This window comes from Ruegeria sp. HKCCA5839 (assembly GCF_013035585.1).
In the GTDB taxonomy this organism is placed as follows: domain Bacteria; phylum Pseudomonadota; class Alphaproteobacteria; order Rhodobacterales; family Rhodobacteraceae; genus Ruegeria.
In genome coordinates this window covers 54,235-166,885 of sequence record NZ_WQIE01000005.1, presented here as the reverse complement: position 1 = coordinate 166,885, position 112,651 = coordinate 54,235, and the positions used below count along the sequence as shown (strand labels likewise).

113 protein-coding genes, 2 pseudogenes and 1 riboswitch (2 of these 116 running past the window's edge) are annotated in these 112,651 nt (G+C 58.0%); of the genes and pseudogenes, 69 read left to right on the top strand and 46 right to left on the bottom strand.

The window, feature by feature from the left end; translation table 11 throughout:
• From GOV38_RS14800 to GOV38_RS14750, 11 genes are all read left to right on the top strand, one after another.
• On the top strand, positions 1-339 hold the 3' portion of the coding sequence (locus GOV38_RS14800; RefSeq protein WP_171209495.1) for an energy transducer TonB. The gene continues 777 nt to the left of window position 1, outside the view; the window shows 339 of its 1,116 coding nt (coding positions 778-1,116); the start codon falls outside the window, past its left edge; the stop codon is at positions 337-339.
• Positions 336-1,655 carry a Tol-Pal system beta propeller repeat protein TolB gene (gene tolB, locus GOV38_RS14795; RefSeq protein ID WP_171100413.1) on the top strand — a complete coding sequence of 440 codons (1,320 nt, stop codon included), beginning with the start codon at positions 336-338 and terminating at the stop codon, positions 1,653-1,655. Before GOV38_RS14800 ends, tolB begins: the two co-directional genes overlap by 4 nt.
• Positions 1,656-1,744: 89 nt before the next feature.
• Positions 1,745-2,254 (top strand): peptidoglycan-associated lipoprotein Pal, encoded by a 510-nt coding sequence (gene pal / locus GOV38_RS14790; protein ID WP_171100411.1) that lies wholly within the window; start codon positions 1,745-1,747, stop codon positions 2,252-2,254.
• A gap of 4 nt (positions 2,255-2,258) precedes the next feature.
• On the top strand, positions 2,259-3,092 hold the full coding sequence (ybgF, locus tag GOV38_RS14785; RefSeq protein WP_171209496.1) for a tol-pal system protein YbgF: 834 nt from the start codon (positions 2,259-2,261) through the stop codon (positions 3,090-3,092).
• Entirely contained in the window at positions 3,089-4,342 is a 1,254-nt protein-coding gene (tilS, locus tag GOV38_RS14780) for a tRNA lysidine(34) synthetase TilS (RefSeq protein WP_171209497.1), read from the top strand. Before ybgF ends, tilS begins: the two co-directional genes overlap by 4 nt.
• Positions 4,343-4,419: 77 nt before the next feature.
• The gene (gene ftsH, locus GOV38_RS14775; RefSeq protein ID WP_171100405.1) at positions 4,420-6,336 is read left to right on the top strand and encodes an ATP-dependent zinc metalloprotease FtsH; all 1,917 of its coding nucleotides are present in this window, start codon (positions 4,420-4,422) and stop codon (positions 6,334-6,336) included.
• Between the two features lie 95 nt (positions 6,337-6,431).
• The gene (locus GOV38_RS14770) at positions 6,432-7,007 is read left to right on the top strand and encodes an MOSC domain-containing protein (RefSeq protein ID WP_171209498.1); all 576 of its coding nucleotides are present in this window, start codon (positions 6,432-6,434) and stop codon (positions 7,005-7,007) included.
• A 166-nt stretch (positions 7,008-7,173) separates the two neighbouring features.
• Positions 7,174-8,850, top strand: coding sequence for a formate--tetrahydrofolate ligase (locus GOV38_RS14765; protein WP_171209499.1), 1,677 nt, complete (start codon positions 7,174-7,176; stop codon positions 8,848-8,850).
• A gap of 58 nt (positions 8,851-8,908) precedes the next feature.
• Positions 8,909-9,214 carry a chorismate mutase gene (locus GOV38_RS14760; RefSeq protein ID WP_171100400.1) on the top strand — a complete coding sequence of 102 codons (306 nt, stop codon included), beginning with the start codon at positions 8,909-8,911 and terminating at the stop codon, positions 9,212-9,214.
• Between the two features lie 52 nt (positions 9,215-9,266).
• Positions 9,267-10,157 carry a bifunctional methylenetetrahydrofolate dehydrogenase/methenyltetrahydrofolate cyclohydrolase FolD gene (folD, locus tag GOV38_RS14755; RefSeq protein ID WP_171209500.1) on the top strand — a complete coding sequence of 297 codons (891 nt, stop codon included), beginning with the start codon at positions 9,267-9,269 and terminating at the stop codon, positions 10,155-10,157.
• Positions 10,158-10,466: 309 nt separating this feature from the next.
• On the top strand, positions 10,467-11,102 hold the full coding sequence (locus GOV38_RS14750; protein ID WP_254430591.1) for a LytTR family DNA-binding domain-containing protein: 636 nt from the start codon (positions 10,467-10,469) through the stop codon (positions 11,100-11,102).
• A gap of 8 nt (positions 11,103-11,110) precedes the next feature.
• Here GOV38_RS14750 and pdeM read toward each other — a convergent pair whose 3' ends face one another.
• The 15 genes from pdeM to GOV38_RS14675 form a co-directional block, all read right to left on the bottom strand.
• Complete coding sequence (gene pdeM / locus GOV38_RS14745) at positions 11,111-11,773, bottom strand: ligase-associated DNA damage response endonuclease PdeM (RefSeq protein ID WP_171209501.1); 663 nt, start codon at positions 11,771-11,773, stop codon at positions 11,111-11,113.
• 41 nt (positions 11,774-11,814) lie between these two features.
• Positions 11,815-14,226 (bottom strand): ligase-associated DNA damage response DEXH box helicase, encoded by a 2,412-nt coding sequence (locus GOV38_RS14740; RefSeq protein ID WP_171209502.1) that lies wholly within the window; start codon positions 14,224-14,226, stop codon positions 11,815-11,817.
• A gap of 40 nt (positions 14,227-14,266) precedes the next feature.
• Complete coding sequence (locus tag GOV38_RS14735) at positions 14,267-15,574, bottom strand: ATPase (protein ID WP_171100391.1); 1,308 nt, start codon at positions 15,572-15,574, stop codon at positions 14,267-14,269.
• Between the two features lie 115 nt (positions 15,575-15,689).
• The gene (locus GOV38_RS14730) at positions 15,690-16,226 is read right to left on the bottom strand and encodes a prepilin peptidase (protein WP_171209503.1); all 537 of its coding nucleotides are present in this window, start codon (positions 16,224-16,226) and stop codon (positions 15,690-15,692) included.
• A gap of 3 nt (positions 16,227-16,229) precedes the next feature.
• Positions 16,230-17,081, bottom strand: a complete 852-nt coding sequence (locus GOV38_RS14725; RefSeq protein ID WP_171131471.1) for a lipopolysaccharide assembly protein LapB — start codon at positions 17,079-17,081, stop codon at positions 16,230-16,232.
• Between the two features lie 30 nt (positions 17,082-17,111).
• Positions 17,112-17,693 (bottom strand): tetratricopeptide repeat protein, encoded by a 582-nt coding sequence (locus tag GOV38_RS14720; protein ID WP_254430592.1) that lies wholly within the window; start codon positions 17,691-17,693, stop codon positions 17,112-17,114.
• A gap of 7 nt (positions 17,694-17,700) precedes the next feature.
• On the bottom strand, positions 17,701-18,699 hold the full coding sequence (locus GOV38_RS14715; protein ID WP_171131470.1) for a type II secretion system F family protein: 999 nt from the start codon (positions 18,697-18,699) through the stop codon (positions 17,701-17,703).
• 9 nt (positions 18,700-18,708) lie between these two features.
• Positions 18,709-19,677 (bottom strand): type II secretion system F family protein, encoded by a 969-nt coding sequence (locus tag GOV38_RS14710; RefSeq protein WP_171100383.1) that lies wholly within the window; start codon positions 19,675-19,677, stop codon positions 18,709-18,711.
• Between the two features lie 12 nt (positions 19,678-19,689).
• The gene (locus GOV38_RS14705) at positions 19,690-21,126 is read right to left on the bottom strand and encodes a CpaF family protein (RefSeq protein WP_171209504.1); all 1,437 of its coding nucleotides are present in this window, start codon (positions 21,124-21,126) and stop codon (positions 19,690-19,692) included.
• A 17-nt stretch (positions 21,127-21,143) separates the two neighbouring features.
• Positions 21,144-22,373 carry an AAA family ATPase gene (locus GOV38_RS14700; RefSeq protein ID WP_171209505.1) on the bottom strand — a complete coding sequence of 410 codons (1,230 nt, stop codon included), beginning with the start codon at positions 22,371-22,373 and terminating at the stop codon, positions 21,144-21,146.
• Positions 22,374-22,579: 206 nt separating this feature from the next.
• Positions 22,580-23,203 (bottom strand): OmpA family protein, encoded by a 624-nt coding sequence (locus tag GOV38_RS14695; RefSeq protein ID WP_171100377.1) that lies wholly within the window; start codon positions 23,201-23,203, stop codon positions 22,580-22,582.
• Positions 23,204-23,219: 16 nt separating this feature from the next.
• A complete protein-coding gene (locus tag GOV38_RS14690; protein ID WP_171100375.1) occupies positions 23,220-24,626 on the bottom strand; it encodes a type II and III secretion system protein family protein in 1,407 nt (468 codons plus the stop codon).
• 194 nt (positions 24,627-24,820) lie between these two features.
• Positions 24,821-25,702 carry a Flp pilus assembly protein CpaB gene (gene cpaB, locus GOV38_RS14685; protein WP_171100373.1) on the bottom strand — a complete coding sequence of 294 codons (882 nt, stop codon included), beginning with the start codon at positions 25,700-25,702 and terminating at the stop codon, positions 24,821-24,823.
• A gap of 148 nt (positions 25,703-25,850) precedes the next feature.
• Entirely contained in the window at positions 25,851-26,045 is a 195-nt protein-coding gene (locus tag GOV38_RS14680; RefSeq protein WP_171100371.1) for a hypothetical protein, read from the bottom strand.
• A gap of 88 nt (positions 26,046-26,133) precedes the next feature.
• Complete coding sequence (locus GOV38_RS14675; protein WP_171100369.1) at positions 26,134-26,337, bottom strand: hypothetical protein; 204 nt, start codon at positions 26,335-26,337, stop codon at positions 26,134-26,136.
• A 348-nt stretch (positions 26,338-26,685) separates the two neighbouring features.
• Here GOV38_RS14675 and GOV38_RS14670 point away from each other — a divergent pair, with 348 nt between their 5' ends.
• A complete protein-coding gene (locus GOV38_RS14670; protein ID WP_171100367.1) occupies positions 26,686-27,552 on the top strand; it encodes a lytic transglycosylase domain-containing protein in 867 nt (288 codons plus the stop codon).
• 53 nt (positions 27,553-27,605) lie between these two features.
• On the opposite strand, the gene GOV38_RS14665 is transcribed toward GOV38_RS14670, so the two are convergent.
• The 5 genes from GOV38_RS14665 to tldD form a co-directional block, all read right to left on the bottom strand.
• Entirely contained in the window at positions 27,606-28,232 is a 627-nt protein-coding gene (locus GOV38_RS14665) for a CoA transferase subunit B (protein WP_171100365.1), read from the bottom strand.
• The gene (locus GOV38_RS14660) at positions 28,232-28,936 is read right to left on the bottom strand and encodes a CoA transferase subunit A (RefSeq protein ID WP_171209506.1); all 705 of its coding nucleotides are present in this window, start codon (positions 28,934-28,936) and stop codon (positions 28,232-28,234) included. Before GOV38_RS14660 ends, GOV38_RS14665 begins: the two co-directional genes overlap by 1 nt.
• A 92-nt stretch (positions 28,937-29,028) precedes the next feature.
• Positions 29,029-31,647, bottom strand: a complete 2,619-nt coding sequence (gene topA / locus GOV38_RS14655; RefSeq protein ID WP_171209507.1) for a type I DNA topoisomerase — start codon at positions 31,645-31,647, stop codon at positions 29,029-29,031.
• A gap of 180 nt (positions 31,648-31,827) precedes the next feature.
• Positions 31,828-32,952 (bottom strand): DNA-processing protein DprA, encoded by a 1,125-nt coding sequence (dprA, locus tag GOV38_RS14650; RefSeq protein WP_171209508.1) that lies wholly within the window; start codon positions 32,950-32,952, stop codon positions 31,828-31,830.
• A 208-nt stretch (positions 32,953-33,160) separates the two neighbouring features.
• On the bottom strand, positions 33,161-34,582 hold the full coding sequence (gene tldD, locus GOV38_RS14645; RefSeq protein WP_171209509.1) for a metalloprotease TldD: 1,422 nt from the start codon (positions 34,580-34,582) through the stop codon (positions 33,161-33,163).
• A gap of 176 nt (positions 34,583-34,758) precedes the next feature.
• Between tldD and coxB the strand changes: the two genes are divergently transcribed.
• From coxB to GOV38_RS14590, 11 genes are all read left to right on the top strand, one after another.
• Positions 34,759-35,670, top strand: coding sequence for a cytochrome c oxidase subunit II (gene coxB, locus GOV38_RS14640; RefSeq protein ID WP_171100355.1), 912 nt, complete (start codon positions 34,759-34,761; stop codon positions 35,668-35,670).
• Positions 35,671-35,754: 84 nt separating this feature from the next.
• Positions 35,755-36,705: a heme o synthase gene (cyoE, locus tag GOV38_RS14635; protein ID WP_171209510.1), complete on the top strand. Its 951-nt coding sequence runs from the start codon at positions 35,755-35,757 to the stop codon at positions 36,703-36,705.
• Positions 36,702-36,863 carry a hypothetical protein gene (locus GOV38_RS14630; RefSeq protein ID WP_171131458.1) on the top strand — a complete coding sequence of 54 codons (162 nt, stop codon included), beginning with the start codon at positions 36,702-36,704 and terminating at the stop codon, positions 36,861-36,863. The genes cyoE and GOV38_RS14630 overlap by 4 nt, the downstream gene beginning before the upstream one ends.
• On the top strand, positions 36,863-37,438 hold the full coding sequence (locus GOV38_RS14625) for a cytochrome c oxidase assembly protein (protein WP_171131457.1): 576 nt from the start codon (positions 36,863-36,865) through the stop codon (positions 37,436-37,438). Before GOV38_RS14630 ends, GOV38_RS14625 begins: the two co-directional genes overlap by 1 nt.
• A gap of 22 nt (positions 37,439-37,460) precedes the next feature.
• Positions 37,461-38,276, top strand: coding sequence for a cytochrome c oxidase subunit 3 (locus GOV38_RS14620; protein WP_171100348.1), 816 nt, complete (start codon positions 37,461-37,463; stop codon positions 38,274-38,276).
• Between the two features lie 158 nt (positions 38,277-38,434).
• On the top strand, positions 38,435-39,112 hold the full coding sequence (locus tag GOV38_RS14615; protein ID WP_171209511.1) for an SURF1 family protein: 678 nt from the start codon (positions 38,435-38,437) through the stop codon (positions 39,110-39,112).
• Positions 39,109-40,497, top strand: a complete 1,389-nt coding sequence (gene thrC / locus GOV38_RS14610; protein ID WP_171209512.1) for a threonine synthase — start codon at positions 39,109-39,111, stop codon at positions 40,495-40,497. Before GOV38_RS14615 ends, thrC begins: the two co-directional genes overlap by 4 nt.
• A complete protein-coding gene (locus GOV38_RS14605; protein ID WP_171131454.1) occupies positions 40,494-41,756 on the top strand; it encodes a pitrilysin family protein in 1,263 nt (420 codons plus the stop codon). The genes thrC and GOV38_RS14605 overlap by 4 nt, the downstream gene beginning before the upstream one ends.
• Positions 41,756-42,340, top strand: coding sequence for a GNAT family N-acetyltransferase (locus tag GOV38_RS14600; RefSeq protein ID WP_171209624.1), 585 nt, complete (start codon positions 41,756-41,758; stop codon positions 42,338-42,340). Before GOV38_RS14605 ends, GOV38_RS14600 begins: the two co-directional genes overlap by 1 nt.
• Positions 42,341-42,442: 102 nt before the next feature.
• Positions 42,443-43,261, top strand: coding sequence for an MBL fold metallo-hydrolase (locus GOV38_RS14595; protein WP_171209513.1), 819 nt, complete (start codon positions 42,443-42,445; stop codon positions 43,259-43,261).
• A gap of 38 nt (positions 43,262-43,299) precedes the next feature.
• Positions 43,300-44,712 (top strand): FAD-binding oxidoreductase, encoded by a 1,413-nt coding sequence (locus GOV38_RS14590; protein ID WP_171209514.1) that lies wholly within the window; start codon positions 43,300-43,302, stop codon positions 44,710-44,712.
• Positions 44,713-44,748: 36 nt separating this feature from the next.
• Here the strand turns inward: GOV38_RS14590 and GOV38_RS14585 are convergent, their stop codons facing one another.
• Positions 44,749-45,231, bottom strand: coding sequence for a fasciclin domain-containing protein (locus tag GOV38_RS14585; RefSeq protein WP_171100333.1), 483 nt, complete (start codon positions 45,229-45,231; stop codon positions 44,749-44,751).
• Positions 45,232-45,400: 169 nt separating this feature from the next.
• Complete coding sequence (locus tag GOV38_RS14580; protein ID WP_171209515.1) at positions 45,401-45,940, bottom strand: adenine phosphoribosyltransferase; 540 nt, start codon at positions 45,938-45,940, stop codon at positions 45,401-45,403.
• A 320-nt stretch (positions 45,941-46,260) separates the two neighbouring features.
• On the opposite strand from GOV38_RS14580, the gene GOV38_RS14575 reads away from it, so the two are divergent.
• Positions 46,261-46,434, top strand: a complete 174-nt coding sequence (locus tag GOV38_RS14575) for a hypothetical protein (protein ID WP_171100329.1) — start codon at positions 46,261-46,263, stop codon at positions 46,432-46,434.
• Positions 46,435-46,440: 6 nt separating this feature from the next.
• Here the strand turns inward: GOV38_RS14575 and GOV38_RS14570 are convergent, their stop codons facing one another.
• On the bottom strand, positions 46,441-47,070 hold the full coding sequence (locus tag GOV38_RS14570; RefSeq protein WP_171209516.1) for a LysE family translocator: 630 nt from the start codon (positions 47,068-47,070) through the stop codon (positions 46,441-46,443).
• 272 nt (positions 47,071-47,342) lie between these two features.
• Between GOV38_RS14570 and GOV38_RS14565 the strand changes: the two genes are divergently transcribed.
• Complete coding sequence (locus GOV38_RS14565) at positions 47,343-48,209, top strand: alpha/beta hydrolase (protein ID WP_171209517.1); 867 nt, start codon at positions 47,343-47,345, stop codon at positions 48,207-48,209.
• Between the two features lie 10 nt (positions 48,210-48,219).
• On the opposite strand, the gene GOV38_RS14560 is transcribed toward GOV38_RS14565, so the two are convergent.
• Positions 48,220-49,092 carry an S-methyl-5'-thioadenosine phosphorylase gene (locus GOV38_RS14560; RefSeq protein ID WP_171209518.1) on the bottom strand — a complete coding sequence of 291 codons (873 nt, stop codon included), beginning with the start codon at positions 49,090-49,092 and terminating at the stop codon, positions 48,220-48,222.
• Positions 49,093-49,303: 211 nt separating this feature from the next.
• Here GOV38_RS14560 and GOV38_RS14555 point away from each other — a divergent pair, with 211 nt between their 5' ends.
• Complete coding sequence (locus GOV38_RS14555; protein WP_171209519.1) at positions 49,304-50,938, top strand: SulP family inorganic anion transporter; 1,635 nt, start codon at positions 49,304-49,306, stop codon at positions 50,936-50,938.
• 133 nt (positions 50,939-51,071) lie between these two features.
• Here GOV38_RS14555 and GOV38_RS14550 read toward each other — a convergent pair whose 3' ends face one another.
• Complete coding sequence (locus GOV38_RS14550; protein ID WP_171209520.1) at positions 51,072-51,677, bottom strand: flavin reductase family protein; 606 nt, start codon at positions 51,675-51,677, stop codon at positions 51,072-51,074.
• A gap of 72 nt (positions 51,678-51,749) precedes the next feature.
• Between GOV38_RS14550 and GOV38_RS14545 the strand changes: the two genes are divergently transcribed.
• From GOV38_RS14545 to GOV38_RS14530, 4 genes are all read left to right on the top strand, one after another.
• Positions 51,750-52,244, top strand: coding sequence for a GNAT family N-acetyltransferase (locus GOV38_RS14545; RefSeq protein ID WP_171209521.1), 495 nt, complete (start codon positions 51,750-51,752; stop codon positions 52,242-52,244).
• A 53-nt stretch (positions 52,245-52,297) separates the two neighbouring features.
• Positions 52,298-53,047 carry an EcsC family protein gene (locus GOV38_RS14540; protein WP_171209522.1) on the top strand — a complete coding sequence of 250 codons (750 nt, stop codon included), beginning with the start codon at positions 52,298-52,300 and terminating at the stop codon, positions 53,045-53,047.
• 199 nt (positions 53,048-53,246) lie between these two features.
• Positions 53,247-53,702, top strand: a complete 456-nt coding sequence (locus tag GOV38_RS14535) for a DUF1178 family protein (RefSeq protein ID WP_171209523.1) — start codon at positions 53,247-53,249, stop codon at positions 53,700-53,702.
• Between the two features lie 3 nt (positions 53,703-53,705).
• Positions 53,706-54,344, top strand: coding sequence for an SDR family NAD(P)-dependent oxidoreductase (locus tag GOV38_RS14530; protein ID WP_171209524.1), 639 nt, complete (start codon positions 53,706-53,708; stop codon positions 54,342-54,344).
• On the opposite strand, the gene GOV38_RS14525 is transcribed toward GOV38_RS14530, so the two are convergent.
• The gene (locus tag GOV38_RS14525) at positions 54,338-54,694 is read right to left on the bottom strand and encodes a hypothetical protein (protein WP_171209525.1); all 357 of its coding nucleotides are present in this window, start codon (positions 54,692-54,694) and stop codon (positions 54,338-54,340) included. The genes GOV38_RS14530 and GOV38_RS14525 overlap by 7 nt on opposite strands.
• A gap of 156 nt (positions 54,695-54,850) precedes the next feature.
• Here GOV38_RS14525 and GOV38_RS14520 point away from each other — a divergent pair, with 156 nt between their 5' ends.
• The 6 genes from GOV38_RS14520 to GOV38_RS14495 all read left to right on the top strand — a co-directional run bounded on the left by GOV38_RS14520 (position 54,851) and on the right by GOV38_RS14495 (position 63,675).
• The gene (locus GOV38_RS14520; protein WP_171209526.1) at positions 54,851-56,089 is read left to right on the top strand and encodes an aspartate kinase; all 1,239 of its coding nucleotides are present in this window, start codon (positions 54,851-54,853) and stop codon (positions 56,087-56,089) included.
• 46 nt (positions 56,090-56,135) lie between these two features.
• Positions 56,136-58,379, top strand: coding sequence for a phosphoenolpyruvate--protein phosphotransferase (gene ptsP, locus GOV38_RS14515; protein WP_171209527.1), 2,244 nt, complete (start codon positions 56,136-56,138; stop codon positions 58,377-58,379).
• A 164-nt stretch (positions 58,380-58,543) separates the two neighbouring features.
• Positions 58,544-59,989 carry a glucose-6-phosphate dehydrogenase gene (gene zwf / locus GOV38_RS14510; protein WP_171209528.1) on the top strand — a complete coding sequence of 482 codons (1,446 nt, stop codon included), beginning with the start codon at positions 58,544-58,546 and terminating at the stop codon, positions 59,987-59,989.
• A gap of 2 nt (positions 59,990-59,991) precedes the next feature.
• The gene (gene edd, locus GOV38_RS14505; RefSeq protein WP_174838812.1) at positions 59,992-61,797 is read left to right on the top strand and encodes a phosphogluconate dehydratase; all 1,806 of its coding nucleotides are present in this window, start codon (positions 59,992-59,994) and stop codon (positions 61,795-61,797) included.
• A gap of 4 nt (positions 61,798-61,801) precedes the next feature.
• On the top strand, positions 61,802-62,434 hold the full coding sequence (locus GOV38_RS14500) for a bifunctional 4-hydroxy-2-oxoglutarate aldolase/2-dehydro-3-deoxy-phosphogluconate aldolase (protein WP_171209529.1): 633 nt from the start codon (positions 61,802-61,804) through the stop codon (positions 62,432-62,434).
• Between the two features lie 50 nt (positions 62,435-62,484).
• The gene (locus GOV38_RS14495; protein ID WP_171209530.1) at positions 62,485-63,675 is read left to right on the top strand and encodes an alanine--glyoxylate aminotransferase family protein; all 1,191 of its coding nucleotides are present in this window, start codon (positions 62,485-62,487) and stop codon (positions 63,673-63,675) included.
• A gap of 82 nt (positions 63,676-63,757) precedes the next feature.
• Here the strand turns inward: GOV38_RS14495 and GOV38_RS14490 are convergent, their stop codons facing one another.
• On the bottom strand, positions 63,758-64,867 hold the full coding sequence (locus GOV38_RS14490; protein WP_171209626.1) for a pyridoxal phosphate-dependent aminotransferase: 1,110 nt from the start codon (positions 64,865-64,867) through the stop codon (positions 63,758-63,760).
• Positions 64,868-64,961: 94 nt separating this feature from the next.
• Here GOV38_RS14490 and GOV38_RS14485 point away from each other — a divergent pair, with 94 nt between their 5' ends.
• Positions 64,962-66,032: an SMP-30/gluconolactonase/LRE family protein gene (locus tag GOV38_RS14485; protein ID WP_171209531.1), complete on the top strand. Its 1,071-nt coding sequence runs from the start codon at positions 64,962-64,964 to the stop codon at positions 66,030-66,032.
• Between the two features lie 64 nt (positions 66,033-66,096).
• Positions 66,097-66,879 carry a crotonase/enoyl-CoA hydratase family protein gene (locus GOV38_RS14480; protein WP_171209532.1) on the top strand — a complete coding sequence of 261 codons (783 nt, stop codon included), beginning with the start codon at positions 66,097-66,099 and terminating at the stop codon, positions 66,877-66,879.
• Here GOV38_RS14480 and GOV38_RS14475 read toward each other — a convergent pair whose 3' ends face one another.
• The 4 genes from GOV38_RS14475 to GOV38_RS14460 form a co-directional block, all read right to left on the bottom strand.
• Positions 66,880-67,212 carry a DUF1992 domain-containing protein gene (locus GOV38_RS14475; protein WP_171209533.1) on the bottom strand — a complete coding sequence of 111 codons (333 nt, stop codon included), beginning with the start codon at positions 67,210-67,212 and terminating at the stop codon, positions 66,880-66,882.
• A 40-nt stretch (positions 67,213-67,252) separates the two neighbouring features.
• A complete protein-coding gene (locus tag GOV38_RS14470; protein ID WP_254430593.1) occupies positions 67,253-68,416 on the bottom strand; it encodes a benzoate/H(+) symporter BenE family transporter in 1,164 nt (387 codons plus the stop codon).
• A gap of 144 nt (positions 68,417-68,560) precedes the next feature.
• A complete protein-coding gene (locus GOV38_RS14465; protein ID WP_171209534.1) occupies positions 68,561-71,632 on the bottom strand; it encodes a valine--tRNA ligase in 3,072 nt (1,023 codons plus the stop codon).
• A 105-nt stretch (positions 71,633-71,737) separates the two neighbouring features.
• Positions 71,738-72,634: a phytanoyl-CoA dioxygenase family protein gene (locus GOV38_RS14460; protein WP_171209535.1), complete on the bottom strand. Its 897-nt coding sequence runs from the start codon at positions 72,632-72,634 to the stop codon at positions 71,738-71,740.
• Between the two features lie 178 nt (positions 72,635-72,812).
• Between GOV38_RS14460 and GOV38_RS14455 the strand changes: the two genes are divergently transcribed.
• Positions 72,813-75,104: a xanthine dehydrogenase family protein molybdopterin-binding subunit gene (locus GOV38_RS14455; RefSeq protein WP_171209536.1), complete on the top strand. Its 2,292-nt coding sequence runs from the start codon at positions 72,813-72,815 to the stop codon at positions 75,102-75,104.
• Complete coding sequence (locus GOV38_RS14450) at positions 75,082-76,158, top strand: DUF2235 domain-containing protein (protein ID WP_171131407.1); 1,077 nt, start codon at positions 75,082-75,084, stop codon at positions 76,156-76,158. The genes GOV38_RS14455 and GOV38_RS14450 overlap by 23 nt, the downstream gene beginning before the upstream one ends.
• Here the strand turns inward: GOV38_RS14450 and GOV38_RS14445 are convergent, their stop codons facing one another.
• Positions 76,159-76,797, bottom strand: a complete 639-nt coding sequence (locus GOV38_RS14445; protein WP_174838814.1) for an NUDIX hydrolase — start codon at positions 76,795-76,797, stop codon at positions 76,159-76,161.
• A gap of 5 nt (positions 76,798-76,802) precedes the next feature.
• Complete coding sequence (locus GOV38_RS14440) at positions 76,803-77,372, bottom strand: GcrA family cell cycle regulator (RefSeq protein ID WP_171131405.1); 570 nt, start codon at positions 77,370-77,372, stop codon at positions 76,803-76,805.
• Between the two features lie 125 nt (positions 77,373-77,497).
• On the opposite strand from GOV38_RS14440, the gene GOV38_RS14435 reads away from it, so the two are divergent.
• On the top strand, positions 77,498-78,301 hold the full coding sequence (locus GOV38_RS14435) for an ABC transporter permease (RefSeq protein WP_171209537.1): 804 nt from the start codon (positions 77,498-77,500) through the stop codon (positions 78,299-78,301).
• On the opposite strand, the gene GOV38_RS14430 is transcribed toward GOV38_RS14435, so the two are convergent.
• Complete coding sequence (locus GOV38_RS14430; protein WP_171209629.1) at positions 78,283-79,176, bottom strand: DMT family transporter; 894 nt, start codon at positions 79,174-79,176, stop codon at positions 78,283-78,285. The two genes, GOV38_RS14435 and GOV38_RS14430, sit on opposite strands and share 19 nt — an antisense overlap.
• A gap of 293 nt (positions 79,177-79,469) precedes the next feature.
• Here GOV38_RS14430 and GOV38_RS14425 point away from each other — a divergent pair, with 293 nt between their 5' ends.
• Positions 79,470-80,657: an aspartate aminotransferase family protein gene (locus tag GOV38_RS14425; RefSeq protein WP_171209538.1), complete on the top strand. Its 1,188-nt coding sequence runs from the start codon at positions 79,470-79,472 to the stop codon at positions 80,655-80,657.
• 78 nt (positions 80,658-80,735) lie between these two features.
• Positions 80,736-81,662 (top strand): ornithine carbamoyltransferase, encoded by a 927-nt coding sequence (argF, locus tag GOV38_RS14420; protein ID WP_171209539.1) that lies wholly within the window; start codon positions 80,736-80,738, stop codon positions 81,660-81,662.
• Here argF and GOV38_RS14415 read toward each other — a convergent pair.
• On the bottom strand, positions 81,659-82,249 hold the full coding sequence (locus GOV38_RS14415) for a ferric reductase-like transmembrane domain-containing protein (RefSeq protein ID WP_171209540.1): 591 nt from the start codon (positions 82,247-82,249) through the stop codon (positions 81,659-81,661). The two genes, argF and GOV38_RS14415, sit on opposite strands and share 4 nt — an antisense overlap.
• A 5-nt stretch (positions 82,250-82,254) precedes the next feature.
• Positions 82,255-82,743 (bottom strand): twin-arginine translocation pathway signal, encoded by a 489-nt coding sequence (locus GOV38_RS14410; RefSeq protein WP_171209541.1) that lies wholly within the window; start codon positions 82,741-82,743, stop codon positions 82,255-82,257.
• 263 nt (positions 82,744-83,006) lie between these two features.
• Here GOV38_RS14410 and GOV38_RS14405 point away from each other — a divergent pair.
• The 8 genes and pseudogenes from GOV38_RS14405 to GOV38_RS14375 all read left to right on the top strand — a co-directional run.
• A pseudogene (locus GOV38_RS14405) lies at positions 83,007-83,159 on the top strand (pirin family protein); the annotation flags it as partial.
• A 242-nt stretch (positions 83,160-83,401) separates the two neighbouring features.
• Entirely contained in the window at positions 83,402-85,021 is a 1,620-nt protein-coding gene (locus GOV38_RS14400; protein ID WP_171209542.1) for a recombinase family protein, read from the top strand.
• 181 nt (positions 85,022-85,202) lie between these two features.
• On the top strand, positions 85,203-85,442 hold the full coding sequence (locus GOV38_RS14395) for a hypothetical protein (RefSeq protein ID WP_171209543.1): 240 nt from the start codon (positions 85,203-85,205) through the stop codon (positions 85,440-85,442).
• Positions 85,443-85,525: 83 nt separating this feature from the next.
• The gene (locus GOV38_RS22485; RefSeq protein ID WP_256368671.1) at positions 85,526-85,654 is read left to right on the top strand and encodes a hypothetical protein; all 129 of its coding nucleotides are present in this window, start codon (positions 85,526-85,528) and stop codon (positions 85,652-85,654) included.
• 211 nt (positions 85,655-85,865) lie between these two features.
• On the top strand, positions 85,866-86,174 hold the full coding sequence (locus GOV38_RS14390; protein WP_371808529.1) for a Bro-N domain-containing protein: 309 nt from the start codon (positions 85,866-85,868) through the stop codon (positions 86,172-86,174).
• A 1,516-nt stretch (positions 86,175-87,690) separates the two neighbouring features.
• Positions 87,691-88,371, top strand: a complete 681-nt coding sequence (locus tag GOV38_RS14385) for a hypothetical protein (RefSeq protein WP_171209544.1) — start codon at positions 87,691-87,693, stop codon at positions 88,369-88,371.
• A gap of 25 nt (positions 88,372-88,396) precedes the next feature.
• Positions 88,397-89,155 (top strand): hypothetical protein, encoded by a 759-nt coding sequence (locus GOV38_RS14380; RefSeq protein ID WP_171209545.1) that lies wholly within the window; start codon positions 88,397-88,399, stop codon positions 89,153-89,155.
• Between the two features lie 256 nt (positions 89,156-89,411).
• Positions 89,412-89,927, top strand: a complete 516-nt coding sequence (locus GOV38_RS14375) for a hypothetical protein (protein ID WP_171209546.1) — start codon at positions 89,412-89,414, stop codon at positions 89,925-89,927.
• Between the two features lie 28 nt (positions 89,928-89,955).
• Here GOV38_RS14375 and GOV38_RS14370 read toward each other — a convergent pair whose 3' ends face one another.
• Positions 89,956-90,507, bottom strand: a complete 552-nt coding sequence (locus tag GOV38_RS14370; protein WP_170703321.1) for a VOC family protein — start codon at positions 90,505-90,507, stop codon at positions 89,956-89,958.
• Between the two features lie 263 nt (positions 90,508-90,770).
• Here GOV38_RS14370 and GOV38_RS14365 point away from each other — a divergent pair, with 263 nt between their 5' ends.
• Genes GOV38_RS14365 through GOV38_RS14355 form a run of 3 tightly spaced genes read left to right on the top strand, consistent with a single transcriptional unit; the run spans position 90,771 to position 91,830 of the window.
• Entirely contained in the window at positions 90,771-91,184 is a 414-nt protein-coding gene (locus GOV38_RS14365; RefSeq protein ID WP_171098176.1) for a hypothetical protein, read from the top strand.
• 26 nt (positions 91,185-91,210) lie between these two features.
• The gene (locus GOV38_RS14360) at positions 91,211-91,492 is read left to right on the top strand and encodes a hypothetical protein (protein ID WP_171209547.1); all 282 of its coding nucleotides are present in this window, start codon (positions 91,211-91,213) and stop codon (positions 91,490-91,492) included.
• Positions 91,489-91,830: a hypothetical protein gene (locus GOV38_RS14355; RefSeq protein WP_171209548.1), complete on the top strand. Its 342-nt coding sequence runs from the start codon at positions 91,489-91,491 to the stop codon at positions 91,828-91,830. Before GOV38_RS14360 ends, GOV38_RS14355 begins: the two co-directional genes overlap by 4 nt.
• Positions 91,831-92,305: 475 nt before the next feature.
• Here GOV38_RS14355 and GOV38_RS14350 read toward each other — a convergent pair whose 3' ends face one another.
• Entirely contained in the window at positions 92,306-92,983 is a 678-nt protein-coding gene (locus GOV38_RS14350; protein WP_171127985.1) for an energy-coupling factor ABC transporter permease, read from the bottom strand.
• A 47-nt stretch (positions 92,984-93,030) separates the two neighbouring features.
• Positions 93,031-93,225, bottom strand: a riboswitch (cobalamin riboswitch).
• Positions 93,226-93,315: 90 nt separating this feature from the next.
• Positions 93,316-93,951, bottom strand: coding sequence for a cation transporter (locus GOV38_RS14345; RefSeq protein WP_171098184.1), 636 nt, complete (start codon positions 93,949-93,951; stop codon positions 93,316-93,318).
• 73 nt (positions 93,952-94,024) lie between these two features.
• Between GOV38_RS14345 and GOV38_RS14340 the strand changes: the two genes are divergently transcribed.
• From GOV38_RS14340 to GOV38_RS14330, 3 genes are all read left to right on the top strand, one after another.
• A complete protein-coding gene (locus GOV38_RS14340) occupies positions 94,025-94,441 on the top strand; it encodes a helix-turn-helix domain-containing protein (RefSeq protein WP_171098186.1) in 417 nt (138 codons plus the stop codon).
• A gap of 62 nt (positions 94,442-94,503) precedes the next feature.
• A complete protein-coding gene (locus GOV38_RS14335; RefSeq protein WP_171098188.1) occupies positions 94,504-94,983 on the top strand; it encodes a hypothetical protein in 480 nt (159 codons plus the stop codon).
• Positions 94,984-95,446: 463 nt separating this feature from the next.
• Positions 95,447-96,316, top strand: a complete 870-nt coding sequence (locus tag GOV38_RS14330; protein ID WP_171209550.1) for a hypothetical protein — start codon at positions 95,447-95,449, stop codon at positions 96,314-96,316.
• Positions 96,317-96,341: 25 nt separating this feature from the next.
• Here GOV38_RS14330 and GOV38_RS14325 read toward each other — a convergent pair whose 3' ends face one another.
• On the bottom strand, positions 96,342-97,283 hold the full coding sequence (locus GOV38_RS14325; protein ID WP_171209551.1) for a pirin family protein: 942 nt from the start codon (positions 97,281-97,283) through the stop codon (positions 96,342-96,344).
• A gap of 137 nt (positions 97,284-97,420) precedes the next feature.
• Between GOV38_RS14325 and GOV38_RS14320 the strand changes: the two genes are divergently transcribed.
• From GOV38_RS14320 to GOV38_RS14305, 4 genes and pseudogenes are all read left to right on the top strand, one after another.
• Positions 97,421-97,912, top strand: a complete 492-nt coding sequence (locus GOV38_RS14320; RefSeq protein ID WP_171209552.1) for a hypothetical protein — start codon at positions 97,421-97,423, stop codon at positions 97,910-97,912.
• Positions 97,902-98,468 (top strand): hypothetical protein, encoded by a 567-nt coding sequence (locus tag GOV38_RS14315; protein WP_171209553.1) that lies wholly within the window; start codon positions 97,902-97,904, stop codon positions 98,466-98,468. Before GOV38_RS14320 ends, GOV38_RS14315 begins: the two co-directional genes overlap by 11 nt.
• A 224-nt stretch (positions 98,469-98,692) precedes the next feature.
• Positions 98,693-99,502, top strand: a pseudogene (locus GOV38_RS14310) (pirin family protein); the annotation flags it as partial.
• A gap of 76 nt (positions 99,503-99,578) precedes the next feature.
• Complete coding sequence (locus GOV38_RS14305; RefSeq protein ID WP_171209554.1) at positions 99,579-100,556, top strand: 2-dehydropantoate 2-reductase; 978 nt, start codon at positions 99,579-99,581, stop codon at positions 100,554-100,556.
• Positions 100,557-100,568: 12 nt separating this feature from the next.
• On the opposite strand, the gene GOV38_RS14300 is transcribed toward GOV38_RS14305, so the two are convergent.
• Together GOV38_RS14300 and hrpB are read right to left on the bottom strand one after the other, a co-directional pair.
• Positions 100,569-101,027: an NUDIX hydrolase gene (locus GOV38_RS14300; RefSeq protein WP_171209555.1), complete on the bottom strand. Its 459-nt coding sequence runs from the start codon at positions 101,025-101,027 to the stop codon at positions 100,569-100,571.
• Between the two features lie 74 nt (positions 101,028-101,101).
• On the bottom strand, positions 101,102-103,555 hold the full coding sequence (hrpB, locus tag GOV38_RS14295; RefSeq protein WP_171209631.1) for an ATP-dependent helicase HrpB: 2,454 nt from the start codon (positions 103,553-103,555) through the stop codon (positions 101,102-101,104).
• 113 nt (positions 103,556-103,668) lie between these two features.
• Between hrpB and meaB the strand changes: the two genes are divergently transcribed.
• From meaB to GOV38_RS14275, 4 genes are all read left to right on the top strand, one after another.
• The gene (gene meaB, locus GOV38_RS14290) at positions 103,669-104,649 is read left to right on the top strand and encodes a methylmalonyl Co-A mutase-associated GTPase MeaB (RefSeq protein ID WP_171209556.1); all 981 of its coding nucleotides are present in this window, start codon (positions 103,669-103,671) and stop codon (positions 104,647-104,649) included.
• A 191-nt stretch (positions 104,650-104,840) separates the two neighbouring features.
• The gene (gene rpmB, locus GOV38_RS14285) at positions 104,841-105,128 is read left to right on the top strand and encodes a 50S ribosomal protein L28 (protein WP_008756960.1); all 288 of its coding nucleotides are present in this window, start codon (positions 104,841-104,843) and stop codon (positions 105,126-105,128) included.
• Between the two features lie 420 nt (positions 105,129-105,548).
• Positions 105,549-105,875, top strand: a complete 327-nt coding sequence (locus tag GOV38_RS14280) for a hypothetical protein (RefSeq protein WP_371808530.1) — start codon at positions 105,549-105,551, stop codon at positions 105,873-105,875.
• 44 nt (positions 105,876-105,919) lie between these two features.
• Positions 105,920-106,405 carry a copper chaperone PCu(A)C gene (locus GOV38_RS14275; protein ID WP_171209558.1) on the top strand — a complete coding sequence of 162 codons (486 nt, stop codon included), beginning with the start codon at positions 105,920-105,922 and terminating at the stop codon, positions 106,403-106,405.
• Between the two features lie 87 nt (positions 106,406-106,492).
• Here GOV38_RS14275 and GOV38_RS14270 read toward each other — a convergent pair whose 3' ends face one another.
• Positions 106,493-107,101 (bottom strand): DUF308 domain-containing protein, encoded by a 609-nt coding sequence (locus GOV38_RS14270; protein WP_171209559.1) that lies wholly within the window; start codon positions 107,099-107,101, stop codon positions 106,493-106,495.
• Positions 107,102-107,169: 68 nt separating this feature from the next.
• Positions 107,170-107,865: an NAD-dependent deacylase gene (locus GOV38_RS14265; protein ID WP_171209560.1), complete on the bottom strand. Its 696-nt coding sequence runs from the start codon at positions 107,863-107,865 to the stop codon at positions 107,170-107,172.
• A 28-nt stretch (positions 107,866-107,893) separates the two neighbouring features.
• Here GOV38_RS14265 and GOV38_RS14260 point away from each other — a divergent pair, with 28 nt between their 5' ends.
• A complete protein-coding gene (locus GOV38_RS14260) occupies positions 107,894-108,337 on the top strand; it encodes a low molecular weight protein-tyrosine-phosphatase (protein ID WP_171209561.1) in 444 nt (147 codons plus the stop codon).
• Here the strand turns inward: GOV38_RS14260 and GOV38_RS14255 are convergent.
• Together GOV38_RS14255 and GOV38_RS14250 are read right to left on the bottom strand one after the other, a co-directional pair.
• Positions 108,334-109,275: a LysR family transcriptional regulator gene (locus tag GOV38_RS14255; protein WP_171209562.1), complete on the bottom strand. Its 942-nt coding sequence runs from the start codon at positions 109,273-109,275 to the stop codon at positions 108,334-108,336. The two genes, GOV38_RS14260 and GOV38_RS14255, sit on opposite strands and share 4 nt — an antisense overlap.
• 65 nt (positions 109,276-109,340) lie before the next feature.
• Positions 109,341-109,649 carry a hypothetical protein gene (locus tag GOV38_RS14250; RefSeq protein WP_171209563.1) on the bottom strand — a complete coding sequence of 103 codons (309 nt, stop codon included), beginning with the start codon at positions 109,647-109,649 and terminating at the stop codon, positions 109,341-109,343.
• 255 nt (positions 109,650-109,904) lie between these two features.
• Between GOV38_RS14250 and GOV38_RS14245 the strand changes: the two genes are divergently transcribed.
• From GOV38_RS14245 to GOV38_RS14235, 3 genes are all read left to right on the top strand, one after another.
• Entirely contained in the window at positions 109,905-110,441 is a 537-nt protein-coding gene (locus tag GOV38_RS14245; RefSeq protein ID WP_171213018.1) for a hypothetical protein, read from the top strand.
• 119 nt (positions 110,442-110,560) lie between these two features.
• Positions 110,561-112,360: a translation elongation factor 4 gene (gene lepA, locus GOV38_RS14240; protein ID WP_171100242.1), complete on the top strand. Its 1,800-nt coding sequence runs from the start codon at positions 110,561-110,563 to the stop codon at positions 112,358-112,360.
• Positions 112,361-112,375: 15 nt separating this feature from the next.
• Positions 112,376-112,651: the 5' portion of a hypothetical protein gene (locus GOV38_RS14235; RefSeq protein WP_171209565.1), read on the top strand. 735 nt of this gene lie beyond the right edge of the window; the window shows 276 of its 1,011 coding nt (coding positions 1-276); its start codon is at positions 112,376-112,378; the stop codon falls past the right edge of the window.

Below are 112,651 nucleotides of genomic sequence, written 5' to 3'. Positions count from 1 at the left end.
AACGAGCCTTCGGGGCCGCCCTTGACCAGCGGCGAAAAAGACGCGATGCGGTTGGCCGTGTCGCGGTGTTGGAACGTGGGTTCTCTGTCGACAGATGCGCTGAACGTTGTCGTAGTGGTCGGGTTTTCATTGACCCGCGATGGCAAGGTTGTTGGGGGAAGCCTGCGCATGATCGACAGCTCTGGCGGATCGGCGGGTGCTGCGAAACAAGCGTATGAGGCCGCGCGTCGCGCGATCCTGAGATGCGGTGCCAAAGGATACACTTTGCCGGCTGACAAATACGATCAGTGGCAGGATATTGAGATTACCTTCAATCCCGAGAGGATGCGGATCAAATGATGAGATTGCTGACCGTTCTGTTGATGGGCCTGACTTTGGTGTCGGCACCGGTTCACGCACAAAACGGACCGCTGCGGTTGGAACTGGATGAAGGGATCATCGAACCTTTGCCGTTTGCTGTGCCGCGCTTTGTCCCCGACGGGCCGTCCGCGTCCCAATACGCCACAGATATCTCGCGCGTTGTCGCAGCAGATCTGACGGGCACCGGGCTGTTTCGCGAGATTTCCTCGGACGCCTTCATCAGCCAGGTCAGCAGCTTTGATGCGCCGGTGCAGTTTGCCGATTGGAAAGCCATCAATGCCGAGGCTTTGGTGACCGGTGCGGTCAACGTATCGGGCAACCGACTGACGGTGCGGTTCCGGGTGTGGGATGTGTTTTCCGGGCAAGAGCTGGGCAACGGTTTGCAGTTTGCCGGTACAACCGAAGGCTGGCGGCGCATGGCGCATAAAGTTGCCGATCAGGTCTATAGCCGTGTTACGGGCGAAGGGGGCTATTTCGACAGCCGCGTCGCCTTTGTCTCGGAAAGCGGCCCCAAGGATCAGCGCCGCAAACGGCTGGCGATCATGGATTATGACGGGGCGAATGTGCAGTACCTGACCGACAGCGCTTCGATCGTGCTGGCCCCTCGCTTTTCGCCCTCGGGCGACCGCCTGCTCTATACCAGCTACGAGACCGGGCAACCGCGGATCTATGTTCTGGACGTGGCCCGTGTGCGCCGGCAAGAGCTGAACACGTTGGACGGCACCATGAGCTTTTCGCCTCGGTTCTCACCGGACGGGCGCTCGATCGTCTATTCGCTGACGCAAGGCGGCAATACGGATCTGTGGAAGATGGACATCGCGTCGGGCCAAAGCGTGCGCCTGACCAATACGCCCGCGATTGAAACCGCGCCCAGCTATGCACCAGATGGCAGCCAGATCGTGTTCGAAAGCGACCGGTCGGGGACACCGCAGCTCTATATCATGCCCGCGAACGGGGGTGAGGCAACACGGATCAGCTTTGGCCAAGGCCGGTACGGCACACCGGTCTGGTCGCCGCGCGGGGATCTGATTGCCTTCACCAAGCAAAACAAAGGCCGGTTCCATATCGGTGTGATGCGCGTTGACGGCAGCGAGGAGCGGCTTTTGACGGCGTCCTTCCTGGACGAAGGCCCCACCTGGTCGCCCAATGGGAGGGTCATCATGTTCACCCGCGAAACCCAAGGGGCCAGCGGGCGCTCGACGCTCTATTCGGTGGATATCTCGGGCCGGAACCTGAAACCGGTGCGCACGCCCGACGGTGGCAGCGATCCGTCCTGGGGGCCTTTGCAGAATTGATCATCGCGCGCCGGTGCGCAACGTTCACAACATCCCGGCAATGTGGTAGAGACAAAGTAATAATCAAAACCGAGCACGAGGCACTTGAAATGAACCTTCTGAGCAAAGTCGCAGCGGTGGGCGCGCTGGCGCTGATCGCGGCATGTACCAATAGTGATCCTTCAAATCTGGATGGAGGCAGCGGACTTGGCCCTGATGGCCAATTGCTACAGGGCTCACCCAGCGATCCGCGTTCGCCCGCCTATTTCCAGCAAACCGTTGGTGACCGGGTGTTGTTTGCCGTGGACCAGTCCTCTTTGACGCCCGAGGCGCAGACCATCCTACAAGGGCAGGCGGATTGGCTGCTGGCCAACCCCGACTTTGTGGCTACAATCGAAGGGCACGCGGATGAGCAGGGTACACGGGAATATAACCTTGCTTTAGGTGCGCAGCGGGCAAATTCGGCACGGGATTTCTTGATCTCTCGCGGAGTCGCTGGCACGCGCCTTAACACTGTCAGCTACGGCAAGGAACGGCCGATCGAGATTTGCAGCACCGAAGAATGCTATTCCAAGAACCGCCGGGCTGTGACCGTTCTGACCGGCTCAACACTGGGGTAAATTGATGCGTATTGCAGGTTTGGTTCTGGCAATCGTTGTTGCTGTCGCAGGGGTGGCCCGGGCGCAGGATCAGCAGACCTTGGCGGATATCCGGCAAGAGCTGACGGTGTTGCACGTGGAAATACAGCGTCTTAAGCGCGAGTTTTCAACCACCGGATCACCTGCACCAAACCTGGCCGGCAGTTCCGTTCTGGAACGCGTCGATGCCATCGAGGCCGAATTGCAGCGCCTGACCCGTCAGACCGAGCAATTGAATCAGCGGGTGCAGAATATCGTTACGGACGGCACCAACCGGATTGGTGATCTTGAGTTCCGACTGGTCGAGCTGGAAGGCGGTGATCTGAGTACATTGGGTGAGACATCGACTTTGGGTGGCGATGTGCCGGCAGATCAGGTTGCTGTCGCGCCATCACCATCACCTGCGCAGCCGGTGATCTCGGATCAGGGCGAGTTGGCCATAGGTGAGCAAGCCGATTTCGACACTGCGTCTCAGGCACTGGCAGATGGTGACTTTCAGACTGCGGCCTCTCTGTTCTCACAGTTTGATCTGTCATATCCCGGCAGCCCGCTGGCCCCGCAAGCCAATTTGCGGCGGGGGCAGGCCCTGAAAGGCATTGGTGATACACGCGAAGCCGCGCGCGCCTTCCTGGCCAGTTTTACCGGCGACAGCGAGGGGCCTTTGGCGCCCGAAGCTCTGTTCGAACTGGGGGCCGCGCTGGGGCGTCTGGGCCAAACCGATCAGGCCTGTATCACGCTGGGCGAGGTTGGTGTCCGCTTTCCCGGATCCATCCCATCTGGATCTGCGGCTCAGGAAATGGCTGCGTTGGGCTGTTCTTGAGCGTTGAACATGTGACCCTTCAGTCCATATTGCGGGCGCATCTGCCCGATCCCTTGCCACGCCGCTTGGGTGTGGCAGTCTCTGGCGGCAGCGATTCAACGGCGCTTATGCATTTGCTGGCGGACATTACCCGGCAAGAGGGTATCGCGCTTTATGCGGCGACGGTCGATCACGGGTTGCGCAGCGAATCTGCCGCCGAGGCCTCCAGTGTTGCCGCGCAGGCCAGCGCATTGGGTATTCCGCATTACATTCTGAAATGGGAGGGCTGGGACGGCACCGGAAACCTGCAAGATCAGGCCCGCCGCGCGCGGTATCAACTACTGACCCGCTGGGCGCGGGATCATGACCTGCCTGCCATCGCGCTGGGTCATACTGCGGATGATCAGGCCGAAACCGTGCTGATGCGGCTTGGCCGCGCCGCAGGGGTCTCGGGTCTTTCGGCCATGGCGGCGATCAGACGCGAAGACGGTACTGATTTGTTGCGACCGCTCTTGTCTGTGACCCGGTCAGAACTCAGGGCCTATCTGGCTGAGGCGGGGGTGGCCTGGATCGATGACCCGTCGAATCAGGATGACCGCTTTGACCGGATCAAGACCCGCAACGCGATGGCGCAATTGGAACAGATCGGCTTGAATGCGCAAACATTGTCTCGTGTTGCTGACAATATGGCACAAGCGCGTGAGGCCTTGGCGCTCTATGCGCAAGAAGCTGCGCGCCGGGTCACAAAGGTCTCGGACGGCGACATCTGTATCGATGTTGCGGGATTTGTGTTGCTACCCGTCGAAATTCGCCGCCGAATCCTGACAGCAGCCATTTTGTGGATCGCCGGGGGGGCGTATGCACCGAGACACAGTGCTGTAGATCAAGCAATGCGTGCTGTCGTGGAGCGTCAAAACATGACCATTGGTGGCTGCATGCAGGTACCGGCCAAGGAAAAGTTGTGGATTTGCAGGGAATTAAACGCGGTCTCTCATGAGGTGTGCGACCCACGCGACCTATGGGATCAGCGCTGGGTTCTGAGCGGGCCACCAGCGCAAGGGGCAGAAATCCGCGTGTTGGGCGAAGACGGTATCTCTCAGGTTAAGGACTGGCGGGCCATGGGCAAGCCACGGGCCGCCATTCTGGCTTCCCCAGCCTTGTGGCAGGGCGATACGGTTCTGTCCGCCCCTGTGGCCGGTTTCGGCAATGGCTGGCGTGCCGATTTGACGCCAGAGCGGTCCAAGTTCTACTGTTCGATTTTATCGCATTGAACCTGCCACAATCCTCTCTATTTTAAAGAGCAACTCCGGCAGGTCCCCGCCTGTCGAAACCTTTGGGGAGATTTTCCTTGGGCAACGCTCGTAATATCGCCTTCTGGGTCGTTCTATTCCTGTTGATCCTTGCACTGTTCAATTTGTTCAGCGGATCAGGTGGAACGCTCCAGAATAATGAAAGAACCTATTCAGAGTTCGTCAGCGCCGTGAATTCCGGTGACGTGACCAACGTGACGCTGGATGGTGAGCAGATCCGGTACCGTACAAGCGAGAACCGCGACTTTGTCACCATCATGCCAGGTGACGCCGAAGTTACCAAACTGCTGATCGATAAGAACATTCCGGTTCGCGCCGAAAAACAACAGCAGTCGGGCTTTCAGTCGTTCCTGATCACACTGCTTCCCTTCCTGCTGCTGATCGGTGTCTGGGTCTATTTCATGAACCGGATGCAGGGCGGTGGCAAAGGCGGCGCGATGGGCTTTGGCAAGTCCAAGGCCAAGATGCTGACCGAAAAGCATGGCCGCGTGACCTTTGACGACGTCGCGGGCATCGACGAGGCCAAGGAAGAACTGGAAGAGATCGTGGAATTCCTGCGCAACCCGCAGAAATTCAGCCGTTTGGGTGGTAAGATCCCCAAAGGCGCGCTGTTGGTGGGCCCTCCGGGTACTGGTAAAACCCTGTTGGCTCGTGCGATTGCGGGTGAAGCGGGTGTACCTTTCTTCACCATTTCCGGTTCGGACTTTGTTGAGATGTTCGTGGGTGTCGGCGCATCTCGCGTGCGCGACATGTTCGAACAGGCCAAGAAAAACGCGCCGTGCATCGTGTTCATCGACGAGATCGACGCTGTGGGCCGCCATCGTGGCGCAGGTTACGGCGGCGGCAATGATGAGCGCGAACAGACCCTCAACCAGTTGCTGGTCGAGATGGACGGGTTCGAGGCCAATGAAGGTGTGATCATTCTGGCGGCCACCAACCGCAAGGATGTTCTGGACCCCGCGCTGCTGCGTCCGGGCCGGTTTGACCGCAACGTGACCGTCGGCAACCCTGACATCAAAGGCCGCGAGAAAATCCTGGGCGTGCACGCCCGCAAGACCCCATTGGGCCCCGATGTCGATCTGCGCATCATAGCGCGGGGGACCCCGGGCTTCTCTGGTGCTGATCTGGCGAACCTGGTGAACGAGGCTGCGCTGATGGCTGCCCGTGTAGGCCGTCGCTTTGTCACCATGGAAGATTTCGAGAACGCCAAGGACAAGGTGATGATGGGGGCCGAGCGCCGCAGCATGGTGCTGACCCAGGATCAGAAGGAAAAAACCGCCTATCACGAGGCGGGTCACGCCGTCGTCGGTCTGGAACTGCCGCTTTGTGATCCGGTCTATAAGGCGACGATCATTCCGCGCGGTGGTGCGCTGGGTATGGTTGTGTCGTTGCCCGAGATGGACCGTCTGAACTACCACCGCGATGAATGCGAGCAAAAGCTGGCCATGACCATGGCGGGCAAGGCCGCTGAGGTCATCAAATACGGTGAAGATCATGTCTCGAACGGCCCGGCCGGTGACATCATGCAGGCCAGCCAGCTGTCGCGTGCGATGGTGATGCGCTGGGGCATGTCTGACAAAGTTGGCAACATTGACTATGCCGAAGCGCATGAAGGCTATCAGGGCAACACTGCCGGTTTCTCGGTTTCGGCTCATACCAAAGAGCTGATCGAGGAAGAAGTGAAGCGCCTGATCCAGCAAGGCTATGAGCGGGCGTATAAGATCCTGACAGAAAAGAACGAAGAATGGGAGCGTCTGGCGCAAGGCTTGCTGGAATACGAAACCCTGACGGGCGACGAGATCAAGCGCGTCATGAACGGTGAGCCGCCCACCGAAAGTGACGACGAGGGCGATAAGCCGGATGAGGGCAGCGCCCCCAGCGTAACCGCCATTCCGAAGACCAAGGTCAAGAAGTCGCCGCCGGACGGCGGGATGGAGCCGGAACCTTCGGCGTAAAAATCAAAACCCGGGCCAACGCCCGGGTTTTTGCTTTCCCTCATCATGTTCCTGCGCTTTATGCATGGCATGAAATGCGCAGAAGGGACCAAGCGATGCCGTTTTTGAAAGAAACCGAATATGCAGGCGAAGTGGTTTGGTTGGGCCATGTTCCAGCAGGCCAATCCCTGCGCGCAGCCTCGGTGGACAAGCTGGACCTGCGGTTTGACGGTGTTCAGGGCGAGCGGCACGAAGGGCTCAATCGCGCGTCCTGTGTTCGGGTCAAGAACCTCTATCCTCAAGGAACCGAAATCCGCAATGTGCGCCAATTGTCGGTCCTGTCGGTTGAAGAGCTGAATGCTATTGCGGCGGAGATGAAGATGGATCGGCTTGATCCGTCCTATCTGGGGGCGTCGATCGTTCTGGAAGGGATCCCGGATTTTTCGCATATCCCTCCGTCCTCGCGTCTGCAATCAGACGCGGGCGCAACGATCACCGTTGATATGGAGAATGCGCCTTGTGTCTTGCCTGGGCGCGAGATCGAAGCGGATCACACCGGATATGGCGCGGGCTTCAAACCTGCCGCTCAAGGTCGACGGGGTGTAACGGCATGGGTCGAGCGGCCCGGAGTTCTGAAGCTTGGCGACAGGATGCGGCTGTTTGTGCCGGATCAGCCACTTTGGCAGCCTTAAGGGACAGTTGGTTTCCGATTTGCGTCGCGCAGCCGCCGGCAACGCCGTTTCGCGGCATGAATATGTCGGAATCCATTACCATTAGCGGTGTGCGCATCAGTATATGTTGCGCAATGCCGACGTGTTTCGTCGGTTTTGCACGGCATTCAATCAGGGACGCTGCCCAATGAGCTATAAATCCGACATCGAAATCGCCCGCGAAGCGAACAAGAAGCCGATTCAGGACATCGGAGCCAAGATTGGCATCGACTCTGCTGATCTGCTGCCATACGGCCATGACAAGGCAAAGGTCAGCCAGAACTTTATCAACTCGGTGCAGGACCGCGAAGACGGCAAGCTTATTCTGGTAACGGCGATCAACCCGACCCCCGCGGGCGAAGGGAAAACCACCACCACCGTTGGTCTGGGCGATGGTTTGAATCGCATCGGCAAAAACGCGATGATCTGTATTCGCGAAGCGTCGCTTGGCCCCAACTTTGGTATGAAAGGGGGCGCTGCTGGTGGCGGATATGCGCAGGTTGTTCCGATGGAGGAGATGAACCTGCACTTCACCGGTGACTTCCACGCCATTACCTCAGCCCACTCGCTGCTCTCGGCGATGATTGACAACCACATCTATTGGGGCAACGAAGCCGAGATCGACATCCGTCGCGTCGCCTGGCGCCGCGTGGTTGACATGAACGACCGTGCCTTGCGTCAGATCACCGCGTCGCTGGGTGGTGTTTCGAACGGTTTCCCGCGCGAGACCGGGTTCGACATCACCGTGGCCTCTGAGGTTATGGCGATCCTTTGCCTTGCAAACGATCTGCAGGACTTGGAAAAACGTCTGGGCGACATCATCGTGGCCTATCGCCGCGACAAATCGCCGGTTTACTGCCGCGACATCAAGGCCGAAGGCGCAATGACCGTGCTGCTGAAAGACGCGATGCAGCCGAACCTGGTGCAGACGCTGGAAAACAACCCGGCCTTTGTCCACGGCGGACCGTTTGCCAATATCGCCCATGGCTGCAACTCGGTGATTGCGACCAAGACCGCGCTGAAAGTGGCCGACTATGTCGTGACCGAAGCCGGCTTTGGTGCTGATCTGGGTGCCGAGAAGTTCATGAACATCAAGTGCCGCAAAGCCGGTATCGCGCCGTCTGCGGTGGTTCTGGTGGCCACGGTGCGCGCGATGAAGATGAATGGCGGTGTCGCAAAGGCTGATCTTGGGGCCGAGAACGTGGACGCGGTGGTCAATGGCTGCGCCAACCTGGGTCGCCACATCGAAAACGTGAAGTCTTTTGGCGTGCCAGTTGTTGTCGCGATCAACCACTTTGTCACTGATACCGATGACGAGGTTGAAGCGGTCAAGAAATACTGTGCTGATCACGGGGTCGAGGCGGTTCTGTCGCGCCACTGGGAGTTGGGCTCGGAAGGGTCAGCGCCTTTGGCGGAAAAAGTCGTGGAGATCGTTGAGGGTGGGACAGCGAATTTCGCGCCGATTTACCCTGACGACATGCCGCTCTTTGAAAAGATCGAAACCATTGCCAAGCGTATCTATCGCGCAGACGAAGTTCTGGCCGACAATAAAATCCGCAACCAATTGCGCGAATGGGAAGCTGCCGGATACGGCAACCTGCCTGTCTGTATGGCAAAAACCCAGTATTCGTTTTCGACCGATCCGACACTGCGCGGCGCGCCTACGGGACACTCGGTGCCGGTGCGCGAGGTTCGCCTGTCTGCAGGTGCCGGCTTTATCGTGGTTGTTTGCGGTGAGATCATGACAATGCCGGGTCTGCCTCGTAAACCAGCCGCTGAAGCGATCTGTCTGAATGATGAAGGTCAGATTGAGGGCTTGTTCTAAGCCCCCGAATAAGACATCTCGTGGTCCGGAAACAGCCCTGGGCCACGAGGAGACACCAATGCCCACACTGACGTCGCCGCAGGATTGCAAAACCATGGGTGAATTGCGGGCGCAGATCGACAGTCTGGATAGACACCTGATCGAAATGCTGAAAACGCGCGCTGGATATATCGACCGTGCCGCTGAATTGAAACCGGGCGAGGGCCTGCCAGCCCGAATTCCGGACCGCGTCGAAGAAGTGGTGCAACGTGTGCGTGCTGCGTCGGACCGTCGGGGATTGGACCCTGATCTGGCCGAGCGGTTGTGGCGCATCCTGATTGACTGGTCTATCGCACGCGAAGAACGTGTGATTGGCACTGATTGACAGACCGGGCGCTGCTGCGCCCGATCCGTTTTCTGAAAGAAGGGACGACAAAATGGTAGCTCAGGTTATTGATGGAAAGGCCTTTGCCGCCAAAGTGCGCGCGCAAGTGGCCGACCAGGTTGCAAAGCTGAAAGAGGAAAACGGGATCACCCCTGGCCTTGCGGTTGTTCTGGTGGGTGAGGATCCGGCCAGCCAGGTCTATGTCCGCTCCAAGGGCAAACAGACCGTCGAAGTTGGCATGAACTCGTATGAGCACAAGCTGGAGGCCGACACCTCGGAAGAGGATCTGCTTGCCTTAATCGACAAGCTAAACAGCGACCCTGCGGTTCACGGCATTCTTGTGCAATTGCCTCTGCCCAAGCATCTGAACGAAGATTTGGTGATCAACTCGATTGATCCTGCCAAGGATGTCGACGGGTTCCACATTTCGAATGTGGGCCTGCTGGGCACCGGGCAGAAGTCGATGGTGCCTTGCACGCCACTGGGGTGCTTGATGATGCTGCGCGAACACCATGGCTCGTTGTCGGGTATGGACGCGGTTGTGATTGGCCGGTCCAATATCGTGGGTAAGCCAATGGCGCAGCTGCTGTTGGGTGACAGCTGCACAGTAACAATCGCCCATTCTCGGACCAAAGACCTGCCTGATGTGGTGCGCCGCGCGGATATCGTTGTGGCCGCAGTGGGACGCCCTGAAATGGTGCCGGGCGACTGGATCGAGGAAGGCGCAACCGTGATTGATGTGGGCATCAACCGGATCGAGCGCGATGGCAAGAACAAGCTGGTTGGGGATGTGGATTATGCCAGCGCCGCCGAGCGCGCGGGAGCCATTACACCTGTGCCCGGCGGTGTCGGACCCATGACCATCGCCTGCCTGCTGGCAAACACACTGACGGCCTGTTGCCGCGCGAACGGCCTGCCCGAACCCGAGGGTCTGACCGCCTAAGTCAGAGATGCGTTTCCTAAAGATGACAGGCCGCGACAATATAAAACTTGCGGCCTGTCAAGATGCCTAACAAATGCTTTAACTCTCTTCCTAACGCTTTGCGTTGTCCGAAAGCCGTGATAAACGTTCTATTCCAAATGGTTACGTTCCAATCGCTGGCGCCTGTTTGGCCCGGCACTCGGAGGATAAATGTTAAGTGTCGCGTCTTCGAGATTGAGCGGGTTGAACGCTCACCTCAGCCTTCAGAGAGTGTTGGCAGGTTTGGTGTTTATCCCTCTATTAGCCTACTCATTTAAGCCGTTTGGAGACATGCAGCTGTCGTTTTCTCTGCGGCTGCTCTTTTGGACCGGAGTTCTGGCCCTGGCACTCACGGTGACATGGGCAGCTCGAAAAATGCTGCAGGAGCGGTTGAGCGATGCTGCGGTTTTTACGCGGGACGTGATTTATGCTGTCGTGATTCTTGCCCTGTTTGCACCGTCTCTGTGGCTGTTGGGGTGGCTGATCTTTACCTGCAGCGGGTTGACCGCTCCGAACTTAGCGTCAGTGCTCCCTTATGGCGCGATCTTTGCCACCGGGCTGCTTCTTGTCCGGCAGGGAGATCGTGTGACTGAGGAGGAGACGCAACAGCAACCCGTGCCTCGTCTGTATAGCCGCCTGCCAGAGACGTTTTCGGGCCAGGTTTTTCGATTGGCGGTACGGGACCATTGCGTCGATGTCGTAACCTCGGAGGGAGTGTTCACGATCAGATCCCGGTTCACGGATGCCATCGCTGAAATGGAGCCGGTTGAGGGCCATTGTGCACATCGCTCGCACTGGGTGGTGGATTCTGCGATTGAAGGAACCGAAAAACAGGGTGGCAAGACGTTTCTGCGCCTCAGCAATGGTGACCTTGTTCCCATCAGTCGAAAATACCGCCCGGGCCTGGAACAGGCAGGGCTGATCTAGCCTGCGCGTTACCGTGGCATGGGTATCTTGACAGGATTGCTGCCGGTCAGGATCGCTTGGGCTTCACCGGTCATCAGCTTGGCCAGAACGGCGTCGGTACATCTCAGCCCGCCGGTATAGGTGCCATACGCCGGAAGGATCAAGCGCTGCCCGTTGACAAGGAATGCCGGGCGCGAAATCGTTCTTCCCTTGGCTGCAAGGCTGGCTTTGGGGTGGTAGTGGCCCGAAATCTCTCCCACACCATCCGCGGTCGCGATATGGCGAAACACCAATGACCCGAGAACACATTCGGAAAGATGAGTTCCGCCCAGTTCAACAGGGCCGGGATCATGATTGCCTTCGATCCAGATCCAACGCCGCCCGGCCTGCATTGCTGTGATCTGCAATCTGTCTTGCGCAGGCAAGGCGCGCGAGGCATCTAGGTCATCGAAACTATCGCCCAGACAAATCACCGTCTCGGCCTGGCAATGTTCCAGATCGGCTGCCAGACGCGTCAGCGTTTCGCGACTGTCATAGGGTGGAAGGGCCACGCCACCCCGTCTGACGATGCGCTCAGACTTGCCGAGATGCAGATCAGAGACACATAGCACGCGCTGCTCAGGCCACCATAACGCCCCAGACCCCAGCGCCCGAAGCGCTTGTCCGCAGAAGGTGAAGTCAACAAAGTTCATGAAACGTTCTTTGCTGCTTGAGGCGCCAGTTGCAAGCGGAATCATTGCGCGGCCAATCCTGCAGCCTGCAATAGACGCGCGCTTTCTTCCGCCAGCAATCGTTCTTCTGCTGCACCTTTGACAGGAACTTTGCCTACCTCAAGGAACAAAGGTGCAGACAGTGGTGACACGCGATCCAGCCGCAGCAGATCAATGCGGTCCCCGATACGCGAGATCATGGCCTCGATCCGCCCGAAATCGACGAGCCCGCGCATGGCTTCTTCGCGGGTGATTTGCATCAGCAGGTGGACGGGGTCGTATTTCAGAAGCGTGTCGTAGAGGATATCAGACGAAAACGTCGCCTGACGTCCCGACTTCTTCTGCCCGGCGGTCTTGCGTTCGATCAGCCCCGCTATGGTGGCCGAGGCGCGGAAGGTGCGCTTCATCACCGCGTTTCCGGCCAGCCAGGTGTCCAACCCCTCGCGCAAAGCGTCGATGTTGAATAAGGGGCGGGGGTCGGTCACGGCCTCAAGCCCCCAGATCAATGTCGCATAGTCTGTCGCAACAAAGCCCAGCGGCGCAAGGCCGGTTTCCTCCATCCTTTTGGTCAGAAGCAGGCCCAGCGTCTGCTGCGCGTTGCGCCCGGCAAAGCCGTAGACACACAGATGCTCGCGCCCGTCATTGGGAAAGCTTTCGATCAGCAACCGCTCACGCTGAGGCAGTCGTGACATCTGACGTTGCAGCGCCAACCACTCTGCCGTGTGTTTCGGCAATTGCGGCCAGTCGGGTTGGGCAAACATGCGCAGGATACGGTCACTCAGCTGGGTCGAGGTGGCGAATTTCGTGCCCGAGAAGGTGGCGATCTTGGGTTTGCGGTCGGCCCTGCGGCTCACCTCGACCACCATCTCGCGCAGCCCTTCATAACGCACGATCTGCCCGCCAATCAGGAAGGTGTCACCGGGCGTGAGAGATGCGGCAAAGGCTTCTTCGACCTCACCCAGAGGTTTGCCGCCCCGGCTGCGCCTTAATCGCACTTTCAGGGTGTCGGTGTCTTGAATGGTGCCCAGGTTCATCCGAATGCGCTGAGCTGCGCGGGGATCACGCAACTGCCACAACCCATCGGGGCGGTGCTGTAACCGTTGCCAGCGATCATAGGCCCGCAGGGCGTAACCGCCGGTGGCGCAGAATTCCAGACAGGCGTCAAAACTGTCGCGGCTGAGCGCCGCATAGGGACCGGCCGAAGTAAGCTCGGCGTACAACGTATCCGCATCAAACGGGCCCGAGGCCGCTGCAATCAGGATGTGCTGACACAGAACATCCCGAGGGCCCGCAGCGCGGGGGTCGCCGTCCAGATCATGGGCTTTCACGGCCTCAAGCGCGGCCACGCATTCCACCACTTCGAACCGGTTTGCAGGCACCAAAAGCGCCTTGGACGGTGCGTTATAACGGTGGTTGGCACGTCCGATCCTTTGGACCAGACGTTTGACGTTCTTGGGCGCGCCGATCTGGATCACCAAATCTACGTCCCCCCAGTCGATCCCCAGATCCAGACTGCCGGTGCAAACGATGGCCCGCAGATCACCGCGCACCATGGCGGCCTCGACCTTTTCGCGCTGTTGCCGTTCCAGGCTGCCGTGATGGATACCAATTGGCAAAGCGTCATCGTTGGCCAGCCACAGGTTGTGAAAAAAGATCTCGGCCTGCGCGCGGGTGTTGTGAAAGATCAAAGTGGTTTTGTGTTTTTTGATCTGCTCTAACACCGCCGGTATCGCATAGGCCGCACCACCGCCAGACCAGGGCGGCATCTCTTCCGTTTGCAGCATCGCGATATCCGGTTCGGGGCCGGGATCGGCCTGCACGATGTGGCAGGGATCGGGATGACGGGCCAGAAAGCGGGCGATGGCGTCGGGATCTTCGACAGTGGCGGACAGGCCAACCCGGCGCAGCTCGGGGCACAGCGTCTGCAACCGTGCCAATGCCAGCATCAGCTGATCCCCGCGTTTGCTTTCGGCCAGCGCGTGGATCTCATCAACGATGATACGGCGGGTGCCGGAGAACATACGGGCCGCATCCTCGTATGAGGTCAGCAGGGCCAGGCTTTCCGGCGTTGTCAGCAGGATATGCGGAGGGTCCGCACGTTGGCGTTTCTTGCGAGTGGCTGAGGTATCGCCTGTCCGGTCCTCGATCCGAATGGGCAGGCCGATCTCTTCAACGGGTGTGCGCAAGTTCCGCTTGATATCCGCTGCCAGCGCTTTCAGCGGTGAGACATAGATGGTGTGCAGCCCATCATGTTTACCGTCGCCAAGTTCGGCCAGCGAGGGCAAAAAACCGGCCATGGTCTTGCCGCCGCCCGTAGGGGCAATCAGCAAGCAGGCGGGGTCTTGGGCCCGGTCGAACATGTCTTGTTGATGCGGATGGATGGACCAGCCTTTTTGGCTGAACCAATCCGTGATCCGCGATGGAATCTGCGTCATGAACGCAGATTATCCGGTGTCTGCCCGGAAGGGCACGGGCTTATTTGACGATTTTTTCGTCTTTGACGAACATATTGGCCCAGGCGCGATCAATCAGGTCTGGGCTCATCTGATAGGGGATGCCTTCGAACTCGCAGATCGAAATCATCTGATCGATCAGGAAGATCGGCTGATAGTTCGCGTAGATGTTGTTGATGGTCGGATACTTGACCTTCAACAAATGCACCAATGCGGCCTCATCCAGCGGAATACCGCGTTTACGCGCAACCATCGCGAAGATTTTCAGGAAGTTTTCCTGGTTCGGACCATCGATTTTGATCTTGAAGAAGATCCGGCGCAGGGCCGCTTGGTCAAAGATTTCGTTCGGGTGGAAGTTGGTCGAGAAGATAACCAGCGTGTCAAAGGGCACTTCGAATTTTTCACCCGATTGCAGGCCAAGGATATCCTTGCTTTCTTCGAGCGGAACAATCCAGCGGTTGATCAGCGCCTGCGGCGGCTCTGCCTGACGACCAAGGTCGTCCACGATGAAGATGCCGCCGGTTGATTTTAGCTGCAGCGGCGCCTGATAGGTCCGCGCTGTTGGGTTATAGACCAGATCCAACATGCTGAGCGACAATTCACCACCGGTCACAACGGTTGGGCGTTCGCACTGAACATAGCGTGAGTCGAACCGTTTGCGGCGACGCAGGCTGTTGGGGTCATCGGGCTCTTGTTCGATGGCGGTGTGTACAATCGGGTCATAAACGGTGATCACCTGACCGGCATATTCAATCGCCCAGGGCACATAAACGTTGTCGCCCAACGCATCACGAATACCGTTCGAGATTGAGGACTTACCATTGCCCGGAGGGCCATACATAAGAACCGAGCGACCGGCGCTGACGGCGGGGCCCAACTGATCCAGCAGATCGTCGGGCAGAACCAGATGGCCCATCGCACCCGTCAGCTGATCTCGGGTCACCTGAATGTTGCGGATTGACTGGCGTTTGACCTGCTCGCGGTAGACATCCAGCGGCACCGGCATTGCGCCGAAATATTCTGACTGGCTGAGCGCGTCCAGCGCCCGGGCCTTGCCCGCATCGGTCAGCTGATACCCCATCTCGTTTCCCGAGTTGGCGTTGAGTGTACCGGTCGCCTCCAGCAGCTTTTGGTCGCGGGCCATGTCGATCAGTTCTTGCGTGACAGCGCCCGGCAGACATATCGCGGTGGCAATTTCCGAAACGGTATCCACATTCTTGCGAAAGATGGTTTTCAGCAGAATGTCCCGCATCATAACCAGAGGAAGTCTCATCTCTCCCAGGCCCTTAGGGGCAGGGGGGGCCATTACGGAAGTGGTCTGCATATTCATGAGCGTCGCCCGTCTATCCAAAAATAACGTCAATAACCTGTGCAGGCTTACGCGTTAAAATTTGGCGGGGCTTTGTGGCAGGACCAAGGCGCTGGCAAGGCGTGGTGATGATTGTTTACGACCCGCGAAGCGCGCCGAAAATCAAGTAGATACAAAGGGTTCCAGCCAGTGTTAGACCCATGGGAAACTTTTTACCCATCTCCCAGCTTTTCCAGTCGGGGGCGAACTGGCGCAGAGGGGTGTGCTTGACCAACCTATGCGCTGTAACCGATCCCAAGGTGGTTGCCGCCAGGATTATGATTACCAGGAACAGATCCCCGGTCCAGATAAACGGGGCTGCCGCGGCGCAGAACTTTGCGTCTCCGGCGCCCATTGCGCCAGCAGCGTTCAGGACAATACCAGCCAGCAGGACCACAAGAAAATGCGACAATTGCCAGACATAGACCGGCAGAGTCAGCCCGAAACTGCCTTGTACCCACTCCCCCGACCAAGGGGGCAGCAGGAACAGACCGACAGTCACAAAGACAATCAACAGCGCCGTGACCGCATGGTTCTTGATGCGCATTTCCCGCATATCGGTGAATGCAACGTAAAAACAAATCGGCGCCACGAAGGGTAGAAACCACGCCGCGACTGCGGCCGGTATGACCATGGATCAGGCTTCCTCAAGCGCGCGCAAAGAGCGGACGGCCTCATCAAAATGCTGCGGGTGGGTGGCGATGGCTTCGCGGAACAAGTTCTTGGCGATATTGATGTCACCCCGTTTCACAGCGGAAATGCCCATCGTGTTCAGCAAAAGCGCGCGCTCTGTTTGCGACATCGGGATGACAGGCAGGCTGTAATTCCCCTGAGCGCTGCGCGCCAGAACAAGATTGTTCTTTGCGGTAAACAGATTCTTGTCCTGCTGGATAGCCTGCGTGAACAGACGTTCGGCATCAACAAAATCGCCGCGTGTCAGCTTGGAATAACCCCAATTGTTCATAACGCCTGCCGGTCGTGTGGTCAGACCAACAGCTGTTTCATAGAACTGATCCGCGCGCTTCCAATCTTTTCGAGAATCTGCGACGACCGCTTCAAGCCTGTAGCGTTTGAAGGTCTCATAGGTCGGGGGAATGGCATCAAGCACTGCTTTCGCTCCATTCCAATCACCATTTCGCACCAGCGCGTCGGCATATTCCACACGATCGGAATTTGTGACGCCGTTCATCGTCGTAACCCGTTTCCAGGCGGCTGACGCTTCGGTTGTGCGTTTCGCACGTGTCAGGCTGATCGCCAGCCCGCGTTGCAAATCGATACGGTCCGGATTCTTGGCTGCGGCACCCATAAAATAGGTCACCGCTTCGTTCGGGTCGGCGGCTGTCAAGAGAACTTCATTGAGGTTTGTCTCATCAATGACGTTCACTTCCTGAAACGTGCGTTCGACCTTTTCTTCTTCAGTCTCTTTTTCGCACGCAGCCAGAACAAAGCCGCACATAACAATGGTCGGAATCACAAATGTATGGCGCATTTTTGCGTCCTTTACTGCTCTTTGCCTCTGTTACTGGACTTTCCGCAGCAGGAATTCTCCGTCCCCGCGCTGTTCCAGCTCAAATTCTTGTTCTTGCGGCGTATTATTAACAGGATTTTCCATTTTTGCGAGTGCTAAGCGCAGATTGTCACGGATTGCGTCACTTTCGCCATTGTCCAGCGCATAGGCCCGTCGAAAGACTTGCGCCGCTTCGGGATATTCACCCTTTTCGACCAAAAGAACACCCAGGTTGTTCCAGCCCACGGGCCAGTCGGGTTCTTTCTCGACCGCTTGTCTGAGCAGAGGTTCAGCCTGACCCAGGCGACGCAACCCTACATTGGCTGTGCCAAGCGATGTCAGGACCCGTGCGCTGAGGCCTTCGTCAAGCGCGACGCGCGAGAAAGACTTGAGCGCAAGTTCATATTCGCCCGCCGCCATCAGGCGATTGCCAACGGTGAATTCGTCTTCACCTTCGGCACTTGTATCGATGCCTGGCGCAAACGGATCGGGCGTATTGATGGGCTCAGTGCACGAAGCCACCATGGCAAGGACCATGGTGGCTAGGAACGTTTTACGCGCGCGCCTTGTTACGGCGCTTGAGAATGAATTCATGCCTGTATCAGACTCCGGTGGAGACTCCACCGCCTCTGCCGAACTCCATGATGCCTTTTGCCGAAGGGCCCACAAGAATGACAAGCAGCGGAGGAACTGTCAGCATCATTGTGGCAAGTGTCATTTTGGTTGGCAACTTATTCGCGGCCTCTTCGGCTCGCATCACGCGTTTGTCACGCATCTCGCCGGCGTAAACTCGCAAAGCTTCGGCGATGGACGTACCGAATGTTGCCGATTGGATCATCACGGTCACAAACGCGCTGACATCCTGCACGCCACACCGCGTTGCAAAATCACGCAGCACCGTGTCTTTTTCTTTACCGGCTTTCATCTCATAGGCGACGACTTCGAATTCAAGCGCGATGTCGGGGTAGGATTCCTTCATCTCGGCGGCTACGCGCACGATCGCCTGATCCAATGACTGGCCGGCTTCGACGCAGACCAGCATCAGGTCCAACGTATCGGGGAAACCGGCGATGATCGCCTCTTCTCGTTCCGCAACGCGTCGCGTCACCCAGTATTTCGGAACAAAATACCCGGCCAGACCGGGGCCAAGGACCCGCAATAGCAGCTGAGTTGAATCGAACTCCTGGCCGTTTGCAAAAACCGTTACCAGGGAAATCCCGACCAAGATGCCGACGATTCCCAACGCAAACTGGGAAAAGTGATAAAACCGAACCGCGTCCTTTGACTGATACCCCGCCTGGCGCAGCTTCAGCTGAACGGCCGAATACTCTTCCTGATCTTTTGGCTCCAGGAAAGTCGCAAATTTTTCAAGCTGTTCGTTCTGCCCAGCCTGACGCAGTCGTTCTTTCTGAGCTTTTTTGCTTTTCTTCGGCGCCGCGGTTGAACGCTGCAGCTTTTTCAACGGATCTTCGGGTTGGTTCAGCATCAGTGGAACCGCCACCAGGACCATGATAAGCCCAAGCGCCCCGACGATGATCAGGGGGGCAAGCTCGCCGAGGTTTTCGGTAAGGAAAGTGTTGATACTACTCAGGAATTCCATGACCTAACCTCAGACCTTGATGTTTGTCAGAATGCGCATGACGATCAGGTTCAGCGTCAGCATGATGCCAACGAAGAAACACGCGGGGATGAAATACGGGTGATCCAAAACATCGTCGTAATAGGTCGGATCATTCACCATGATAAAGATCAGACACGCCACCGGGAAACCCGATAGAAACTTGCCCGACCATTGCGCTTCTGCGGTGATTGCTTTCACGCGGCGGAACAGACGAAACCGTGCCCGGATCACTTGAGCCAGACCAGCCAGAATTTCGGCAAGGTTACCACCGGATTGTTGCTGGATCCCAACCGCAACGGCGAGGAAGCGAAGATCCTGCATATCCAAACGGGCCGCCATTTCTTTCAGCGCCTCACCCACATCGCGACCATAGGCGACTTCATCGGAGATGATGCCAAACTCGGTTGCCAGCGGGCCATCGACTTCGTTCGCGACAATCTGAATGGACGAAACGAACGGGTTACCGACACGCAATGATCGAACCATAAGCTCGACAGCGTCAGGCAACTGTTCTTCGATGAGTGCCATGCGCTTTTTGGCTTTTTGGTTAACCCACGCATAAACAGCGCCAACACCAATCGCGACCGAAAGCGCCGAGCGCAGCAGAATGTCCGTTGCGGTGGCCACGCTGAGCGCGACAAAAACCAAGCCGGACAACGCTGCCATAATGACAACCAACTGTCTTGGTGAGAAAGCGATCGCTGCTTTTTGTGCCTTGTCCGCAAGAAGCGAATACAGCGGGATCGACTGGGTCTTCATATGCTGCTGCATTTCTTTGCGCAGCTGCTCAAGAACCTGTTCGCGCCCGACGCCTTTGTCGATCATATCGAGGCGGCGATTGACCTTGCTGTTCAGACTGATGGATTTGCCGAAGGTAACAAGATAAAGACCTTCAACCAGGGCCAGCACCCCAACAAAAATGGCGACGTAGATGAGCGCCTCAAACGGCAATTGCATATCCGATGTCTCCTACATCGTGGTGGGGTCATAGATCGAAGCGGGCAGGTCAAAGCCCCAAAGGCGGAAGCGCTCAGAGAAGTTGCTGCGCACGCCGGTGGCTGTGAAATGACCGATGATCTTATTGTCGGGAGTCAGTCCAACACGTTGAAATTTAAAGATTTCCTGCATCGAGATTACATCACCTTCCATCCCGGTAATCTCAGTGATGGAAGTCATCCGGCGCGAGCCGTCCTGCAAGCGGCTGGCCTGAACGATCAGGTTCACAGCGCTTGAGATCTGGCTGCGGACCGCCTTGATCGGCATTTCGATCCCGGCCATCGCGATCATGTTTTCCAGACGCGAGATGCCGTCACGGGCCGAGTTGGCGTGGATCGTGGTCATGGAACCGTCGTGGCCGGTGTTCATGGCCTGCAACATGTCGATCACCTCAGCGCCACGCGTCTCACCCACGATGATGCGGTCGGGACGCATACGCAGAGCGTTTTTCAGACAATCACGTGGGCTGACCTCACCTTTGCCTTCCACGTTGGGCGGGCGGCTTTCCATCCTACCAACATGGGTCTGTTGCAGTTGAAGTTCCGCAGTATCCTCGATGGTCAGGATGCGTTCTGCATCGTCGATGAAGCTGGACAAGGCGTTCAGCGTGGTCGTTTTACCCGAACCGGTACCACCCGACACGATGATGTTCAGGCGGGTCGATACTGCGGCCTGCAGATATGCCGCCATTTCCTCGGTAAACGCGCCGAAATTGACCAGATCGTCGATCCCCAGCTTGTCTTTCTTAAACTTACGAATGGACACCAGCGAGCCATCAACCGCAATCGGCGGGACCATGGCGTTGAAACGCGAGCCATCGGCAAGACGGGCGTCCACATAAGGGTTCGACTCATCAACACGACGACCCACGGCGGATACGATCTTGTCGATGATCCGCATCAGGTGTTTTTCGTCTTTGAAAGTGATGTCACTGATTTCAAGCTTACCGGCACGTTCCACAAAGATCTGCTGTGGACCGTTCACCAGAATATCGTTGACAGTCTCGTCCTGAAGCAAGGTCTCAAGTGGACCAAGACCGGTGACTTCGTCATACAGTTCTTTGTTCAGCTGGGTGCGGTCTTCGCGGTTCAGGATAATGTTGCGTGATTCCAGAACTTCGCTGGCAATTGCACTGATTTCAGCACGCAGATCGGATTCTGCAGCGTTTTCCAGGGCTGCCAGGTTCAGGTTTTCCAGCAGTTCCCGGTGCAGCTCTAGCTTGATTTCACCCAAACGCTCTTTCCGCTTGCGCTCTTTGTCCGATCCGACAACTTCGCCTTTGACCTTTTGAACGGGTTTGCGCACGACGGCGTTTGCAGTGGCTTGAGGCGCAGCTGTCTCAGCAGCCGACGCCTGAGGCGGTTGCTGAACCGGTTGGGCGTCGGAAGGCTTCTTGTATCTTGAAAACACGGCGACTCTCCCTCGTGTTAAGCGGCTTCAGCGTCGTTGTTGCCAAGGCTATGAAGCGATTGAGCCATTTTGGCGATTTCTTTGCGCAACGGGTTTTTGGCCGCTGAGCTTTCCAAGGGCAGACCATGGTCACCGCTGTTCATGACCGGCTTGCCGCCATCGGGCAGGTGCAAATCGATGGAAATTCCAAGGCTTTCGCCCATACGTTTGACCCGGCTTTTCCCGTTGAGATCCGTGAACTTGGGTGCCCGGTTCAACGCAAAGCGTAATTTGTTGAATGGAAGCTCTTCGGATTGCAGCGCGCGTTTCAGGCGCAGCGCGTTTTGGGCTGATCGCATGTCCAGTTCGATCACAGCAAAGTAAACATGTGCAGCCTGCAACACCGTCTCGGACCAGTGAACCAGCGTTTTTGGCATATCCACGATGACATAGTCGAAATGCCTGCGCGCTGTATCGATAACTTTTTGAATGTCATCGGGCGTAATGATGTCCAGCGGAACCATGTCCGACGGCGCAGTCAAGACTTCCAGTTTGTCGTCAAATGTCTGCAACGCTTGGGCAAAGGATTCTTCATCCATCGATGCTGTATCGGAGAGCATCTCGAAAACAGCTTCATGGCGTGGCAGGTCGAGATAGGTTGAAACGGTGCCGTATTGCAAATCCAGATCGATCAGGCAAACACTTGGGCCGTCTTTGGGCGACACATTAGCCAGTTCCCAGGCAAGGTTCACGGCCAGTGTCGTCGCCCCGACGCCACCAGCAAGCCCATGGACAACGAACAAAGCGCCTTCTTTGGCCGAGTTTTCGGCCAACGCGACCGCCGATTGCTGAACGACAACCGGATCGGGCTGGTTCATCCGATCGATTGCCTCTTGCAATTCGTTTTCTGGAAGCGGGTAGGGGACAAATTCGTCCGCGCCTTTGCGCAAAAGCTGGTGCAATGAGGCTGGAGTAACGTCTTCCGCGATCAGAACAACCTTGATCTTCTTTTCTTTTGCTTGAGTGATGATCTCGCCCATCAAAGAGAGGTTGTCTTCGTCATCACCATCTATGGCCAGCGCTACGAACTCCAACGCTTCGGCTTCGGGTTGGCTGAAAAAAGCAAGGGCTTCGGCGAAACCGAGATCGCCCCAGCGTTCGCCCAGAGCGGCTTCCATGTCTTCGATCAGAAGGTCGAAATTCTGAACATCCCGGCTGATTGTGCAGGCCAGGATGGCGGTGTCATCATCTTGCGGCGTTGCGCTCATCTTAAATCAATCCTCGTCGAGAGGGCTGAGCAAACCGGCTGAACTGTAGGGAAGGTTCTGGTTCGCTGTCGCCCTGGTGCGGTCAATCTAAACCGCAGGTCACCCTATTGTTCGCAATGTCGCGTGGAAGTTGGGCGAGATTTAGGCGCAAAAGAACCAATTGTTTGAAATTGGGCGACGATGCCGCCCAATTTCATTTTATTGTGTTATTCGCCGCTATTGACGTCTTCTTGTTTCTGAATGTCACTCTTTGTTTTCGCGCTTTCGACGTATTCGCGATAAATGACTTCAGCATACTTGCCATCGAGCAGCTGGTTGCGGCTGTCGACGAAACCCGAGACTTCGGTTACGGTTCGGCGGTTTCGACGGTCCCGATTGGGCGTATCGACCAGTGGGCGCGATTTGCCAAACGAAACAGCTGCCTCCAGACGCGAGCGCGAGATACCCTGTTGGGTCAGGAAAGCAACTGCGGCATTGGCGCGACGTTGCCCCAAAGCCTGGTTGTATCCGCTTGATCCAACTGCATCCGTGTGCCCGTAAACGCGGAAGCGTGCTTCGGGGAACTGTTTGATCCAATCGGCCTGGCGCAACAGGATTTGCTGTGCAGACGCGTCCAACTGCGAGCTATTGAAAGCAAAGTTGATTTGCGTCGGTACCTCAGCAGCGAAGCGTTGCCCAAGGATCTGTGCGTAGGACAGTTCTCCGCTTTGAACTTGGATATTGTTCAAGGTGGCGTTGCCAAAAGTGCCCTGATCAATCTCAAATCCTGCTTCACGTGTGCAGCCAGCGATCGCGACTGAAAGACCGAGTGTAATAATCCACTTATTCATTGGTCTTACCCTCCAATTAATCCAGCACGTAGCCGTATGAGCTGCCGAAATCTTGATTGGCGATCTCTGACGCGGCACCATTGCCAAGACGTTCGGTTCTGGCGACGCGCCCGTTGACGAACAGGTCAAACTCGCTGGGCGGTTTCACCCGATCTGTCGGCAGGGCAAGCGCCTCACCGCGTGTCGGCGTGACCAGATGCGCTGTTACGATGATGATCAATTCACTCTGTTCACGCTGGTATTGCGAACTGCGGAACAGTGCACCCAACACAGGAACGTCACCGAGCCATGGAACTTGTGCGCTCAGATCTGCGAAGTCATCTTGGATCAACCCAGCAATCGCAAAGCTTTCACCATCGCGCAGTTCAACGGTTGTCCGCGTTTGCCGCACAATAAAGCTTGGAACGTTGTCACCATTGATGGTGAAGGTCGAGTTCGGGTCGATGCTGGACACGGTTGCGCCCAGTTCCAAGTTGATCAGGTCTCCGTCGACAACGCGTGGAACGAACAGAAGCTGAACACCAAACTGCCGGTATTCAATTGCGACCACACCATCATCTTGCGGAACCGGGATCGGAACCTCACCACCGGCCAGGAACTCGGCCTCTTGCCCAGAAAGGGCAGACAGGTTCGGTTCCGCCAAGCTGCGCGCCAGCCCTTTGTTTTCAAGCGCTTCGAGCAACAACCGGACTTGAGTAGAGCCCGCGCCAAACCCGAAGAGGATAGCGCCGGTATTCGTTTGAACAAACGGAATGTTGTTGTTCAAAGCGTTGCTCAATGCACCTTGGTTGTTCAGGGTATTAAAGCCGCCTGATGCGTCAGTTCCGCCAAAGCCAAGCGATGCGGTCAGGCTTTTGGCGACCGACCGGTTCATCTCGGCAAAGCGGACTTTCAGCATCACCTGCTGAACACCAGCGACGCTCATCAGGTTGGATACACGCTCGGGCGCATACCGTTCGGCCAATTCCAGTGCACGTGCCAGACGTGCGCTGCTGGAAACCGTACCGGATAGCACGATACCGTCATTGGCTGTGCGCACTTCGATCTGCTCGTTTGGCAGAATTTGGCGAAGCCGCTCTTTAAACTCTGTCACATCCGGTGCAACACGCACCCGAACATTGGCCAGAAGGTTGCCTGCGCCATCGAACAATGTCAGCGTCGTAAGGCCAGGTGTCTTACCCAGCACATAGATCGTCCGATCTGATAGCGAAGAAATGTCAGCGATACCGGCGTTTGCAATGCTAAGCTCTGCAAACGGCTGCTCGCTTTCTACTACAATCGCGCGGTTGACGGGAACTTCCAGCGTTTCCGCTGTCCCTTTCTTGACCACGCGAAGGGTTTCAGCCCAAGCGGCATCGCCGATTGGGCCCACAACTAGCGACAACCCCAGCAGGGTTGCGCTGATCCAGGAACGTATTGTCATGTGACCTGCCTCTCCGATCACCACTCTGTTATATGGGTCTAATGCCCTATGTGAGCGGAGCCTGCGATGAATCTGGATTTATTGCAATAATCAATGGTTTCCGGAGTTTTCCTTATGTGGACAATCCGCAACAACCTAAAAGAGAGAGCCGCGCAAGAAGCGCGGCCCAATAACGTTAACGGGTTGAATTGACGTCAATTTGTGCAGGGGATCGGAGTCTCGACGATCTCTCCGCCGCGGCGGGTTTTGATCGTGCAGACACGCTCGGGCACTGGAGCGGGCGCCGGTGCGGCTTCTTTGATATCCAACAGTTTGCGCTGATCGACTTCTACCGCGCTCGCGACCTCTTCGTCTTGGAACCCAACAAGCGCCAGCGACATACGTCCTGTGTTTTGCGCCTGCGCCAGAGCAGCAATCTGTTCAGATGTCGCTGCCACGGTTACGGTTCGTGCGATTGTCGCGCCCGTCAGATCCGATCCAGCTGTCTGGTCCACCGCAATCAATTCGATATTTGTTTGAATCAAACGGGTGATTTCACCGGCGACGCCTTGTCCAAGCCCTTGGACCGACCCTGTCCAGTAGACATCTACACGGTCACCAGGACGCAGAAAGCCCGAAACACCTGATGCGACATCGACGCTGATGGCAAAGGCGCGCATACCTTTTTCAAGTTGGGATGTTAGCCCGGCAGCTTCGCCAGGTCGCGTGACCTTTACGGCAAGCAGCGCTTCGTCTTTTTCCATCGCTCGCAGAACAAAGCGATCCTTGTTAGCGTCGTCCGGGAACAGGACGCTCATGTCCACGAATGCACCCTCGGGAATCGCGTCTTCGGGCCAGCGCACGGTGCGGACATCTTCTGCGACCAGTTTTTCACCGTAGCGGAGTGACCGATTCGAAACGATTACCTCGACAGTTGGGACAAGCCCGGCCTGTGCATTCGCAAGTGCTTCTTCGCGTTGCCGCAGCTCGTAAGCCTGCTGCGCGCGGGTTTTTGTAATATAGTCGCGTGCTAGATATACAGCACCACCGGCCAACGCGACCCCGATGATCAGAACAAGTCCAAAAACAGCTCGCATTTGTTCCTCGTTACCTAATGTTGTTTCACTTCAAACGGCGATCATTGCCGCTTTGGCTCATAGACAACCGTAATCTGGAATTGTGTCGAAAAAGGGGACAATGCGCAGTGTTTTTAGGTCATAAAAAGGTGTGCTGAGCCTCTAGGCTCTAGTCGAATTTGAGTTGCACGACCTGTACATTCTCCAGCGCACTACCGGTTTTTTCATCAAGCTCCTGTAGAGACCCGTTCAACTGAGTATAGGTTAGGCCTGCAAGTCCGACGATCCCGGCGGTTAAGACCACCCAATCGACAGTGACAGCGCCGTCTTCGGATTGGAAGAAATCAATAAATTTTACCAACATCGTTTCGCTACCATCCTGGGCTAATAAGTAGGGGTCCCGCCTTGGCAAAGGCGCGACCCCCAAATTCATGTTTCAGCTGTTGCTGATATTACGGCGAAGGTGTGAAGTTCGGCGCAGTTACTGTGGTATCTGTCAGAGCGGTGCTTACGTCACCGGCCAGGTCGCTGGCACCAGCGCTGATCTGGTTGTAAGCGATTGCTGCCAGAGCAACAACAGCAGCGGTCAGTACGACCCAGTCAACGGTCACAGCACCGTCTTCGTCTTTGCGGAAGTTCTTGATGAACTTGATCATGTTACGTCCCTCCTAAAGGATCAAAAAGTAATAACCTAGGCGTCTTTCAGAGCTTTCTCTCTCAGTCCGCTCCCGATCGTCTCGGTATGACCCAATGTTTGCCTGTTGCGCGTGGCAGGAATTGGGCCAAACGCAATTTTTTTGGAAAAAGACGCGATTTTTTTCCTTTGAGATGATTAAGTGGCTGAAAAATATAGGGAAATATTTTCATATTTTCTTAAAGACTCCTGAGAAGCGATGCAAAATAGCGGCAAATGAGGCGAAACTGCCCCATTCTGGGATGTTTTACTGGCGTCGAGTGGTGTTTCAGGGTTCTAAATGAGCAAAAAGAACATTCGAGGCAGGCAAATGTTATTTCGCAAAGCGCTGATTTGCGCTTCAGCAGCGTTGTTGCCCATTGCAGGGGCAATTTCGGTATCGGCGACCGAACAAGAACCACGTGGCGTCTATAAGCGCATCAAGGCACCGGCACCGGGGACAAGCCCTCGTGTAACGATACAGATAACGCCAGAAGAACACGCGGCGAAACCGTCTGCGCCAAGTACCGGCGCTGAACTCATCGTGCCCGAAATCATCGCGCGGGCAAAAGCGCCGCCACCTGACTTCGTTTTGCCGGGCAAAGCCAGCAAGCCGGTCGGGTCTTATAAAGCGTTCTGGAATCGTGTGTCGCCAGAGATCGACCGCGCCAGTGCCGAGCGTTTGAGCTCAGCGATTCAGGCGCTGTCTCATGTCAACGTCTCGTCACCAAGGCTGCAAAGCTTGCAAGACATCGCGCAGCAGCGCGGCGTTGATATTCTGCGTTCGACAGTGGGAACAAACGTGTCTCCGGCTTTGGTGCTTGCGGTTATTTCGGTCGAATCTGCGGGACGGGCAGACGCTGTCAGCTCCGCCGGGGCGCAGGGATTGATGCAATTGATGCCCGCAACCGCCTCACGATTTGGGGTCAGTGACAGCCTGAAGCCCGATCAGAACATTGCGGGCGGTGTGAAATACCTGAACTGGTTGATGGAAGAATTCGGCAACGACCCGATTCTTGTTCTAGCGGGTTACAATGCGGGCGAAGGGGCAGTGCGCAAACACAGCGGGGTTCCACCCTATGCTGAAACCCGAGATTATGTGCCCAAGGTTCTTGCGGCCTTTCAGGTGGCTCGGGCTCTTTGCACCACGCCGCCTCAATACATCTCGGATGGTTGCGTCTTTCAGGGACTGAACTGAAAAAAGGCCCGCACAAAAAGGCGGGCCTTCTCTATTGGTGGAGGCAAAGCGGATCAGTTGACCAGATTTGCTTCGGTTGCCTCGCGAATTTGATCCTCGGTCACCCCTTCGGCGAGTTCGACGATCTTCAAACCACCTTCGACGACATCCAGTACACCCAGATTGGTGATGATACGGTTCACAACTTTCTTGCCGGTCAGCGGCAGAGTGCATTTCTTCAGCAGTTTGGATTTGCCGTGCTTGTTGGTGTGATCCATCACCACAATCACGCGACCAACACCGGCAACCAGGTCCATCGCCCCGCCCATGCCTTTGACAAGAACGCCGGGAATCATCCAGTTCGCCAAATCGCCCTCTTCATCAACTTCCATGGCGCCCAAAACGGCGGCAGCGATTTTGCCCCCCCGGATCATGCCAAACGAAGTTGCGCTGTCGAAATACGAGGTGCGTGACAATTCGGTGATCGTCTGCTTGCCCGCATTGATCAGGTCTGGATCTTCCTCACCTTCAAATGGGAAGGGACCCATGCCCAGCATGCCGTTCTCGGATTGCAGCGTAATGTCCTTGTCGCCCACATAGTTGGCGACGAGCGTCGGAATCCCGATGCCCAGGTTCACATACATGCCGTCTTCAAGCTCTTGCGCCGCGCGGGCGGCCATCTGATTACGATCCCAGGGCATTATGCATCCTCTTTCTTACGAGTGGTGCGCTGTTCGATGCGCTTTTCGTGGCTGCCTTGAATGATGCGGTGCACATAGATGCCAGGCAGGTGGATCGCGTCGGGATCCAGCGATCCGCGCGGAACAATCTCTTCGACTTCAGCGATACAAATCTTGCCACAGGTCGCTGCGGGCACGTTGAAGTTGCGCGCGGTCTTGCGGAAGATCAGGTTGCCGGTGTCATCGGCTTTCCAGGCTTTTACAATGGCGAGATCGGCAAAGATGCCTTCTTCCATAATGTAAGTCTCGCCGTTGAACTCTTTGTGCTCTTTGCCTTCGGCAATAACAGTGCCCACACCCGTCTTGGTGTAAAAGCCGGGGATCCCAGCACCACCGGCGCGCATCCGCTCGGCCAAAGTGCCTTGTGGGTTGAACTCCAGCTCAAGCTCTCCACTAAGGTACTGACGCATGAATTCCGCGTTTTCGCCCACGTAAGAGCTGATCATCTTCTTGACCTGCTTGGTCTGCAGCAAGATGCCGATGCCGAAATCATCCACACCTGCGTTGTTTGAGGCAAAGGTCAAATTCTTCGCACCCGATTGCTTGATTGCTTCCAGCAGCAATTCCGGGATACCGCACAGGCCAAACCCGCCCGCAGCGATCAGCATACCATCCGAGATCACGCCATCGAGCGCCTCAGTGGCAGTGTCGTAGATTTTCTTCATGTAAAACTCCCCCAGTGACGTGGTGTTGCGCCGAGTTGTGCCGCCACGTCACGGGGAAGTCAACGAAACCGGGGGTAGGGTGGTATTTCTACCTATTCCGCAGCTTTCTTAGTGGTCTTCTTCGCAGCGGCCTTCTTTTTTGGCGCTGCCTTTTTCTTGGTACCTTTCTTGGCCGCGCGTTCATTGACCAGTTCGATGGCCATTTCCTGCGTCACGTCCTCGGGCTTGATGTCCTTGGGGATCGTGGCGTTGACCTTCTCCCATTTGACGTAGGGCCCATAACGCCCGTCCAGCACCTGCATGGCACCGCCATCGGGATGCTCGCCCAGTTCTTTCAACGGTTTCGCAGCGGCCCGGCGACCGCGACCCGGATTGGCGCGTTTCTCGGCCAGAAGTTCGACGGCGCGGTTCATCCCGATCTCGAACACGTCGTTCGGATCTTTGAGGTTGGCATAGACCGGTTTCGCCTCGTCGGGCAGTTGGTGCATCAGATAGGGGCCGAACCGTCCGAAATTCGAACTGATCATGCCGCCTTCGGGGTGTTCACCAATCTGGCGGGGTAGGGACAGAAGCGTCAGCGCCTTGTCCAGATCCATGTCGTCCTTGCTCCAGCCGCGCGGCAGCGAGGCGCGCGGGGGTTTCTTGTTCTCGGGCGTTGGCTCTCCACGTTGAACATAAGGCCCAAACCGACCGGATTTCAGCCAGATCTCATCACCTGCATCTTCGCCCAGCAGCCGCTCATCGCCTTCGGCCCCTTCGCCAGCAATTGGGCGGGTATAGGTGCATTCAGGGTAATTGCCACAGCCGACAAACCCGCCGGTGCGCGAGGTTTTCAGATGCAGCTGACCCACACCGCATTTGGGACAGACGCGCGGATCAGATCCGTCCTCGCGCGGCGGATACAACTGCGGGGCCAGCGCCTCGTCCAGTTTGTCCAGAACTTCCGAGATTCGCAGTTCCGAGGTTTCACCAATCGCAGCTGAGAAATCGCGCCAGAATTTACCCAGAAGGTCTTTATAGTCTCGATCACCGGCGCTGACATCATCCAGCTCTTCTTCCAGGTTGGCGGTGAATTCATAGCCCACATATTGGCGGAAGAAGTTCAGCAAAAAGATCGTGACGATCCGGCCCTTTTCCTCGGGGATCAGCCGGTTCTTGTCTTTGCGCACATATTCGCGGTCCTGAATCGTTGTCACGATCGAGGCATAGGTCGACGGTCGCCCGATGCCCAACTCCTCCATCCGTTTGACCAGAGTGGCCTCGGTATAGCGCGGCGGGGGTTGGGTATGGTGTTGCAGGGCCAGAACGGCCTCATTGTCGGACAGGATCGCGGCCTTGTCTTCTGCCTTGGTGAATTGGTCTTTCAGTGAGGTCTTGGCGAATTTCGCCGGGTCGCCTTGCATGATCTGCGGCAGGCGCTTGTCATCATCATCGACCACATCGTCGCGGCCTTCTTCATAGACGCGCATGAACCCGTCAAACAGAACAACCTGACCCGTCGCGCGCAGACCCACCTGACCGTCTTCGCTGCCAATCTCGACCGTGGTGCGTTCCAGCCGGGCGGCGGCCATCTGACAGGCGATGGTGCGTTTCCAGATCAGGTCATAAAGCTTGCGCTGATCCTCATCCGTCACTTTCAGGGCCTTGGCATCGCGAGTCATATCGGTTGGGCGGATACATTCATGCGCTTCCTGCGCGTTCTTGGCCTTGTTCTTATAGATACGCGGGCTGTCGGGCACATACTCGCTGCCATAGCGGTCGGCGATTGCATCACGCGCGGCAGCCACGGCCTCGGGCGCCATGTCGATGCCATCGGTCCGCATATAGGTGATATATCCTGCCTCATAGAGCCGTTGTGCCACCTGCATCGCGTGGCGTGCGCCCATGCCGAACTTGCGGCTGGCTTCCTGTTGCAGGGTCGAGGTCATGAAGGGCGCGCTGGGATTGCGCGCGGCGGGCTTGGCCTCGACCGAGGTCACGCTGAGCGCGCGGCTGGTGATGGCCTGAACCGCCAATTCCGCCTGGGTCGCGTTGGCCAGATCATGTTTGTCCAGCTTTTTCCCGGCCATGGTGACCAAACGCGCCTCATAAGTCTGGCCGCGCGGGGTTTCGAACAGCGCCTTGACTGACCAGTATTCAACCGGTTTGAACGCCTCGATTTCCATCTCGCGTTCGACGATCAGACGCAGACAGACCGATTGCACACGACCGGCGGATTTCGCACCGGGCAATTTGCGCCACAGAACCGGGGACAGGTTGAACCCCACCAGATAATCTAGTGCGCGCCGGGCCAGATAGGCCTCGACCAGAGGCATATCCACCTCGCGCGGGTTGCGCATCGCCTCGGTCACGGCTTCCTTGGTGATCGCGTTAAAGGTCACGCGGCTGACCGGTGTGTCTTTCTTTATCGAGCGGCGCTTGGTCAGCGCTTCTTGCAGGTGCCAGCTGATCGCCTCACCCTCACGATCAGGGTCGGTGGCGAGGATCAGGGCGTTGTCTTCTTTCAGCGCATCCGCGATGGCTTTTACATGTTTGCGACTGTCATTGCCAACCTCCCACTTCATCGAAAATTCGTGGACGGGATCGACCGATCCGTCCTTTGGGGGCAGGTCCCGCACATGGCCATACGAGGCCAGAACCGTGTAGTCAGGGCCGAGATATTTATTGATTGTTTTTGCTTTGGCCGGAGATTCTACAACAACTACGGGCATTTAAGGGGAATCCTCGCTCGACGAAATGGGCGCCTTCTATGGTGGTGCAAAATGTGTGGGGCAAGACAGAATTGTCAATGCGTTCCTTTTACTGTGTGAAAAGCGGCGTGATTTCAGCGCACTATTGATGCTATCATCGCCGTGTCGGGGCGCCAGGCCGGGAATATCACACCGGGTTGATCAACCGGCCAAAGACAGGAGGCCTCCGGGCTGACGTTGGATTCGGCCCTCTAGTTCAAGATCGACCAATGCCGGACCCAGTTCCCCGGCCGTCGCTGCGATATCACGGAGCAATTGGTCTTCGGCGATGGGTGAGGGGCCAAGACGATCAAGTATCTGCGTGTGTATGGCGTGCGCGGGTTTGGGGGCCGGCGTCGGTATCGCAGGCTGAGGCTCAGCAAAGAGTTCAGCCTGCGCTGGCAGGGCTTCAATAACATCATCCGCCGAGCGCACGAGGGTTGCGCCGTCGCGAATCAGCATGTTGCATCCTGCCGCCCGCGCATCAAAGGGATGGCCGGGAACCGCCAGCACCTCGCGCCCCTGATCCAAAGCATCCCGTGCGGTGATCAGGCTGCCGGATTTGGCGGCGGCCTCAACCACCACCACCGCGCGCGCCAGACCCGAGATGATCCGGTTGCGGCGCGGGAAATGCCGGGCCTGCGGTGTCACGCCCATGGGCTGTTCCGACAGGCGTAGTCCCTGTTGCGCGATCTTGTGGGCCAGATCGGTGTTTTCAGCGGGATAGATCACATCAACGCCGCCTGCCATGACGGCAATTGTACCGGTCTCAAGCGCCGCCAGATGCGCCGCGGTATCAATACCGCGCGCCAGACCTGACACGATCACATGACCTTTGCCGCCAAGATCTGTCGCCAATCCCCTGGCCATGCGTGCACCCAGAGACGAACAGTTCCGCGCACCGACCATGGCGACCGCAGTATTTCGCAACAGAGATGTATCGCCGAGCGCCCAAAGCATCGGAGGCGCGTCGCTGAGATCATTCAACGCGTCTGGGAAATCGGAAGCGCCAAGGCACAAAAGCCGCGCTTTGGCGGCTTTTGCGGCCTTGAGTTCCGCCTCAATCACGCCGGGAGGGCAAATTTCATACCCTTCGATTCCGGCTGCGCGTGCCATTTCGGGCAGCGCGGCCAGCGCGTTCTGCGCCGAGCCATGTTCGCGCAGTAGCCTGCGAAATGTCGCCGGACCAACCTTGCGCGAGCGCAACAGACGGAGCCACGAAAACCGATCCTCTTCCGTGGTGGGTGCGAGTGGGGGGTGATTGGAAGAAAGCTGCTCCTCGGTCATCCGTTGCTCCGCCTGATTGCAAAACCGGTTTACGGGATTCGGGGTTAACAGCTTGTGAATCTTGGAAAGTTTTAACCGAAAATTCTAATGTGAGAGGAGGTGAGTCGGCGCAATGCATTGAAAAGAAAAGAGTTTCTTCCAAAGAATCTTTTCGGGCCGCAGGCAAAGGCACATAGCGGCACAAGGATAACCCTGTGCCGCTGCGCGATTAGGTCGCCGATCCGCCGACAGTCAGCCCGTCCATCAAAACGGTTGGCTGCCCCACACCCACAGGCACCCATTGGCCGTCTTTGCCGCAGGTTCCCATACCGGGGTCCAAAGCCATGTCGTTGCCCAGGCCCCGGATGCGTTTGAGGGCCGAGGGGCCGTCTCCGATCAGCGTTGCGCCTTTGACCGGTGCGCCGATCTTGCCATTTTCGACGCGATACGCCTCGGTGCAGGAAAACACGAACTTGCCATTGGTGATATCGACCTGACCGCCGCCAAAGCCCACAGCCCATATGCCGTCCTTGATATCGGCCACCAGCGATGCGGGGTCTGCGTCTCCACCCAGCATGATCGTGTTGGTCATACGTGGCATGGGCTTGTGGGCATAGCTTTGGCGGCGTCCGTTACCGGTGGGGGCAACACCCATCAAGCGTGCGTTCTGGCGATCTTGCATATATCCGGTCAGGATACCGTCTTCGATAAGTACAGTGCGCGCGCTGGGCGTGCCTTCATCATCCACGGTGATCGAGCCGCGACGGTCCGCGATGGTTCCGTCATCTACAACAGTTACACCTTTCGAGGCGATCTGCTGCCCCATCAGCCCTGCAAAGGCCGAGCTGCCCTTGCGGTTGAAGTCGCCTTCCAGCCCATGACCAATGGCCTCATGCAGCAATATTCCAGGCCAGCCGGGGCCCAACGCGACCTCCATCACACCAGCAGGGGCGGGGACAGCGTCGAGGTTGACCAGTGCAATACGCAGCGCTTCGCGGGCCTTGTCCTGCCAATCGGCCGGATCAATCAGCCCGTCCAGACCAACACGCCCACCGCCACCCGCCGATCCGCTTTCGCGGCGACCATCCTGTTCGACAATGACCGAGACATTCAGCCGGGTCATCGGACGCGTGTCTTGCACCAACACGCCATCGGGGCGCAGGATCTGGACCTCTTGCACGGAAGCCATGATCGTTGCGCTGACCTGCACGACACGTGAGTCGAGGTCACGTGCAAAGGCGTCAATAGCGCGCAAGGTTTCGATCTTGACCGGGAAATCAGCGGACTCGATCGGATCCTGATCGGTGTAAAGCCGCGTGTTGGTCGGGCGCGGCGCTTCGGCCAGGCTGCCGCCGCCATCGCCCACCGCCAGTCGTGCGGTTTCAGCCGCCCGCTTCAGTGCCGCCATCGAAACGTCGGTGGAATGCGCATACCCGGCAACTTCACCCTGGACCGCACGCAGACCGAATCCCTCGGACGCGTCATAAGACGCGTTGCGCAATCGCCCATCGTCAAAGACCAGAGATTCGGATTTCCGCCGTTCGACAAACAGATCTCCGTCTTCTGCGCCGTCCGTTGCTGCCTGCAAAACAGACAGGGCTTCGTCCAGTGGCAGGGCGCTTTCAAATGGGCGAAACGGGTCGTTGGACATGGGGCGGGACCTTTCCGGTTTGATCCAGATCAAAAATAGCGTCTGTTTGACGCAAGCATTTTGCTTTATCTACCCGCAGGAATATGGTTTTTAACGCGGCCAAAGACAACGGGTGAGGTGTGACCGATTCACATCTTTTCGCCAGAGACGCAAAGATCAAACGATCAGGACAGAACATGAAGAATGCTTTGATGCTTTCGGGGCTTATGGCAGCCCTCTCCAGCCTTCCCGCCATGGCTCAGGAGCTTGAGATTATTGGCAAACCGGTGGATGGCGGTATGGGTTTCCAGCCTGCAGCCACGGATCTGGCCACCGGAATTCACCGGCTGGACAACATGCTTTTGGTGATCATCACCTTGATCTGCGTCTTTGTTGCAGCCCTGCTGGTCTATTGCATCGTGCGCTACAACCAGCGCGCAAATCCGACGCCTGCGCGATTCTCGCACTACACTCCGGTCGAGATCGCCTGGACCCTGGGCCCGGTTCTGATTCTGGTCTTCATCGGGGCGTTTTCGCTGCCGGTGCTGTTCAAACAGCAGGAAATTCCGGAAGGCGATGTTGTTATCAAGGTGGTCGGCAACCAGTGGTACTGGACCTATGAGTATGTCGATCACGACTTTGCCTTCGACAGCTATCTGCTGGGTCACCCGGCAACCCTGGACGAAGGCGCGCGCCCGGCTGATGCAGATGTGACGCCGTTTGTGCTGGACGACGCGATGCGCGCCAAACTTGCAGATGCGGGGTACAGCGACGATGAGTGGCTGCTGGCCACCGACACCGCGGTTGTTGTCCCTGTGGGTAAGGTCATCGTCATGCAGGTCACCGCATCGGACGTGATTCATTCCTGGACCATCCCATCCTTTGGGGTGAAACAGGATGGTGTTCCGGGTCGCCTGGCCGAGCTGTGGTTCGAAGCGGACCGTGAAGGCATCTATTTCGGCCAGTGCTCGGAACTGTGCGGCAAGGATCATGCCTACATGCCAATCACAGTCAAAGTGGTGAGCGAAGAAGCCTATGAAGAATGGCTGCAGGGCGCGATTGATGAATATGCGGGCCTGCCGCAGAGCTATCAGGTTGCGGCGAACTAAATCGAACAGAGTGGCGCAGGCCACCTGACACAGCTAACGGGCTGCGCGGGGGATCGCGCAGCTTTCGCCTCAGAAGGACCGGAAATGACCGACGCAAGCATCAATGCCAGCACAGCACCCGCCCAGGCGGATGAGGCCGGCTTTGGCGACTATTTCGCGCTGCTCAAGCCGCGCGTGATGTCGCTTGTGGTGTTTACCGCGCTGGTCGGCCTGTTGGCGGCGCCGGTGCCCGTGCATCCGATTGTGGGCTTTTGCGCGATCCTGTTCATCGCCATCGGCGGCGGCGCCTCGGGCGCGCTGAACATGTGGTGGGACGCGGATATCGACCGGGTCATGAAGCGCACAAAGGGGCGTCCAATCCCTTCGGGCAAGGTGGACGAGGGCGAAGCGCTGGCACTCGGGTTGGCTCTGTCCGGTCTGTCTGTGATCATGCTGGGACTGGCGACCAACTGGTTTGCAGGCGCGTTCCTGGCCTTCACCATCTTTTTCTACGTCGTGATCTATACCATGTGGCTCAAGCGTACGACGCCACAGAACATCGTGATCGGTGGCGCGGCAGGGGCCTTCCCGCCGGTGATCGGATGGGTCGCGGCCACCGGATCCATGACGCTTGAGCCTTGGCTCATGTTCGCCCTGACCTTCATGTGGACACCGCCGCATTTCTGGGCCTTGGCACTGTTCATGCGCTCGGACTATGACGATGCGGGCGTCCCGATGCTGACGGTGACCCATGGTCGCCGGGCGACCCGTACGCATATCCTGATCTATACGGTTCTGCTGGCGGTTTTGGCGATTGGTACGGGGTTCTCGGGCATCGGCGGACCGATTTATCTGGCTGTCGCTTTGATCTTGAACGCACTGTTCTTGCGGGGCGCCTGGCAGATTTCGCGCCGGACCGAAGCGGATTCCGAAGCTGATAACTTCAAGGTCGAACGCAGTTTCTTCAAGCTGTCGCTGCTATATCTCTTCCTGCATTTTGGCGCGATTCTGGTCGAGGCGCTGCTGAAGCCTTACGGTCTGGGAGGCTGGTTATGAGCCTGCGCAAATCGCATGAGCTGCATCAACGCCGGTTTAGTCGCAATCTGGGCGTTGGCCTGACGCTGGCGGCGTTTATCGTGATTATCTTCGGCCTGACGGTCGTAAAGGTCTCGGGCACCGATTTTGGAATGGCAACGCAAGAGGTTCAAAACTGATGGCTCTGTCTGGTCCTCAGAAAACGGTTGCTCAAACAGTGGGGCTGGTCCTGTTGATGGGCAGCCTGGCATGGGCAGCGGTCCCGTTCTACGACTGGTTCTGCCGGGTGACCGGCTTTGGTGGCACGACAGGCGTGGCCGAGGCGGCGCCCGAGGACATCCTTGACCGCACCATCACTGTGCGCTTTGACGCTTCGAAAGCCAAAGACATGGCTTGGGAGTTCAAACCCGTGGAACGCGAGATGGAGGTCCGCATCGGCGAAACCGGATTGGCGTTTTACGAGGCCTACAATCCGACCGACAGACCGATTGCGGGGCAGGCGTCGTACAACGTAGCGCCGTATTCTGCCGGTGGTTATTTCCAAAAGATCGCCTGCTTCTGCTTTGAAGAGCAGGTCTTGCAACCCGGCGAGCGGGTCGAGATGCCGGTCAGCTTCTTCGTTGACCCGGAACTGGTTGAAGATCTGGAAGCCAAATATGTGCATACGATCACACTGTCGTATACATTCTACGAAATTGACCTGCCCGAGGGCTATGCCGCCCTTGAGACGCAGGCTGATACAAACACGAACTAACGCCTGTAGGTGAGGGACGCTGATGGCACACGCAAAAAACCATGATTATCACATTCTGGCCCCGTCGATCTGGCCATTGGTCGGCGCGGTAGCCGGATTTGTGATGCTGTTCGGAGCCGTTCTGTGGATGCACGGGATTACCCCATGGATCTTCTGGATGGGCCTTGTTGGTGTTCTTTACACCATGTTCGCCTGGTGGTCCGAAGTGGTGGTCGAAAGCCGTCAGGGTGATCACACGCCGGTTGTGCGCATCGGGTTGCGCTATGGCTTTATCCTGTTCGTGATGTCCGAGGTGATGTTCTTCTTCGCCTGGTTCTGGTCGTTCTTCAAACATCGCATGTATCCGATGTACGACTATGCGGGCACCGAATATATCCAGCCGGATATTCACGCGGTTGACCCGTTCCACCTGCCGCTGATCAACACGCTGGTTCTGCTGTTGTCGGGGTGTGCGATCACCTGGGCGCACCATGCGCTTGTGCATGACAATGACCGCAAGGCGCTGATCAATGGTCTGGCGATTGGTATCGTGTTGGGCATCGCCTTCACCGCGTTGCAAGCCTTTGAGTACTATGAATTGCTGGCCCATGAGGGTTGGGTCTTCGGCGGCGATCAGTTCTATTCGAACTTCTTCATGGCCACCGGGTTCCACGGCGCGCATGTGATCATCGGGACGATCTTCCTGTCTGTCTGCCTGATCCGGGCGCTCAAGGGCGATTTCACGCCAGAGAAACATGTGGGCTTCGAGGCTGCTGCCTGGTACTGGCACTTCGTCGACGTCGTCTGGTTGTTCCTGTTCTTTGCCGTATACATCTGGGGTCAGGCCCCGCTGATGTAACGCCGGATGGGCTGTTCAAATGCAAAAGCCGCCCCAGGCAGGGGCGGCTTTTTCTCTATCAGGGCGCAAGATTGCGCCCGATACAATTGCGTTGTTGCAAATCATTGCACTGCGCCCTTAACAAGACGCCGATTCCGGCTTTGATACATGGTCTTCGAATGCGCCGCCTTCTGTTCTTGCTGATCTTCGGACTGACCGGTCTGGGCATTCTGCTGTCGCTGGGCGTCTGGCAGGTGCAACGGCTGGCTTGGAAGCAAGGCATTCTGGCCGAGATCGAGGCGCGCATATCCGGTAACCCGGTGGGCCTGCCTATAGCACCACAGCCTGAACGGGACCGGTACCTTCCTGTTGCCCTGACCGGTGAGATGCTGCCGGGCGAGGTGCATGTGCTGGTCTCGGTCAAGCAGGTCGGTCCGGGGTATCGCATCGTCGCGCCTTTCCGTAGTGGCGACCGCACCGTTTTGGTGGATCGTGGCTTTGTCCCAACCACCGCCAAGGAAGCGGCGCGTCTGGTTGGAGCGATGGAGGTCACCGGCAATCTGCACTGGCCGAATGAGATCGACAGCTACACGCCGGACGCGGATATTGAAGGCAACATCTGGTTCGCCCGCGACGTGCCCGCATTGGCCGCCGCATTGGGGACCGAGCCAGTGCTGCTGATCGCTCGATCTGAGACCGATCCGGGCGTGATCCCTCTGCCCGTGGACACGGCCGGTATCCCCAATGATCACCTGCAATATGCAATCACCTGGTTTGGGCTGGCCCTGGTTTGGGCCGCGATGACCGGATACTTCCTGTGGCGCAGTCGCGCCAATTCTGAGAGTAACGCGCTATGAAATACATCTCGACCCGTGGGCAGGCGCCCGAACTGACATTTGAAGAAGCGATGCTGACCGGTCTGGCCCGTGATGGCGGCTTGTACCTGCCAGCTGAAATCCCGGTGATGCGCCAGGACGAGATCGCGGCTTTGGCCGGCCTGCCCTATGAAGAGATCGCATTTCGGGTGATGTGGCCCTATGTCAGCGGCTCGTTCGGGGAAGATGAGTTTAAGGAAATCATTGCACGGGCCTATCAAGTCTTCGGTCATGATGCGCGCGCGCCGTTGAAGCAGCTGAACGAGAACCATTTCCTGTTGGAGCTGTTCCACGGGCCGACACTGGCCTTCAAAGATTTCGCCATGCAGCTGATCGGCCAGCTGTTTCAGGTGGCGCTGAAGCGGCGCGGCGACCGAGTAACCATTGTGGGCGCGACCAGCGGCGATACGGGATCAGCGGCGATCGAGGCCTTTCGGGGGCTGGATGCGGTGGATGTGTTCATTCTTTACCCGCATGGCCGCGTGTCCGAGGTGCAGCGTCGTCAGATGACAACGCCGGCAGACAGCAATGTCCATGCGCTGGCCGTGGACGGTGACTTTGATGATTGCCAGGCTGCGCTGAAAGACATGTTCAACGATTTTGATTTCCGGGATGAGGTGAAACTGGCGGGTGTGAACTCGATCAACTTTGCCCGCGTTCTGGCGCAGATCGTGTATTATTTCTCGGCGGCGGTTAGCCTGGGCGCACCGCATCGCAAGGTCAGCTTTACCGTACCCACCGGCAATTTCGGTGACATTTTTGCAGGTTATCTGGCCAAACGCATGGGCCTGCCCATCGACCGCTTGGTTGTGGCCACCAATCAGAACGACATTCTGCATCGGTGCTTGTCGGGTGAGGGCTATTTCAAAGGTGACACGATCCCGTCGATCAGCCCGTCGATGGATATTCAGGTCAGCTCGAATTTCGAACGGGCGCTGTATTATGCCTATGGTGAGGATGGCAGCGCTGTTGCGCAGTTGATGGATGAGCTGAAAACCGGCGGCTTCAACGTGAGCCAAGGCGCGATGCAGGCGCTGCGCGAAAGCTTTGACTCGGGCCGGGTATCTGAGAACGAGACGCTGGCGACCATCAAGCACACGCTGGCCAACAGCGCGGAACTGGTTTGCCCGCATACCGCAGTGGGTATCAAGGTTGCCGAAGAACAGCGCAGGGCGGATGTCCCGATGATCACGCTGGCCACAGCGCACCCGGCGAAATTCCCGGCAGCGGTTGAGGAGGCGAGCGGCGTGCATCCGCCTCTTCCCTCCCGCATGTCTGATCTGTATGAACGTCCGGAACGGGTGACCCGCATCGCCAATGATCTGGGCACCCTTGAGGATCATATCAGAAGGCATATCGCTGAGTGACTGTCAGACAAGACCAATTGAAGAACGGCTTTCGGATCGTCAGTGAACATATGCCGGGGCTGCAATCGGCAGCCATCGGCATCTGGGTGACCGCCGGGGGACGGCATGAGAGGATCGAGCAGAACGGGATCGCCCACTTCCTTGAGCATATGGCGTTCAAGGGAACCGAGCGGCGCTCGGCTCTGCAAATCGCTGAGGCGATCGAGGATGTGGGCGGCTATATCAACGCCTATACCTCACGCGAGGTGACCGCCTATTATGCGCGCGTTCTGAAGGACGATGTGGCGCTGGCCATGGATGTGATCGGCGATATCGTGTTGAACCCGGTCTTTGACCCGCGCGAGATCGAGGTTGAGCGTGGTGTGATCCTGCAGGAGATCGGTCAGGCCTATGACACGCCCGACGATGTGATCTTTGACTGGCTGCAAGAGCAGAGCTATCACGATCAACCCTTAGGACGCACCATTTTGGGCCCGTCCGAGCGGGTCAGCGCGTTTTCGCGCGAGGATTTGTCAGGCTTTGTGGCAGAGCACTACGGGCCCGAGCAGATGATCCTGTCTGCCGCCGGAGCGGTGGATCATGATGCGCTGATGGCGATGGCCGAAGAAATGTTTGGCCATCTAAAGCCTCGGAAAGGTCTGATCGCTGAAACCGCTCGTTTTACTGGCGGCGAAGCACGGCAGGAAAAGGATCTGGAACAGGCGCATTTTGCGCTAGCGCTTGAGAGCCCGGGATATCGCGATGACGGGATCTATACGGCGCAGATCTATTCGACCGCTTTGGGTGGCGGTATGTCTTCGCGCTTGTTTCAGGAAGTGCGTGAAAGCCGGGGGCTCTGCTATACGATTTTTGCGCAGACCGGGGCTTATGCCGATACCGGAACCACCACGATCTATGCGGGAACATCCGCCGATCAGGTGGCAGAATTGGCGACGATCACCATTGATGAGATGAAACGCGCAGCCGATGACATGAGCGCCCAAGAGGTCGCGCGGGCGCGCGCGCAGATGAAGGCTGGAATGTTGATGGGGCTTGAAAGCCCATCGAACCGGGCCGAACGGCTGGCGCGACTGGTGCAGATCTGGGGGCGAGTCCCGTCGCTTGAGGACACCGTGGCCAAAATAGACGCGGTGAGTACCGATGATGTACGCAGCTTCGCCGAGGTCATGGCAGCCCAAGCCCCAGCGGCGCTGGCGCTTTACGGTCCGATCTCGGGCGCTCCTTCACTGGCGGACTTGCAGGAGAGGCGCGCGGCGTGATGCTTCTGGGCCGACGCAAGCTGAAACTCGAAACCGAGCGCCTGAGCTTGCGCCCGCCCATTCACTCGGATTTCAACGAATGGGCCGCGCTTCGCCGCAGCTCAAAGGATTATCTGGTGCCGTGGGAGCCGGTTTGGGCCAAGGATCATCTGAGCCGTAAATCCTTTACCAACCGGGTCTATTGGGCGCAGCGATCTGTGGCGAGCGGGACAGCGATCCCGTTATTTCTGTTTCGGCGCAGCGACAATGTGTTGTTGGGAGCGATCACACTGGACAATATCCGGCGGGGGCCAGCGCAGGCGGGCACTTTGGGGTATTGGACGGGGCAGACCTATGCCCGCCAGGGATATATGCGCGAAGCCATTGGCGCAGTGGTGCATCACGCGTTTACCCGCCTGGACCTGAGCCGGGTCGAGGCGGCGTGTCTGCCTGAAAACAAGGCCTCTCGCGGATTGTTGGAAAGCTCGGGCTTCAAATACGAGGGCGTTGCGCAGTCGTATTTGCAGATCAATGGCCGCTGGCGCACCCATGTGCTCTATGCAAGCCTTCGGTCCGACCGTCGGGGTCGGACGGATGCGGGCTAGGCGGCTCTACCCCGTCGCGGCGGGCCGCGACTTCCCCTTGGATATTTTGGGCCAGATGAACAAGGGACATGACTTGCCGGGATTCTGCGCTACACTCTGATCATGCGCTGGTTGGTTGTGGCATTGATGGTGATATCGGGCGGGGCTTCGGCGCAGGAACGGCGACCGAGCCATTGCATTGCCATCGCTGATGCCGCGCCGGGGATTGAATACATTCACAAGGCGGCCTGGACAGACCCCGTGCCGGAATTTTCGGTGCGGATCAGCTATGTTGCTCATGCGTCTTTTCTGATTCAGACGCAGGGCGGATTGAACGCAGTCACCGATTTCACAGGCTTTATCGGTGGCGCGAATCTGATCCCGGATGTGGTGACAATGAACCACGCCCACAGCACCCATTGGACCGCCAATCCCGATCCGGCTATCCCGCATGTCCTACCGGGATGGGGCGAATTTGGGCAGGGCATCGATCATTACCTGGATCTGGGCGAGATGCTGGTGCGCAATGTCTCGACCGATATCAGATCAAGCTATGGTGGCGTTGAAGAGCGCGGCAATTCGATTTTCGTGTTCGAGGTTGAAGGTTTGTGTATCGGGCATCTTGGGCATCTGCATCACGTGCCGTCGGATGAGCAATTTGCAGCGCTTGGGCGTCTGGATGTGGTCATGGCCGCGGTCGATGGCGGCACGACCATGCCCTTGCCCGAGATGGTGACGGTGTTGCGGCGGCTGAAAAGCTCGGTCATCATTCCGATGCACTGGTTTTCGAGCTTTTCGCTGGACCGGTTCCTGGTGGAGATCCGCGAGGATTTTCCTGTTGAACGGTCCGGTGCGTCAGAACTTGTGGTGTCATTGCGCAGCTTGCCGGACCGCCCCACTGTCGTGGTGCTTGAGCCGCAATATCTGATCGATCTGGAATAGGACTTGCTGCACAGCCGTGTCTTGGGCAAAGAGGCAGCATGTTGTTGAACCCCGTAGATGAGCCGTTTTGCGCACGGGTGCGCCAGGTTTTGCCCGATGTGCTGCGCCCGGTTGAACCCCGCTATCTTGACGAGCCGCGTGGGCGGTTTTCCGGCCATGCAGGTGCCGTGGCATTGCCGCGCAGCGTTGAAGAGGTATCAACCCTTGTTCGCGTGGCAGCAGAGGCGCGCGTGCCCGTTCTACCCTATGGCGGTGGGACCGGCCTGGTTGGAGGGCAAGTGATGCCGGAAGGGCCAGCACCGCTTGTGATTTCGCTGGAACGTATGGCGGCGATCCGGGCAGTCTACGTCGACGAAAACGTGCTGATTGCCGAGGCCGGTGCCATTCTGTCGGATGTACAGGGCGCGGCAGAAGACGCGCAGCGGTTGTTCCCGCTGGCCCTGGCATCGCAAGGCTCGTGCCGGATCGGTGGCAATCTGGCGACCAATGCGGGTGGGGTCAATGTGCTGCGCTATGGCAATGCCCGCGATCTGTGCCTGGGGCTGGAGGCGGTGTTGCCCAATGGCGAGATCTGGCATGGGCTGAGTCGGTTGCGCAAGGACAATTCCGGCTATGACCTGCGCAATCTGTTGATCGGGGCGGAAGGGACGCTGGGGATCATCACCGCTGCGACGCTGAAGCTTTTCCCGCAACCCGCAGGCATTGGAACGGCGATGCTGCAGGTCGCGTCTCCTGCTGCGGCGATAGATCTTTTGGCATTGGTGCGTGGCAGGGTCGGCGATTGCGTGACCTCGTTCGAACTGATCCACCAACAGGGTTTGGACTTTCTGGCCGAGGTTTTGCCGGATGTGCGCCAGCCGTTTCAGACGGCCCCGCTCTGGAGCGTGTTACTTGAACTGGGGCTGCCAGAAGGATTGTCCCCTTCAGATGTGATCGCAGAGCTTTTTCAGAATGCCGAGGCCAAAGGGTTGGTCAGCGATGGTGTGATTGCGCAGAACAAAGAGCAGCAGGATCAGCTGTGGTCGGTGCGCGAACATATCCCCGAGGCCAACCGCTTGATCGGGTCTGTTTCGAGCCACGACATCTCGGTTCCGATCTCAGAGATTCCTGCGTTCATCCAGCAGGGGGCCAAGGTAATCGCCGCGTTGGGAGATTTCCGCATCAACTGTTTCGGACATCTGGGTGACGGTAATCTGCACTATAATGTGTTCCCACCAAAGGGGCGGAGCAAGGCCGAGTTTGATGAAATCCGTGGTGACGTGAAGCGCGCCGTGCATGATCTGGTGCACCGCTTCAACGGCTCGGTCAGTGCCGAACACGGTGTGGGTCGGCTGAAGACCGGTGATCTGCAGCGCTATGGCGATCCCGTAAAACTGCGGGCGATGCGTGCGATCAAGGCTGCGTTGGATCCTATGGGGATCATGAACCCCGGCGCCGTTCTGTCGGAATAGTCGCGGTCCCGGTTGGGACCGCAACCAGGTGCCAGATCAGGTGGCCGGCAGGATGACTTTGTCGATCACGTGGATCACACCGTTATCCGCCTCGATATCCGCCTGAACAACGTTGGCGTCATTGATCATCACACCGCTGTCCAGATCGATTGTGATGTCACCGCCCTGTACAGTTGCGGCTGTCATGTCGTCCGACAGATCACCTGACATCACTTTGCCCGGGACCACGTGATAGGTCAGGATCGCGACCAGTTGATCCTTGTTCTCGGGCTTGAGCAGGTTTTCGACAGTGCCTTCGGGCAGAGCCGCAAAGGCCTCATCCGTGGGCGCAAATACGGTGAACGGGCCTTCGCCTTTCAGCGTATCCACCAATTCAGCGGCTTGAACAGCTGCGACCAGCGTTTCGAAGGTGCCAGCGTTGACCGCTGTATCGACGATGTCTTTTTTGTTGCTACCAGCAAAGACTGTGGTGCTGAGCAGAATGGTGGCTGCGCTTGCGACTGCGAGTTTACGAAACATTTTGGACTTCCCTTGTTGAAAATGCCCAATGTGGCATCGACAAGGGTACGGGGCAGGGTCACGAAGAGATCACCAAAACTGTTGGCCGGTCGCTATTGAAGCGCGCGCGACGCGCGCTAAGCCGAGGATGTTTGTTCTTTCCAATCACAAAAACGTGATCGTGAGCCACTCAAAGGCCTTCGAATTCACACAAAACGTGGACATCCATGCCCATCTCTTCCAGCACTTTGCGACCGCCCAGCTCGGGAAGGTCGATGACAAAGGCGCAAGACACAATCTCGCCACCCAACCGTTCGATCAGCTTGATCCCGGCCGCGGCCGTGCCCCCTGTGGCCAGCAGATCGTCGACCACAAGGATCTTTTCACCAGGTTGAATGGCATCGTCGTGAATCTCGACAATCGCCTCACCGTATTCAAGCTTATAGTCCTGGCTGATGGTGGTGCCCGGCAACTTGCCTTTCTTGCGGATGGGAACAAAACCAACGCTCAACTGGTGGGCAATGGCACCGCCCAGGATAAAGCCCCGCGCCTCAAGGCCTACAACCTTGTCGATCTGCTCTCCTGCGTAGGGGTGCAGCATCTGATCGATTGCCATGCGAAACCCGCGCGGATCTGCAAACAACGTCGTCACGTCTCGGAACATGATCCCCTCATGTGGGAAATCGACGATGGTTCGAACGTAGTCCTTTACGGATTTTGTCTTAGGCATGGGCCACCCCCTTGGCATCAGGCACGCAGAAGTGTTTGGCCCATCACAGAAAGTCTTGCAAGGAAAGTTTGCGCCGGGCCTATTTGCGACGTCGGATCATGATGCTTGGCAGGCCGTAATAGCGATATAGGTTGGCAGGAAGCCAAGACAGATGGGGTTTGCGCCAATTGCGCTGATCTTTCAAAAGAAATGCTTGAGCCACATGAAGATTCATTGCGTCAGTCCTGTTTTTATTGTTAGGTGCCCGATAACGACAAACTCTATGCTGCGTATATACAATGCATCGCGAAAAGAATCAAGTTTAGACGGGGTCAGCGCTAGTGGCGAAGAAAGACGGCAAAGGGTCCACCAAGAAAAACAGCCAGTTGGTCTTGCGACTGGACAAGGATGAACGCGACGCATTTGTTGAGCTGTGCAAAGAATTGGACACATCAGCGGCGCGTGAAATCCGTCGGTTTATTCGCGGATTTATGAAAGAAAACGCCGACAGCTAAGTACCGTCAGGCCGGGCGGCGCAGTACCGCCGTGGCCAATCCCATTCCAATCAGGGTCAACCCGCCAAACCGTGTCATCGCGGTAATCACACTTTCACGTCCAATCAATCGGCGTAGACGGTCAGCCAGCAAGGCATAGGCCAAGGCGTTCAACCAGGCCAAGCCGACGAATGTTGCGATCAGGATGGCGAACTGAGGCCCCAAGGGATCAGCAGGGCGCAGGAATTGGGGTGCAAAGGCAATGAAGAATGCAATGGATTTCGGGTTCAGCGCTGTCACCGCCGCTGCGTGCCCAAACACGCTGCGGGCTGAGACGTCTCGATCCGTTTCCACCGTCGTCAACCCGCCCGATGGGGCGCTGCGCAACAGCTTGATACCCAGCCAGATCAGGTAGGCGGCCCCGACCCATTTCAAGACCGAAAACAATGTGGCCGACGCCAAAACCAGCGCCCCCAACCCTAACAAAGACGCGGTCATGGCGACGAGATCTCCGACGGCCACCCCCGTTGCCGAAGCCACGGCGACACTCCGCCCCTTGGACAATGCATAGCTGAGCACCAACAGCACAGTCGGGCCGGGGATGAGCAAAAGGGCGGTCGATGCGGCGACAAAGGCCAACCAAAGATCAAAACTCATGGAGGATCCTGTCCTATTTTGAGACAGGAAGCCTGCAAACCTATAAGCCGTCAAGCTATTCACGTATCGTTCCGAGCAAAGCCAGGTCGAACGACACATCGTGTTGAAAGAAACCGCACCGGCGTAGGTCGGTCTGACCCTTCCAACCAGCTCCGGTCTTTCGTTTGCAAGATGGTTGCAACATGAAGACCACGTTAAGCCGTACTCATTCGGCTTGAAACCGCGTCGGAAATCCCCAGTCTTGAGGGGCAGATCAATATTCGGAGCGTCAAATGGCACAGGCTGAGAATTTGAGCACGGCGTCGACCAAGCAAAACCGTGCCCATCGCATTGCCGGGGTGAAACGCCTGGTGGGAAGTGCTCTGGTTCTGCTCGTTCTGATATACGCGACCATTCTGGGGTATATGTATTTCAACCAGCGGCAAATCCTGTTCAAAGCGGGCGAAGACTTGCCTGATCCCACCTCGGTCGGGCTCGCGGATGTCCAAGTCGAACGTATTGCCATGGCTGACGGGACAGAACTGACGGTTTGGTCAGCCCCGCCTGTATTGGAGGGCGCGCCGACGGTTCTCTTCTTTCACGGTCAAAGCGGCAGCCTCGGCGACCGCGCAGACAGGCTGAACGAAATCCTGAACTCCGGCTACGGCATCCTCGCCCCCAGTTATCGCGGCTTTCCCGGCAGCGAGGGGGCGCCGTCCGAGGCGGCCTTGATCAGCGACGGTTTGCAGCTTTATGACCGGCTGGCCGCGCAAGCGTCATCGATTGTCTTGCATGGGCAAAGCCTTGGTACCGGTGTTGCCGCAGCTGTGGCTGCGGAACGGCCGGACGCGGCGCTGTTGGTGCTTGAGGCACCGTTCACTGCGACTGTTGATGTAGCTGGCGAACGTTATCCGCTTCTGCCTGTCTCTTTGCTGATGAAAGACCAATTCGCAACCCGCGACATCATCGGTGACATCACAGTGCCAACGCTGATCTTTCATGGCGAATTGGATGAAACTGTCCCGGTCCATCATGGCAAAGCCTTGGCGGATTTGTCGAACGGTAATGCCGAGTTGTTCCTGACCCCTGAAGGCCATCACAACGATCTGTGGTCTTTTGGCCTGTGGGATCAGGTTCAGGCGCGCCTGACGGCGCCCTGAACCTGCAAGATCACAGGATACGCCCGGCAACCGCATCCAACTTGGCCAAGAGCGCAGGATCGCGTTTTTCCGGCGCTGTGAGGATGGCGTATTCCAGTGCGCGGTCGCAGCCATGGGGGCAGGGCGCGCGGTCAGCTCCTAAGAGTGCTGGCAGTCCTTTGACCAAAGCCCGGCCTTTCTCGGCGTTTCCGGTCAGGGTGGCCACAATGGTGGTTACGTCGACCTCGCCATGGTCGGGATGCCAGCTGTCGTAATCCGTTACCATCGCGATCGAGGCGTAGCATAGCTCGGCCTCGCGGGCGAGCTTGGCTTCGGGCATATTGGTCATGCCGATCACGTCACATCCCCATTGCTCGCGATACATCTTGGATTCCGCCAGGCTGGAAAACTGCGGCCCTTCCATCGCCAGATAGGTGCCACCACGGTGAATGGTGATGCCTGCAGCTTTGCCCGCCGTCTCGCAGGCATCAGACAGGCGCGGGCAGGTTGGGTGGGCCACACTGACATGGGCAACGCAGCCCGTGCCGAAAAAGCTTTTCTCGCGGGCAAAGGTGCGGTCGATGAACTGATCGACAATCACAAAGTCGCCTGGCGCCATCTGTTCACGGAACGACCCGCAGGCCGAGACCGAGATAACATCCGTCACACCCAACCGTTTCAACGCGTCAATATTGGCGCGATAAGGAACATCGGTGGGCGAGTGTACATGACCCCGACCATGGCGCGGCAGAAAGGCCATACCGACCCCTTCCAGCGTTCCGGTCAGGATCTGATCTGACGGTTCGCCCCAAGGGGTTTCCACGGTGACCCATTCAGCCCCCTCCAGCCCATCGATGTCATAGATACCGGATCCGCCGATGACGGCGATTTTCGTCTGGGTCAATGATCTTCTCCATGCGGATTGATTTCTCTGAATTTTTGCGGCTTGCAACGTGGTTTGGCAAGAGGCACGGATGTGCAAAAAGAAGGCGTTTTGGGATCTCTGCTATGCACCGTTTGCATATCCGCATCCCACCAGGCGCTGTGGCTCTTGTGTAAAGTTGCGGCTAGAAAGCCCCTTTCGCGCGAAAAGACCCAAGCCACAGGACCGTTCTATGCCCCGAGCCATACTGGCAAGCTTTGCCAAACATGTTGCCATACCCGATCTGCGCTGGGCCCCGGACGAAGGTCTGACCCCGTCGCGCCTGCGGATCGAGCTTTTGTCGGGTCTGACCGTGGCTTTGGCGCTGGTGCCCGAGGCGGTGGCTTTTGCCTTTGTGGCCGGGGTGCATCCTTTGGTGGGGCTCTATGCGGCGTTCCTCGTGGGCCTGATCACGGCGCTGATTGGTGGACGGCCGGGCATGATCTCGGGCGCAACCGGGGCTTTGGCTGTGGTCATGGTGGCATTGGTCGCAGAGCATGGCGTGGAATACCTGTTCGCGACAGTAGTCTTGATGGGCATTTTGCAGGTGATAGCAGGGGCGATGCATTGGGGCCGCTTTATCCGACTGGTTCCTCACCCTGTGATGCTGGGTTTTGTGAACGGTCTGGCCATCGTGATTTTCTTGGCGCAGCTTGGCCAGTTCAAGGTGCCCGGCACGATGGAGAACACCGGCCACGGAGTCGGCGGCGGAGAATGGCTGGCCGGGATGCAGCTATATACAATGCTGGGGCTCGTAGCGCTGACCATGGCGGTCATCTGGGTGATGCCACGCGTCACACGGATCATTCCCGCACCCTTGGCCGGAATAGTTGTCGTGGCGGCGATCGTGATCGGCATGGGTCTGGATGTGCCGCGCGTGGGCGATCTGGCCTCAATCGAGGGTGGCTTGCCCGCCTTCCATATTCCGATGGTGCCGCTGACCTGGGAAACCTTCGAGATCATCCTGCCCTACGCCGTCATTCTGGCCGCCATTGGGCTGATTGAATCGCTGCTGACCCTGAACCTTGTGGGCGAGATCACCGGCAAACGCGGCGGTGCCTCGCAGGAATGTATCGCGCAGGGCGCGGCGAATGTTGTGACTGGTTTCTTTGGCGGTATGGGTGGCTGTGCGATGATCGGCCAGTCGATGATCAACGTCAAATCCGGAGGCCGCACGCGGATCGCGGGAATCGCGGCGGCGCTGTTCCTGCTGTTGTTCATCCTCGTAGGCTCCCCCTTGATCGAGCAAATCCCGCTGGCCGCGCTTGTGGGCGTGATGTTCATGGTGGTGATCGGCACTTTCGCGTGGAACTCGTTCAAGATCCTGCTCAAGGTTCCGCTGATGGACGCGTTTGTGATCATCCTGGTCACGGTCGTCACCGTGATGGAAGACTTGGCGGTTGCGGTTGTTGTGGGCGTGATCGTCTCGGCGCTGGCCTATGCGTGGAACAACGCCAAACGCATCCACGCGGTCACGCGCGATTCACTGACGGAAGAGGGCGCGAAGGTCTATGAGATTCAGGGCCCGCTGTTCTTTGGTTCCTCAGACGGGTTTGTCGAGATCTTCGATATCGCCAATGATCCCGAGACGGTCATTGTGGATTTTGCTGACAGCCGTGTGGTCGACCAATCGGCGCTGCAGGCGATCGAAAATGTCGCTGCAAAATACGAGGCTGCGGGCAAACGCCTTATGCTGCGCCACCTGAGCCGGGATTGCCACAGGCTGCTGAACAAGGCGGGGCATCTGATGGTCGACAGCGATGATGACCCGGATTATGGCCTGGTCGTGGATTATTCAGTACGAACCGGCATTCTTGGTGGTCATTAACCCATTTGCGAGGCTCTGCCGCGCGCTCCGGGATATTTGGGGCCAGATGAATAATGGATCACCTGCTTCATCTGGCTGAAAATATCCCGGGGGAGGCGCGCGCAGCGCGGCTGGGGCAGAGCCCCTGGCCGGATCAATCATCCGGGCGGGACAGGCTGAACAAATCGGTGACCACCGAATAATCACGGTATCCTAGCCGCGCCAGCGGTTTGAATGAGGTCACGTCGAACTTGCCCTCTTTGATATGATCGTCTTGCAGGTGAACACCTGTCACCTCGCCGAACACCACCCGGTTGGCTTCGCCGGGTAGCGTCACGATTTGCGTCAGTTTACATTCAAGTGCCGCTGGCGCATCAGCGACCCGCGCGCAGTTGATGGTTTCGCATCCGGCGGTTGCTATCCCGGCGTGTTCGAACTCGTCTACATGCTTGTCCAGCCCGGCCGAACTTGCATTCATCGCATCCCGATGCGCATAGGCCACGATGTTGACGCAGAAAACTCCGGTGGCTTCGATATTGGAAACGCTGTCCTTTCCGTTCTCTTGATCATGCTTGCCGCTGGTGGTGGCGAACATCACCTGCGGCGGGGTATAGGCGACACCGTTGAAGAAAGAATACGGCGCCAGGTTGTTGATCCCATTCGCATCCCGTGTCGAAATCCAGCCGATGGGCCGCGGCGTGATGATGGCGTTGAACGGATTGTGCGGCAGGCCGTGGCCGTCTTCGGGGCGATAGAACATGGTGTCTCCTAGCGTTTGCCCAAGGCGTACCGAAGTGCTAGGGCGATTGCCAGCAAGGAAAAGAGGGCCAGCGTGCAGCAGTTCGAAATCAGGCCGGAAGAGCCGGAGGATTGGTGGGAGGTCGAGGCGCTTTATGACCTGTGTTTTGCACCGGGGCGCGAGGCGCTTTCGTCCTATCGTCTGCGCGATGATGTGCCGCCTGTGTCCGGGCTGTCACTGGTGGCGCGGGACGGGCAGGGCATTTTGGCGGGTGCGATCCGCTTTTGGCCGGTTCATGTGCATGGCAAGGATGCTTTGCTGTTGGGGCCGGTGGCCGTTCACCCGACCCATCAGGGCGAGGGCTTGGGCGGTTATCTGATCCATCACGGGTTGGAGGCCGGTCGCGGGCAGGGCTGGCAGCGCGTCATGCTGGTGGGTGATGCGCCCTATTACCAGCGGTTCGGCTTTTCGAAACTGCGCGGTGTTGAGATGCCTCCGCCGACCAACCCGGACCGCGTCTTGGGGGCCGAACTTGTGCCGGGCGGGTGGACCGGATTGCGCGGCGCGGTCACCCGCTGGACCCGCTGACCTATTGAAATCCTTGATCACAATCCCGACATCTTCTGTACAGGAGGGTCCGGATGCAAAACGTGGTGCTGGTGCACGAGATCGATGCCGAGGCAGAATTGGATCGGTTGGCGGCATGCTATCAATCTGCCGGTGGGGCAGGTGTCAAACTACTGAATAGGCTGGGCGGCTCCGCTGAATCTCTGTTGTCGCAATTGCCCGAACCGGTTCAGGCGGGCCTGAATGGGGCAACCGAATCTGCGCTTTGGATTGCGATGCATGCAGCCGAAAGCTCGCGCCGGGCGGTGCCGGATCAGACGCCTTGGGTCAATACTGCCGTCACGACGGCCATGGGCGCCGCTGGTGGGTTTGGCGGGGTTTCGACCTCGTTGATGGAGCTTCCTGCAACCACGGCAATGCTGTTGCGCTCGATCCAGGGCGCGGCGGCGCGCGAAGGATTTGATCCCTCAGAACAGGGGGTGAAATTTGACTGTATCCGGGTTCTGTCAGCTGCGGGGCCTTTGGCACATGATGACGGTGCAGATGCGGGATTCTTTTCTGCACGCCTGACTTTGAGTGGCCCGACCATGCAGCGGCTGATCGCGGCGGTTGCGCCTAAACTGTCCGTGGTGCTGGGGCAGAAACTGGCTGCGCAATCAGTGCCTGTACTGGGCGCCCTGGCGGGTGGCGGTACGAACTATGTCTACACACGCTATTATCAGCAGGTAGCCCGCGTGCATTTCGGCCTGCGTAGGCTGGCTGTCGATGCGGATATCCCGCACGACGAATTGGTATCCCGACTTTCGAACCGGATGCTGCGCTAAACTTGTCATACGCCGCAAGCGATCGAAACTTTTCGTCTTGCGCCCAGAACGCTTAAGTCCGTGGCGTTAGCCCAGCTTTTGGCTCAGCGCTTCACTTTTACGCGGGTTTCGTCTGCAAGACAGCAATTTACCACAGGAATGACTTGATCTTAACGGTTTGCTCGGTATCTATTCGTCATCCTGCTAATCTGGACGGACCATGATACAATACGCGTTGAAATGCTCTGAAGGTCACAGCTTTGACAGCTGGTTTCAATCGGCCGAAGCCTATGACAAGCTGGCTTCGTCGGGGATGATTGCCTGCAGTGTCTGCGGGTCTTCTCATGTGGAAAAGGCGGTCATGACCCCGCGGGTCCGCCCGGCGCGGCGCGCAAGCTCGGCCAATGCAAAAGGCAAATCGGCCCCTGAGCAGGTTCAGATGACTTCGGCGACACCAGAGGTCGAAGAAGTCCTGTCGGAGTTGCGCCGCAAGGTCGAAGAAAACTCGGATTACGTTGGCAAGGACTTCGCGAGCGAGGCGCGCAAAATCCATCTGGGTGACGCCCCGGATCGCGCGATCTATGGTGAAGCGAAACCCGAAGAAGCGCGTGCCCTGATCGAAGATGGCGTACCGGTCGCGCCGTTGCCCTTCGTACCCAGCCGAAAGACCAACTAGCCTATGCATATCGTGATTACGGGGGCCAATCGTGGAATTGGCAAAGCTCTGGCGGATTGCTATCGAGACCAAGGGTGCAATGTGACTGGAACCGCTCGCGACAAAAGCGGGCAGGTTCGGTTGGATGTCGCTGATCCGGCGCATCATGCGGATATGGCAGTGCAATTGCAGGGACAGCCGGTTGATCTGCTGATCTGCAACGCCGGTGTCTATTTGGACAAAGGGCAAGGTATTGACGGCTATCCGTCCGAGATGTGGGCCGAAAGCTTTGCAACCAATGTGACAGGTGTGTTTCTGACAATTCAGGCTTTGTTGCCGAATCTGCGGGCTGCGCGGGGCAAGATCGCAATCATCTCGTCGCAGATGGCGTCACATACGCGTGCGCCCGGGGGCAGCTATATTTATCGTGCCTCAAAGGCCGCTGCACTCAATCTTGGGCGTAATCTGGCCGCTGATCTGAAATCCGATGGAATTGCTGTCGGGATCTACCACCCCGGCTGGGTTCAGACGGATATGGGTGGGGCCGCTGCCGACATTCATGTGGACCACGCAGTTCAGGGCCTGACCGAACGGTTCGATGCGTTGTCACTGGCCAATACTGGGTGTTTCGAAACCTACGACGGGCAACCACACGCCTACTGAGTGGACAGCGCTGCCTTGGGCAGTTCGTAAACCTCTCCGGGCTCGATGAAGATCACCAAGATGTCGCCGCGTGTTTCATAGCTGAGCCTTGAAGTTGAACTGCTGGAATCGGGAACGCCATTGGTGAAATAGATGTTGCGCACTTCGCCATTGCCCAGACCGACGGCCAGCGTCGCGGTGCCATCGTCGCGACGCCGTAGTTCCGCGTTGCAGCTTTTCAGCGGGTCACCGGCATTTACCGCGCAAGGCACTGTGCCCAAAGAGTTCTGGCCATCAGTACCAGATAGGGTCGCTACCTGAGCGGTGGCAGCGGAAGACATAAGTGTAAAAGCGATAGCAAAGCGGAGCATGAATAACCTCTTGAAACGAGTGTGCCTCTTAGGCTGACATCACGCCTGCATAATGTAAAGCGGCCCCGCGTTGCAGTGCGGGGCCTCTTGCCCTTACGGCCCCCCTCGCATAAGACGCACGGGATTTGAATCCCAAGGCGCGGAGACTTCAGCCCCATGCCCGTACTCGTGATGAAATTTGGTGGCACCTCGGTGGCCAACCTTGACCGAATCCGCCGCGCGGCCAAGCGCGTTGGGGTCGAGGTTGCAAAGGGCTATGACGTGATCGTCATCGTCTCGGCCATGTCGGGCAAGACAAACGAGCTGGTCGGCTGGGTGAATGAAACCTCCCCGCTGTTTGATGCGCGCGAATATGATGCGGTTGTCTCTTCAGGCGAAAACGTGACGGCTGGTCTGATGGCGCTGACCTTACAGGAAATGGACGTACCTGCGCGCAGTTGGCAAGGCTGGCAGGTGCCGCTGCTGACCAATGGCAGCCACTCGGCCGCCCGCATCGAAGAGATCCCCACCGCCAACCTGAACCAAAAGTTTGGTGAAGGGATGCGCGTGGCCGTTGTGGCCGGGTTCCAGGGGATCAGCCCCGAGGGCCGGATCACAACGCTGGGGCGGGGTGGCTCGGACACAACCGCCGTGGCCTTTGCCGCCGCCTTTGATGCGGAACGCTGCGACATCTACACGGATGTGGATGGTGTCTATACCACCGACCCGCGCATCTGTGAAAAAGCGCGCAAACTGGACAAGATCGCGTTTGAAGAGATGCTTGAACTGGCCTCGCTGGGGGCGAAGGTGCTGCAAACCCGCTCGGTCGAGCTGGCGATGCGCTACAAGGTGCGCCTGCGGGTGCTGTCCAGTTTCGAAGAACAATCCGACAATGCCGGCACGCTGGTCTGCGACGAGGAGGATATTATGGAATCCAATGTAGTGGCCGGTGTGGCCTATTCCCGCGATGAGGCGAAGATGACGGTTGTGTCGGTGGCTGACCGACCCGGCATCGCCTCGATCATCTTTACCGCGCTCAGTGATGAGGGTGTGAATGTGGACATGATCGTGCAGAACATCTCGGATGAAGGGCGTACGGATATGACCTTCTCGTGCCCGACAGATCAGGTTGCCCGCGCAGAAAAGGCCCTGACGGCGATCAAGGACGCGGGTGAGTTGAACTATGCTGAATTGGTTGCAGACGAAGATGTCTGCAAGGTCTCGGTCGTGGGTATCGGCATGCGTTCGCAATCCGGTGTGGCTGCAAAAATGTTCAAGGTTCTCTCGGATGAGGGGATCAACATCAAGGTCATCACCACCTCTGAAATCAAAATTTCCGTTCTGGTTGACAGGAAATACATGGAACTTGCGGTTCAAGCGCTGCATGATGCGTTTGAATTGGACAAGGCGGCCTGAGCGTTTCAGCCAAGGGTTTCGTCTGACACCGTAAGTTGGTTGGGCAATGGTGGACGGTAGCGAAACGGAATCTCGCAAGCTGCTGGGGCGGCTGCGCGAGGAAATGGCAAGCGAGGCCGCCGGTCAGGAACGTCTGGATCGGATCACGCGGTTGATCGCGGACAGCATGAGGGTCGAGGTTTGCTCGATCTATCTGTTCCGCGATGAAGATACGCTTGAGCTTTGCGCAACCCAAGGTCTGTCCTCCGAGGCGGTTCACAAAACGCGCATGCGTTTGGGCGAGGGTCTTGTGGGCCGCGTGGCCAAATCCGGTAAGGTGGTGAACGAGGCTGACGCGCCTTCGGCCAAGGGTTTCCGGTTCATGCCCGAGACGGGTGAGGAACGCTATTCGTCCTTCCTTGGGGTTCCCGTACAGCGCTTGGGTCAGAAGCTTGGCGTTCTGGTCGTGCAGACCCGCGAGGCACGTGAGTTTTCCGCTGACGAGATTTATGCCTTGGAAGTCGTGGCGATGGTGCTGGCCGAAATGGCCGAGCTTGGTGCTTTTGTTGGTGAAGGCGCGGCCCTGTCCCCGTTGCACCAGCAATCGATACAATTGACCGGCGGTCCCGCGCAGGAAGGATCTGCCGAGGGTCATGTCTGGCTGCACGAACCTCGTGTTGTCGTCACCAACCCGATTGCCGAAGATCCAAAGCGCGAACGCGAACGCTTGATCGAAGCGGTAGAAGAGCTGCGTGTTGGCGTCGACAAGATGCTCGAAATCTCGCAAGGAGGTGACAAAGAGCAGCTTCAGGTTTTGGAAGCCTATCGCATGTTTGCCAATTCCAAAGGCTGGATGCGGCGCATGGAAGAAGATATCGCCAGCGGGTTAAGCGCCGAGGCTGCGGTTGAGAAAGAACAGACGCAGGCCAGGAGCCGCATGGGGCAGGTCACCGACCCTTATTTGCGGGAACGGCTTGCTGACCTGGATGATCTCAGCAACCGATTGCTGCGTATTCTGACCGGGCAGGGCGCGAATAACGGCGCTGACTTGCCGCCCGACCCGATCTTGATCGCGCGCAATATCGGCCCCGGTGATTTGCTGGAATACGGCCGGTCGCTGAAAGGTATCGTGCTCGAGGAGGGCTCGGTCGGAAGCCATGCGACAATCGTTGCCCGCGCATTGGCGATTCCTTTGGTCGTTCACGTTGGTCGGATCACAACCGAAGCGCTGAACGGGGATCATATCCTGGTTGATGGTGATCAGGGCATCGTACATTTGCGGCCCGAAGATACGGTGGTGTCGGCCTTCCGCGACAAGATCGCCATGCAGGCCAAGGCGCAAGAACGCTATGCCTCGATCCGCGAAACCAAAACGGTGACGCAGGACAATCAGCGTATCACGCTCACCATGAATGCGGGCCTGTTGGCTGACTTGCCATCCTTGGCCAATTCCGGTGCCGAAGGGGTGGGCCTGTTTCGCACCGAATTGCAGTTTCTGGTGCGTAACCAGATGCCCAAACGGTCCGAACTTGTGGCGCAATACAAGCGTGTTCTGGATGCCGCCGGCGATAAACCTGTGGTCTTTCGCACGCTGGATATCGGCTCGGATAAGGTCCTGCCTTATATGAAGCATATTGACGAACCGAACCCGGCACTGGGTTGGCGAGCCATTCGGGTGGGCCTCGACAAGCGCGGTGTCATGCGGATGCAATTGCAGGCGCTCTTGCGCGCTGCAAACGGGCGTCCGCTGACCATCATGTTCCCGTTTGTGGCTCAGGCGGATGAATTCCGCGAGGCGCGGAGCGAGGTCAACAAAACCGTTGAACGAGAGCAGCGCCTGGGCCATGTGCTTCCCGAAACGCTCAAGGTTGGGGCGATGCTTGAAACGCCTTCGCTGGGATTTGCGCCGCAGAAATTCTTTGATGAGGTCGATTTCATTTCCATCGGTGGCAACGACTTGAAACAGTTCTTTTTCGCGGCAGACCGCGAAAACGAACTGGTGCGCCGCCGCTATGACACGCTGAATGTCAGTTTCCTCAGCTTTATCGAACGCATTGTCGAACGGTGTAGTATCTCTGACACACCTCTCAGCTTCTGCGGGGAAGATGCCGGGCGACCTATCGAAGCGTTGTGCCTGACGGCGATGGGGATGCGCAGCCTGTCGATGCGTCCTGCGTCGATCGGCCCCGTCAAAAGCCTGCTGCTACGGTCAAACCTGCAAGACGTGCGCAAGATCATCGCAGATGCACGCCATCGCGGAGAACAATCGGTTCGACCCGCAGTAATGGAATGGTTGCGGAGCCAGAATTAGGGTTTTCGATAAAAAATTGCCTCGAGATACAGATTTCGCTGCTTGATTTTTGTCATCGGAAAAACTATTCAGACAATGAATGTTAGCGTTAACAGTGTCGCGAAATAATAGCGACGAGACCGCCGGGGTCGCAAGCGGCCATCCCGCGCGAAAAGGGGCCTGATATGGTTTCAAGGGTAATTCCCGTCCAGCCGTTCGATCTGGTGTTGTTCGGTGCAACTGGTGACTTGGCGCAGCGCAAGATCTTGCCAGGGCTTTATCACCGTTTCGAAGTCGAGCAGATGCCTGACGACGCACGCATAATTGCGACCGCACGGTCCTCAATGGATACCGAGCAGTTTCGCGCTCAGATTCTGGCGTCGATGAAAGAATTTGCACCGGGTTTCAAGCAGGACGTGTTGGATCAGTTCTTGCAGCACGTCGAATACATCCCGGTGGATGCCTTGGGCGAGTCCGGCTGGTCGGAGTTGAGCGCGGCGCTGCGACCTGATGTCGTGCGGGCCTTTTACCTTTCGGTTGGCCCGAGCCTGTTTCCCGGTATCGCGCAGCGCCTGTCGGACCACAAGATGGCGTCGCCGGACAGTCGTATCGTCGTTGAAAAGCCCTTTGGTCATGATCTGGCCTCGGCCAAAGCCTTGAATGAAGGTCTGCGCGCCTGCTTTGAAGAGCATCAGATTTATCGGATCGACCATTACCTGGGCAAAGAAACGGTGCAAAACCTGATGGCGCTGCGCTTTGCGAACTCTTTGTTCGAGCCGCTCTGGAATTCAACTCATGTCGACCATGTTCAGATTACCGTGGCCGAAACGGTTGGTGTTGACGGTCGCGGGGCCTATTACGATCAGTCCGGCGCGATGCGCGACATGATTCAGAACCACTTGGTCCAGCTTCTGTGCCTGACAGCGATGGAGCCACCGTCGAAGTTTTCACCCAACGCGGTGCGTGACGAAAAGGTCAAGGTGATTGAGGCGTTGGAGCCGGTTGCGCCCGCTGACATCGCCCGGGGTCAGTACCGCGCGGACAAGGGTGGCGATGGCTATACCGATCACGTGGGTAATGCCGATAGCCGGACGGAAAGTTACATCGCACTCAAGGTGCATCTGGGAAATTGGCGCTGGGCGGGTGTACCGTTCTATTTGCGCACCGGAAAACGCCTGCGGGCGCGGGAATCCGAGATCGCGGTTTTCTTTCGCGACCCGCCGCATACGATCTTTCCTAATGTTGGCCCGCTACGCGGAAACGTCCTGGTGATCCGGCTGCAACCGGATGAAGGCATCACGCTGCGCACCACGATCAAGGATCCGGGCCCCGGTGGGTTCCGCCTGTCGGATGTGTCGCTGGACATGAGCTTTGCCGATGCGCTGGGCGAAGATGCCAGTGCGCCCGACGCCTATGAGCGCCTGGTGATGGATGTCATCCGTGGCGACCAGACGTTGTTCATGCGCGGGGATGAGGCCGAGGCGGCTTGGGCCTGGGTGGATCCTATCGTCGAAGGGTGGGAAGACCGCGGCGACCGACCATCTTTGTATGATCAGGGCAGTTCCGGCCCGGAAGACGCTTTGATGCTGATGCATCGCGATGGCCGCCGTTGGCGCCAGATCGGAGGGTAATCATGGTCAATACAGTTATTTCCGACGTCACCAAACGTATCATCGACCGCAGCGCTGACCTGCGCGGCCCGCATCTGGAACGGATGGAGCAGGCCAAATCCAAAGGTCCGGCGCGGGGGCATTTGTCATGCTCGGGGCAGGCGCATGCCTATGCGGGCGCTGGCGAAGACCAGCAATCCATGGCGACTGGCACGGCCGGAAACCTGGGTATTGTCACCGCCTATAACGATATGCTGTCCGCCCATCAGCCATTCGAACGATATCCCGAACTGATCCGCCAAGCGATCCGCACCGCGGGTGGTACGGCTCAGGTGGCAGGCGGTGTTCCGGCCATGTGTGACGGGGTCACGCAGGGCGAAGCGGGGATGGAACTGTCGCTGTTTTCCCGTGATGTGATCGCACTGGCGACCGGTGTGGCGCTGAGCCACAACACCTACGACGCGGCTGTATTCCTGGGCGTCTGTGACAAGATCGTGCCTGGCCTGATCATTGGGGCGCAGGCTTTCGGCCATTTGCCTGCAGTCTTCCTGCCAGCTGGTCCCATGACCAGCGGCCTGCCGAATGACGAAAAGGCCAAAGTCCGTCAGCAATTTGCCGCCGGAGAAGTAGGGCGTGATGCGCTGATGAAGGCCGAAATGGCCGCCTATCACGGCCCCGGAACCTGCACTTTTTACGGTACCGCCAACACCAACCAGATGTTGATGGAGTTCATGGGCCTGCATCTGCCGGGGTCCAGCTTTATCAACCCGAACACTCCCCTGCGTGACGCGCTGACCGAAGAAGGCGCCCGTCGCGCCCTGTCGCTCAGCGCGCTGGGCAATCATTATACACCGGTGTGCCAGATCCTGGACGAACGCGCCTTTGTGAACGGCATCGTTGGCCTGATGGCCACGGGTGGTTCGACCAACCTGCTGATTCACCTGATCGCCATGGCACGCGCCGGTGGCATCGTTCTGGATTGGCAGGATTTCTCGGACATCTCCGCCGTAGTGCCTTTGGTCGCGCGGGTTTATCCCAACGGTCTGGCCGATGTGAACCATTTCCACGCAGCAGGCGGCTTGGGCTTTGCTATCGGGACGTTGCTGGACGAAGGCCTGCTGCATCCCGACACGCTGACCGTGGCAGGGCAGGGGCTGCACAACTATACCAAAGAGCCCAAGCTGAAAGACGGCGAGTTGGTCTGGGAAGACGGCGCAGGCCACAGCCTGAACGACAAGATCGTGCGCCCCGCCAATGACCCGTTCCAACCCACCGGCGGTCTGTCACGCCTGACCGGCAATCTGGGCACAGGTGTCATGAAAGTTTCTGCCGTCGCCCCCGAACACCAGATTGTCGAGGCCCCCGTGCGGGTCTTCCATGATCAGGACGAGGTAAAGGCGGCGTTCAAAGCGGGTGAGTTTACCGATGACGTCATTGTGGTGGTTCGCTTTCAGGGCCCAAAGGCCAATGGGATGCCCGAATTGCACTCGCTGACACCCTTGCTTTCGATCCTGCAAGGACGCGGTCAGAAAGTGGCGCTGGTCACGGATGGTCGTATGTCGGGCGCATCTGGCAAGGTGCCTGCTGCCATTCATGTCTGCCCCGAGGCGCTGGACGGCGGCGCAATCGCCTATCTGCAAGATGGTGATCTTTTGCGCGTCGATGCCGTAAAAGGAGAATTGGAAATCCTCACCCGAGGCGTTCTGGACCGTAACCCAGCAACCGCAGACCTGACCAAAAACCAACACGGTGTTGGCCGCGACCTGTTTGACGCGTTCCGCCAGAATGTCGGTTCTGCTGACACCGGCGCCAGTATTTTCGGAGTTTAAACCCATGTCCAAAACCCAACGTACCCGCGAAATCTGCGCGCTGGCCCCGATCGTACCTGTTTTGGTGGTCGAAGACGCTGCCCAGGCACGTCCCTTGGCCGAAGCCTTGGTCGCAGGCGGGCTGCCCGCGCTCGAGGTGACCTTGCGTACCCCCGCTGCGCTGGACGCCATTCGCGCCATGGCCGACGTCCCGGGCGGGGTCGTCGGCGCAGGCACGCTGGTCACACCCGAAGATGTACGCGCCGCCAAAGAGGCCGGTGCGCAATTCGGTGTTTCACCTGGCGCGACGGATGCGCTGATCGCAGCCTGCGAGGCCGAAGGCTTGCCCCTCCTACCGGGCGCTGCCACCGCCAGCGAAGCGATGGCCCTTTTGGAAAAGGGCTATGACATGCTGAAATTCTTCCCTGCCGAAGCCTCTGGCGGTGCGCCTGCCTTGAAGGCAATCGGCGCACCGCTGCCGCAGATCACCTTTTGCCCCACCGGTGGCGTGTCGCCGTCAAACGCAAAAAACTACCTTTCTTTGTCTAACGTGATCTGCGCGGGCGGCAGCTGGGTCGCCCCCAAACAGATGGTACAGGACGGCGACTGGTCGGGGATCGAATCCCTTGCGCGTGATGCCGCCAAGCTGATGGATTGACGCCACAGGGCAAGACGCTAGGGTAGGCCCGATTCAAACAGGTTACCCTCATGACAAACCAGCTCTCCCTCGCGCAGGGGCGCGAGTATCTGGCCATTCCCGGCCCTTCAGTGATGCCTGACGCGGTGTTGCAAGCCATGCACCGCCCGTCGCCCAATATCTATGATGGCGCGCTGATCGAGATGATGCCGGCGCTGACCCGGGATCTGTGCCGGGTGGCTCGTACCGACCATAACGTCGCCATCTACATCTCAAACGGCCACGGCACGTGGGAAGCTGCCCTGTCCAACGTCATCGCCCCGGGCGAAACGGTGCTGGCACCGGCCTCGGGTCGGTTCACCCATGGCTGGGCCGAAATGGCCGAAGGGCTTGGCGCCAAGGCGGAGCTGATCGATTTTGGTGCCTCCTCTGCTTGGGATCTGGATCGCATTGCCGAGACGCTACACGCCGACACGGCACATGAAATCAAGGCTGTGCTTGCGGTCCACGTCGATACATCCACTTCGATCCGCAACGACATCCCTGCCTTGCGCGCTCTGCTGGATGATCTGAATCACCCGGCGTTGCTGATGGCTGATTGCATCGCCTCGATGGGCTGTGACCGCTTCGAAATGGACGCCTGGGGCGTGGATATCGCCGTCACCGCCTGCCAAAAGGGGCTGATGACCCCGGCGGGCACCGGTTTTGTGTTTTTCAATGACAAAGCTCAGGCCAAACGCGCCGCAATGCCAAGGGTCTCGCGATACTGGGATTGGGAGCCCCGCGCCAACCCCGAATTGTTCTACCAGTACTTCAACGGCACCGCGCCCACCCATCACCTCTACGGCCTGCGCGCTGCACTTGACCTGATCCATGCCGAAGGGATTGAGACGGTCTGGGCTCGCCACCAACGTCTGGCCCAAGCCATCTGGGCTGCGTGTGAGGTTTGGGCCCAAGGCGGGGCTTTTCACCTTAATGTCACCGATCCCGCTTATCGCAGTCATGCGGTCACCGCGCTGCGCCTGACCGAGGGTCGCGGTACCCCGCTGCGTAACTACACCGAAAACCAACTTGGCTTGACGCTGGGTATCGGATTGGGGATGGAAGATTGGGACGGTTGTTTCCGCCTCGGCCATATGGGGCATGTGAATGCGCAGATGATCATGGCTCTGTTGGGCAGCGTCGAAACCGCCATGGCTGCGCTGGATATCCCACGAGGCTCAGGCGCGCTCGAGGCCGCCGCCGCCACATTGGCCGCCTGACGCCACGCCACCTCTTCTTCTGTTCAAAAATACCTTCGGGGGGAATCGCGCGGCGGCGCGATGGGGGGCAGACAGCCCCCCTCTAACGTCCTTGGGCCTTGGCCAATGCCTTGGGCAAAGCCGCCTCAAACGCCGCCATTTCCTCTGCGCCGCCACAGCTCACCCGGATGCATCGGTTTTGCGGGGCCACAAACGGCATCCGCACAAAGATGCCCTGATCGATCAGAGCCTCAAGCACTGCCTTGGCAAACACCCCATCCCGCCCGCAATCGATGGCCACAAAATTCGTGGCCGAGGGCAAAGGCGTCAACCCGTTGGCGCGCGCGATCTGTCCGACACGCTCTCGCGCCTCTGAAATCTGCCTCTGAACCTGCGCCAGCCAGCTAGCATCGTGCAACGCGGCCAGCGCGCCCGCTTGCGCGGCCCGGTTCATCCCAAAGTGATTGCGCACTTTGTTGAACGACGAAATCAAACCTGGCGCTCCGATGGCATAGCCCACGCGCGCACCCGCCATGCCATAGACCTTGGAAAAGGTTCGCATCCGGACTACGCGCGGGTCATCTGCGGTCACCGGTGCAGCCGTACCTTCGGGCGCGCATTCCACATAAGCCTCATCCAGAACCAGCAGGCAACTTTCGGGCAATCCATCCAACGCCGCCACAATATCCGCCCCGGACTGCCATGTGCCCATCGGATTGTCCGGGTTGGCCAGATAGACCAGCTTGGCGTCCACCTCCGACGCTTTGGCGAACAAGGCCGCCGGGTCTTCGTGGTCTCGGTTATAAGGAACCTTGTGCAAAACCCCACCAAACCCGGCCACATGATAATTGAAGGTGGGATAAGCCCCGTCCGAGGTCACCACCGCGTCGCCCGGACCCACCAGCAACCGCACGAGATAGCCCAACAGCCCATCAATGCCTTCGCCCACAACGATATTTTCGGGCTCCACACCGTGATGGGTCGCTAACGCATGGCGCAGCTCGAAATTTTCTGGATCCCCATACATCCAGATCTCACTTGCAGCTTCTTGCATCGCCGTAATGGCACGGGGCGAGGGGCCAAAGACGCTCTCATTTGCACCAATCCGTGCCACAAAAGGGGCGCCGCGTCGCCGCTCCTGGGTTTCGGGGCCCACAAAAGGCACGGTTGCGGGTAGGGATTGTGCAAGCGGGGTATAGCGCGGATCAGTCATGGGCGCAGATAATCGCAAGGGTGCGGTGCGGGCAAGTGTTGCACCATAGCGCGTTCCCTCGCAGACTGCCCTGAAACAGGGGTTGTGAGGTGTCATGCGGTATCTGCTCGGGTTGGTCTTGATCGGCTTGGTCTATCTACTGTTCTGGCCAGTTCCCGTTGACCCGGTGGCGTATTCTTTCCCCGAAGATCAGGGCTTTACCGGCGAATTCGCCGAAAACGCAGCGTTGGACAAGGTCGAGCTGATCCAATTGCCCGATGGTGAGATCGGCCCCGAAGACCTGGCTGTATTGCGGGATGGTGCGATCTATACGACCAGCCTGTCGGGAAAGCTTTATCGTATCGACGGCGCGGACCCGGTTGAGGTTGAGGATCTGGGCGGACGGCCCTTGGGGCTGCGCGCAGGGCCCGATGGCGCGCTTTACATCGCTGACAGCTATCGCGGGCTGATGCGCTGGACGGGGCCGGGGACTTTGGAAACCCTTGTGTCCGAGATCGACGGGGCCCCGGTGATCTATGCCAACAATCTGGACGTTGCGCAGGATGGCACGGTTTACTTTTCGAACTCGTCAGACAGGTTCAATCCGCAAACCATGGGTGGAACAAAACCCACGTCTGTTTTGACCATTTGGGAGCAGTCCCCAACCGGATATGTCGCGCGCTACTCACCTGATGGTGAGGTCGAGAAAATTGCCGAGGGCTTCGTCTATACCAACGGCGTAGCTCTGTCGCCGGACGAAGACTTCCTGCTGATTGCCGAAACGGGCCGGGCCAAGGTGCATAAGCTGTGGCTGAGCGGCCCAAAGGCCGGTATGCAAGAGGTGCTGTTGGACAATCTTCCCGGCTATCCCGACAATATCAAAGCCCAAGGCGACGGCACCTATTGGATGGCGTTTGCCAGCCCGCGCGTCCCGTCGGAAGTGTTGATGCCCTATCCGTTCCTGCGCAAAGTGCTCTGGCGTTTGGGCCCCATGGTGCGACCGGGGCCAATCCATCGCGGCATGTTGGTTCAGTTTGACGGAGACGGGACCATTCTGCGCACGTTGCAGGACCCGGAGGGGCAGCTTGGGATCACCACCAGCGGTCAGGTGATCGGGGACCAGCTTTTTGTTATGACGCTCGATTCCCCGTGGTTCGGGCGCATGCCCGTGGCGGATATGCCCTGACGTCGTAGTGGAACTGCCCGGCCCGGGCTGGCATGATCCGCATCAATTGCAGTGGGAGGCCCGAATGGCGCGTGTATCCGTCGAATACAAAAATCACATCGCTCATGTCACGCTGACTCGCGGTGACAAAATGAACGCGCTGGATGACGCGATGGTCAAGGCCATCCTGTCTGCTGGGCAAGAGGTCGCAGCGTCCGACGCGCGGGCCGTGGTTCTGTCGGGCGAGGGCAAGAGCTTCTGCGCGGGCCTCGACATGGCCAGCTTTGCCGCGTTGGCGCAGACAGATCCAACCGAATGGCTGATGACCCGCAGCCACGACGACGCCAATGAAATGCAAGAGCTTGCCCTGATCTGGCGGCGTGTCCCGGTTCCGGTGATCTGCGCCCTGCAAGGCGTAGCTTATGGTGGCGGCCTTCAGATCGCGCTGGGCGCGGATATCCGCATCGCTCATCCCGATACCAAACTTGCGGTGATGGAGATGAAATGGGGGATCATCCCGGATATGGGCGGCATGGTCTTGCTACCGCAGCTTGTCCGTTCGGACGTGCTGCGCCTGCTGACCTACACCGCGCGCCCGATCGGCGCTCCGCAGGCTGCAGAGTGGGGGCTTGTGACCAAACTGTCCGATGATCCAGTGACCGAAGCGCTGGCGCTGGCCGAGGATATCGCAGGTCAAAGCCCGTCTGCCATTCGCGCCGCAAAACGCCTGATAGATCTGGCTGAACAGGCCCCGCGGTCCGAAGTGCTGCTGGCCGAATCTTCGGAACAGGTGGACTTGATCGGCAAGCCCGATCAGATGGAGGTTGTCATGGCGCAGATGCAGGGCAGAAAGCCCGGGTTCAAATGATCACCGCAGAAAGGCCCGGCGCGCGTCGCGCGCCATGTTGTATCGCATCTCGAGGTCTGCGATCTCTGCCATAGCTGCTTTCCGGTCCTGAGCATCAGTCAGAGCAGCATAGGACTTGCGCGCCTCATCCAGTTTCTTCTTGATATCAAACTCTTCGGGCAGCACACCGGCTTGCGCCATTATCCTGTGGCCCGCCGCAATAGCGGGATCGCTTTGCGCCTTGGCAGACCGGTTCGGCAGCGGCGCGCCTTCGCCTTCAAGACCCCGTAACTGGCCCTCGGCTTCGGCCTTTTTGATCTGGCGTTCGACCAGTTTTCCAAGCGCTCCGAACATGCTCAGACCATAGCACTGACAGAGGCCGCACTAAAGGGGTTCACCGCATCCTGTGCGTCACAAGATAGGCAATGCCACCAGCCAGCAAACCCCAAACGGCGGCCCCCAGCCCAAAGACAGTGATGCCCGAGGCGGTAATGGCGAGCGTCAGAATGGCCGCCTCTCGCTCGGTTGGAACGTCCAGTGCGGCGTGAATGGCATTGGCCAGCACGCCGATCAGCGCGACACCGGCCAATGTTCCCATCAGCAGCGGGTCGGCATGGGCGGCGAAGCTGGTGATTGCCACGGCAAAGACGCCGAACAGGCAATAGAACACGCCTGCCATGACCGCAGACCAATAACGTTGTGCCGGGTCGGGGTGGCTGTCCTCGTTCGAACACATCGCAGCAGTTATGGCTGCCAGACAAGTGGCAGGCGCCCCGAACGGAGCCGACAGCATGCTGGCAGCACCGACAGAAGAAAACAAGCGGCCCGCAACAGGGTTGAATCCAAAGCTGCGCATCACCGCCACACCGGGAATGTTCTGTGTCGCCATCGTGACAATAAAGAGCGGCACGCCTATGCCGATGGCCGAGGCAACCGAAAAGCTGGGCGCAGTCCAGATTGGTGTGGTGATCATTCGGTCGGGTAGAAGCTGCGCGCCGTTTGCGTTCAAAGACACGATGACGGCCGCTGCGACCACGGCGGCGGGTACGGCAAAAAGCCGGTTGAACCGGCCTGCTATGAACCAGGTCAGGATCACTGGCAGCGCTTGCCACGGGATTTCAACCGCTGCTTTGAAGGGTACCAGACAGAGCGGCAAGAGCACCCCCGCCAGCATCGCCTGCGCCAGCGATGTGGGGATTGCGGCTGCCAGTCGCCCCAGCGGTTTCCACAACCCCGCCAGAACGGTCAGCGCACCGGCGCACAGGAAGGCTCCGATCGCTGCCGAATACCCCTGAGCCGGTGCGGCGGACACGGCCAGAAGGGCGGCACCCGGGGTCGACCACGCGACGCTGATGGGCAGTTTGTAGAACAGGCTAAGGGCAATCGCCGCAAGCCCCATGGCGATCGCTGCGCTCATCAGACCCGAGGCCGCCTGCGGAGGGGAGGCGCCCATGGCGCTCAGGCCCTGCAAGACAATCGGGAAAGAGCTGAAGAAACCGACAATGGCCACGACAAGGCCGGTTGAGACGGTTTGCATCGGAGGAAGGGGTCGCGCCATCTGAGCCTTTCAGGATTGCTTGGTCGCAGTGCTAACAAGAGCAGGACGGCGCGAACAAGGGGAAAGCATTGATGGCAAAGAAAAACCTCACCGCTTGCATGGGCGGTGAGGTTGGGATTTTCCGTATTTGGAACGAGAAGAAGATCAGGCGATTTCGGCTAGGCGGGCGAGGGCCTCGTTCAGCTTTGCCTCTTCTTCCTCGCGGGCGGCAAGGTTGGCTTTGGCCTCTGCCACCACCTCTTGCGGGGCCGAGGCCACGAATTTGGGGTTGTTCAGGCGGCCGCGCAGACCGCCCAATTCCTTGGCCAGCTTGCCCTTGGCTTTCTCCAGCCGCTCTTTTTCGGCGCCGATGTCGATGATGTCGGCCAGTGGCAGGCCAAAGCTTGCGCCGGGGGCTGCGATCGAGATCGTGCCTTTGGGCAGTTCCTCGGCCTTGGTCAGGCTGTCGATCCGCGCCAGGCGTTTGATCAGCGCCTCGTTGCGGTCCCAGGCGGCCTGGCCGTGGGCGTCGATCTCGGTCACCAGCATCGGCACGTAGAGGCCCGCGGGAACGCGCATTTGCGCGCGGGCCGAGCGGGTGTTTTCGATGACTGAGATTACCCAGTTCATCTCACGATCCGCATCGGTATCAACTAGTTCGGCACCATAAGTCGGCCAATCAGCGTGGACGACCATTTTCGCGCGGGTGCCGGTCAGGCCCCAGAGTTCCTCGGTGATGAAGGGCATGATCGGATGCAGCAGAACCATGCACTGATCCAGAACCCAGCGCATGGTGGCGCGGGTTTCGGCCTGTGCCTCTGCGTCGTCGCCTTGCAGCAGCGGTTTGGACAGCTCCACATACCAGTCGCAGACCTTGCCCCAGACAAAGGCGTAAAGCCCATTGGCTGCGTCGTTGAAGCGATAGCTTTCCAGCGCCGCATCGACCTCTTCCCGCACGCGGGCGGTTTCGCCGATGATCCAGCGGTTGACGGCGGCTTTGGGCTTCAGGTCACCCGCGTCCAGTTGTGGAACAGCGTCGGTGAAGACCTCGTTCATCTCGGCAAAGCGGACGGCGTTCCACAGCTTGGTGCCGAAGTTGCGGTAGCCGGTGATGCGTTCGCGGCTGAGTTTCAAAACGCCGCCGATGGCCGCCATTGAGGCGTTGGTGAACCGCAGCGCGTCGGCACCGAACTCGTCCACGATTTCCAGCGGGTCGATGACGTTGCCGGTGGTTTTGGACATCTTCTTGCCCTTCTCGTCGCGGACGAGCTGGTGCAGGTAGACGGTGTGGAACGGGATCTGATCGACCACGGCGAGTTGCATCATCATCATCCGGGCGACCCAGAAGAACAGGATGTCGAAGCCGGTGATCAGGACGTCCGTGGGGAAGTAGCGCTCCAGCTCCTCGGTTTGTTCGGGCCAGCCCAGCGTGCCGATGGGCCATAGGCCGGAGGAGAACCATGTGTCGAGGACGTCGGGGTCGCGGAGCAAAGGTGCTTTGCCATCAAGAAAAAGCTGCTTCGCTTCTTCCTGGTCTTTGGCGAAAACAACTTCTTGCTTCCAATGCCCATAATGTTCCTCGGCTTGCTTTCTAACTTCGGCCTCGGTTGCTCCGCAGAATACCGCAAAACCGCCCTTGTGATGTCTTTCCATTGAAAGCCTGGCAGCTGGTTCATCTTCCACGAATGTGGAACATCTGTGAGTAGGCCCATACCAAACCGGTATCTGATGCCCCCACCACAGCTGGCGCGAGATGCACCAGGGTTCGATGTTTTCCAGCCAATGATAATAGGTCTTCTCGCCCGACTCGGGGATGATCTTGACCGTGCCGTTCTTGACCGCCTCCAGCGCGGGGCCGACGACCTTTTCGGCATCCACAAACCACTGGTCGGTGAACATCGGCTCGATGACGACCTTGGAGCGGTCGCCGAAGGGCTGCATGATCGGTTTGCTTTCGACCAGCGGCACCAGCGCCGCCGGGTCGTCATTCTCGCCCAGCTTGGTGCCCAGACGCGGATCATCGGCACGGGTCATCACGGCCAGACCGTCAGCGGTGATCTCTTCGACCACCTTGGCGCGCGCTTCGAACCGGTCGAGGCCGCGCAAGTGGTCGGGCACGAGGTTGATCGCGTCGATCTCATTCTCGGTGAAATCGCGACCAAGCGCATATTCCTGCGCCAACCCTGCGGCTTCGGCATAGGGCGCGCCATCGGCACGCATCGCGCCTTTGGTGTCCATCAGGCGGTACATCGGGATACCGCCGCGCTTGGCCACCATGTTGTCGTTGAAGTCATGCGCCCCGGTGATCTTCACCGCGCCCGAGCCGAAATCGGGATCGGGATAGTCATCGGTGATGATCGGGATCTGGCGGCGATGCTCTTTCGGTCCAGCGGGGATTTCGCAGAGTTTACCGACGATTGGCGCGTAACGCTCATCTGATGGATGAACCGCAACCGCGCCGTCGCCGAGCATGGTTTCCGGGCGCGTGGTGGCGATTGAGATATAGTCGCGCTCTTCCTCAAGCACGATATTCCCGTCCTCGTCTTTTTCGACATAGGTGTATGTCTCGCCCCCGGCCAATGGGTATTTGAAGTGCCACATATGCCCGGCGACTTCGATATTTTCGACCTCAAGATCCGAGATCGCGGTTTCGAAATGCGGGTCCCAGTTTACCAGACGTTTGCCGCGATAGATCAGGCCCTTTTCGTACATATCGACAAAGACCTTGATCACCGCATCGTGGAAGTTGGCCGAATTTTCATGCCCCGTGCGCGGATCACCCGCCGCACCGGCCATGGTAAACGCGTTGCGCGACCAGTCACAGGAGGAGCCGAGGCGTTTCAGCTGTTCAATGATCGTGCCGCCGTATTCGCCTTTCCATTCCCAGACTTTTTCCAGGAATTTCTCGCGGCCCAACTCGCGTCGACCGGGTTGCTGGGTCAGCATCAGCATCTTCTCCACCTGCATCTGCGTGGCGATGCCTGCGTGGTCTTGCCCGGGCTGCCACAGCGTGTCGAACCCACGCATACGGTGCCAGCGGATCAGGATGTCCTGCAAGGTGTTGTTGAACGCATGGCCCACATGCAGCGCGCCCGTCACGTTGGGGGGCGGGATCATGATGGTGAAGCTTTCGTCGCGCGATTTGTTCGCGCCTGCCTTGAAGGCGCCGGCCTGTTCCCAGGCCTCATAGATGCGGGCCTCGGCCTCGGCCGCGTTGAATGTCTTTTCCATCGCCATGGGGTGCGTCCTGCGTCATCAATCTTGGGTCAGCGCCTGCAATAGCGAATGGAGGCGGGAAGGGAAAGGCCCTGCGCCGCCTGCAGCGTTCAGATACCTGCCTTGCTAGGCGCGTGGCGCAGACGCCGAATAAAGATGGAGCTGTTCGCTGGCCCCTTGAGCCAACGCTTTGGACTGATCCGCGCGGATGCGTGCATGCAGGTCTAGAGCGTCTGGAGTGAAGGGTTCAGTTGGTGCCGGAATGTGGATGAAATTGCTTTTGCGGTCCTCGCCCCGGGCCAGAATAGCATAGTCACGATCCGCAACCTTTTGCTGTGCATTCGGGTTGAGATAGCGGATCGCCAGGCCAATGCGTCGGTCATCCGAGGTATTGGGGCCCGAGCCGTGGATCGTCAGCCCATGATGCAAAGACATCTGGCCCGGCTGCAACTCGATATGGGTCTTGTCGTCTTCGGCGACGTCGACGGCCACTTCCTGCCCGCGCGACAACAGGTTGGTGTCCGAGAAGGTATCGTTATGCGGCAGGATCGGGTTTTTGTGGCTGCCCGCCACGAAATCCATGCACCCGCTCTCGACCGTTGCGGGCGACAGCGCAACCCAGGCGGTGACTTGATCGGGGGTTTCGCCCATCCCCCAATAAGTCAGGTCCTGGTGCATGCCTACAATCTGCTTGGTTTTGGGTTCCTTGATGAAAAACTCAGCCGACCATAATAAAAGATCTGGCCCCAAAATCCCTTCAACGACATCCAAAATACGCGGGTCCAGCGCGATGCGGGCGGCCAGCGGTATCACCACATGTGCGTTGACGCGTTTATACATGTTTAATGGCAGGGGCAGATCCGCTGTGCGCCAGTTGGCCTCGAGCGTTTCCAACTCAGTCCGGAACTGGGCAGCTTCATCAGTGTCAAACACAGTGATCGGGAAAGCATATCCGTCTTGCCAGTAAGACTCGACCGTCTGTGCATCAAGACGCCCATTCGACAAGGAAACAGATGTGGGCATGTGAACCTCCGCAGGCTAGGGTATTGAGGAGCGTAGAACCGGCGCAAGCCATCGCGCTACGCGCATTCGAGACATCAATGTCGTATTCAGACCACCGCAATGGATTTTCTGCGGCCACTGGACATGAGCAACCGCCAAGCTAGGCTGCACATGCAGAAAGCAGGCTAGGGATTCCCCAATGGAAAAGTTCGGCAAAAGCCAACCCGTTATCCGGGTCGAAGATCAACGGTTTCTGACCGGGGCAGGCAGCTACATGGACGATATCGTGCCCGAAGGCGCGCTGTATGCTGCCTTTCTGCGTAGCCCTGTGGCGCATGCCGAGATTACCGCGTTGGACCTTGAGGCGGCTCGCCAGGCCGAAGGTGTACGATTGGTGATGACGTTGGAGGATCTGGCCGCTGCTGGTGTCGACACAGTGATGAACGCGGCCACGGTTCCCAACCGGGATGGTACCAAAGCTGCCGCGCCCGAGCGTCATATGCTGGCCAAGGATCGTGTGCGTTTCGTGGGTGAGCCCGTGGCGGTTGTCATCGCCGAAACACTCACGCAGGCGCGTGATGCCGTCGAGCTTATCGAATTGGAAACCAATGATTTGCCGGTCAAATTGGATGTGGATTCGGGCGGCGTGACCTTGCACCCAGAGGCACCGGATAACCGCGCCTTTGACTGGGATCTGGGTGATGCCGAAGCCACGCAGGCCGCGTTCGACGCGGCGGCGCATACTGTCGCGCTTGATGTGGCTGACAACCGGGTCATCGCCAGCTCAATCGAACCGCGCGGGTGCCAGGCCAATTGGGTCAATGGCCGGTTGCACTTTTCCTATGGCGGTCAGGGCGTCTGGGGGATGAAAGCGCAGCTGGTTCAGAAACTGAAACTGGATGCTGAAGCCATCCGCGTGACAACAGGTGACGTTGGCGGTGGGTTCGGGATGAAGGCGATGCCCTATCCCGAATATTTCTCAGTCGCCGCTGCGGCGATCAAGCTGGGCCAAGCGGTGCATTGGATGTCGGACCGGTCCGAGGCGATGGTGTCGGATCATCACGGGCGTGATTTGACCTCGTTGGCCGAGCTGGCCTTTGACGCCGATCACAAGATCACGGCCTATCGGGTCCACAGCAAGATCAATCTTGGCGCATATAACAGCCATTTTGCGCAGGCCATCCAAACCTCGTTGTTCAGCAAGGTGTTGATGGGCGTTTATGATGTGCAGACCACCTACTTGCGGGTCGAGGGCTTCTTTACCAACACCACCCAGGTTGATGCCTATCGCGGTGCCGGCCGTCCTGAAGCGATCTATGTGCTGGAGCGTGTCATGGACCGCGCGGCGCGTGAGCTGGGCGTTGATCCGTGGGAGCTGCGGCGCAAGAACTTCATCCGTCCTGGCAATTTCCCTTATGTCTCGGCCACGGGTGAGACCTATGACGTGGGCGATTTCGACATGGTGCTGGCGCGCGCGGGCGCGCAGGTCGCGGGCTTCGGCGACCGCAAAGCGGCAGATGCGGAACGCGGTCTGATCCGTGGGCAGGGCCTGTGTTACTATATTGAAAGCATTCTGGGTGACACTTCCGAAGGCGCAAAGGTCGAATTTTGCGAGGATGGCACGGTGAACCTTTACGTTGGCACCCAGTCAAACGGGCAGGGGCATGAGACGGTCTATACCCATTTCCTGTCGGATCAGACGGGCATCCCCGTGGATCGGATCCGCGTTTTACAGGGTGATTCTGATCTCATGGCGCAAGGGGGTGGCACCGGTGGGTCACGCTCAGTGACGACACAAAGTAACGCAACACTGGTGACTGTTGACCGGATGATATCGGCATTCTCGGCATATCTGGCGGACAAGATCGGTGTCGCAGAGGAGGATATCAGCTTTGATCATGAGACATTCCGCGCGCCAGGCTCGAACCTGACGCCCACTCTGATCGAGGTGGCCGAGATGGCCCGTGCCGATGGGCGCGACGACCTGTTGCAGCATCAGGCACGCGCGACGCTTGAGGCGCGCAGCTTTCCAAATGGCGCGCATGTTGCCGAAATCGTGATAGATTCTTACACCGGCGAAACCTGGGTCGATCGCTATGTGGTGGTCGATGATTTTGGTAATTTGATCAACCCGATGTTGGCCGAAGGTCAAGTGCACGGCGGGGTGGTGCAGGGTATCGGCCAGGCCTTGACCGAGCATGTTGTGCATGACGAAAGTGGGCAACTGCTCACGGCTTCGTTCATGGATTACGCCTTGCCCCGCGCGGCAGACATACCCATGATTGAGTTTACCTCGGCGCCGGTACCGTCAACCGCCAACCCGATGGGGATGAAAGGCTGTGGCGAGGCAGGCACCGTGGGCGCACTGGCTGCGGTTGCGAATGCGGTTCAGGATGCGCTCTGGGATTACGGGGTGCGGCAGGCTGACATGCCTTTCACACCCCATCGAGTATGGGAATTGCTGACGCATGGTTCTGTCGCGGCTGAGTAGAAAGGTACTGGGATGGCTCGGACGGCCTCTGCGGTCCGAGCATTCAGCAGAAACGCGCCACCGCGAACCCATCAGCCACGTAATCATTCTGGACGGCACCATGTCCACGTTGGAGCCTGGCTATGAGACCCATGCAGGCCAAACCCTGCGGTTGTGTAGCGAGATGGGCAGCAAGGTTTCGGTCTTCTACGAATCCGGTGTGCAGTGGGAAAGCTGGAAATCCTCTCTCGACGTGATGATGGGGCGTGGTATCAACCGTCAGATCCGGCGGGCTTACGGTTATCTGGCATCGCGCTACAAACCCGGCGACAAGATCTTTTTCATTGGCTACTCGCGTGGCGCCTATGGCGTCCGCAGCCTGGCGGGTGTCATAGATGAGATTGGCCTGCTCAAGGCCGAGCACGCCACGGTTCGCAATATCAAGCAGGCCTACCGCCACTATGAATGCAATTCGCATGGCAAGGCTGCGGCAGCCTTTAGTCAGGCGTTTTGTCATGAGGACGTGGCGATCGAAATGGTCGGGGTCTGGGACACCGTCAAGGCCCTGGGGCTGCGCTTGCCGTTACTGTGGCGCTGGGCCGAAGAGCGTCATTCTTTCCACAACCACCAACTTGGGCCCGCCACGCGTCATGGTTACCATGCAATGGCGCTGGACGAGACCCGCGAGGTGTTCGAGCCCGTGTTATGGAAATGCACACCCGACTTCAAAGGACATATCGAACAGGTCTGGTTTCGCGGTACGCATGGGGATGTGGGTGGCCAGCTGAACGGCTTTGAAGAGGCGCGACCACTTAGCAATATCTCGTTGATCTGGATGCTGGACAAGGCCGAGCTGCACGGTCTGCCTCTGCCCGAAGGCTGGCGCGACCGATTTCCCGTCGATGCCGCGGCCCGTTCGGTGGGGACGTGGCGGGGCTGGGGAAAGATCTTTTTGCTGCGCAAACATCGCAAGGTTGGACGTGACCGGTCAGAAAGCCTGCACGACTCGGTGTCATTGGACGAGCTACCCGGCTGGGTACAGACGCCGGATTTGCTTTCGCAGCAAGTTCACTGATCAATCAAATGTTGTCGGGTGGCCGGTATTGGCCGAGAAGGCAGCCTGGATGTCAGCTGGAATATTGCGCGTAAGCGACAGCTCGGGCAGGGCATCCGGGGCAAAGAAAGCAACGTCGCTGGTTTCTGTTCCCGGCTTTGGTTCTCGGCTGTTTTGTGGATCGCACAGAAAGAACAGTTTGTAGAAATCCCGCGCATCTGCCGGATAGGGATGACGCGCCTTATGACGCAGGGCATAAAGCTGGCGCGCCTCTACTCTGAGGCCAGCTTCTTCCCAAACCTCGCGTTCGATGTTTTCAGCGGGCGAGCTTCCAATATCCGCAAATCCGCCCGGCATCGCCCATTTCCCGTCACTACGCTCGCGCACCAGAAGAATGCATCCGTCCCGGATGACCGCGCCACGAATGTCGACGCTGGGTGTGGCATAACCGGCAGTATGCTCCGGGATCAGCCCTTCAATATGCGCAAGCGGCACCCGCCCCAGATCAGCCAGCATGGATCGCGCAATGACTGCAATTTCGTCATAGCGTTCCCGGTCGAATGGGTTCTCGGTAAAATGCTGGCCGGTTTCGGCCAGCGCCAGAAGCCTTTTTGCGCGTGCCAGCCAGGTCTCCTCGATCGCGGTCGGATCCTGGCGCATCGGTGTTAACGACGGCGGTCGCGGCGCGAGCTCATGGGTTGGAAGGCGACACCCACATGCGCCTCGCAATAGGGTTTGCCCGCCTCAACCGGCAGACCGCAGAACCAGAAATCCTCGGTCGCGGGGTCACCCACCGGCCATTTGCAGGTCTTCTCGGTCAGTTCCATCAGCGTCAGCTTCTTGGCCTTCTTCTCGACCTCGTTGACCTTGGCCAAAGCCTCGGGGCTGATCTCGTTGGCCGAGGGCTGCGGTGGCAGAGGTTGACCGGCCGGGATGATCTGACGGCGGGCCGGGGTGGCGGGTTTCGCCTCGGGGGCAGGAACTGGGCGCGCGGGTTCGGTCTTGGGTGCGGGCTTTGGCTTGGCCTCGGCCTTGGGCGCGGGGGCCGGTTTCTCCTTCGGCTCTGCCTTGGCCGGGCTTGCGCCGGTGGCGCGGTTCGACAGGCCCAGACGGTGGACCTTGCCGATCACCGCATTGCGGGTCACGCCACCCAGTTCCTTGGCGATTTGGCTGGCCGACTGGCCCTCGCCCCACATCTTTTTCAGCAGTTCTACACGCTCGTCAGTCCAGGACATCATTTGCCTTTCAAAAGCGGAAAGCGGCCCCGGATTCGGGCCGCCTTGGGAAATCGTCTCAGCGCCCTATTCTAATCACTGCGGCCCGAGTTACAAGCGGTCTTCGAATCAGGTAAGCGCAGCACATGCAAAATCTCATGGATCAGGATGCGCGCCGCGTTGGCGCGGTGAATTGGATGGGCCTTCACACGCTGGCACAGCGCGAGACCCTTCGTTTTCTGTCGGTCTGGACGCAAACCCTGCTGGCCCCTTTGGTGACAGCGGGATTGTTCCTGCTGATCTTCAATATCGCCATCGGTCCCAGCCGATCTGACGTGATGGGCGTGCCGTTTCTGACCTTTCTGGCCCCGGGCATCATGATGATGACGGTGATTCAGAATGCCTTTGCAAATACCTCGTCGTCGATGGTGATTTCGAAGGTGCAAGGCAATATCGTTGATACACTTATGCCGCCCCTCTCACCGCTTGAGATCCTGCTGGGCTATCTGGCCGGAGGTATCGCGCGGGGCGTTCTGATCGCGCTGGTGGTTGCCAGCGCCCTGGCGCTTGTGCTGGGCATTGTGCCGCAACATCCACTGATTGCGCTGGTCTTTGTTGCGCTTGGGGGTGCTTTCATGGGGGCGTTGGGATTATTTGCCGGGATATTCGCCAATAAGTTCGATCAGATGGCCGCGATCACCAATTTCATCGTGACCCCTTTGGCCTTTCTGTCCGGAACCTTCTACTCGGTCGAGGCATTGCCACCGTTGCTGAACCGCCTGAGCCACGTCAACCCGGTCTTCTATCTGATCGACGGGCTACGGTACGGCATGATCGGAGTATCCGACAGCGCGCCAATGCTGGGCTTTCTCGTCTGCACCCTGGCGACCTTGTTGGTCTGCGCCGTCACCTGGCAGATGATCCGCACAGGCTATCGGCTCAAAGCCTGACGCAGACGGGCTTCGCGCCAGACCAGGATCAGACCACCAGTCAGGATGATGGCAGAGCCGATCAGGCTGACGCCGTCGGGGATGACGTCGAAAACCGCAAAGTCGTACAATGCGGCAAAGATCAGTGTCGCATAACTGATCGGCGCTACAAAAGACGCATCAGCCCGGGCCATGCCGTTTACAAAACAGGCTTGCGCGCAGGCCATAAGCACACCAATTGCGGCCAGCGCCGCCCATTGCGCGGGCGTTGGCATTTGAAACACAAAGCTCACCGCAATAGACGCGATCACCAGGCCCATCGAGTTATTGATCAGTAAGATCTGGATCGGCGGCTCGCGGCCCGAAAGCTTCTTGATAAAGATCAGCTCCATCCCGATCACCATCGCGGCGGTCAGAGCCAAAAGCGCAGCGGGTTGAAAGCTGGCGGGGGTTGGACGCAACAGGATCAGTGCACCCGCCAGGGCGACGGCGGCGGCCAGCCAGCGCCATGGGCCAATCCGCTCCTTCAGAAGCGGGATAGCCAAGACCATGGCGAAAACCGGGTTCAGGAAAGAAATCGCGGTGGCATCGGCAATCGGGATAAAGGCGACCGAAGCAAATATCAGTGTGATGCCCAGCCAGCCAAAGCTCGTGCGCCCCACATGCAGCCCCCAATGCGGGCGCACCAGTTTTGGGCGCAGCACGCCCACGGCGCTTGCGATCACAACGAAGGCAAACAGAAATCGGCCATGGCTGATCTGCATCGGATGCATCGCAGGGCCCAACGCATCTGTCCCCAAGGCTTTGGCCAGAAGGGTGGTGGCGGCAAGCAATGCGCTGGCCGCAAATATCAAGACAGCCGCAAGCGGCGGGTTATGGGCCTTGGCAACAAACATCTGCCACCGGTGCGCCAGCGCTTGCCAAATGGCAAGCCTGAAAGTCACGTCTCAGGTTGAAATTTTGCCCGTTGAAAGATTTGGGGTTTTCACACAGGCCGGGCCCGTTTATACGCCGCTCCATGGTCAAACTAGCACATATCCTGCGCCTCCGACGTCGACGCTTTTACGCGTAACCGGCGTTTTTTGATCTTTTGTGCTGATTATGCGGCACGATCCTCACCAAATATATTGACGAAGATGGGCCGAGTGTTTCACTCACGAGGCTCAAGAAATCTGAAAAGGATGATCCGATGATCCCGTCCGTTCTGCCGACCTATAACCGTGCGCCCCTGACCTTTGTGAAGGGCGAAGGCACCTGGCTGACCGAGGCAGACGGGCGACGTTTTCTGGATTTCGGCGCCGGGATCGCGGTGAACGCGCTGGGCCACGCCCATCCTGCGCTTGCCGCCGCACTCAGCGAGCAGGCTCATACGCTGTGGCATGTCTCGAACCTGTATCACATTCCGCAACAGCAGGCGCTGGCGGACAAACTGGTCGAGCATTCCTTTGCTGACACCGTGTTTTTCACCAATTCGGGTACTGAGTCCTGCGAATTGGCGGTGAAAATGGCGCGCAAGTATTTCTATGACAAAGGTCATCCCGAAAAGATCGAAATCATCACTTTCGAGGGCGCCTTTCACGGCCGGTCTTCGGCCGGGATGGCGGCCACAGGGTCCGAGAAGATCAGCAAAGGCTTTGGACCTGCGCTGCCCGGCTTTGTGCAAGTGCCATTGGGAGATCTGGATGGCGTCACCAACGCGATCACGGAAAACACCGCGGCCATCATGATCGAACCGATCCAGGGCGAGGGCGGCATTCGCGTTGTTCCCGATGCCGAATTGAAAGCCCTGCGCCAAATCTGTGACGAAAACGGCCTGCTGCTGATTTTTGATGAGATCCAATGCGGTATCGGCAGAACCGGTAAGCTCTTTGCACATGAATGGGCCGGGGTCAAACCCGATATCATGATGTCCGCCAAGGGCATTGGCGGCGGTTTCCCTCTGGGTGCTGTACTGGCTACAGAAGAGGCTGCCTCGGGCATGACGGTAGGCACCCATGGCTCGACCTATGGTGGCAATCCCTTGGGCTGTGCTGTGGGAAACGCTGTGATCGAGCAGGTTGCGACACCGGCCTTTCTGGAAGGCGTGCGCCGCAAGGGCGGGTTGCTGCGCCAGAAACTGGAAGGGCTGGTGGCCGATCACCCGGACGTCTTTGAAGAGGTGCGGGGCGCGGGCTTGTTGCTGGGTCTGAAATGCAAGGTGGCCAATACGGATGTGGTCAGCGCGGGGTTTGACAACCAGATCATAACCGTCCTGGCCGCTGACAACGTTGTGCGCCTGTTGCCACCCCTGAACGTTAGCGAGGATGAAATCGCTCAGGCCTTGATCCGTTTGGAAAAAACCGCGGCGCAGGTCGAAAGCACGCTGGCTGCTGTCTGACCCTTCTTCTTGTTTGAAATACGGCGGGGGTGTGGGGGCTGGCCCCCACCCGCCACCCATTGCCAAAAGTGACACGATATGAACCACTTCCTCGATATCCACAAAACCGACGCAGGCGCATTGCGGTCGATGATCGATCAGGCCAGCACGATGAAACAGGCGCGTCTTGGCAGGCCCAAAGCGGCCCCTGATGATGACCAGCCGCTCAAGGATCGCATGGTTGCCCTGATCTTTGAAAAACCCTCAACCCGTACACGCGTGTCTTTTGACGTGGGCGTGCGTCAGATGGGGGGGCAGACCATGGTGCTTTCGGGCAAGGACATGCAACTGGGTCATGGTGAAACCATCGCCGACACCGCCCGTGTGCTGTCGCGCTATGTCGATATGATCATGATCCGCACCTTTGATGAGACGATCCTGACCGAGATGGCCGAATATTCGGACCTACCGGTGATCAACGGCCTGACCGACCGCACCCATCCCTGTCAGATCATGGCGGATGTCTTGACCTTTGAGGAGCATCGCGGCCCGATCAAAGGAAAGAAAGTGGTCTGGACCGGTGACGGCAACAATGTCTGCGCCTCATTCCTGCACGCGGCAGGTCAGTTCGGTTTTGATCTGACCTTTAGCGGTCCGGCTCAACTGGATCCTGAAGAAGAGTTCATGGGTTTCGCGCGCCAGAAGGGTTCAACAATCCAGATCGAACGCGACCCGTTCAAAGCCGTAGAAGGGGCTGATCTGGTTGTGGCCGACACCTGGGTGTCGATGCATGATTCCCAATCGGCGAAAGAGCGTCGTCATAACATGCTGCGCCCCTATCAGGTGAATACCGAGTTGATGTCGCATGCCAAGCCTGACGCTTTGTTCATGCATTGCCTGCCCGCGCATCGCGAAGAAGAGGCAACATCCGAGGTCATGGACGGCCCGAACTCGGTCATCTTCGATGAGGCAGAAAACCGCCTGCATGCGCAAAAGGCGGTGATGCGCTGGTGCCTGGGCGTCTAACGCCGTTTGACGTCCCACACACGCAGTTTGGCGAGCGTCGCTGCGCTCGCCGCTACAACAAGGGCGCAAAGCGCAAACTTGGACATGATCTCCATCGTGCCTTCAATCAGCAGTGCATGGACGACACTGCCCAGAATGGTCACAATGGCCAGCGCCGCGTGACCCAAGCGCCAGACCCGAAATCGCAAGGACAGACGTTGGCGCGACATCCCCATCAGCGCGGCGGCAAACCCGACCCACATCGCGATCACGCCCCAGGTGGAAAAGGGCGTGGCGGATACAAATAAAAGGGCGTCCACCACATCCGGCGGGCTGGTGATCCACAACCCGCCCACATGCACAAGGATGGCCGTGACAAGCGCCAGACCACACCACCGGTGCCAGTGGCGGCTTGCGACCGGTGACAGCCCGGGCAGCCAACGCCCGGCCAGCAAAGGTTGAAGCAAGAGCAGGCACATCCCAAGAATGCCTGCAAAGCCTGCGATGATATAGATCGGCTCACGCCAAGCCAGATAGGGGCTGAAGGCGGCTGTGACGACTGGCACCAGTAGGGCGGTGCTCAAACCCGCCCAGATGACAACGCGCATGAAGATTACAAGGGTTGCAACACAAAATGCGCCGCAAGCGTCTTGTCGCGCGCACTGGACATGACAGGGCGCAGGAACACCGTCTCGAACTCACCACTGTCATAGGCCAGATGGCCATGCGGTTGGCCAAAGGCGGGGACAATCTGCGGCATCTCAAGCCGAAACGCGCCGTCGGCATCAGTCAGCGTGGCCCCGTGGCTCTGCGGATCACGCTCATGGCCTTCGGTGGTATGCGCCCAGATCTGGATACGCTGATTGGGCAGGGGGGCTCCATCACCTGCACGCCGCACGGTTCCTGTCATCCAGAATCCACCACCGCCGATGCGCTCCACAATCGGCGCGCCGGGGCGATAGTTGTTTGCGCCACCTCGCATTGTTGGGGTCGGTGCCAACCCACTTGCGCGGGCAGGCATCAAAAGGCCCGAGGCTCCTGCAGCCAGCGCTGCGCCTCCGACAGCCATCAAAGAACGACGAGAGTATGAAACAGCGGTCATGCCAGGTTCTTTCCTCAAATAATGTCCCACGCCCGGTTCCTGCCAAGCGGTTGGTTAGAGTTTAGCACGATGGGTGCGTATTCCGAGACTGCGCCCAAAATCGTGAACACGTTGGCCATTGTTTGCAGTCCAATCTGTCAGCGCCGGGGCGGTTGATAACGCGAAGCGCACCGTTTCTGTGCGTTTGTGCGAATGGAAATGGTGATATCTGCGCTATATCATGCACAAGCGAACGTTAACCTTGAGGTCATCGGAGTGCAGACATGAGTTGGAACCCCACCCACAGCCCGGACTGCCAATCGCAGAACACGGCTTTGGACACACTGATCATCCCACGCGCCCGGGATCTGGGCGGATTCGAAGTGCGTCGCGCGTTACCGTCCGTCAAACGCCAACTGGTCGGGCCGTTTATTTTCTTGAAGTAAATTCGATATGACCCTACTGATTGAACCTGCTGAGGTTGCTTGGTGTGTGCATGAGTTGGGTTGATCTCCTCTTTCGTTCGTGTCCTTTCCAGCGTCCTCGGTCAAAGACCAAAACCAAGGGTAACACCGAAGGTACACTTGACCATGATAGGCCTCATCTCCAATAGATCACGCGGAGATATCGGGCCGATCACCCTGGGTGAACCTGCCGGTACAAACGGAGAGAGACGAACATGGATGTCGGCAACGGAGCTAAGCCCCTAGCGTTCAGCTACAGGAGGTTCTCCTCGGCTCAACAGAAGGATGGCAACAGCATCAAGCGTCAGACCGAGGCAGCACAAGCATGGTGTGATGCGAATGGCTATGAGCTTTCCTCAAAGAACTTCGAGGACCTCGGGGTGTCAGCCTTCAAGGGGGCCAATGCGGAGGTAGGGGCCTTACGAGGCTTCTTAGAGGCCGTAGAGGACGGAGCGGTGCCTCAGGGTTCAACACTGCTCGTCGAGTCATTGGACCGCCTATCGCGTCAACACTGGCGCAAGGGAATGGATATCTTGTTTGACATCGTTGATGGGGGTGTGAACCTTGTAACCCTTTTCGACGGAAAGGTGTTCAAGGCTGGCGAGAGGATCGATTTCGCAGATGGGATCATGATGCTGGTCGGTTTCGAGAGGGCTAACCAAGAGAGTGAGGTCAAGTCTAAGCGACTCACCGCTGCATGGGGAGCGAACACCAACGAGACGCTCGCAGGTAACCGTGTGCGCTCCTCTCAGACACCCGCATGGATCAAGGTGGTAGGTGACCCCAAGACATCCAGAGAGTTCGAGGTCATCAAAGACAAAGCTGCACTGGTCCGCGATGTGTTCGAGAGATTTGCCAACGGTGAACGCCCTGTCGGTATTGCCCGTGATCTGGCCGCTCAGGGTGTCCCTGCGTTGGTTCGAGGGCAATGGCGGGGTCAGACTGTCAGTCAGTTGGTACGCTCAGAGGCCGCGTATGGCACCCTCGAGATTGGCCGCAAGATCAAACCCGAGGAAAAGGACGGATCACTACCGATTGCCAAAGGGTTCTACCGCAAAGGTGACCGGGTGGTCATCGACAAGGTAAGGGATTATTTCCCGAGGATCGTTGACGAGGACACTGAGCGCCGTGTGAGGTTCCGCCTTGAACAGCGTGAGGCTGCTGGTGGTGCTGCGGTCAAAACAACATCACCGGTCGAACCTATGCGTCGGCAGACCAAAGCTGCGCTTACAGGTGTACTCAAGGTTCCCGGCACAGACCGGAATGCCAAGCGCAAAGCCTATGCTCGAACCGCAGCCTACGTTGATCCGGTTTTGAATACCTACATCGGAGCCGTGTCCCACATAGATGAGGTGTTGATCGATTACTGGCCGGAAATCAGGAAAGCAAACGCAGTTGAGACCTCACCGGAGACAGAGGGTCTCGAGACAGCACTCTTGGATGCTCAGGGTACACTCGAGTACCTCCAATCGAAACCCGCAGTAACGCCCCGTCTGCTGATGGCTGCGCAGGCTGAGGTCGAGGAACTCGAGGAAGAACTGAAACGGATCAACGAGAGTGCTGGTCTAGGAGTGATCGATCTTCCCCGCGATGTAAGTGACCTCGAGCCTCACGAGTTGAACGCACTTGTACGTCGGGTTGTTGCCCGTGTTGATGTCTACAGAGGCGAGGAGATGCGCCTCTCAAAGACGCCCCGGAAGCGGGCGAAAGGCATCCGTGTGCCGCATCCTGTCTATGATCTAAGTGTCACCATGCGGAACGGTATCAAGTTGACCATCGGGAAGGGCCTGAGCGGTCTCGAACCAAGGAGGCCGTCAGACGAAGTGATCCACTAGGCGGCTGGAAGACTAACCTTTTGAGTGGGTCGGAGAGGCCCACTAGGGCGCTTCGAAAACATACGATATCGCAAGGCCTCACGCATCGTAACTATATGAAAATAAACAATTTAATCGTTGACTTCGAGAGTCTGGGTCCCTTATCTATCCGTATCTCAACCACGAAAAAGGAAGCGTCGGAATGGACAACCAAACACGTAGAGACCTCGAGCAAGTTCAAGACATCCTCGAGCAGCGCATTCACGAACTGACCCATGGCGACAACCACGCGTTCCGTGAAGAAACCCCCGAGAAACTGGCAGTCAACTTCTGGAAACGGTTGCCGCTCTCGTTGCTCCTGAGGGCAACCAAAGCTGTCATGGTGACTGGTAGCACCAATGCCAACTCAGGCACCCGCCCACCGGAGGTGTTCCGCGTATGAGTAGCACCCGCCGCAAGTTGGACTTGAAGCACTTCTCCTCAACACTCCAAGTACAAGCTTTCGCCTTCGACGCTGCAATCCACATGACGCAGAAGAGCGTCATGGAGAAGGTGGATCGGGATGGGCTCGTAGGGGATGAGGAGTACAGGGATTTGCAACGCAAGATCGATGACCTGCTCACAGTCGCTCGTCACATGGGGTTACCGCAGTGAGCAAACAGGCAATAACTGCATCCTTCTGAATGAACCCAAAACGTCTCGGCTGGTGGGCTGCTGGGCGAGGCTCCAATAACCTCTAAATCAACACTTTGTAGGTCACCCTAGCTTAACCCTGATTTTGGAGGTTTATTTCCCAACGAAATCAACGGTTCACGGGGGCAAAAAGCGAAGGTCGAGGGTCAGCTAAGTCAACCCCATCCGCGTCGTGGAGATCGACGGGAACCCGTGGTTCGTCGCCAAGGACGTGACAGAAGTTCTCACCATTGGGAGTGTGACGAACGCCACGACTAACCTTGATGAAACCGAAGTTAGAAATTTCAAACTCACACAAGGCCGCGCCCGTCCAAACAAGCTGATCTCTGAGAGCGGTCTCTACAAGATCATCATGCGATCCAACAAACCAGAGGCCCGTGCGTTCCAAAATTGGGTCACTCAGGTTGTCCTACCGTCGATCCGTAAGGACAGAGGGTACATCGCTGGTGAGGAGAAAGCGGGTGTGCGGGAAACTCAATGAAACAAGGGGTTCTGAATTACTGCACCCTTATGAGAGAGAAGAAGCGAAAGCTATACCTCTAGTGTACCTCCTAGAGTAAACCTCAAGTTCACCCTCGGTATCTCCTCAACATGGATGATTGATGATGATCATCACCGGTCGATGACTCGCTAGGTACACCTCGTTGTAAATCAATGGGTTGGAATTACTGCCCCCTTATAGAGAACAGATACCAACAGATTTACCAATAGTTACACGATCAGGTTCCTCTCAAGGCTTCACAGTTCCCCGTCTGTGTACGTCCGGTGAATGTCCATCACCGATAACCATCAATCCTAATCCCTATACCGCATCGATCTTGGTCCTTGGTCGATGGTGGTTCAAGTCTCACACGGCTCCCCTCAAAGTACACCCCGCGTGTATCGAGTGGTCGAGCTAGTGGGACCTTTAACCGTTTCACTCCGCCCGTGTTGTCTGTTGTCAGCTTGGCGCATGGGCGGGTTGATGGGGGTCTCTGTTCCTTGGTGACTGTTTCGCAGAGACCCCCGAAGTAATCCCTACGTACAACCCATTAATAGCATCCAGCGAGGCCACAATGAACGTCTGCGCCTCAGCTACATGCGACAACCTATTACCAGCCTATGAGCATACCCAGCGTCTCTCCCAGCGATGGGGCTTGTGTTCCCGATGTCGGTTGGTGGTCGAGAACCGTGGCGTTCCCCTCGGTGGTTATGTTCCAGGCGGCGCGATCAGCACAGTTGCTCGGACGGTATTGAAACACATTGAGCCGACACAATCAGAGGTCATTGAAGCCGTGAGGTTTGCTCGAGGTACACGCCATCGGGTCGGTGATTGGCTCGACCGTCCAGCCTACCGAATGCCTCCGCTGAGATACGGTCGCGCAAGAACAAGGTTGCCGCATCTATTGGTCGGTAGACGGTATGAACCGAACCCGTCAGTGATCGTCAGGGCTTTCGTTCACTACACGCTCGCTCGAGAGTTCCTCGATACTGGTCATCGTTACAACGTATTTGTAGCGGGTGGCACGTTCATGGGTCGCCAAGGTCTCTGTGTCCCTCCCGGTCAGAAGGATGAGGTGCCGACCGGCGATGTTCGATATTCGAAGTACCGTCTAACCTATGCTGACTTTGCCATTGTTGGCACACACGCACACAAGGCCGCTGAGAAGATCGGTCTACGTCGAACTGATGGAGACCTCCGAGCACTGATCGTGACCACCTACGGTCGTCTCCTCGCCTCTGGTGATGCACATCCACCGGTCTCTGTGCCGATCCGTTCAATGCGTACCGACTTCCTCGGTGATAGCCTGTTTGACCACGTCCTGCCGAGGTCCTCAAAGATACCCTCTCGATACCACAAGGCAATCCGCCGATCTTCGGGATTGATCAAAGGTGAGTGGCCCGAGGGCCTCGACCCGGTCTCCGGTCTGCAACCCCGATCGTCACCCCAACCCAAATCTATAGCGCCCCCGATGCCAGACCCAAGCTGGCTGTTTGACAGGTAAGGACCTCCCGATATGCCCCCGGCGAAGCGTAGAGCGAAACCCAAGAAGCCACCCCGGCAGATGTACCTCAAGACCTGCAACGCCTGCGGTGAAGCACACGAAACCCACAAACCCAAAGCCTCGCGGTGCGGTCGTTGCATCGCTGAGAACCGCAGGATCAACTACAAGTCTTGCATCTCGTGCGGTGTGAAGTTCCCGGCTCCGTTCGGTGATGAATACAACTGCCCATCCTGTGCCGAAGCTCATGGGATTAGGCAGGCCGAACTCACCCCTGAGCAACGCGAGACTATCAAGGCCGAAGAGATGCTCGCTCGTTGGAAGAACAAGGTCGAGATACTCGAGGCAGAACTCGATGAACGCAGCAACGCAAAACCCCGAGGGACACGAAAGATGAGCAACAAAGTAAAGGAAAGCGCCGTCGGCGTGGCCTTCCTAGAACTATGCGCAAGGGACGGACAAGTCTCCGCGCTGTCGCAGATACACGAAAGGGACTTGGACGATGACACGAAGCTGCGTCTCATCCTTGCGTATTCCCGCATTCGACTTCGCGGATACTCGGTCGAGGCAATCTCGAAGCTCTGCCCGGTACACCTGATGAGCCTTGATGAAGGCAAAGCAATCGACGGCCTGCCATTTGTCGAAAACCCACCAACCCCCCAAGAACTTGCCGAGATCGAACTCGGCTTGGCCTAATATTCAGTTAAAGGACCGAAGAACGATGACAGTAGAAAGAGTAACTTTCGGAAGCGATGGCGCAATCGAACAATCTATGCCCTCGTCGAAAGGTTATGCTTCGAGCGCAGACTACTCGAGCGGCGGCGTCAACGTGCGAACTGGCGGTTTCAACCGCGAAGTTCACTCGCCGAATGACCTCAACGACAACGACCTAATGGAGGTCGGTGGCATGGAGCTAACCGTTAAGCAGGCAAGAGAGCTTGGTTATCTGAACACTGCGTTCGACGAACAGTTGTCATACGGTGCAGCCAAACGAGCCGCACAAGAACACCAGGAAGAGCCGAACTCAGAGCAAACGCAAGGTAGCGACACGGGCCACCAAGAGCTCGACGGTGTGATCGATGGTCTGAACACATCGCTCGACGACAGCATCATGTCGATGGAAGAGGCTCAGACCTACGAAGCAGCATTCGGTCAGATTGCCCTGTCCGGTATGACTATCGACCAAGCCACCGAAACCATGCGCGGTCTTGCTGACGGGTCGCTATCCGAAATCGATGTACCCGGCGACACCCAAGCCATGTTCGCAAATGTCCAGAATACGATCACCCAGGCAGCAACTCAGAGTGCGCTGCGGGAACTTGGGCAAGATGGCTTCGACTTCTTGAAACAGGCATCAGACACGCACCCCGGTGTTGACCGCTGCGTTCGCCAGTTCGCGGTGGACCGAGCGGCAGGTCGCGCCGATGGGATTACGTGGACCGAGTTCGCCCGGCACATCCGCGAGCAACTTGGTCATTGACCTTCTGTTTGGTGATGGCTCGCTACCATCGCCAGAACGAATGACAAAGACATGACCAGTTTAATCGACATGGTTTGGGACACCGATATCGAGATTGTCCTGAACCGTATCCAACCCCGTGCCTGCGCTGACCCGGATTACTGGTACGCAACCGTCGATCTCATCGAGGACGGTTGGTCTCCCACCGGCACCGGTCGGTTGACCAAGGGTGAACTCATTGCTTGGGAAAACCGAGTGAAAACAGGACAAGGCAACTATGCTCAAGTTAAAACGGGCCGACACATACTTGCGGACCACGATGTTCCCCACGGTGCACCGCGAGAAAACCACCGGCATCTTCGTCAGGTACACCCATCACCCAGCCGATCCACGTATTAACGCCGCATTGATCGATGTTGAACATGCCAAGACCGGTCGTTTCGGTATCGGCTGGCACTACTTGGTACAGGTCGATGGCACTGTTGAGATATGCCGTCACCCTCTGTCGATTGGTGCAATGGGGCGCGATATCTACAAGCCGCACAATATCCAAATCGGCTTAGTCGGGGGTAGGGATCGCGAGACCGGCAAGTTCTCTGAGACCATCACGACCGCCCAACGTGACGCACTTGAAGCCTTCTATCAGAAACTCGCGGATACACTCGGTGTCGCACTCGAGATCGATGAGAGCCTCGAGAAGTTCACCTTTGCAGGGCACGAGCAAACCGAAGTTGCTGAGGCTGAACTTGAAGCACGTCTCGACAGCATAGAAGCGATGACGATTGGCGGTTGATGACGCCAAAGAACGACAAAAAGTAAAACTACATCCTCGGGGTTCGCTCCGAGACAATGTTCTCGATCGCATCCGCTAGGTGAACATCGGCTATCGCCAGGTCACCACGTTCCACACGAAGCCTGTGAGCTTCAGCCAGAACGTCACCGTGAGTTGCTCCTTCGGGTGGCTCAAACCGGTAACTCGCAAGTTCGATCCTCAAGCCCAGCGGGTCGTGAAAATAGATCGAGTTCATGAAGCCTCGGTCTTTGATCGGAGTGTGCTTGATGCCCCTTTCATCCAACCGCTCCTCAACTTGCATGAGGACCGAACGGGACACAGCAAATGCTAGATGATGAACCGCGCCGACTTGATCCTCGAGCAATCTGCCGGACGGCTTTCGATCTTCATTAGTGAACACGGTGATCGTCTGACCGTTTCCGGCAGCGAAGTACAAGTGACCCTGTGAATGATCATCCAAGTTTGGTTGATCAAAGATAAGCGAAAACCCGAGAAGACCCTCCCAGAAATCTATTGATGTCTGCCGGTCTGCACCTGTCAGGGTAATGTGGTGAATGCCCTGTGCCTGTAACTTGCGCATGTTGAGTTTCCTCCCCTTTGATGAGTTCGCGTCTCACCCAACCATTAAGTCCGCAAGCAAACCACGATAGCAACCGCACGTTTTCAGGTTGCAGCTTCCGTACTACCGAAAGCCTCCCCATCAACATCCCTCGACTCCCCAAATCACCTCCCGTGATCCATTGATTTCATTAGCTTTTCTGAGGCTAAAATCGACCCACCGCAGGGGTCGGTAGGGAAATGCTGTTTTGAGGGTTCTGAGGGTTTCCACAAAGGACTCCAAATATGGCCAACGCTATCACAATTGGTGACGCCAAACGTCACTACCAAAAGCACACACCGCTGCACGGAAGAACTCGCCAGCACAAGGCAGACCTCGACGCAATCGCCAAGGCATCCGCTCCGATGACCAAGGCCGAGAACATGGTTTCCAAACGCCGTGACGAGGTGATCGACCGAAAGATCGGTGACATGCTCATGCGTCTCCAAGGACGCCGCACCCGGCATCGCTATGACCAGTCCGCAGTGATCGCCCTTGAGCATCTGACCGATGACCCATTCGACCCCAACACGCAACTGCCGATCTGGCGGGACATGTTGCGCCGGTCGAAAGGGACAACGCTTGGCAAAGCCGAGTTCTTTCGGGATGCCCGCGCGATCTTTCAGCAGCACTCAATGTTCAACCCAGCGGCTCAGTGACACCGCATAACCAAAGGACCAACAACATGACATCAAAGACCAACCCCACACCAGGACCACTGACCGACGAGACCGAAAGCTGGAAGCGCACCCTCTCGATCCTCGCAGGTATCCGTCAGATTGCCCAAGAAATGCGAGACGAGGCTGAACAGATCGAGACAGCCCACCCGAACCAGATGATCAAGCCAGGATACGGCGAGCGGGCTGAGATCGTAGCCATCCTAAACAAGACCTACGCCTTCATATCCACCGACATCCGCAGGGTCGCAAGAAGTAGCGGGCTGACTATGCCGGAGGAACTGAAATGAGCAACTCAAAGTACGAGGGTCACTTGCAACTTGACCTGATGCGTCTCCGAGAGAACCTCTCCGCAGCCTACTGTGAGGTGTTGACCGCAGGCACTTCGGGCGCAGCCTACGTTCTCCAACAACCGTCAGGAGCCGTCTACACCGACCGTCCGGGCGCTTGGACGTTTGACCTGAGTTCTGCTCGGGGCTTTCAAGCAAAATCAAACCACATTCTCGGTGCAGAGATCGTTCCGTTCGAACATGCCCGCAGGGTCATGAAAACCAAGCTCCGAACACAACTGTCGCAGATCGATGGGTTGCTCGGGATAACCAAGGACGCACCGAATGGCAGAGTTTGAAGTAATCCCCCAAGAGGCCATCGATAAGCTGGTCGCCAACCCAACAGTAGCCCCCGCATTCAACTCAGTGTTCGACGCGGGTCGCGCTGAGGAAAGGCTCACGTAAGGCGGAACCGTGAGTTGTTCCCGGCGAATGCTGGTGGGGCGTCGGATGTTCGAGGTTTTGCTGAGAGAGTGACCTAGAGAGAACTTAGAGGGAGCTGCTTAGGCCCCTTCCTTTTTCGTCGGGCAAGGGCACTTATCTGACCAGCAACGCATCCGCAAAGAACAACTCAATGACCGCTCCGAGCCCAAACCCATCAAGTTGCTGCGAAGCTGCGAAAGTCAGGTATCCGATGTTGGACCCGGTTATGAGAGATGGCTTTGGTGAAGATGTGCTGCCGTACCTGCAATCGACTTCGGCGGCTCACCAAGTGTTTGCGCAGCATCGGATTTAGGCGGCCCGCAGCTACTGGAGCCGCCCTGATTGTTAGACTCAAGCCGGGTGGTATAGCCGACGCGTAAACACACCGCTTTGCTTGCTGTCACGAAGAAGCTTCGCGCCAGCCAACACTGCCAGGTCAGCAATGGGTTCAACCAGAACCACCAACAGGTAAGCTGCGCCGAAGCTTCCAACGGCGGCCATGTTCTCGGCTCCGAAGCCTTGGCCATAAAACGCCCAGAATGCCACCCAAGCAATCACACCACCTTGGTAAGCAAGTGAAAGCTTGAATACTTCGCCGTAGCTACAATCGACGTAGGCTTTTTGCTCAGGGATGATGCGTTTTGCCAAGGCGTCGATGAGGAACAGCGGGAACAACAGCGTTGTCACGTTCACGAAGTACATGGGCATGTCGCTCGGCGCAAACAAAGCACCTTGGACAAAAAGCCCACCCGCAAGACCTATTGCTGCGGGTCCCGCACCAAGCAGCAGCAGTATCGTGGTTCCCAATATGAAGTGCACCTCAGAGATGCCAACCGCAAAGTGCGGGAACACCTCGAAGAACAAAAACACCGTAGCCACAGCCAGCACACTGCGTACCCCGAATGAAATCACCGAGTGCGACTTCAAATCGTCGGCCACCAGCTTGAGGGAATAACCAGCGGCGGCGGCGGCCGTTCCGTAGGCAAACACCATTTTCGCGCCGTCTACGACGCCCGGTTCAATATGCATATTCAGTCTCCTTGCCGTCCTTCCTGACGACATTTGATGCCGAGAAACTCGGCGGTTGCTCTAGCGGCAGGTCTCCTGGCTTGCGACTCAACGCGCTCCCGAGCCTTCCCAACACAGTGTGTCAGTGGTGCAATTCCGGGTTTGCTCACCGCTTACAGTTGCAGGGGCAGCCGAGGATTCTCACCTCGTTCCCTTTTCAGTCGGAACGAACCATCCCGACCACCGCATCGCATCCTATTCACGCGCTTTCCCGACGAGTCAATCAAAACGCTGACGCCTGACAAAACAATATCCTGGCTCTGGCTCAATTTGGCGTCAGGAGTTTCATTCCGTTAGGCACTAACCTGTTGATGGAGCTTGCTATCACGCCGCTCCGCCAGAGCTTGGCGCACGATTTGTACAGATGATGACAAAAACAAACCCGCCATGATCGTCGCTACGATTAGGTCAGGCCATCCTGTGGCTGTGCCCCAAACGCCGAGAGCGGCAAACATCACTGCCACGTTCCCGATGGCATCATTGCGGGAACAAAGCCAGACGGAGCGGACATTCGCGTCTCCATCTTTGTACCTGACGAGCAGAAGAACACTGGCAAGGTTTGTAAGCAGTGCAAGGAACCCCACCATTCCCATGATTTCAGCCTCAGGAACGCCGACGTAGAACACCCGATATACGGTCGACCCGAATACCCATGAACCCATCAGAAAAAGGCTGAGGCCTTTGGCTAGGGCAGCATTTGTTCGCGCTCGGATTGAAGCGCCTATTACAGCCAGAGAAATGCCATAGGTGAGGGCATCCCCCAAGAAGTCGAGTGCGTCGGCCTGTAGTGCCTGAGACTTCGCATAATGCCCGGCGGTCATCTCGACCACAAACATCGTGGCATTGAGTGCAATGACGATCCACAATCGCCTTTTGTAATCATCTGAAACGCCGTCAAACTTCGCGTCGTGTCCGCAACATCCTGACATAAGGAAACCTCTTTGAATCTGTCTTTAGCATAGTGTAGTTTCTCTAGTGGCTAGAGGTTCAAGAGGTAATTTGATGTTTTCGATTGGTGACCTGTCCAAGCGCACAGCGGTCAAGATTCCGACCATCCGCTATTACGAAGAGATGGGCCTGCTTTCCGCACCAGAACGCACTGAAGGCAACCAACGGCGCTATGATGCGGCTGGGTTGGAACGCCTTAGCTTCATCAAGCATGCGCGTGACCTTGGCTTCTCGATTGAGGCGATTTCGGAACTGATCGAGCTTCAATGCCACCCAGATCGTTCATGCCAAGCCGCGACGGATATCGCCATCTCACAGCTTTCCGAAGTCAGGGCCAAGATCAAACGGCTAAGGTCACTTGAAAAAGAGCTGGTTCGGATTTCCAAGGGTTGTGACGGCGATGGCGTGTCGGAAGACTGCTATGTTCTGGCTTCTCTAGCGGATCACAAGCTTTGCAATCACGAGCATTAACCCGAAATCAGACTTTGGCGTTGACGTAGCGAATTGGAGCTTTGCCCGCCCCGCAGACCTTGATGAGTCATGCGGCGAAGGTCCTGAGCGAGCCCGAATTCACCGATGCTGCAACGTCGGCCAATGTCTGCTACGCAAGGCTCTGGAGGTATTTTGCAATGCTCAAAGGTGCCGTATTGTACGCAAAAGACTTGAAAAAACTGCGTGCTTTCTATCTCGCGATTGGCGGCAAACAGACCGACGGGATCGACGGTGAATTTGCGGCCATCTCGAATGCCGATACCGAACTCATAATTCTGCAGGTTCCACAGACAATTGCACCACAAATTGTCATCGAAGACCCCCCAGTGGTGCGTTCCGGCACGCCTATGAAACCAATAATCAGCACCATTTCCATTGCTGATGTGCTCGAAATACTGCCAGAGATCGGTGGCAGGCCGGTTCCAGATATGAAGCAATGGAAGTTCCGTCAGAACCTTGTTCAAGACATTGTTGATCCTGAGGGCAATGTCGTTCAGCTTTGGCAGCCGGAAAGCTCTTGAAGCGGTCATTGATGCAGAGACTTCGTATGGCAGCTCCGTCCGCATAGCTGACTTTGCGTATTACCCAAGCGGGGAGCGCTCATCAGGAAGGTGATTGAGGCTTACCGCAAGGCCGCTCAAGGCGACGTTCAAGCAACTACAGGAGATCATCAGGGCAGAACAACGTGGTCCGGGTGAGTTCATGAAGGCGCAGGTCAAGCGGAACCGTGAGTTATTCCCGGTGAAGGCTGGCGGGGCAACTGTGCGGGTTGGACGTAGGAGCTTCGAGGATTTGCTTAGAGAGTGACGTTGAGTGAACTTGGAGGGAGCCGCCATGGCTCCTTCCTTTTTGTGTTGAACGTAAAGTAGCGATTAAGCATCAGGTGCAACGAAATGGCCTACAAAGTGATTTAAGTCTCAAGGCGGGACCGGTATGCGAACGAACAAACACACTGTTTAAACGCTGCTTTTTGGGGTCTGATCAATGCTTGCCAATCTTCTGAAAATGTATGATCGCTATCCCGCAATCATGCTCTCTTTAAGAGGCCTGACAAGGGGAGACCTTGCTCCCGATCTATTGAGCGAATTGGAGACTCACGGAGAGCGGCAAAGAGAAATCCTCAGCGTTGCGCAAGTGTATCAGATAGATGAGCAGGCAGAGGTGATGCTTCGCAACCTATCAATGCAAATGCAGATCGACGGTCTGGACAGTATGTACAGTAGCGTTCGTTTGCCCTTTCCGGCAATGTTGTTGACGATACCGGAAACTCAGACCGGCTTCTGGCCAGCAGCGCTTATTACACAAGACGAAGATGCGCTCTACACGCAGGTGTTTTTTTCCAATGACGAAGGCTCTCTACCCAATCTTCTCATTTTCGAGTCTCGAGGAACGTCGGTTGACGTGCGACATTCCCCGTCACTGAAACTCGCGCGAGCATATGGGGATGACATCACGGATGATGCGGCGATGGAACAGGAGAAATCCTTGTGCTTTATGTTCTTGAGCATAGCGGTTGGGATGTCGGTTTTGTTCGACCACAACGCGATGTTAGAGAAGGATGAAGTGCCTGCCTACCCACGTGCCGAACGGCGGAGACATCAGAAGTCGGGTCGTCCTCTACCAAACAGACGGATCATAAAGGTCAAACTAGGCGAACTTGGGAAACGACAGCTTCAAGCGACCCAAGAAATAGACGACCACGGCGACGAGGAGAGACAGACACGCCGTGCGCATTGGGTTCGGGGTCATATGATGCGTAACCGGGCAGGAGGTTTGAGTTGGCGGAACCCTCATGTCCGAGGTGCTGGCCCAATCATTGAGCAAGAAAGGCGGGTCTCATTCGACGAGGATTGAATGCGGTTGACGTGGCGAACGAAGGCTACCTTCTCGGAAGGGGGATGAACTCCTGATCGTCACCGGGCGGGAGATGGAAACGGGGATTACTTTCCCAAGCCTCAGCCCTCCAAGCCTCTTTGGCCTCTTCTATGCGCTCCTTGGATGACGCCACGAAGTTCCACCAGATATGCCGGGGTCCCTCGAGCGTCTCACCACCAAGCAGCATCACCCGTGCCCCCCTTTCACCCGCTTTCATCGATACCCGATCACCGGGACGGAACACCATCATTTGACCCGCTTCGAAGGTATCCCCGGAGACCTCTACCGACCCCTCGACAACGTACACCCCGCGATCCTCGTGATCATCTGGCAGTGGAATGCTGGCACCGGCTTGAAGCACAGCATCGGCGTAGAACATCTCTGCGGGCGTCTTAACTGGCGCACGTTCACCGTAGGCGTTACCGAGGATCAGACGCACCTCCTTGCCTTCACCTTCCATCACCGGCAGAGCATCAGCAGGGGCGTGTTCAAAGGTAGGGTCTAGGTCCTCGTGATCCTTTGGCAGTGCAACCCAAGTCTGGATGCCAAAGAAAGGCATAGGGTCCACTTGGGTTTTATCATCGGTTCTCTCTGAGTGGGTGATACCACGACCGGCAATCATCCAATTGACCGCCCCCGGTTCGATCCACGAGTCCGTCCCAAGGCTATCTCGGTGGTGCATTCGTCCACGATACAGATAGCTGATCGTCGCCAAGCCGATATGCGGGTGAGGGCGTACGTCCATGCCTTTTGTGGGCAAGAACTCTGCGGGTCCCATTTGATCGAAAAAGATAAAACTTCCGACCATCTGGCGCTTCGGTGCGGGTAGGGCGCGGCGTACCTCGAAGCCGCCCAGATCACGGGCGCGAGGGATTATGACGGTCTCGATGGCGTCCACGGCGTCACCTGTCGGGCAATGGGGGTCTAGCGCAGGGTTCCAAGACATGGGGCGTACTCCTTTGGCTTTGTCGATAAGATGGCTCAAGGAGACGGGAAGTGAACCCCAAGGAATGCTCAGGGTGTGCGCGGGGGTGCACAGTGATTTAGGGGTTGTAGCGATGACCGAGACTGAATGCCGATTACGTGTATTTTGCTATGTTTCGCGGTGGCGGATTATTCTGTTCTCTCGTTTGTGCATGTACTAGAATTGCAAGCAGAAGAACTGAGCCTAGTGCTGTCAGTTATCGAATAAGAAAGAAGTATTTGAATAAATGTAGTTGTGAGAAAATGCTTATACTACCCAAACAAGTCACCGACCCACTTTCTACCGATGGCGAGAGTACAATTCTTGCGAATGTTTTGGAATTCCTTTCTCAACCTTGGCATGGCGGCATTTCAGCAGCGGTTGCGATAGCTGCCCTAGGTGTAGCGATTTACACGACCTTTTGGCGGCGGCAGCGTGGAGGGGGAGGTAAAGGTGGTGATGCCTCAGTGGAAAATGCCGATGGAGAAGCTTTTGGCGGTAAGGGAGGCAAAGGTGGTGGCATGTTCGGCTCGGGTGGAGCTGGAGGGAGCGCAAAGGTGATAGGCGGGAAAGGAAAAGCACGAGGGGGAGACGGCGGCGATGCCGGATAAAGACCGTTTTCCCAGAGGAGGCCACGGAGGTAACGTGGAGGTCGAAGGTAATGAGGGAATAGCCATAGGCGGTCGTGGCGGTCGAGGCGGTAACGTTCCGGGAGCGGTCGGAGGAGGTGGCGGCGGGTCTCGGCATATAGGAGGCGGTATCGCAATAGGCGGAGATGGTGGTGACGCGGGAAGGCGAGGGAGACCCACGCTTGGAGCAGCTTCCACCCTTGAAAAGACCTTGGGTTCAACTTTTACACTCACAAACCTTGAGAATATTGTTGATGCCTACGGAATAATTCTTCCGGGACGAGGTGGCGATAGTGGGTTTGCCGTTGTAGAATTTGATGGGCGGGAGTACTCACTCAACGTCCTTCTCAAATTGATCAGAATTCGCCACAACAGCATCATTGACGAGATCGATATGAAGGACCCAGGGTCGCCTCAGCGATGGTGGGACGAGGCATCCAAGTGCTTTCCTGAAGAAACCGCATGGGCCATGGCTCACATGAGAAAATGCGAAGATTTTCCTGATCAAAAACCTCCGCTACCCTACGTTGTTCCGTGAGTCGTTGTCTTGGTTTCCACGTGTTACGGCTCTGAATTTTGAGTGAAAAATCTGAGCGGGTTATGAATACGTGATCCTTCCCTCAATCCCCCCGTGGCCTCTTGGATCACTCGGGGAAAACCCAAGGGACACCGACCGGGTACGCCGGATGCTCGGGTGCAGTCTCGGAAACAGCCGATCTCCTGCTGTTTGATAGGCCCTAAACCTTTTTTCGAATAAAACTCTTTGATCAGATGGGTCCTGCCGAGTTCATCACCGAAGGTGGTATCGATGTCCGTCCGCACCCGCATATCGGATTGGGCACGGTGACCTACCTCTATCAGGGTGAGTTTGAACATCGCGACAGCATCGGCACACATCAGATGATCTATCCCGGAGAGGTTAATTGGATGGTCGCCGGGCGCGGGGTCACGCATTCCGAGCGGACCAGCGCCGAGACCCGCGCGCGGCAGAACAAGCTTTTCGGTATTCAGACATGGATCGCATTGCCCGAAGCACACGAAGACATGGCCCCGGATTTCGAGCATCACAAGCAGGGGGCTTTGCCGCATATTCAAGATGCCGGTGTCAGCGCACGGCTGATCCTTGGGTCGGCCTATGGCGAAACGAGCCCGGTAACCATGCTGTCGGAAACCTTCTATCTGGATGTTCAGCTTGAACCGGGCGCGTCCTTTCCGCTGCCGGATGATCATGAAGATCGCGGTGTCTATGTCACGCAAGGCTCTGTCGAAGTCGCAGGGGACAGCTTTGATGCCGGTCGCATGATGGTGTTTCGCCCCGGTGACAAGCTGTCTGTGACCGCCGGTCCGCTGGGGGCGCGGCTGATGCTGCTGGGCGGTGCCACGTTGAACGAAGACCGCTATATCTGGTGGAACTTTGTGTCGTCCTCGAAAGAAAAGATCGAAACCGCAACGCAGGAGTGGAAACAGGCGGATTGGGCCAACGGGGCCTTCCATTTGCCGCCGGGTGACGATCAGGAGTTCATTCCGATTTCTGCAGAACTTGAGCGCACAAAGCCGCGATTGGCGCGGTAAACGCCACGTCATCGCGCTTGCGGCTTGTCTCTGTGCCATGTCGCGGTAATCCTGTGAGGAGTTCAGGGAGGGCGCCATGAAAATCGCGATTGCCGCGGCGGGCAGCATTGGGTGCTATGTCGGAGGGTGCCTGGCACATTCTGGACAGGACGTGATGTTGTTGGGCCGCGCGCGGGTGCTGGATGCGATCCGCAGCCACGGGTTGAAGATCACCGACATTGCGGGGCAGCATCAGGTAATCCCCACCAATTTGCTGTCCCTGACTGAGGATCCAACAGATTTGGCCGATGCCGACCTTGTGCTTGTGACCGTCAAGACAGGTGCAACCGCCGATATGGCCAACCTGATCGCGCAATATGCACCGGCGACCGCGCCAGTAATTTCCCTACAAAATGGGATGGAGAGCGCTCGAATTCTGCGTAACACATTGAAAACCCGAGATGTCAGGGCCGGGATGGTGCCATTCAACGTTGTTCCGAAAGGGGTGGCAGCCTATCACCGCGCGACCTCGGGCGATATCGTGATCGAGGATGGTGCCGGGGATTTGCCCACGCGTTTGTCTTGCCCGGATCTTCCGATAAGCGCCAGCAACCGGATCGAAGCGGTGCAATGGGGCAAGCTGGTGGTGAACCTCAACAATGCCCTGAACGCGCTGTCCGGCCTGACGGTGCATGCGCAACTGATGGACCCGGGTTGGCGTCGATTGATGGCGGACCAAATGGCCGAGGCTTTGGGGATTTTGAAAACCGCCGGGGTAGCGGTTGCGTCGACAACCCCCGTACCGGCCTGGATGGTGCCCCATATATTGCGATTGCCAACGCCATTGTTTTCCAGGATCGCATCCAAAATGCTGACTGTTGATCCCGAGGCCAGAACCTCGATGGCCTATGACATGATGGCAGGGCGTGTGACAGAAATCGACAGCCTGCAAGGCGAGATTATTCGGCTGGCCGCCCAAAACGGGGTTCGCGCACCGCTCTGCAGCCGTGTGGTCGATCTGATCCTGCAGGCGCGCGGTGATCCGATGACGCCGGAGAAAATCCGCGCATTCTAAGGCAAACGCGCTTCAGAGTGTCCGCAGTATGGCGCTCAGCTCTGGCTCGTGCACGCGTTTCGCTGCCTCTTGCGGCGTTACCCATTCTCGCTCTCTTTGGCCCGCCTCGGGAAACTCGTCGGCCAATTCCTTTACGTGCACACGGTACACCGTGGTTCGAACCGGCACTGCCGAGCCGTCCTTGAGCACCTTGTCATAGGTGAAGTGACCCATCGGTTTGGTGTCAGAGGCTGTGATCCGCACGCCTGCCTCTTCCCAGGCCTCTTGCGCAGCTGATCCTGCACCGTCCAGCCCGTCAATGGGCCAGCCCTTTGGGATCACCCAGCGCCCGGTATCGCGGCTGGTGATCAGCAGAACTTGGGTCTGACCTTTCTTCTTTCGGGTGCACAGCGCCGCGAACTGCACCCGTTTGGGGCGCAGGATCATGGGTCGCACGACCTTTTGCAGTATTTTTCGCAGTTTCTTGGCCATTTGAGTCCGCTGAACACGCGCCGTTAAGGCATTGACCTTGCGTCATAGCGGTCTGGTTCCGGTTGCACAACCGCTCAACCACGACGGCGTTTGGCGCGCAGGGTCGGGTCGGCCTGCGTTGGGTCTTCGGGCCAGGGATGTTTGGGATATTGTGCGCGCATATCCTTGCGTACATCCGCATAGGACCCGGCCCAAAACCCCGGGAGGTCGCGTGTGATCTGTATGGGTCGCTGGGCGGGCGACAGCAATGTGATCTTCAACGGTTGATCGCCGATTTGGGGATGCTGCGTGACGCCAAAGACCTCTTGCAGGCGGACCGCGATTTCGGGAACAGCATGGTCATAGGAAATGGGGATCTTGCGCCCCAGCGGCGTTTCAAACGACCCGGGCGCGCGGCGGTCCAGCTCTTGCGTCTGAGACCAGTCCAGCCGGGCGCGCAGCGCGGGCAGCAGATCGAACTGCTTCCAATCGTCGGCACTGCGGACACCGGTCAGCATCGGCAGGAGCCAGCTTTCCATATCTTCCATCAAACCTTCGGGCGAGAAATCGGGCAAATCAACACCTGAGGCACGCACCAACTCCACCCGCGCGGCAAGCCGCGCCGCAGGGCCTTTCAGGCGCAGGCCCAGATCACGCACGCCGTCTAGCATGGCATTGGCAACGGCATCTTCGGGAACGTCTTTCCAGATCCGGTCATCCAGATTGATCGCACCAAGCCGTTCCTGCTGCCGCGCCACCACGCGCCGATCCCGTTTGGACCAGCTGCATGTCTTGTGCCAGGTAATCTGATCGGCAAAGAGCGCGCGCAACTCTCCTTCGGTGATCTGGGCAGCCAACCTGACACGCGCCTCACGCGGGTTGCCGTCGGTGTCGATCACCACCAGAAAGGGCGCGGCGGCCATGGTGTCTGCATTGTCGAGCACAACGCCCTTTCCGCCCGACATGACATACCGCGGTGCGTCGCCCTTGCGCCGCTGTCCGACCCGATCTGGATAGGCCAACGCGGCCATGGCGGCAGGTGACAGATCAGGCCCATGCCCTTTGGCTTGAACCCGCAGGCGCTTGGTTTCCGATGTGATCCGGTCAACCGCGCCCGCATGAACCTGCCAGGGACGATTGCGCTGAAATGCACGGGGATCGCGCAGGGCCTCAAGGCGCAACGAGAGGTCGCTTGGGGCACCTTTCAGTGGGTCGCGTTCCGCCATCAAGGCGGCCAGCGGGGCCGCAGCAGAGCCCGCAGCGACCAGCATATGGCCCAATCTTGGATGCAACGGCAGCGCCGCCAGCGCCCGCCCGTGATCAGTGATACGCCCGTTGCTGTCCAAAGCGCCCAGCATGCGCAACAGACCACGCGCTTCGGTCAACGCACCCTCGGGCGGCTGCGTCAGAAAGGCCAGATCACCCGGTTCGCTGCCCCAAAGCGCCAATTCCAGGGCAAGGCCGGTCAGATCGGCTGCTTCAATCTCTGCGGGCGGAAAGGCGGCCATCGCGCCGTCTTCGCCTTTGGACCACAGCCGGTAACACGCACCTTCGGCCACACGCCCCGCGCGCCCGGCGCGTTGCGTGGCTTCGGCGCGGGTCACCTTTTCGGTGACCAGGCGCGACATGCCCGAGCCCGGATCGAACCGTGCCCGACGCGATTGGCCCATATCGACGACGATGCGAATATCAGGCAACGTCAATGAGGTTTCGGCGATCGACGTAGCCAACACCACCTTGCGCCCGGACTTGGCCGGAGCAATGGCCGCGCGCTGGGCGGCAAAGGGCAGGGCACCAAACAAGGGATGAACCTGGCACCTGTCCGGCAGCAGTTGGGTCAAAACCCCCTCGGCGCGCCGGATCTCACCTTCGCCGGGCAGAAAGACCAGAATCCCACCGCCCATGGCGCGCGTATCGCGTTCGGCTTGAACAACCAAATCGACCAGAGCGTCCAAACGGCGCGCCTTGGGGCTCAGCGGACGCTCCAGCCAGCGCAGATCGACGTCGAAACTGCGCCCGGCCGAAGTGACCACAGGCGCGTTCATCAGCCGACCCACGGGTTCGGCATCCAGCGTCGCCGACATCGTCAGCAGGATCAAATCGTCGCGCAGTGCGTCGGCGACCTCTAGGCACAGCGCCAGTCCCAGATCGGCATTCAAGGAGCGTTCGTGGAACTCGTCAAAAATCACCGCACCAATGCCGGGCAGGTCAGGGTCGGATTGCAGCATGCGGGTCAGGATGCCTTCGGTCACAACCTCGATCCGGGTCTTGGCTGAAGTTTTGGCCTCCCCTCGCACGCGATAACCCACGGTTTCACCCGCGCGTTCATTCAGGGTGTCGGCCATGCGTTCAGCGGCGGCGCGCGCGGCAAGACGGCGGGGTTCCAGCATCAGGATCTTGCCTTCGCATAGACCGGCCTCAAGCATGGCCAGAGGAACCCGTGTGGTTTTGCCTGCTCCGGGGGGCGCTTGCAGAACGGCGCGCTTGTGGGCCTTGAGGGCGTCCAACAGCTCGGGCAGGGCATCTTCTATGGGCAGGCGCGGTGACATGGTCGCTTTATCCGCAATCCATCCGGTGGCGTCCAGATTGCATCGCGGCGCGGGGCTGGACATTTTCGGCTGAGCGACCACAAGGTGTCGTGCCGCAGTAAAACGAGGGGCCCATGGACATAGACAGCCTGAGCGACAGGATCTTGAACGGTGAACGGCGCGCGCTGGCCCGAGCGATCACTTTGGTCGAAAGCGGGCGCGAGGATCACCGGGCCCAGGCCAGCGCGCTGCTGGCCAAGCTGTCGGGTTCTGGTCGACAAGCGTTGCGCGTCGGGCTGTCGGGGACACCGGGCGTGGGCAAATCCACCTTTATTGAAAGCTTTGGCATGATGCTGATCGCGCTGGGTTTGCGGGTGGCAGTTCTGGCTGTTGATCCAAGCTCGGCCCGGTCTGGAGGGTCGATTCTGGGCGACAAGACTCGGATGGAGCGGCTCAGCCGTGAGGCCAACGCCTTTATCCGTCCGTCGCCCAGCCAAAGCCATTTGGGCGGCGTCGCACGCCGCACCCGCGAGGCCATTGCGTTGTGTGAGGCAGCGGGGTTTGATGTTGTGCTGATCGAAACGGTGGGTGTCGGCCAGTCTGAAACCGTGGTGGCCGAGATGTCGGACCTGTTCCTGCTGTTGCTGGCTCCGGCGGGCGGGGATGAGCTGCAAGGGGTCAAGCGCGGCATCATGGAGATGGCTGATATGATCCTGGTCAACAAGGCCGACGGCGATTTGAAATCCACTGCAACACGGACCTGTGCGGATTATGCCGGAGCACTGCGGCTGCTGCGCAAGCGGCCCCAAGACCCCGAAGGCTTTCCAAAGGCGATGACGGTCTCGGCGGTCGAAGAGCAGGGGCTGGAACTGGTCTGGGCCGAGATGCAAGCTTTGCGAAACTGGCGGAAAGAAACCGGACATTGGGCGCAGAACCGGGCTGCACAGGCGCAATACTGGTTTGAACAAGAGGTACGCTCAGCCCTGCTGGCGCAGCTGTCCACGGCACAGGCACGGGCTGATATGGCGCGCTTGGGCGGTCAGGTCAGTGCGGGGCTGCTCAGCCCCTCGGCAGCGGCCTCTGAAATGCTGGCGACATTGGTGCCCAAGACCTGATCCTGGATGGCCCGTTTGGGGCAGAACAGAGAATTCTGCAATCGGGCAAAGATTTCGCCGCAGCCGTCTTGACCCTCTGCGCGATTCCCACTACACGCATCCAACCAGTTTTCGGGCGCGACTTCGGGTTGCGCCCCTTGTGATTTGGCCGAGGGTATTTAACCCGGCCTCTAGAAACAAAGGAAGAAACCATGTCGCGCCGTTGCGAACTGACCGGAAAAGGCCCGATGACTGGCAACAATGTCAGCCACGCCAAAAACAGAACTCGTCGTCGTTTTCTGCCGAATCTGAATGACGTTACGCTGCAGTCGGAAACTCTGGGCCGTGGCGTCAAGCTGCGCATTTCCGCTGCTGCACTGCGCTCTGTCGATCACCGCGGTGGTCTGGACGCGTTCCTGGCGAAAGCCAAGGATGATGAGCTGTCGGCAAACGCACTGAAAGTGAAAAAGGAAATCGCCAAGGCGCAAGCTTCGGCGTAAAGATTTTCGTTTCATCGAATTTCGGCCCCGTACCTGCTGGTGCGGGGCTTTTTCTTTTGATCGGTCGACTCTCTGGATCGTGCTCCAAAAGGATCGTTTGATCGCGTCTGTGAAGATGTTCACATAACAAAGGGGGAATGTTTGTTATGTTTGCTCAAATTCTAGAAGCGGAGACAGCCGATGCCCTTCAAGTCCCTTGATTTTCTAACTCAAGTTCCCGTTTTTGTCGGACAAGCGATCAGCAGGTGTATTCGGATGCAACAAAGGGTTAATCGTCGGCATGTCAGTCTGACGACCCATGCTGCCAAGGACCCACAGTTCGACGCTTGACGCAACGCCGCAGGTCGCGATTGTTGCTTGTCACCGGAATTCGTTTCCGCGTAATCCCTGTCGTAAATGAAGACGCGGTGTCATATATTCTTGGCCTTTGTTCTGTCGCTGGCGGTCATCTTGACCGGTCAGGGACTGGCAGCGTCACGCGGTGTGGATCATGTGGCAGGCCAAATGGTGCTGTGCACAGGCGCTGGTCCTGTTGTTGTCTATGTCGACAAAGACGGGCAACCCACACAGGCGCCGCACTACTGCCCGGACTATGCGCCAACCCTTTTGGGCGCGATCTTTACCGCGCATCCTGAACTGCCCGAAGCGCCCGACATCGCACGCGATTTCGTTCCCAGCCATGCTCAGAACCTGATCGTAGTGCGGGTTCTGTGCAGCCTGGCCCGGGCGCCTCCTGTTTTTGTCTGATTCTACGGATATTCAAAGACAGAAATAAAGACAGGAGCAGCGCTATGACGCTCAAACCCACAGTTCTGGTCGCGATGGCCAGTTTTGCCCTTGCCACAACCGTCGCAGCCGAAAGCAGTATCAAGGTTGACGATTCCTATGCCCGGTCGTCGGGCGCAACCGCCAAGGCTGGGGCAGCCTTCATGATGATCGTCAATGATGGCGACACGGCTGATCGATTGATCGGTGTAAGATCAGAGGCGGCAGCTCGGGTGGAGTTACACACGCATGAGGTGGATGACAACGGCGTGGCCCGGATGATGGAGGTCGAAGAGGGCTTTGAGATACCGGCGGGGGAAAGCCATGCGCTTGAACGTGGCGGGGATCACGTGATGTTCATGGGGCTGACCCAGCCTTTCGAACAGGGCGTACGTGTTCCGGTTACACTGATCTTTGAAAACGCGGGAGAAATTGACATCGAGATCCCGGTTGATCTTGAGCGGAAAGCAGACCCTGGTCACGGGGATGGCCATGGAGCGCATTCACATTAGAGGAACGCCTGTCTTCGGGCCGCTTAAGCGGCCGTCATCCATGCGTCAGACCGGGCGTTGCCCGGTCTGATCCGCCTATGAATTCGGTTAGCGATTGACCGTTTTTATGCCCACCCGGTCGCTTGCGCGTTTGAAGCGGGCCGTCAGCCAGAACATCACTGCAGCGATGGCAAGCGCCGCAAGTGCGATGGCCCAACCCAGCGCCACAAGGCCAATGCCGGGCGCGAACAGCAACAGCAATCCAATTGCCAAAGCCGCGAAGCCAGAATTGCGCATGGCGTTCCGCTGCGGGTCACGCTCATGCATTTGTCGCCAGGCGGCCAGAGATCCGATCCCGATGATCAGCGCCCAGGCACCAAGCAGGAAGAAAGCGAGCTTTGCGGCCCCTTCCGGCCAAATCAACAGGATCAGGCCAATCACGATAGCACCAATCCCGACGCCACCAACCAGCCCGCGCCGACCAAATCCCAGCAGCGTGAGGCCACCGTCCAGGATCAGCAGCAGCCCGACCAGACGCAAAAGCAGCGAAATGCTGCTGCCTGGCCAAAAGAGCGCCGCAATGCCAACGCAGGCGGCCAGAATGCCCCGGATCAGGAACGTCCACCATAGCTCGCCCAACTGCGCGCTTAACGCTTCGCGCGTGGCAAAGCTGTCGTCGTCAACAATCTCGCCTTGTTTGGGGTCTGAGTCGGTCATGGTAGGTCCTCGGGTTATGTCAAATCCAGCATAGCCTAAGCTGCCCGGTTGCGTCTGCAGTGATGTTGTCAGCGTCTGCCCAGTAATTCATCCACCCAAAGGGGAACGATTTCGGTGGCGGGGCCAAACCGCCTTGCGTTGAAATGCGCGGCTCCGTCTGACGGCTCCAGGTTCAGTTCAAGCGTATGGGCCCCTGCGGCTGCGGCCTCATGTACGAAGGCGGCGGCGGGATAGACCTGACCCGAAGTGCCGATCGCAACAAAGAGCGCAGCGTTGGCCAGATGCTGATAGATCGTGTCCATGTGATAGGGCATTTCGCCAAACCAGACCACATCTGGCCGCCCTTTCGGCGCCGCGCAAGCCGGGCAGGGCTCATCCACGGCCATTTCAGGCGGAGCCGTCCAGCGGTGGCCGCAAGCCGCACATAGCGCTCCGGCCAATGTGCCGTGCATATGCAGGACGTCGTGAGCACCGCCTGCCTCATGCAGGTTGTCGACATTCTGGGTCACCAGAACAACATCACCCGGCCAGTCCCGCTGCAACCGCGCCAGCGCCTTATGGGCTGCGTTGGGTTCTACGCCAGTGGCTTGCTGACGGCGCGCGTTGTAAAAGCCCTGAACGAGGGCAGGGTTACGCGCAAACGCCTCGGGCGTCGCCACATCTTCGATCCGGTGTTGCGCCCACAGGCCGCCCTCATCGCGAAAGGTGCTAAGCCCGCTTTCGGCAGAAATACCTGCTCCGGTCAGAATGACGATCTTTTCCATGCCTGCTCCTCGGGGTACATCTTGGCGCATGACACACCGTATCCTTTTCGTCTGTTTGGGCAATATCTGCCGGTCGCCTGCCGCCGAGGGCGTATTTCGCGCAGGCGCGCCGCATCATGTGACCGATAGTGCAGGAACTTCGGGTTGGCATATCGGGGATCCACCATATGAGCCGATGCAACAGGCGGCGCGTGCGCGCGGGTTCGACCTAAGCGATTTGCGGGCGCGGCAGTTCGAGCCTGCGGATTTCGACCGGTTCGATCTGATCATCGCCATGGATGACAACAACCTGAACGATATCGAAGCGCTGCGCCCGCGCGAAAACGAAACGCCCGTGCGCCTGTTCACCGATTTTGCCCCACAGACCGGAGCCGATCATGTGCCCGATCCGTACTACACGCGTGACTTTGATGGCGCGCTGGACTTGATCGAGGCGGCAGCAGACGGCCTGATCGCGCATCTCAAAGGTTAGCTCATCACCTTCAGTTCTTCGCGAAGCCAGGGCAGCTGCGCGATGGCCGGGTCGATGATCTGGCTGCGCATCAGGCGGCGGATCATGTCGGCGATCTCTTGCGGTACCTGATCGGACCAGTCGGTGCGGGTGAAAAGCGAAATCGTGCGCGAAAACGCACCGAACGGGGCCGGATGGGCCGAAAGCCCCTCGTGGAACCGCGCGGCGCGCATATAGCCCAGAGGCGTGGTGATCGCCCAACCCAGACCGCGCGCGACCATGGCCATCAAGGCCAGATGCGAGCCGATCTCGAACCGTTCTTCGAACTCAAGCTGCTGGCGGGCCAGATGGCCTTCGATCTGACGGCTGATCAGCTGTTCGCGGGCATAGCGCAGGAAGGGCAGGGTCTGAACCGGATCGTCCGCGCCCTTTGGCGCAACCAGAATGAACGGGTCCTGGACCAGAGGGTATTCGATCACGCCTTCCAGCACCTCGCCGCTATGGGCGGACACTGCCAGATGCAGGCGCTGTGCTTCGAGTTCGGCAAACAGATCCAGGCTGGGCAGGGTGATCAGCTTGAATTTCGACCGCGTCAGGTTGTCGGCCAACAGGGTGGCTAGACGCGGGGTCAGGTCATTGTCGAAATCATCGATCAACCCTATGGACAGCGTGGTCAGGTGGCCCAGATCCATCACCGTCAGCTCGCTCTGCGCCATTTGCAGCTCGGCCAGAACGGCCTCGGCCCGCGTCAGAAAGCTGAGCCCGGCTTGGGTCAGGCGCATCGGGCGTCGCCCGTGATCAACCAGATCGGTGCCCAACGCCTTTTCCAGATTGCGCAATTGCTGGCTGACCGAAGGCTGGCTGAGTCCGGTGATCTCGGCCGCCTGCGCCACCGATCCCGTCCGCGCCAGAGCCTCGAACACTTCGAGCCCGCGCAGGGTCACCCCTTTCATCACCATCGCCGATCCCTTTCACTGCGCCTTTTCTGAGGCGCAGGGCGGGTCAGGTCAAGGACTGACGAGGGTTAGCTACAGATCGCCTGCGCCATCTGGCCGAAATTCTGATAGCGATCCCACAGCGCATCATCGCGCGCGGTCTGCGACATCTTCAGCTGCTGCGCCTGATGCGGGTCTTCGAACCATTTCGAGACCTTTTTCTGATCGCTGCGTGTGAGCGCCTGATCGGCCACGCGCTGAATGCAAGAGCACCGATCCCGCGTCGCCGCCTCACGATCCGATGCCAAACACGCCTGCTTGATCTGCGCCGCGTTTACAACGGGTGCCACGGCCACCAGCGATACCGTACAACATGCTGTTAAGAGGAACTGTTTCATGCTCGAGCCTCGTTTTTGCCTGCCCGGACGGGTCTGATGCCCCTCTCGGTCTGGGCGGGATTATGAATCAAACGGGGGAGCGGATCAATCGGGTGGTTCGAGATTGTGATGGGCAAGTTTCTAGTTTCGCGTTCTGATGAACCTATCGGACAGGTAAACAATGTGCATTTGTCTTTCGATCAAGCCTACGAACAGGCCTTGAAAGACATATGTACTGCGATAGTGTGCCGGCGACTTTGACCAGTGGGGTTAGATATGCTTATGAAGACGGCGCAGCTGAGCTTGTTCCAAGCTATGTTGCTTTTCATTTTGATCGGCACGCCGGGGTCAGCGGAATCTCAAGATAGATTCGACGAACTAAACAGGCCAGTCAGAGTGCTTGTGGTTGGAGTAACAAATCAACTTCTTGGGGAAGTGAGGGCCTTAGATGTTGAGGAGAAAATTGATTTCAGTTTTCCGTCAAACAATCTATCAGATTTTGATATGTTTATAGCCCTTGTGGATGACTTCGAGGAAGCTGGTGAGTTGAAGATAGTCGCCGATTTGGGCGTTGAAAAATCGTTTGTGGCGAATGAGGGCGAGGCACCCTTTTCCATTGAAGTAAATGTACGTTTTGCTGAGAGGGTTCGGCCATTCGATCTGATCGCAGTTGACCGCCGGCAATTCTATGCAAGAGATATTACTTGTCACAGCGTGTTTCTCAAAGATCTCATCTTGTCTTTAGATTTTTCTCAAACAATTCAAAGTGAAAGCCACTACAAGCTAACTAAGGATTGTGCACCGGTTTCCTAATTGCTCTGTGCATGCATGTGGTCGAGTACTCAGAACATCCAGCATTGATCATTCGCGGCATCGCCAGCACAGTTATCCCACCTTGACCAACCCACGATTCCTCTACATATCCCCAACCCATGACAGACCTCGCTCATATCCGCAATTTCTCCATCGTCGCGCATATCGACCATGGTAAATCCACCCTTGCCGACCGGCTCATCCAAGAGACCGGAACGGTGCAGGATCGCGACATGAAGGAACAGTTGCTCGACAGCATGGATATCGAGCGCGAGCGCGGCATCACCATCAAGGCCAACACCGTGCGCATCGACTATACCGCCGATGATGGTGAGAAATATGTGCTGAACCTGATCGACACCCCCGGCCACGTGGATTTCGCCTATGAGGTCAGCCGGTCCATGCGCGCGGTTGAGGGCTCTTTGCTGGTCGTGGATTCGACCCAAGGGGTTGAGGCGCAGACGCTGGCCAACGTGTATCAGGCCATCGACGCTGATCATGAGATCGTGCCGGTGCTCAACAAGATCGACCTGCCTGCATCCGATTGCGACCGCGTCGCCGAACAGATCGAGGATGTGATCGGCATCGACGCGACCGACGCCATTCAGGTCAGCGCCAAGACGGGGCAGGGCATCCACGAGACGCTCGAGGCCATCGTCACCCATCTGCCCGCGCCGCAGGGCAATCTGGATGCGCCGCTCAAAGCGATGCTGGTGGATTCGTGGTATGACGCCTATCTGGGCGTGATCGTTCTGGTCCGCATCATGGACGGGACGTTGAAAAAGGGGATGCGGGTCAAGTTCATGTCGAACGGCACCCTGCACCATGTCGACCGCGTCGGCGTCTTCCGGCCCGAGATGGAGATGGTCGACAGCCTGGGCCCCGGTGAGATCGGCTTTCTGACGGCCTCGATCAAACAGGTCCGCGACACTCGCGTGGGTGACACGATCACCAATGACCGCAACGGGGCGGAACAGGCCCTGCCGGGCTTCAAACCCGCGCAGCCGGTGGTGTTCTGCGGCCTCTTCCCGGTGGACTCGGCCGAATTTGAAGACCTGCGCGACGCGATTGAGAAGCTGGCGCTGAACGATGCCTCTTTCAGCTTTGAGATGGAAACCTCGGCGGCGCTGGGTTTTGGCTTCCGCTGCGGCTTTCTGGGCCTGTTGCACCTTGAGGTCATCCGCGACCGGATCGAGCGTGAGTATAATATCGAGCTGATCACAACCGCACCCAGCGTGATCTATCACGTCTATATGAAAGACGGCGAAATGATCGAGCTGCACAACCCCGCCGACATGCCGGACCTGTCGAAGGTCGACCACCTGGAAGAGCCGCGCATCAAGGCGACAATTTTGGTGCCCGATGAATATCTGGGCGACGTGCTGAAACTCTGCCAGGACCGCCGCGGTATCCAGCTGGACCTGACCTATGCGGGCAGCCGCGCCATGGTTGTCTATGACCTGCCGCTGAACGAGGTGGTGTTCGACTTCTATGACCGCCTGAAATCGGTGACCAAGGGCTATGCCTCGTTTGATTACCAGATGACCGGCTATACCGAGGATAATCTGGTCAAGATGTCGGTGCTGGTGAATGACGAACCGGTCGATGCGCTGTCAACGATGGTGCATCGCGACCGGGCCGAGATGCGGGGCCGGGCGATGTGCGAAAAGCTCAAAGACCTGATCCCGCGCCACATGTTCAAAATCCCGATCCAGGCCGCCATCGGAGGCAAGGTCATCGCCCGCGAGACCCTTTCGGCGCTGCGCAAGGACGTGACGGCGAAATGTTACGGTGGGGACGCGACGCGGAAGCGGAAGCTGCTGGACAAGCAGAAGGCGGGTAAGAAAAAGATGCGTCAGTTCGGGAAGGTGGATATCCCACAGGAGGCGTTTATTTCTGCGTTGAAGATGGATAGTTAGCACAGGCGAATTAATATGAAAAAAGGCGATATTTCGGGTGAAATTGTTCTTTCCAGCGAAAATGGAGAAAGGACTTCGCTTCCTTCCATTCCGAACACAGTTCTGGAAGCTCTGTTCAATACAGTAACTGGAGCAAAAGAGAACACAACGGTTACCCGAAGGAAAGCCGCGAAAGTTGAGTTGTCGGACTTATATCAGCTTTCAGAGCAGTTGCATCAGTGGGTAAGGCCCTATCGGCCAATATCGTCTAAACTTGAGTTTGTTGTAACAAATTTAGCGTCAGATGAACTC

Coding starts and splice junctions, on each gene's coding strand:
- tolB (WP_171100413.1), top strand. CDS start 336: ATGATGAGATTGCTGACCGTTCTGTTGATGGGCCTGACTTTGGTGTCG.
- pal (WP_171100411.1), top strand. CDS start 1,745: ATGAACCTTCTGAGCAAAGTCGCAGCGGTGGGCGCGCTGGCGCTGATC.
- ybgF (WP_171209496.1), top strand. CDS start 2,259: ATGCGTATTGCAGGTTTGGTTCTGGCAATCGTTGTTGCTGTCGCAGGG.
- GOV38_RS14770 (WP_171209498.1), top strand. CDS start 6,432: ATGCCGTTTTTGAAAGAAACCGAATATGCAGGCGAAGTGGTTTGGTTG.
- GOV38_RS14765 (WP_171209499.1), top strand. CDS start 7,174: ATGAGCTATAAATCCGACATCGAAATCGCCCGCGAAGCGAACAAGAAG.
- GOV38_RS14760 (WP_171100400.1), top strand. CDS start 8,909: ATGCCCACACTGACGTCGCCGCAGGATTGCAAAACCATGGGTGAATTG.
- folD (WP_171209500.1), top strand. CDS start 9,267: ATGGTAGCTCAGGTTATTGATGGAAAGGCCTTTGCCGCCAAAGTGCGC.
- GOV38_RS14750 (WP_254430591.1), top strand. CDS start 10,467: ATGCAGCTGTCGTTTTCTCTGCGGCTGCTCTTTTGGACCGGAGTTCTG.
- pdeM (WP_171209501.1), bottom strand. CDS start 11,773: ATGAACTTTGTTGACTTCACCTTCTGCGGACAAGCGCTTCGGGCGCTG.
- GOV38_RS14740 (WP_171209502.1), bottom strand. CDS start 14,226: ATGACGCAGATTCCATCGCGGATCACGGATTGGTTCAGCCAAAAAGGC.
- GOV38_RS14735 (WP_171100391.1), bottom strand. CDS start 15,574: ATGAATATGCAGACCACTTCCGTAATGGCCCCCCCTGCCCCTAAGGGC.
- GOV38_RS14730 (WP_171209503.1), bottom strand. CDS start 16,226: ATGGTCATACCGGCCGCAGTCGCGGCGTGGTTTCTACCCTTCGTGGCG.
- GOV38_RS14725 (WP_171131471.1), bottom strand. CDS start 17,081: ATGCGCCATACATTTGTGATTCCGACCATTGTTATGTGCGGCTTTGTT.
- GOV38_RS14720 (WP_254430592.1), bottom strand. CDS start 17,693: ATGAATTCATTCTCAAGCGCCGTAACAAGGCGCGCGCGTAAAACGTTC.
- GOV38_RS14715 (WP_171131470.1), bottom strand. CDS start 18,699: ATGGAATTCCTGAGTAGTATCAACACTTTCCTTACCGAAAACCTCGGC.
- GOV38_RS14710 (WP_171100383.1), bottom strand. CDS start 19,677: ATGCAATTGCCGTTTGAGGCGCTCATCTACGTCGCCATTTTTGTTGGG.
- GOV38_RS14700 (WP_171209505.1), bottom strand. CDS start 22,373: ATGAGCGCAACGCCGCAAGATGATGACACCGCCATCCTGGCCTGCACA.
- GOV38_RS14695 (WP_171100377.1), bottom strand. CDS start 23,203: ATGAATAAGTGGATTATTACACTCGGTCTTTCAGTCGCGATCGCTGGC.
- GOV38_RS14690 (WP_171100375.1), bottom strand. CDS start 24,626: ATGACAATACGTTCCTGGATCAGCGCAACCCTGCTGGGGTTGTCGCTA.
- cpaB (WP_171100373.1), bottom strand. CDS start 25,702: ATGCGAGCTGTTTTTGGACTTGTTCTGATCATCGGGGTCGCGTTGGCC.
- GOV38_RS14680 (WP_171100371.1), bottom strand. CDS start 26,045: ATGTTGGTAAAATTTATTGATTTCTTCCAATCCGAAGACGGCGCTGTC.
- GOV38_RS14675 (WP_171100369.1), bottom strand. CDS start 26,337: ATGATCAAGTTCATCAAGAACTTCCGCAAAGACGAAGACGGTGCTGTG.
- GOV38_RS14670 (WP_171100367.1), top strand. CDS start 26,686: ATGTTATTTCGCAAAGCGCTGATTTGCGCTTCAGCAGCGTTGTTGCCC.
- GOV38_RS14665 (WP_171100365.1), bottom strand. CDS start 28,232: ATGCCCTGGGATCGTAATCAGATGGCCGCCCGCGCGGCGCAAGAGCTT.
- GOV38_RS14660 (WP_171209506.1), bottom strand. CDS start 28,936: ATGAAGAAAATCTACGACACTGCCACTGAGGCGCTCGATGGCGTGATC.
- topA (WP_171209507.1), bottom strand. CDS start 31,647: ATGCCCGTAGTTGTTGTAGAATCTCCGGCCAAAGCAAAAACAATCAAT.
- dprA (WP_171209508.1), bottom strand. CDS start 32,952: ATGACCGAGGAGCAGCTTTCTTCCAATCACCCCCCACTCGCACCCACC.
- tldD (WP_171209509.1), bottom strand. CDS start 34,582: ATGTCCAACGACCCGTTTCGCCCATTTGAAAGCGCCCTGCCACTGGAC.
- coxB (WP_171100355.1), top strand. CDS start 34,759: ATGAAGAATGCTTTGATGCTTTCGGGGCTTATGGCAGCCCTCTCCAGC.
- cyoE (WP_171209510.1), top strand. CDS start 35,755: ATGACCGACGCAAGCATCAATGCCAGCACAGCACCCGCCCAGGCGGAT.
- GOV38_RS14630 (WP_171131458.1), top strand. CDS start 36,702: ATGAGCCTGCGCAAATCGCATGAGCTGCATCAACGCCGGTTTAGTCGC.
- GOV38_RS14625 (WP_171131457.1), top strand. CDS start 36,863: ATGGCTCTGTCTGGTCCTCAGAAAACGGTTGCTCAAACAGTGGGGCTG.
- GOV38_RS14620 (WP_171100348.1), top strand. CDS start 37,461: ATGGCACACGCAAAAAACCATGATTATCACATTCTGGCCCCGTCGATC.
- GOV38_RS14615 (WP_171209511.1), top strand. CDS start 38,435: ATGCGCCGCCTTCTGTTCTTGCTGATCTTCGGACTGACCGGTCTGGGC.
- thrC (WP_171209512.1), top strand. CDS start 39,109: ATGAAATACATCTCGACCCGTGGGCAGGCGCCCGAACTGACATTTGAA.
- GOV38_RS14600 (WP_171209624.1), top strand. CDS start 41,756: ATGCTTCTGGGCCGACGCAAGCTGAAACTCGAAACCGAGCGCCTGAGC.
- GOV38_RS14595 (WP_171209513.1), top strand. CDS start 42,443: ATGCGCTGGTTGGTTGTGGCATTGATGGTGATATCGGGCGGGGCTTCG.
- GOV38_RS14590 (WP_171209514.1), top strand. CDS start 43,300: ATGTTGTTGAACCCCGTAGATGAGCCGTTTTGCGCACGGGTGCGCCAG.
- GOV38_RS14585 (WP_171100333.1), bottom strand. CDS start 45,231: ATGTTTCGTAAACTCGCAGTCGCAAGCGCAGCCACCATTCTGCTCAGC.
- GOV38_RS14580 (WP_171209515.1), bottom strand. CDS start 45,940: ATGCCTAAGACAAAATCCGTAAAGGACTACGTTCGAACCATCGTCGAT.
- GOV38_RS14570 (WP_171209516.1), bottom strand. CDS start 47,070: ATGAGTTTTGATCTTTGGTTGGCCTTTGTCGCCGCATCGACCGCCCTT.
- GOV38_RS14565 (WP_171209517.1), top strand. CDS start 47,343: ATGGCACAGGCTGAGAATTTGAGCACGGCGTCGACCAAGCAAAACCGT.
- GOV38_RS14555 (WP_171209519.1), top strand. CDS start 49,304: ATGCCCCGAGCCATACTGGCAAGCTTTGCCAAACATGTTGCCATACCC.
- GOV38_RS14550 (WP_171209520.1), bottom strand. CDS start 51,677: ATGTTCTATCGCCCCGAAGACGGCCACGGCCTGCCGCACAATCCGTTC.
- GOV38_RS14540 (WP_171209522.1), top strand. CDS start 52,298: ATGCAAAACGTGGTGCTGGTGCACGAGATCGATGCCGAGGCAGAATTG.
- GOV38_RS14535 (WP_171209523.1), top strand. CDS start 53,247: ATGATACAATACGCGTTGAAATGCTCTGAAGGTCACAGCTTTGACAGC.
- GOV38_RS14530 (WP_171209524.1), top strand. CDS start 53,706: ATGCATATCGTGATTACGGGGGCCAATCGTGGAATTGGCAAAGCTCTG.
- GOV38_RS14525 (WP_171209525.1), bottom strand. CDS start 54,694: ATGCTCCGCTTTGCTATCGCTTTTACACTTATGTCTTCCGCTGCCACC.
- GOV38_RS14520 (WP_171209526.1), top strand. CDS start 54,851: ATGCCCGTACTCGTGATGAAATTTGGTGGCACCTCGGTGGCCAACCTT.
- ptsP (WP_171209527.1), top strand. CDS start 56,136: ATGGTGGACGGTAGCGAAACGGAATCTCGCAAGCTGCTGGGGCGGCTG.
- zwf (WP_171209528.1), top strand. CDS start 58,544: ATGGTTTCAAGGGTAATTCCCGTCCAGCCGTTCGATCTGGTGTTGTTC.
- edd (WP_174838812.1), top strand. CDS start 59,992: ATGGTCAATACAGTTATTTCCGACGTCACCAAACGTATCATCGACCGC.
- GOV38_RS14500 (WP_171209529.1), top strand. CDS start 61,802: ATGTCCAAAACCCAACGTACCCGCGAAATCTGCGCGCTGGCCCCGATC.
- GOV38_RS14495 (WP_171209530.1), top strand. CDS start 62,485: ATGACAAACCAGCTCTCCCTCGCGCAGGGGCGCGAGTATCTGGCCATT.
- GOV38_RS14490 (WP_171209626.1), bottom strand. CDS start 64,867: ATGACTGATCCGCGCTATACCCCGCTTGCACAATCCCTACCCGCAACC.
- GOV38_RS14485 (WP_171209531.1), top strand. CDS start 64,962: ATGCGGTATCTGCTCGGGTTGGTCTTGATCGGCTTGGTCTATCTACTG.
- GOV38_RS14480 (WP_171209532.1), top strand. CDS start 66,097: ATGGCGCGTGTATCCGTCGAATACAAAAATCACATCGCTCATGTCACG.
- GOV38_RS14475 (WP_171209533.1), bottom strand. CDS start 67,212: ATGTTCGGAGCGCTTGGAAAACTGGTCGAACGCCAGATCAAAAAGGCC.
- GOV38_RS14470 (WP_254430593.1), bottom strand. CDS start 68,416: ATGGCGCGACCCCTTCCTCCGATGCAAACCGTCTCAACCGGCCTTGTC.
- GOV38_RS14465 (WP_171209534.1), bottom strand. CDS start 71,632: ATGGCGATGGAAAAGACATTCAACGCGGCCGAGGCCGAGGCCCGCATC.
- GOV38_RS14460 (WP_171209535.1), bottom strand. CDS start 72,634: ATGCCCACATCTGTTTCCTTGTCGAATGGGCGTCTTGATGCACAGACG.
- GOV38_RS14455 (WP_171209536.1), top strand. CDS start 72,813: ATGGAAAAGTTCGGCAAAAGCCAACCCGTTATCCGGGTCGAAGATCAA.
- GOV38_RS14450 (WP_171131407.1), top strand. CDS start 75,082: ATGGTTCTGTCGCGGCTGAGTAGAAAGGTACTGGGATGGCTCGGACGG.
- GOV38_RS14445 (WP_174838814.1), bottom strand. CDS start 76,797: ATGCGCCAGGATCCGACCGCGATCGAGGAGACCTGGCTGGCACGCGCA.
- GOV38_RS14440 (WP_171131405.1), bottom strand. CDS start 77,372: ATGTCCTGGACTGACGAGCGTGTAGAACTGCTGAAAAAGATGTGGGGC.
- GOV38_RS14435 (WP_171209537.1), top strand. CDS start 77,498: ATGCAAAATCTCATGGATCAGGATGCGCGCCGCGTTGGCGCGGTGAAT.
- GOV38_RS14430 (WP_171209629.1), bottom strand. CDS start 79,176: ATGTTTGTTGCCAAGGCCCATAACCCGCCGCTTGCGGCTGTCTTGATA.
- GOV38_RS14425 (WP_171209538.1), top strand. CDS start 79,470: ATGATCCCGTCCGTTCTGCCGACCTATAACCGTGCGCCCCTGACCTTT.
- argF (WP_171209539.1), top strand. CDS start 80,736: ATGAACCACTTCCTCGATATCCACAAAACCGACGCAGGCGCATTGCGG.
- GOV38_RS14415 (WP_171209540.1), bottom strand. CDS start 82,249: ATGCGCGTTGTCATCTGGGCGGGTTTGAGCACCGCCCTACTGGTGCCA.
- GOV38_RS14410 (WP_171209541.1), bottom strand. CDS start 82,743: ATGACCGCTGTTTCATACTCTCGTCGTTCTTTGATGGCTGTCGGAGGC.
- GOV38_RS14400 (WP_171209542.1), top strand. CDS start 83,402: ATGGATGTCGGCAACGGAGCTAAGCCCCTAGCGTTCAGCTACAGGAGG.
- GOV38_RS14395 (WP_171209543.1), top strand. CDS start 85,203: ATGGACAACCAAACACGTAGAGACCTCGAGCAAGTTCAAGACATCCTC.
- GOV38_RS22485 (WP_256368671.1), top strand. CDS start 85,526: ATGACGCAGAAGAGCGTCATGGAGAAGGTGGATCGGGATGGGCTCGTA.
- GOV38_RS14385 (WP_171209544.1), top strand. CDS start 87,691: ATGCCCCCGGCGAAGCGTAGAGCGAAACCCAAGAAGCCACCCCGGCAG.
- GOV38_RS14380 (WP_171209545.1), top strand. CDS start 88,397: ATGACAGTAGAAAGAGTAACTTTCGGAAGCGATGGCGCAATCGAACAA.
- GOV38_RS14375 (WP_171209546.1), top strand. CDS start 89,412: ATGCTCAAGTTAAAACGGGCCGACACATACTTGCGGACCACGATGTTC.
- GOV38_RS14370 (WP_170703321.1), bottom strand. CDS start 90,507: ATGCGCAAGTTACAGGCACAGGGCATTCACCACATTACCCTGACAGGT.
- GOV38_RS14365 (WP_171098176.1), top strand. CDS start 90,771: ATGGCCAACGCTATCACAATTGGTGACGCCAAACGTCACTACCAAAAG.
- GOV38_RS14360 (WP_171209547.1), top strand. CDS start 91,211: ATGACATCAAAGACCAACCCCACACCAGGACCACTGACCGACGAGACC.
- GOV38_RS14355 (WP_171209548.1), top strand. CDS start 91,489: ATGAGCAACTCAAAGTACGAGGGTCACTTGCAACTTGACCTGATGCGT.
- GOV38_RS14350 (WP_171127985.1), bottom strand. CDS start 92,983: ATGCATATTGAACCGGGCGTCGTAGACGGCGCGAAAATGGTGTTTGCC.
- GOV38_RS14345 (WP_171098184.1), bottom strand. CDS start 93,951: ATGTCAGGATGTTGCGGACACGACGCGAAGTTTGACGGCGTTTCAGAT.
- GOV38_RS14340 (WP_171098186.1), top strand. CDS start 94,025: ATGTTTTCGATTGGTGACCTGTCCAAGCGCACAGCGGTCAAGATTCCG.
- GOV38_RS14335 (WP_171098188.1), top strand. CDS start 94,504: ATGAGTCATGCGGCGAAGGTCCTGAGCGAGCCCGAATTCACCGATGCT.
- GOV38_RS14330 (WP_171209550.1), top strand. CDS start 95,447: ATGCTTGCCAATCTTCTGAAAATGTATGATCGCTATCCCGCAATCATG.
- GOV38_RS14325 (WP_171209551.1), bottom strand. CDS start 97,283: ATGTCTTGGAACCCTGCGCTAGACCCCCATTGCCCGACAGGTGACGCC.
- GOV38_RS14315 (WP_171209553.1), top strand. CDS start 97,902: ATGCCGGATAAAGACCGTTTTCCCAGAGGAGGCCACGGAGGTAACGTG.
- GOV38_RS14305 (WP_171209554.1), top strand. CDS start 99,579: ATGAAAATCGCGATTGCCGCGGCGGGCAGCATTGGGTGCTATGTCGGA.
- GOV38_RS14300 (WP_171209555.1), bottom strand. CDS start 101,027: ATGGCCAAGAAACTGCGAAAAATACTGCAAAAGGTCGTGCGACCCATG.
- hrpB (WP_171209631.1), bottom strand. CDS start 103,555: ATGTCACCGCGCCTGCCCATAGAAGATGCCCTGCCCGAGCTGTTGGAC.
- meaB (WP_171209556.1), top strand. CDS start 103,669: ATGGACATAGACAGCCTGAGCGACAGGATCTTGAACGGTGAACGGCGC.
- rpmB (WP_008756960.1), top strand. CDS start 104,841: ATGTCGCGCCGTTGCGAACTGACCGGAAAAGGCCCGATGACTGGCAAC.
- GOV38_RS14275 (WP_171209558.1), top strand. CDS start 105,920: ATGACGCTCAAACCCACAGTTCTGGTCGCGATGGCCAGTTTTGCCCTT.
- GOV38_RS14270 (WP_171209559.1), bottom strand. CDS start 107,101: ATGACCGACTCAGACCCCAAACAAGGCGAGATTGTTGACGACGACAGC.
- GOV38_RS14265 (WP_171209560.1), bottom strand. CDS start 107,865: ATGGAAAAGATCGTCATTCTGACCGGAGCAGGTATTTCTGCCGAAAGC.
- GOV38_RS14260 (WP_171209561.1), top strand. CDS start 107,894: ATGACACACCGTATCCTTTTCGTCTGTTTGGGCAATATCTGCCGGTCG.
- GOV38_RS14255 (WP_171209562.1), bottom strand. CDS start 109,275: ATGGTGATGAAAGGGGTGACCCTGCGCGGGCTCGAAGTGTTCGAGGCT.
- GOV38_RS14250 (WP_171209563.1), bottom strand. CDS start 109,649: ATGAAACAGTTCCTCTTAACAGCATGTTGTACGGTATCGCTGGTGGCC.
- GOV38_RS14245 (WP_171213018.1), top strand. CDS start 109,905: ATGCTTATGAAGACGGCGCAGCTGAGCTTGTTCCAAGCTATGTTGCTT.
- lepA (WP_171100242.1), top strand. CDS start 110,561: ATGACAGACCTCGCTCATATCCGCAATTTCTCCATCGTCGCGCATATC.